Source organism: Albimonas marina (assembly GCF_029223255.1).
In the GTDB taxonomy this organism is placed as follows: domain Bacteria; phylum Pseudomonadota; class Alphaproteobacteria; order Rhodobacterales; family Rhodobacteraceae; genus Albimonas.
Genome location: NZ_JARHUC010000003.1, coordinates 279,150 through 390,521, shown reverse-complemented (window position 1 = coordinate 390,521; position 111,372 = coordinate 279,150). Strand labels below are relative to the sequence as shown.

Annotated in this window: 103 protein-coding genes, 2 tRNA genes and 1 pseudogene (1 of these 106 cut by a window edge); 56 read left to right on the top strand and 50 right to left on the bottom strand. The window is 72.5% G+C overall.

The window, feature by feature from the left end; translation table 11 throughout:
- The first annotated feature begins 62 nt into the window (after nt 1-62).
- From P2H44_RS09410 to P2H44_RS09380, 7 genes are all read left to right on the top strand, one after another.
- On the top strand, nt 63-503 hold the full coding sequence (locus P2H44_RS09410) for a YeeE/YedE family protein (protein WP_275763253.1): 441 nt from the start codon (nt 63-65) through the stop codon (nt 501-503).
- Between the two features lie 19 nt (nt 504-522).
- Nucleotides 523-969, top strand: a complete 447-nt coding sequence (locus P2H44_RS09405) for a DUF6691 family protein (RefSeq protein ID WP_275763252.1) — start codon at nt 523-525, stop codon at nt 967-969.
- A 165-nt stretch (nt 970-1,134) separates the two neighbouring features.
- Nucleotides 1,135-1,905, top strand: coding sequence for a hypothetical protein (locus P2H44_RS09400; protein WP_275763251.1), 771 nt, complete (start codon nt 1,135-1,137; stop codon nt 1,903-1,905).
- Nucleotides 1,906-2,038: 133 nt separating this feature from the next.
- Nucleotides 2,039-2,560: a hypothetical protein gene (locus P2H44_RS09395; protein WP_275763250.1), complete on the top strand. Its 522-nt coding sequence runs from the start codon at nt 2,039-2,041 to the stop codon at nt 2,558-2,560.
- Between the two features lie 157 nt (nt 2,561-2,717).
- Nucleotides 2,718-4,217, top strand: a complete 1,500-nt coding sequence (locus P2H44_RS09390) for a class I SAM-dependent methyltransferase (protein ID WP_275763249.1) — start codon at nt 2,718-2,720, stop codon at nt 4,215-4,217.
- 160 nt (nt 4,218-4,377) lie between these two features.
- Nucleotides 4,378-4,761, top strand: coding sequence for a DUF2852 domain-containing protein (locus P2H44_RS09385; protein WP_275763248.1), 384 nt, complete (start codon nt 4,378-4,380; stop codon nt 4,759-4,761).
- 413 nt (nt 4,762-5,174) lie between these two features.
- A complete protein-coding gene (locus P2H44_RS09380) occupies nt 5,175-6,002 on the top strand; it encodes an arginyltransferase (RefSeq protein WP_275763247.1) in 828 nt (275 codons plus the stop codon).
- 81 nt (nt 6,003-6,083) lie between these two features.
- Here the strand turns inward: P2H44_RS09380 and P2H44_RS09375 are convergent, their stop codons facing one another.
- On the bottom strand, nt 6,084-7,115 hold the full coding sequence (locus tag P2H44_RS09375) for an aldose epimerase family protein (RefSeq protein WP_275763246.1): 1,032 nt from the start codon (nt 7,113-7,115) through the stop codon (nt 6,084-6,086).
- A gap of 218 nt (nt 7,116-7,333) precedes the next feature.
- Between P2H44_RS09375 and secG the strand changes: the two genes are divergently transcribed.
- The 16 genes from secG to P2H44_RS09295 all read left to right on the top strand — a co-directional run bounded on the left by secG (nt 7,334) and on the right by P2H44_RS09295 (nt 23,838).
- Entirely contained in the window at nt 7,334-7,747 is a 414-nt protein-coding gene (secG, locus tag P2H44_RS09370) for a preprotein translocase subunit SecG (protein ID WP_275763245.1), read from the top strand.
- A gap of 136 nt (nt 7,748-7,883) precedes the next feature.
- Entirely contained in the window at nt 7,884-9,791 is a 1,908-nt protein-coding gene (locus tag P2H44_RS09365; RefSeq protein ID WP_275763244.1) for an ArnT family glycosyltransferase, read from the top strand.
- 135 nt (nt 9,792-9,926) lie between these two features.
- Nucleotides 9,927-10,676: a glycosyltransferase family 2 protein gene (locus P2H44_RS09360; RefSeq protein ID WP_275763243.1), complete on the top strand. Its 750-nt coding sequence runs from the start codon at nt 9,927-9,929 to the stop codon at nt 10,674-10,676.
- The gene (locus P2H44_RS09355) at nt 10,676-11,008 is read left to right on the top strand and encodes a lipid-A-disaccharide synthase N-terminal domain-containing protein (RefSeq protein WP_275763242.1); all 333 of its coding nucleotides are present in this window, start codon (nt 10,676-10,678) and stop codon (nt 11,006-11,008) included. The genes P2H44_RS09360 and P2H44_RS09355 overlap by 1 nt, the downstream gene beginning before the upstream one ends.
- Nucleotides 11,009-11,134: 126 nt before the next feature.
- Complete coding sequence (gene uraH / locus P2H44_RS09350; protein ID WP_275763241.1) at nt 11,135-11,485, top strand: hydroxyisourate hydrolase; 351 nt, start codon at nt 11,135-11,137, stop codon at nt 11,483-11,485.
- A 1-nt stretch (nt 11,486) separates the two neighbouring features.
- Nucleotides 11,487-12,929: a xanthine dehydrogenase small subunit gene (gene xdhA, locus P2H44_RS09345; protein ID WP_275763240.1), complete on the top strand. Its 1,443-nt coding sequence runs from the start codon at nt 11,487-11,489 to the stop codon at nt 12,927-12,929.
- The gene (gene xdhB / locus P2H44_RS09340) at nt 12,926-15,289 is read left to right on the top strand and encodes a xanthine dehydrogenase molybdopterin binding subunit (protein WP_275763239.1); all 2,364 of its coding nucleotides are present in this window, start codon (nt 12,926-12,928) and stop codon (nt 15,287-15,289) included. The genes xdhA and xdhB overlap by 4 nt, the downstream gene beginning before the upstream one ends.
- The gene (gene xdhC, locus P2H44_RS09335; RefSeq protein WP_275763238.1) at nt 15,286-16,275 is read left to right on the top strand and encodes a xanthine dehydrogenase accessory protein XdhC; all 990 of its coding nucleotides are present in this window, start codon (nt 15,286-15,288) and stop codon (nt 16,273-16,275) included. Before xdhB ends, xdhC begins: the two co-directional genes overlap by 4 nt.
- Nucleotides 16,272-17,777, top strand: coding sequence for an ABC transporter ATP-binding protein (locus tag P2H44_RS09330; protein WP_275763237.1), 1,506 nt, complete (start codon nt 16,272-16,274; stop codon nt 17,775-17,777). Before xdhC ends, P2H44_RS09330 begins: the two co-directional genes overlap by 4 nt.
- Nucleotides 17,764-18,843 carry an ABC transporter permease gene (locus P2H44_RS09325; RefSeq protein ID WP_275763236.1) on the top strand — a complete coding sequence of 360 codons (1,080 nt, stop codon included), beginning with the start codon at nt 17,764-17,766 and terminating at the stop codon, nt 18,841-18,843. The genes P2H44_RS09330 and P2H44_RS09325 overlap by 14 nt, the downstream gene beginning before the upstream one ends.
- On the top strand, nt 18,843-19,775 hold the full coding sequence (locus P2H44_RS09320; RefSeq protein ID WP_275763235.1) for an ABC transporter permease: 933 nt from the start codon (nt 18,843-18,845) through the stop codon (nt 19,773-19,775). Before P2H44_RS09325 ends, P2H44_RS09320 begins: the two co-directional genes overlap by 1 nt.
- Before the next feature lie 66 nt (nt 19,776-19,841).
- Nucleotides 19,842-20,576 carry a hypothetical protein gene (locus tag P2H44_RS09315; protein ID WP_275763234.1) on the top strand — a complete coding sequence of 245 codons (735 nt, stop codon included), beginning with the start codon at nt 19,842-19,844 and terminating at the stop codon, nt 20,574-20,576.
- A 25-nt stretch (nt 20,577-20,601) separates the two neighbouring features.
- Entirely contained in the window at nt 20,602-21,339 is a 738-nt protein-coding gene (locus P2H44_RS09310) for a hypothetical protein (RefSeq protein ID WP_275763233.1), read from the top strand.
- 35 nt (nt 21,340-21,374) lie between these two features.
- On the top strand, nt 21,375-22,133 hold the full coding sequence (locus P2H44_RS09305; protein ID WP_275763232.1) for a hypothetical protein: 759 nt from the start codon (nt 21,375-21,377) through the stop codon (nt 22,131-22,133).
- Between the two features lie 71 nt (nt 22,134-22,204).
- Nucleotides 22,205-23,284 (top strand): BMP family ABC transporter substrate-binding protein, encoded by a 1,080-nt coding sequence (locus tag P2H44_RS09300; RefSeq protein ID WP_275763231.1) that lies wholly within the window; start codon nt 22,205-22,207, stop codon nt 23,282-23,284.
- Between the two features lie 161 nt (nt 23,285-23,445).
- Entirely contained in the window at nt 23,446-23,838 is a 393-nt protein-coding gene (locus tag P2H44_RS09295; protein ID WP_275763230.1) for a VOC family protein, read from the top strand.
- 28 nt (nt 23,839-23,866) lie between these two features.
- Here the strand turns inward: P2H44_RS09295 and P2H44_RS09290 are convergent, their stop codons facing one another.
- Nucleotides 23,867-24,748, bottom strand: coding sequence for a tetratricopeptide repeat protein (locus tag P2H44_RS09290; protein ID WP_275763229.1), 882 nt, complete (start codon nt 24,746-24,748; stop codon nt 23,867-23,869).
- A gap of 575 nt (nt 24,749-25,323) precedes the next feature.
- Between P2H44_RS09290 and P2H44_RS09285 the strand changes: the two genes are divergently transcribed.
- A complete protein-coding gene (locus tag P2H44_RS09285) occupies nt 25,324-26,304 on the top strand; it encodes a DMT family transporter (RefSeq protein ID WP_275763228.1) in 981 nt (326 codons plus the stop codon).
- Between the two features lie 339 nt (nt 26,305-26,643).
- On the top strand, nt 26,644-27,162 hold the full coding sequence (gene speD / locus P2H44_RS09280) for an adenosylmethionine decarboxylase (RefSeq protein WP_275763227.1): 519 nt from the start codon (nt 26,644-26,646) through the stop codon (nt 27,160-27,162).
- A gap of 52 nt (nt 27,163-27,214) precedes the next feature.
- Here the strand turns inward: speD and P2H44_RS09275 are convergent, their stop codons facing one another.
- From P2H44_RS09275 to P2H44_RS09255, 5 genes are all read right to left on the bottom strand, one after another.
- Entirely contained in the window at nt 27,215-27,811 is a 597-nt protein-coding gene (locus tag P2H44_RS09275; protein WP_275763226.1) for a hypothetical protein, read from the bottom strand.
- A gap of 480 nt (nt 27,812-28,291) precedes the next feature.
- A complete protein-coding gene (gene ureG, locus P2H44_RS09270; protein ID WP_275763671.1) occupies nt 28,292-28,921 on the bottom strand; it encodes an urease accessory protein UreG in 630 nt (209 codons plus the stop codon).
- 2 nt (nt 28,922-28,923) lie between these two features.
- Complete coding sequence (locus P2H44_RS09265; RefSeq protein ID WP_275763225.1) at nt 28,924-29,565, bottom strand: urease accessory protein UreF; 642 nt, start codon at nt 29,563-29,565, stop codon at nt 28,924-28,926.
- Nucleotides 29,562-29,849, bottom strand: coding sequence for a YrhK family protein (locus tag P2H44_RS09260; protein ID WP_275763224.1), 288 nt, complete (start codon nt 29,847-29,849; stop codon nt 29,562-29,564). The genes P2H44_RS09265 and P2H44_RS09260 overlap by 4 nt, the downstream gene beginning before the upstream one ends.
- The gene (locus P2H44_RS09255; RefSeq protein WP_275763223.1) at nt 29,846-30,355 is read right to left on the bottom strand and encodes an urease accessory protein UreE; all 510 of its coding nucleotides are present in this window, start codon (nt 30,353-30,355) and stop codon (nt 29,846-29,848) included. The genes P2H44_RS09260 and P2H44_RS09255 overlap by 4 nt, the downstream gene beginning before the upstream one ends.
- A 383-nt stretch (nt 30,356-30,738) precedes the next feature.
- On the opposite strand from P2H44_RS09255, the gene P2H44_RS09250 reads away from it, so the two are divergent.
- Complete coding sequence (locus P2H44_RS09250; RefSeq protein ID WP_275763222.1) at nt 30,739-31,182, top strand: hypothetical protein; 444 nt, start codon at nt 30,739-30,741, stop codon at nt 31,180-31,182.
- 142 nt (nt 31,183-31,324) lie between these two features.
- Nucleotides 31,325-31,834 (top strand): hypothetical protein, encoded by a 510-nt coding sequence (locus P2H44_RS09245; protein WP_275763221.1) that lies wholly within the window; start codon nt 31,325-31,327, stop codon nt 31,832-31,834.
- Here the strand turns inward: P2H44_RS09245 and ureC are convergent.
- Nucleotides 31,824-33,533 (bottom strand): urease subunit alpha, encoded by a 1,710-nt coding sequence (ureC, locus tag P2H44_RS09240; RefSeq protein WP_275763220.1) that lies wholly within the window; start codon nt 33,531-33,533, stop codon nt 31,824-31,826. The genes P2H44_RS09245 and ureC overlap by 11 nt on opposite strands.
- A gap of 182 nt (nt 33,534-33,715) precedes the next feature.
- Between ureC and P2H44_RS09235 the strand changes: the two genes are divergently transcribed.
- The gene (locus P2H44_RS09235; RefSeq protein ID WP_275763219.1) at nt 33,716-34,576 is read left to right on the top strand and encodes a c-type cytochrome; all 861 of its coding nucleotides are present in this window, start codon (nt 33,716-33,718) and stop codon (nt 34,574-34,576) included.
- Nucleotides 34,577-34,650: 74 nt separating this feature from the next.
- Here the strand turns inward: P2H44_RS09235 and P2H44_RS09230 are convergent, their stop codons facing one another.
- The 5 genes from P2H44_RS09230 to P2H44_RS09210 form a co-directional block, all read right to left on the bottom strand.
- Complete coding sequence (locus P2H44_RS09230; RefSeq protein ID WP_275763218.1) at nt 34,651-35,013, bottom strand: hypothetical protein; 363 nt, start codon at nt 35,011-35,013, stop codon at nt 34,651-34,653.
- A 142-nt stretch (nt 35,014-35,155) separates the two neighbouring features.
- Complete coding sequence (locus P2H44_RS09225; RefSeq protein WP_275763217.1) at nt 35,156-35,461, bottom strand: urease subunit beta; 306 nt, start codon at nt 35,459-35,461, stop codon at nt 35,156-35,158.
- Nucleotides 35,458-35,616 (bottom strand): hypothetical protein, encoded by a 159-nt coding sequence (locus P2H44_RS09220; protein ID WP_275763216.1) that lies wholly within the window; start codon nt 35,614-35,616, stop codon nt 35,458-35,460. Before P2H44_RS09220 ends, P2H44_RS09225 begins: the two co-directional genes overlap by 4 nt.
- A gap of 71 nt (nt 35,617-35,687) precedes the next feature.
- On the bottom strand, nt 35,688-35,990 hold the full coding sequence (locus P2H44_RS09215) for an urease subunit gamma (protein WP_275763215.1): 303 nt from the start codon (nt 35,988-35,990) through the stop codon (nt 35,688-35,690).
- Nucleotides 35,991-36,090: 100 nt separating this feature from the next.
- A complete protein-coding gene (locus P2H44_RS09210) occupies nt 36,091-36,966 on the bottom strand; it encodes an urease accessory protein UreD (RefSeq protein WP_275763214.1) in 876 nt (291 codons plus the stop codon).
- 323 nt (nt 36,967-37,289) lie between these two features.
- Here P2H44_RS09210 and P2H44_RS09205 point away from each other — a divergent pair, with 323 nt between their 5' ends.
- Together P2H44_RS09205 and P2H44_RS09200 are read left to right on the top strand one after the other, a co-directional pair.
- Nucleotides 37,290-37,757, top strand: coding sequence for a DUF2165 family protein (locus P2H44_RS09205; RefSeq protein WP_275763213.1), 468 nt, complete (start codon nt 37,290-37,292; stop codon nt 37,755-37,757).
- 100 nt (nt 37,758-37,857) lie between these two features.
- Complete coding sequence (locus P2H44_RS09200) at nt 37,858-39,084, top strand: alpha-D-ribose 1-methylphosphonate 5-triphosphate diphosphatase (protein ID WP_275763212.1); 1,227 nt, start codon at nt 37,858-37,860, stop codon at nt 39,082-39,084.
- A gap of 21 nt (nt 39,085-39,105) precedes the next feature.
- Here P2H44_RS09200 and P2H44_RS09195 read toward each other — a convergent pair whose 3' ends face one another.
- Nucleotides 39,106-39,747, bottom strand: coding sequence for a ParA family protein (locus P2H44_RS09195; RefSeq protein WP_275763211.1), 642 nt, complete (start codon nt 39,745-39,747; stop codon nt 39,106-39,108).
- Nucleotides 39,748-40,047: 300 nt separating this feature from the next.
- Here P2H44_RS09195 and P2H44_RS09190 point away from each other — a divergent pair, with 300 nt between their 5' ends.
- On the top strand, nt 40,048-41,421 hold the full coding sequence (locus P2H44_RS09190) for a DUF1800 domain-containing protein (protein WP_275763210.1): 1,374 nt from the start codon (nt 40,048-40,050) through the stop codon (nt 41,419-41,421).
- A 10-nt stretch (nt 41,422-41,431) separates the two neighbouring features.
- On the top strand, nt 41,432-42,616 hold the full coding sequence (locus P2H44_RS09185; protein ID WP_345798986.1) for a DUF1501 domain-containing protein: 1,185 nt from the start codon (nt 41,432-41,434) through the stop codon (nt 42,614-42,616).
- Nucleotides 42,617-43,180: 564 nt separating this feature from the next.
- Here P2H44_RS09185 and radC read toward each other — a convergent pair.
- Nucleotides 43,181-43,987, bottom strand: a complete 807-nt coding sequence (gene radC, locus P2H44_RS09180) for a RadC family protein (RefSeq protein WP_275763669.1) — start codon at nt 43,985-43,987, stop codon at nt 43,181-43,183.
- Between the two features lie 543 nt (nt 43,988-44,530).
- Nucleotides 44,531-45,343 (bottom strand): type I methionyl aminopeptidase, encoded by an 813-nt coding sequence (gene map / locus P2H44_RS09175; protein WP_275763209.1) that lies wholly within the window; start codon nt 45,341-45,343, stop codon nt 44,531-44,533.
- A 476-nt stretch (nt 45,344-45,819) separates the two neighbouring features.
- Between map and P2H44_RS09170 the strand changes: the two genes are divergently transcribed.
- The 5 genes from P2H44_RS09170 (at nt 45,820) to P2H44_RS09150 (ending at nt 54,704) form a co-directional block, all read left to right on the top strand.
- Complete coding sequence (locus P2H44_RS09170) at nt 45,820-47,445, top strand: calcium-binding protein (protein WP_275763208.1); 1,626 nt, start codon at nt 45,820-45,822, stop codon at nt 47,443-47,445.
- A 645-nt stretch (nt 47,446-48,090) separates the two neighbouring features.
- A complete protein-coding gene (locus P2H44_RS09165) occupies nt 48,091-49,476 on the top strand; it encodes a calcium-binding protein (protein WP_275763207.1) in 1,386 nt (461 codons plus the stop codon).
- Between the two features lie 70 nt (nt 49,477-49,546).
- Entirely contained in the window at nt 49,547-51,190 is a 1,644-nt protein-coding gene (locus P2H44_RS09160; RefSeq protein ID WP_275763206.1) for a calcium-binding protein, read from the top strand.
- A gap of 37 nt (nt 51,191-51,227) precedes the next feature.
- Entirely contained in the window at nt 51,228-52,991 is a 1,764-nt protein-coding gene (locus P2H44_RS09155) for a calcium-binding protein (protein WP_275763205.1), read from the top strand.
- Between the two features lie 69 nt (nt 52,992-53,060).
- Nucleotides 53,061-54,704: a calcium-binding protein gene (locus P2H44_RS09150; protein ID WP_275763204.1), complete on the top strand. Its 1,644-nt coding sequence runs from the start codon at nt 53,061-53,063 to the stop codon at nt 54,702-54,704.
- A gap of 40 nt (nt 54,705-54,744) precedes the next feature.
- On the opposite strand, the gene sfsA is transcribed toward P2H44_RS09150, so the two are convergent.
- Nucleotides 54,745-55,467 carry a DNA/RNA nuclease SfsA gene (gene sfsA / locus P2H44_RS09145; protein WP_275763203.1) on the bottom strand — a complete coding sequence of 241 codons (723 nt, stop codon included), beginning with the start codon at nt 55,465-55,467 and terminating at the stop codon, nt 54,745-54,747.
- 40 nt (nt 55,468-55,507) lie between these two features.
- Between sfsA and P2H44_RS09140 the strand changes: the two genes are divergently transcribed.
- Complete coding sequence (locus P2H44_RS09140) at nt 55,508-56,266, top strand: competence/damage-inducible protein A (protein WP_275763202.1); 759 nt, start codon at nt 55,508-55,510, stop codon at nt 56,264-56,266.
- Nucleotides 56,267-56,641: 375 nt separating this feature from the next.
- Nucleotides 56,642-56,722: transfer RNA gene (locus P2H44_RS09135), tRNA-Leu, on the top strand.
- 44 nt (nt 56,723-56,766) lie between these two features.
- Here P2H44_RS09135 and P2H44_RS09130 read toward each other — a convergent pair.
- Both P2H44_RS09130 and P2H44_RS09125 read right to left on the bottom strand, forming a co-directional pair.
- The gene (locus P2H44_RS09130; RefSeq protein WP_275763201.1) at nt 56,767-57,747 is read right to left on the bottom strand and encodes a SphA family protein; all 981 of its coding nucleotides are present in this window, start codon (nt 57,745-57,747) and stop codon (nt 56,767-56,769) included.
- 280 nt (nt 57,748-58,027) lie between these two features.
- A complete protein-coding gene (locus P2H44_RS09125) occupies nt 58,028-59,302 on the bottom strand; it encodes an NAD(P)/FAD-dependent oxidoreductase (protein ID WP_275763200.1) in 1,275 nt (424 codons plus the stop codon).
- A 416-nt stretch (nt 59,303-59,718) separates the two neighbouring features.
- Here P2H44_RS09125 and aroQ point away from each other — a divergent pair, with 416 nt between their 5' ends.
- A complete protein-coding gene (aroQ, locus tag P2H44_RS09120; protein WP_275763199.1) occupies nt 59,719-60,165 on the top strand; it encodes a type II 3-dehydroquinate dehydratase in 447 nt (148 codons plus the stop codon).
- Nucleotides 60,162-61,097: a DMT family transporter gene (locus P2H44_RS09115; RefSeq protein ID WP_275763198.1), complete on the top strand. Its 936-nt coding sequence runs from the start codon at nt 60,162-60,164 to the stop codon at nt 61,095-61,097. Before aroQ ends, P2H44_RS09115 begins: the two co-directional genes overlap by 4 nt.
- Nucleotides 61,098-61,160: 63 nt before the next feature.
- Here the strand turns inward: P2H44_RS09115 and P2H44_RS09110 are convergent, their stop codons facing one another.
- On the bottom strand, nt 61,161-62,912 hold the full coding sequence (locus P2H44_RS09110) for a calcium-binding protein (RefSeq protein WP_275763197.1): 1,752 nt from the start codon (nt 62,910-62,912) through the stop codon (nt 61,161-61,163).
- A gap of 188 nt (nt 62,913-63,100) precedes the next feature.
- Between P2H44_RS09110 and P2H44_RS09105 the strand changes: the two genes are divergently transcribed.
- Both P2H44_RS09105 and ppa read left to right on the top strand, forming a co-directional pair.
- On the top strand, nt 63,101-63,766 hold the full coding sequence (locus tag P2H44_RS09105; protein WP_275763196.1) for a hypothetical protein: 666 nt from the start codon (nt 63,101-63,103) through the stop codon (nt 63,764-63,766).
- Between the two features lie 242 nt (nt 63,767-64,008).
- Nucleotides 64,009-64,545 (top strand): inorganic diphosphatase, encoded by a 537-nt coding sequence (gene ppa / locus P2H44_RS09100; protein WP_275763195.1) that lies wholly within the window; start codon nt 64,009-64,011, stop codon nt 64,543-64,545.
- A gap of 153 nt (nt 64,546-64,698) precedes the next feature.
- Here ppa and P2H44_RS09095 read toward each other — a convergent pair whose 3' ends face one another.
- Nucleotides 64,699-65,430, bottom strand: a complete 732-nt coding sequence (locus tag P2H44_RS09095; RefSeq protein WP_275763193.1) for a hypothetical protein — start codon at nt 65,428-65,430, stop codon at nt 64,699-64,701.
- Nucleotides 65,431-65,616: 186 nt separating this feature from the next.
- A complete protein-coding gene (locus tag P2H44_RS09090) occupies nt 65,617-67,449 on the bottom strand; it encodes a calcium-binding protein (RefSeq protein WP_275763192.1) in 1,833 nt (610 codons plus the stop codon).
- Nucleotides 67,450-67,672: 223 nt separating this feature from the next.
- Here P2H44_RS09090 and P2H44_RS09085 point away from each other — a divergent pair, with 223 nt between their 5' ends.
- The 7 genes from P2H44_RS09085 to P2H44_RS09055 all read left to right on the top strand — a co-directional run bounded on the left by P2H44_RS09085 (nt 67,673) and on the right by P2H44_RS09055 (nt 74,489).
- The gene (locus tag P2H44_RS09085; RefSeq protein ID WP_275763191.1) at nt 67,673-68,548 is read left to right on the top strand and encodes an ATPase; all 876 of its coding nucleotides are present in this window, start codon (nt 67,673-67,675) and stop codon (nt 68,546-68,548) included.
- 62 nt (nt 68,549-68,610) lie between these two features.
- Nucleotides 68,611-69,585, top strand: a complete 975-nt coding sequence (locus P2H44_RS09080) for a homoserine O-succinyltransferase (protein ID WP_275763190.1) — start codon at nt 68,611-68,613, stop codon at nt 69,583-69,585.
- Between the two features lie 272 nt (nt 69,586-69,857).
- The gene (locus P2H44_RS09075; RefSeq protein ID WP_275763189.1) at nt 69,858-70,502 is read left to right on the top strand and encodes a LysE family translocator; all 645 of its coding nucleotides are present in this window, start codon (nt 69,858-69,860) and stop codon (nt 70,500-70,502) included.
- 49 nt (nt 70,503-70,551) lie between these two features.
- On the top strand, nt 70,552-70,983 hold the full coding sequence (gene acpS, locus P2H44_RS09070) for a holo-ACP synthase (protein ID WP_275763188.1): 432 nt from the start codon (nt 70,552-70,554) through the stop codon (nt 70,981-70,983).
- A 475-nt stretch (nt 70,984-71,458) separates the two neighbouring features.
- Nucleotides 71,459-72,532: a ferrochelatase gene (gene hemH / locus P2H44_RS09065; RefSeq protein WP_275763187.1), complete on the top strand. Its 1,074-nt coding sequence runs from the start codon at nt 71,459-71,461 to the stop codon at nt 72,530-72,532.
- A 95-nt stretch (nt 72,533-72,627) separates the two neighbouring features.
- Entirely contained in the window at nt 72,628-72,798 is a 171-nt protein-coding gene (locus P2H44_RS09060) for a hypothetical protein (RefSeq protein ID WP_275763186.1), read from the top strand.
- Nucleotides 72,799-73,142: 344 nt separating this feature from the next.
- Complete coding sequence (locus P2H44_RS09055) at nt 73,143-74,489, top strand: SAM-dependent methyltransferase (RefSeq protein ID WP_275763185.1); 1,347 nt, start codon at nt 73,143-73,145, stop codon at nt 74,487-74,489.
- Between the two features lie 158 nt (nt 74,490-74,647).
- On the opposite strand, the gene P2H44_RS09050 is transcribed toward P2H44_RS09055, so the two are convergent.
- The 23 genes and pseudogenes from P2H44_RS09050 to P2H44_RS08940 form a co-directional block, all read right to left on the bottom strand.
- Nucleotides 74,648-76,330: a ribonuclease J gene (locus P2H44_RS09050; RefSeq protein WP_275763184.1), complete on the bottom strand. Its 1,683-nt coding sequence runs from the start codon at nt 76,328-76,330 to the stop codon at nt 74,648-74,650.
- Nucleotides 76,330-77,109 (bottom strand): type III pantothenate kinase, encoded by a 780-nt coding sequence (locus P2H44_RS09045; RefSeq protein WP_275763183.1) that lies wholly within the window; start codon nt 77,107-77,109, stop codon nt 76,330-76,332. The genes P2H44_RS09050 and P2H44_RS09045 overlap by 1 nt, the downstream gene beginning before the upstream one ends.
- Before the next feature lie 59 nt (nt 77,110-77,168).
- A complete protein-coding gene (locus P2H44_RS09040) occupies nt 77,169-77,915 on the bottom strand; it encodes a biotin--[acetyl-CoA-carboxylase] ligase (RefSeq protein ID WP_275763182.1) in 747 nt (248 codons plus the stop codon).
- A 4-nt stretch (nt 77,916-77,919) separates the two neighbouring features.
- Nucleotides 77,920-79,362: an NADH-quinone oxidoreductase subunit NuoN gene (nuoN, locus tag P2H44_RS09035; protein WP_275763181.1), complete on the bottom strand. Its 1,443-nt coding sequence runs from the start codon at nt 79,360-79,362 to the stop codon at nt 77,920-77,922.
- A gap of 142 nt (nt 79,363-79,504) precedes the next feature.
- Nucleotides 79,505-81,016, bottom strand: a pseudogene (locus tag P2H44_RS09030) (NADH-quinone oxidoreductase subunit M); the annotation flags it as partial.
- Nucleotide 81,017: 1 nt separating this feature from the next.
- Nucleotides 81,018-82,994: an NADH-quinone oxidoreductase subunit L gene (gene nuoL, locus P2H44_RS09025; protein ID WP_462976274.1), complete on the bottom strand. Its 1,977-nt coding sequence runs from the start codon at nt 82,992-82,994 to the stop codon at nt 81,018-81,020.
- Nucleotides 82,995-82,997: 3 nt separating this feature from the next.
- Nucleotides 82,998-83,315, bottom strand: coding sequence for an NADH-quinone oxidoreductase subunit NuoK (gene nuoK / locus P2H44_RS09020; RefSeq protein ID WP_092862370.1), 318 nt, complete (start codon nt 83,313-83,315; stop codon nt 82,998-83,000).
- 38 nt (nt 83,316-83,353) lie between these two features.
- Entirely contained in the window at nt 83,354-83,968 is a 615-nt protein-coding gene (locus P2H44_RS09015; RefSeq protein ID WP_275763179.1) for an NADH-quinone oxidoreductase subunit J, read from the bottom strand.
- Nucleotides 83,965-84,798, bottom strand: a complete 834-nt coding sequence (locus P2H44_RS09010) for a sulfotransferase family 2 domain-containing protein (protein ID WP_275763178.1) — start codon at nt 84,796-84,798, stop codon at nt 83,965-83,967. Before P2H44_RS09010 ends, P2H44_RS09015 begins: the two co-directional genes overlap by 4 nt.
- 28 nt (nt 84,799-84,826) lie before the next feature.
- A complete protein-coding gene (locus P2H44_RS09005; protein ID WP_275763177.1) occupies nt 84,827-85,288 on the bottom strand; it encodes a hypothetical protein in 462 nt (153 codons plus the stop codon).
- 59 nt (nt 85,289-85,347) lie between these two features.
- Nucleotides 85,348-85,839 (bottom strand): NADH-quinone oxidoreductase subunit NuoI, encoded by a 492-nt coding sequence (gene nuoI / locus P2H44_RS09000; RefSeq protein ID WP_275763176.1) that lies wholly within the window; start codon nt 85,837-85,839, stop codon nt 85,348-85,350.
- 13 nt (nt 85,840-85,852) lie between these two features.
- Nucleotides 85,853-86,878, bottom strand: coding sequence for an NADH-quinone oxidoreductase subunit NuoH (nuoH, locus tag P2H44_RS08995; protein ID WP_275763175.1), 1,026 nt, complete (start codon nt 86,876-86,878; stop codon nt 85,853-85,855).
- An 8-nt stretch (nt 86,879-86,886) separates the two neighbouring features.
- Nucleotides 86,887-88,905, bottom strand: a complete 2,019-nt coding sequence (nuoG, locus tag P2H44_RS08990) for an NADH-quinone oxidoreductase subunit NuoG (RefSeq protein ID WP_275763174.1) — start codon at nt 88,903-88,905, stop codon at nt 86,887-86,889.
- Complete coding sequence (locus tag P2H44_RS08985; protein WP_275763173.1) at nt 88,902-89,405, bottom strand: DUF3291 domain-containing protein; 504 nt, start codon at nt 89,403-89,405, stop codon at nt 88,902-88,904. The genes nuoG and P2H44_RS08985 overlap by 4 nt, the downstream gene beginning before the upstream one ends.
- A complete protein-coding gene (nuoF, locus tag P2H44_RS08980) occupies nt 89,405-90,697 on the bottom strand; it encodes an NADH-quinone oxidoreductase subunit NuoF (protein ID WP_275763172.1) in 1,293 nt (430 codons plus the stop codon). Before nuoF ends, P2H44_RS08985 begins: the two co-directional genes overlap by 1 nt.
- 5 nt (nt 90,698-90,702) lie before the next feature.
- Nucleotides 90,703-90,948: a DUF5337 domain-containing protein gene (locus P2H44_RS08975; RefSeq protein ID WP_275763171.1), complete on the bottom strand. Its 246-nt coding sequence runs from the start codon at nt 90,946-90,948 to the stop codon at nt 90,703-90,705.
- A 16-nt stretch (nt 90,949-90,964) separates the two neighbouring features.
- A complete protein-coding gene (nuoE, locus tag P2H44_RS08970) occupies nt 90,965-92,050 on the bottom strand; it encodes an NADH-quinone oxidoreductase subunit NuoE (protein WP_275763170.1) in 1,086 nt (361 codons plus the stop codon).
- 48 nt (nt 92,051-92,098) lie between these two features.
- The gene (locus tag P2H44_RS08965) at nt 92,099-93,304 is read right to left on the bottom strand and encodes an NADH-quinone oxidoreductase subunit D (protein WP_275763169.1); all 1,206 of its coding nucleotides are present in this window, start codon (nt 93,302-93,304) and stop codon (nt 92,099-92,101) included.
- Nucleotide 93,305: 1 nt separating this feature from the next.
- On the bottom strand, nt 93,306-93,518 hold the full coding sequence (locus P2H44_RS08960) for a hypothetical protein (RefSeq protein WP_275763168.1): 213 nt from the start codon (nt 93,516-93,518) through the stop codon (nt 93,306-93,308).
- 121 nt (nt 93,519-93,639) lie between these two features.
- Nucleotides 93,640-94,245 carry an NADH-quinone oxidoreductase subunit C gene (locus tag P2H44_RS08955; RefSeq protein ID WP_275763167.1) on the bottom strand — a complete coding sequence of 202 codons (606 nt, stop codon included), beginning with the start codon at nt 94,243-94,245 and terminating at the stop codon, nt 93,640-93,642.
- A 40-nt stretch (nt 94,246-94,285) separates the two neighbouring features.
- Complete coding sequence (locus P2H44_RS08950) at nt 94,286-94,894, bottom strand: NuoB/complex I 20 kDa subunit family protein (protein WP_275763166.1); 609 nt, start codon at nt 94,892-94,894, stop codon at nt 94,286-94,288.
- Nucleotides 94,885-95,250 (bottom strand): NADH-quinone oxidoreductase subunit A, encoded by a 366-nt coding sequence (locus P2H44_RS08945; RefSeq protein WP_092862397.1) that lies wholly within the window; start codon nt 95,248-95,250, stop codon nt 94,885-94,887. The genes P2H44_RS08950 and P2H44_RS08945 overlap by 10 nt, the downstream gene beginning before the upstream one ends.
- 440 nt (nt 95,251-95,690) lie before the next feature.
- Nucleotides 95,691-95,767: transfer RNA gene (locus P2H44_RS08940), tRNA-Asp, on the bottom strand.
- A 231-nt stretch (nt 95,768-95,998) separates the two neighbouring features.
- Here P2H44_RS08940 and P2H44_RS08935 point away from each other — a divergent pair.
- Nucleotides 95,999-96,439, top strand: coding sequence for a tellurite resistance TerB family protein (locus tag P2H44_RS08935; protein ID WP_275763165.1), 441 nt, complete (start codon nt 95,999-96,001; stop codon nt 96,437-96,439).
- Nucleotides 96,440-96,892: 453 nt separating this feature from the next.
- Entirely contained in the window at nt 96,893-98,302 is a 1,410-nt protein-coding gene (locus P2H44_RS08930) for a dipeptidase (RefSeq protein ID WP_275763163.1), read from the top strand.
- A 483-nt stretch (nt 98,303-98,785) separates the two neighbouring features.
- On the opposite strand, the gene P2H44_RS08925 is transcribed toward P2H44_RS08930, so the two are convergent.
- The 3 genes from P2H44_RS08925 to P2H44_RS08915 form a co-directional block, all read right to left on the bottom strand.
- Nucleotides 98,786-99,088: a hypothetical protein gene (locus P2H44_RS08925; protein WP_275763162.1), complete on the bottom strand. Its 303-nt coding sequence runs from the start codon at nt 99,086-99,088 to the stop codon at nt 98,786-98,788.
- A 671-nt stretch (nt 99,089-99,759) separates the two neighbouring features.
- Entirely contained in the window at nt 99,760-102,333 is a 2,574-nt protein-coding gene (locus P2H44_RS08920; RefSeq protein WP_275763161.1) for an ATP-binding protein, read from the bottom strand.
- A 365-nt stretch (nt 102,334-102,698) separates the two neighbouring features.
- Nucleotides 102,699-103,922 (bottom strand): RsmB/NOP family class I SAM-dependent RNA methyltransferase, encoded by a 1,224-nt coding sequence (locus P2H44_RS08915; RefSeq protein ID WP_275763160.1) that lies wholly within the window; start codon nt 103,920-103,922, stop codon nt 102,699-102,701.
- Between the two features lie 202 nt (nt 103,923-104,124).
- On the opposite strand from P2H44_RS08915, the gene ggt reads away from it, so the two are divergent.
- A complete protein-coding gene (gene ggt, locus P2H44_RS08910; RefSeq protein ID WP_275763159.1) occupies nt 104,125-105,903 on the top strand; it encodes a gamma-glutamyltransferase in 1,779 nt (592 codons plus the stop codon).
- Between the two features lie 196 nt (nt 105,904-106,099).
- Here ggt and P2H44_RS08905 read toward each other — a convergent pair whose 3' ends face one another.
- Together P2H44_RS08905 and P2H44_RS08900 are read right to left on the bottom strand one after the other, a co-directional pair.
- Complete coding sequence (locus P2H44_RS08905) at nt 106,100-106,762, bottom strand: uracil-DNA glycosylase (RefSeq protein ID WP_275763158.1); 663 nt, start codon at nt 106,760-106,762, stop codon at nt 106,100-106,102.
- A gap of 242 nt (nt 106,763-107,004) precedes the next feature.
- Nucleotides 107,005-107,577, bottom strand: coding sequence for a LabA-like NYN domain-containing protein (locus P2H44_RS08900; protein ID WP_275763157.1), 573 nt, complete (start codon nt 107,575-107,577; stop codon nt 107,005-107,007).
- A 594-nt stretch (nt 107,578-108,171) separates the two neighbouring features.
- On the opposite strand from P2H44_RS08900, the gene rpoZ reads away from it, so the two are divergent.
- The 3 genes from rpoZ to P2H44_RS08885 form a co-directional block, all read left to right on the top strand.
- Complete coding sequence (gene rpoZ / locus P2H44_RS08895) at nt 108,172-108,534, top strand: DNA-directed RNA polymerase subunit omega (protein ID WP_275763156.1); 363 nt, start codon at nt 108,172-108,174, stop codon at nt 108,532-108,534.
- Nucleotides 108,535-108,610: 76 nt separating this feature from the next.
- Nucleotides 108,611-110,932, top strand: a complete 2,322-nt coding sequence (locus P2H44_RS08890) for a RelA/SpoT family protein (protein ID WP_275763155.1) — start codon at nt 108,611-108,613, stop codon at nt 110,930-110,932.
- A gap of 4 nt (nt 110,933-110,936) precedes the next feature.
- On the top strand, nt 110,937-111,372 hold the 5' portion of the coding sequence (locus P2H44_RS08885; RefSeq protein WP_275763154.1) for a DUF2062 domain-containing protein. 200 nt of this gene lie beyond the right edge of the window; only the first 436 of its 636 coding nucleotides appear in the window; its start codon is at nt 110,937-110,939; its stop codon lies off the right edge, out of view.

Sequence of the window (111,372 nt, the reverse complement as noted above, 5' to 3'; positions counted from 1 at the left end):
TCTTGCAGGCATTCGACGATTCGAATATATATTCTGTTACCTGAATTCTTATGAGGCTGAACATGTCTCCTGACTGGATCCTCGGCCTGCTGGGCGGCGCGCTGATCGGCGCGGCCTCGGGCCTGTTTCTTCTCGGCTCGGGCCGCATCGCCGGCATCTCCGGCATCGCCGGCGGGCTGGTGGAGGACCTGATGAAGGGCCTTCCCGGCGGGCGCGCCGGCCGGCTGCTGACGGCCGAGAACCTGCTGTTCCTGGTCGGCATGGCGCTGGCGCCGGCGCTCTACTTCCTGGTGGGCGGCGCGAAGGAGATCGTGGTCGAGGCCGACGCTCCGACCCTGATCGTCGCCGGCCTGCTGGTGGGCTTCGGCGCGCGGCTCGGCTCGGGCTGCACCTCGGGGCACGGGGTCTGCGGCTCGGCGCGGCTGTCGCTGCGCTCGATGGCGGCGATGGGCGTGTTCATGACCGCGGCGATCGTCACCGTCGCCGTCGGCCGCCTGTTCTGAGACGGGGAAAGGATCGATCATGCGCAGGATAGTCGCTTTCGCCGCCGGCCTGGTCTTCGGCCTCGGCCTGCTGGTCTCGGACATGGCCAACCCGGCCCGGGTCCTGGCCTTCCTCGACGTGCTCTCCATCGCCGACGGGGCGTGGGACCCGACGCTGATGTTCGTGATGGCCGGCGCGATGTCGGTCAGCGCCGTGGCCTGGCTGCTGGCGCGCCCGCGCCGCACGGCGCTGTTCGGCGGCGCCATGCCGGGCCCCGCGCGCCCGCGGATCGACGCGCGGCTGGTGGCGGGCTCGACCCTGTTCGGGATCGGCTGGGGCCTGTCGGGCATCTGCCCCGGGGGCGGCTTCGCGGCGCTGGCGATCGGCGGAGGCCCGGTGCTGACCTTCATGGCCGCGATGGCCGCGGGCATGGCGCTGTTCGCCCTCTACGACCGCGGCGTGGCCCGGGCGCGCGCCCGCGCCTGAGGCCTCGCGGCCTCCGCACGACGAAGGGCCGGCCGTCGCGCCGGCCCTTTCGCGTTCCCGGCCCCGCCCGTTCCGCGAAAATCCCTCTGCGCCGGGGCGGTGGTAAGACTCCGTTTACCCTGGGGCCTCACTCTGCCCGGGTTCCTTCGCTGTCAGGAGCCCGTCATGCGCCGTCCCGGCCCGACGCGTCGCCCCGGCCCGGTCCCGTCCGCCAGCGGCGGGGCCGGGCTCCTGCGCGCGGCCCTGCTGCTCGTCGCGGCCCTCGCCGCCGGCCCCCGCCCCGCCCTCGCCGGCGCCTGGACGGCGGAGCCGGGGAGCAGCTTTCTCTCCATCGCCGTCGCCCCCGATCCCGACGGCCCGACCGGCCTGCGCCGCGACCGCTACATCGAGCATGGCTGGCGGGAGGGGCTGACGATCGGCCTCAACAGCAACCAGGTGATCGACCCCGGCCGCCCCGACCGGTTCGAGGGGCGGGTGGAGGGCTTCGTGCGCGCCCGCCTCCTGCGCTCGGAGGCCGGCGACGTCGTCTCCCTCCAGGCCGAGGCGGGGGGCGGCTTCCTGAAAAGCGACGACGGCGCCGACGTGACCGCCCGCCTGCTGTGGGGCCGCGGCTTCGCCTCCCGCTTCGGCGACGCCTGGGCCGAGGCCTCGGTCGGCTGGCGGGTCGAGAGCGCTTCGTACGAGGCCGACCGCGCGCTGGCCACCGCCGTCCTCGGTCTGCGCCCCGGCCCCGGCTGGCTGAGCCTGGTGCAGGTGGAGGCCGACCTCGACGGGGAGCGCACCGGCCGCGCCTGGCAGGCGGCCCGCATCTCCTGGATCGCGGTGCGCGAGATCGGGCGCGGCGACAGCCTCTCCCTCCAGGTCGAGGCGACGCCGTGGAGCCATGCGGTCGCCGACGGCGTGCAGGTGCGCCTGGGCCTGTGGCGACGGTTCTGACGGGCGCGGAGATGAACGCTTCCGTTACGTCATCCTCACTCTAGGTTCAATCGCCCCCGCCTATCCTAGTTCGTCAACGCGCCCGCGACGGTTGGGGACCGGCGGGCGCGCGCGAGACAGGGGAGGATCGACCATGCCAACGGGATCCGGGGGCGGCGGCGGCGCCGGCAAGGTGAAGTTCGACCGGCTGTCCATCAAGAAATGGGCCGACGCCGACCTCCTCGACGACGCAGACCTCCTCAAGCGGCTGTCGGACGAGGACCGCGACCTGGTCGGCCTGTTCTCCCGCTTCGACGACCTGCTGGTGGACGGCGACGCGGAGGTGCACCTGGTGGGCCTGCTGCTGCCCGCCGTGCAGAAGGTGCGCGAGGCGGCGGGCGCCCCCGCGGCCGCCGACTTCTTCCTCAAGGTCGAGGGCTTCACCGCGAACGACGCCGAGGCGTTTGAGTTCCTCAAGCGCGAGGCCGCCCTGCTCGACGACGTCGAGATCGAGGTGCTCGAGATCCGCGGCGGGGGCCGCGAGCTCGACAAGGCCACGCCCCTGCTGGCGTTCAAGGTCAGCGATGCGGGTTCCGACGACGCACGCGACGAACACTCCGCCTGGAACCCGTTGGCGGATTTCGACTTCGGGGGCGGAAACTCCACCGACCTCTGAGCCGATCCGCCGATTCCCCGCGCGCCCCCGCGGGGAAGCCCCCGCGCCCTGCCCGGCCGCTCCCTGCGCCGGACGGGGCGCGGGGATGGGCGCGGCGGACCCGCCGCGCCCGCTCTCCCGCCCCGCGCCGCCGGCGCACGCTTCAGGACCTTCGATCATGACCGCAACCGGAGCCTATGGGGTCGCGCGCGGCTATGTGGACAGCTTCCAGCCCGAGGCCGCCCCCGCCGCGCTGCACGCGCTGCAGGCGCTGCGCGGACGGCGGGGGCTGGAGCTCGCCCGCCCGCTGCGGGTGCTGGACCTGGGCTGCGGGACGGGCTTCGGCCTGGCGCTGCTGGCGGCCGCCAACCCGCGCCACCGCTTCGTGGGCGTCGACGCGGACCCCGACCACGTGCTGCGCGCCCGGGCGCTGGTCGACGCCGCCGAGCTGCCCAACGCCACCTTCCTCGAGGCCGCCTTCGACGAGCTGCTGGTCGACCCCGCCCTGCTGGGCCATTTCGACGTGGTCGTCGCCCACGGGGTCTGGACCTGGCTCGACGCCCCCGCCCGCGCCGCGCTGGTGGCGCTGCTGCGCGAGACGACGGCGCCGGGCTCGCTGGTCTACCTGGGCTACAACGCCGCCGCCGGCTGGGCGGCGCTGGCGCCGTTCCGCGCCCTGGTCGGCGCCCTCGCCGCCGGACGACGCGGCGCGGCGGGGGAGCGGGCGATCCTCGACGCGCGGCGCTTCTTCGCCCAGCTCGACGCGGCCGAGGCGGGGGTGATGCGCGGGGCGCCCGCGCTGTCGCGCTTCGTGAAGCGGATCGACCGCTTCCCCATGGCCTACCTCGCCCACGAATACCTGCCCGGCGGCGCGGGGGCCTGCTGGCATCACGAGGTCGCCGAGGCGTTGGCCCCCGCGCGGCTCGCCTACCTCGGCTCCGCCCGCCTGACCGACAATTTCGACCGGCTGAACTTCCCCGCGGAGCTGCGCGAGACCCTCGCCCAGGCCGAGCGGCGGGGCGAGGGCGACGTCGAGATGATGCGCGACATCGCCGCCGCCCGCAGCTTCCGCATGGACGTCTTCGCCCGCGGCCAGACCGCCCTGCCCGACGCCGAGGCCGAGGCCGCGCTCGACGCGCTGCGGATCGTCGCCGCGGCCCCGCTCGCGGAGGCGCCCACCGTCCAGACCGCCCGAGGCACGGTCGCCCCGGACCCCGAGATCGCGCGCCCCGCGCTCGCCTTCGCGGCCCAGGCGCCCTGCACCCTGGGCGAGGCGGCGGCGCATGTCGCCGCCGGCGGCGCCGATCCCCGGAAGGTGCGCCAGGCGCTGGTGGTGCTGCTGGCCGGCGGGCGGCTGCGCCCCGCCGCCGGCTTCGGCCCACAGGGCCTCGACCCCGAGGCGGAGGCCGCCTGCGCGCGCTTCAACCGCGCCGCCCATGCCGCCATCCGCCGCCCGCCGGCCTTCGCCTCCGCCGTCCTCGCCGGCGGCGTCGCCCCGAACCGCCACGAGCGCGCGATGCTCTACGGCGACGCGCTCCCGCCGGCGGGCGAGGACGAGGAGGAAGCGCTCGACGGCGACGGCGCGGCGCCCCCGCCCGACCTCGACCACCTGCGCCGGCTGGTCCCGGACCTCGACCTCTACGCCGCCCCCGCGCGCCCGCAGGCGGCGGCGGACTGACCGGGCGCGGAGGCCGCGCGGGGTCGCTGGATTCCGTGGCGACGGAAAACCGACGATCCGCCGTGAAAATCCCTGAATCCCCCCTTGCGAACCGCGGGGCTTCGCCCATCTATGTAAATGTGAATTACATTCACATCATGACCAAGGGATCGAGACGGAGATGGACAGGATCAAGGACCTGCTGAAACGCGCGGAAGCCACGCTGGACCACTGGGGCAAGCCCGGCTGGATCGGGGCGATGGTCTTCCTCTTCATCGTCGGGGCCTGGCCGCTTGGCCTGGCCATGCTTTTCTACATGATCTGGAGCGGACGTATGGGCAAGGGCTGCAATTCTCGCTGGAAGCGGAGCGCGCGCGGCGTCTATCGCTCGAGCGGCAACACCGCCTTCGACAGCTACAAGGAGGAGACCCTGCGTCGCCTCGAGGAGGAGCAGGAGGCCTTCCAGTCCTTCCTGGACCGCCTGCGCAAGGCGAAGGACCAGGCCGAGTTCGACCAGTTCATGGACGAGCGCCGCAAGCCCGCGCCGGACGTGGCCACGGCCTGAGCCGCCGGCCCGGCCGAACGGGCCCTCCCCCGCCCGGGCGATCGCGCCCGGGCCTGAACCCCGCTTCGGCCCTCGCCCCTCTCGGGGGGCCTGGGGGCCGGACGCGCCGGCCCGCCCTGCGGCGGGCCGCGGCGCCCCCGGTGAAGGGGTCTTCCCCTCTCCCCCGACGCCGGGGAACCGCCTGCGCGCCCCGCAAGGGGGCCGCGACGCCCGGAGGCCGCGCAGGCCTCCGGGCGTTCGCATGTCCGGGCAGTCCCCGCCGAACGCCGGCCCCTCCGGACCGCTCCAAACATTCAGGATATGGCATCGGCGCCATGGTCGCAGGATCCTGAAGACATTTCAGCCGGAGCGATGATGACGGCTTGATGACCGGCTGATACGCTGCGACTCGTTTCCAGCTTTCGATGGGGTCCATGAGCCACCACCAGGGAAAGATCGCCCCGCAGTTCTTCGTGACGGCGCCGCAGCCCTGCCCCTACCTCGACGGCCGGGCGGAGCGGAAACTCTTCACGACGCTGCGCAATCCCGACGCCGCCGCGGTCAACGACTTCCTGTCGCTGCGCGGCTTCCGGCGCAGCCAGGGCGTGGTCTACCGCCCCTCCTGCGCGGGCTGCTCGGCGTGCCTGTCGACCCGAATCCCGGTCGAGGGCTTCACACCTGGGCGCACCCTGCGCCGCGTTCGCGCGCGGAACGAGGACCTGACCCGTCACGCCGCCAACGCCCAGGCGACCGAGGATCAGTACGACCTGTTCCGCCGCTATCTCGACCATCGCCACGCCGACGGCGGCATGGCCGAGATGGACGCCTTCGAATTCGCCGCGATGATCGAGGAGACGCCGGTGCGCACCCGCGTCGTCGAATATCGCCGCGCGCCCGACCGCGAGAAGGGCGAGCGCGGGCCCGACGTGCTGGTCGCCGCCTGCCTGACCGACGTGCTCGCCGACGGGCTGTCGATGGTCTACTCGTTCTTCGATCCCGAGGAGGACCGGCGCAGCCTGGGCACCTACATGATCCTCGATCATCTCGAGATCGCGCGCGCCGCGGGCCTGCCCTACGTGTACCTCGGCTACTGGGTCCCCGGCTCGCCGAAGATGAACTACAAGGCGCGCTTCACGCCCTTCGAGATCTATCATGGCGAGACCTGGCGGCGGGTCGACCGGCCCCAGGACGTCTCGGCCGACGCGCCCGCCCTGCCCATCGACCCCATCGCCGACCAGGTCGCGCGCCTGATGAACGGCTGAGCCCCGCGCTCCGCCGCCCCTCCGCCGCCTCCTCCGCATCGGCGGCGCCCCGGGCCCGCCGCCCGATCCGACGCTCCCGGCTCAGGTCCGGGGCGCGCGTTCGGCCGCGGGGATCTCCCGAATCTCGATCTCGAGCCGCTGGACATACGGCCGCTCCGGCGTCGCGAGGGGGCTGGGGAACTCCGGCCGGTTCGGCGCATCCGGAAAGTTCTGCGCCTCGAGGCACAGGCCCGCGAACGGCCCCGCCGGCGTCCCGTCGAGGCCAGGAACCGCCAGGCTCAGCCCCGGCGCGTCGTAGACCTGGACCGAGGGCTGGTCGGTCCAGAGCCGCAGCCGGAGGTCTCCCGCCCCACTGGTCAGCTCCGCCGCCGGCCGGGCCGGGTCGCGACCGGGGCTCAGCGCATAGGCGTGATCGACCGCGATCCCGCGCCCGTCCGCATCGCGCAGCGTGCGCGGCTCGCGGAAATCGGGGCGGCCCTCGCCCACTGGAATCAGCCGCCCGGTGGGGATCTGGCCCGCATCCACCTCCGCCCAGCGGTCCGCGTCGAGCCGCAGGCGGTGGTCGAGCACCTCGCCCCCGCCGTCGAGGTTCCAGTAGGCGTGCTGGGCGAGGTTGATCGGCGTCGGCCGGTCGGGAACCCCGCGCATCTCGTAGATCAGCCGCGCCCCGTCCAGCCGCACGTCCACCGTGAAGGCCACCGCGCCCGGGAAACCGTCCTCCCCGTCGGGACTGTCCCAGCTCAGGCGCAGCGCCTCGCCAGCGGCCTCCATGCGCCAGTTGCGCCGGGCGAGGCCGCGGCCCCCGTGCAGCAGGTTCGCCCCCTCGTTCGGGGTCAGGCGCACCTCCCGCCCCTCCAGCTCGAACCGCGCGCCCCTGATGCGGTTGGCGACGCGGCCGCAGATGGCGCCGTAGGCGGGCGAATGCGCCGGATAGTCCTCGACCCGCGCCAGCCCCAGCGTGCAGGCCCGCCAGCCGCCGCCAACCGGCGCGCGCCAGTCGCGCAGCGCGCAGCCCCAGCTCAGCAGCCGCACCCGGGCGAGGCCGCTGTCGAGCGTCGCCTCCCGGATCGGCTCGCCTTCGTGGCGGGCGAGGTCGCGGATCTCGAGGGTCATGGCGCGATCTCCTGGATGGGCGACGGTCGGCGGCGCGGGCACCGCCCCTCCACCTCTGCGACGGGGCGGCGCGGCGATCAAGCGCCCCCTCGCGTCAGGGGCGGCGTCTCGACATCGCCGCGCGCAGGGGTTACATGGCCCGCCAAGTCCAAGGGGCGCCCGTGCGCGCTCCGTCTCCGCGCGTGCCGCGCGGCCCGGAAGGAAAGAGCGCCCGGCCCATGGAAAACGTCCTGCTCATCATCCACCTGATCCTCGCCGCCGTGCTGATCGGCCTGGTTCTGCTGCAGCGCTCCGAAGGCGGCGCGCTGGGCATCGGCGGAGGCGGCGGCGGCGGGATGGTCTCGTCCCGCGGCGCGACCACCGCGGTCGCCAAGGCCACCTGGGCGGTGGCGGGCGCCTTCATCCTGACCTCGCTGGCGCTGACCGTGATCGCGGCGCAGAACTCGGGCGAGCGCTCGGTGCTCGACCGCATCGGCGCCCCGGCGGCGGGCGAGACCGCGCCCCTGCCCGACGCGAACGACGAGCTGCCCTCCGACCTGCAGAAGCTGCTGAGCCCGCCGGCCGCGGACGGCGGCGGCCAGGGGACCGCGCCGGCGCCCAACGCGCCCATCGCGCCGCCCTCGGCCGACTGATCCGCCGCGCGGTCGCCGCGCGGGGCGCCGTTCCGCCCCACGGATCGCCCCATTTCGGCCCAGAGCTGGGTCGACGTTCCCCTCGGCCGGCGGCGCCCCCGCCGGCCGTTCTTGCATCGAAGAGCGGATGACCGAGATGAGCGCGCGACCCTCCCTGCCCCTGCGAACGTCCGCCTGGTTCGGGGCCCGCGCCACGGCGGCGGCCGAGGCCGTGGCCGACCGGGGCTGGGCGCGGGCGCTGGCGCTGCTGGTCCTGTGCCTCGCGCTGTTCCTGCCCGGCATCGCCGACCTGCCCGTCACCGACCGGGACGAGGCCCGCTTCGCCCAGGCCACCAAGCAGATGCTGGAGACGGGCGACTACGTCGACATCCGCTTCCAGGACGAGCCGCGCTGGAAGAAGCCCATCGGCATCTACTGGATGCAGGCGGCCTCCGTCGCGGCCGTCGGCGGGCCCGAGGGCACCGGCATCTGGGCCTGGCGCATTCCCTCGCTGCTGGGCGCGATCCTCGCGGTCTTCGCCACCGCCTGGACGTTCCGGCCGCTGATGGGGGCGCAGAGCGCCTTTCTCGCCGCCGGCCTGACCGCCACCAGCCTGGTGCTGGCGGGCGAGGCCAACATCGCCAAGACCGACGCCATGCTGCTGGGCCTGACGATGCTGTCGCTGGGCGCCTGGGTGCGGCTGCTGACCCGCTCCGGCCTCGCCTCCGCGCCCCCGCCTATCGAGATCGCGGCCGGCCGCGCGCTGGACGTGCCGGACCCCGACGCCCCCTCCGCTCCCGCGGGCAAGGGCTGGAAGGTGGATCCCTGGCATCCCCACGCCGCCCGCGCAGGGGCGAGCGCCCCGGTGGACGACCCCCGCGTGCCGCGCCCCGACGCGCTGGCGCTGCGGCTGATCCTGTGGGGCGCGCTGGGCCTCGCGGTGCTGGTCAAGGGGCCCATCGCCCCCGCGATCCTGGCGCTCGCCGTGCTCGGCGCGCTGCTCGCCGAGCGCACCGCCGCCCCCCTTCGCGCGCTGGGCCTGCTCAGCCCCGGCCCGATCCTGTTCGTCGCGCTGGTGATCCCCTGGCTGATCGCCATCCACCTCGCCTCCGACGGCGGCTTCTGGGCCGAAGCGCTGGGCCGCGACTTCCTGGGCAAGCTCGCCGAGGGGCAGGAGAAGCACGGCGCCCCCCCGGGAACCTACCTGGGCGTGGTCTGGGCGGTGCTGTGGCCCTGGGCCCCGCTGATCCTGCTCGCCGCCCCCTACGCCTGGCGCACCCGCGGCGCGCGCGCCACCGCGCCGCTGCTCGCCATCGCGCTGGTCTGGTGGCTGATCATCGAGGCGACGCCGACAAAGCTGCCCCACTACCTGATGCCCGCCGCCCCCGCCGCCGCCGGCCTGGTGGCGCTGTGGCTGACCTCGCCGGTGCGCGCGCCGAGCCGCTGGCAGTCGATCGCCGCCGCCGTGCTCTTCGCCCTGGTGGGCGGGGCGCTGGCGCTCGCCGACGTCGGCCTGCCGCTCTACGTGAACGGGACGGTTTCGCCCTGGGGCGCGCTGCTGGCGCTCGCCGGCCTGCTCTTCGTCGGGCTGGGCACGGTCGCGCTGTGGTCGGCGCGCCGGCGCGACGCGGTGGCGGCGATGATCGCGGCCGCGGTCCTGCTCTATCCCGCGACCCTGCAGTTCGCCCTGCCCTCGCTGACCTGGGGCTTCCCCAGCCAGCTGATGGCCCGCGCCGCCGCGCCGTTCGAGGCCTGCGCCGGCCGCCCCGCCGACACCCAGTCCTACCGCGAACCGAGCCTCGTCTTCCTGCAGGGCACCGGCACCCGCCTGCTGCTCCCCTCCGAGGCCGCGGCCGAGCTGCGCGAGGCCGAGGCGCCGCTGGTCTGGATCGAGGATCGCCGCCGCGACCAGCTCGACGAAGCGCTGAACCTGACCGGCGAGGCGACGCCCCCCCACCTGCGGGAGCTGACCTCGGTCTTCGCCTTCAACCCCAACCGCGGCGGGACGACCACCCTGCGCCTGTTCACCCGCGACGGGGTCGAGGCCTTCGCCGACTGCCCCTGAGGGGGCGAGGCCCGGGCGCGCCGGCTCGGGGCGCGCCCGAGGCCGAGGCGCCACGCCCCTGCCCCTCGCGTCGCCCTGCCGCTTGGCCCCGGCCGCCGTGCGCGTTATACGGCGTCCCCGGACCGAGGACCCCGCATGACCAGCCCGCGCATCACCGTCATCGCCCCGATGAAGAACGAGGCGGAGAACGTCGCCGCCCTGGCGGACGAGATCGCGGCCGCCTGCGCCCATCTCGCGCCGTTCGAGGCGATCTTCGTCAACGACGGCTCCGACGACGACACCGCCGGCGCCATCGCAGCCGCCCGCCTGCGCCACCCCTGGCTGCGGGAGCTGCGCCACGCCGCCTCCTGCGGGCAGTCGGCCGCGGTGCTCTCGGGCGTGCGCGCGGCCCGGGCGCCGATCTGCTGCACGCTGGACGGCGACGGGCAGAACCCGCCCTCCGAGATCCCCAAGCTGGTGCAGCCGCTGCTGGACGACGCCGAGGGCCGCCTGGGCCTCGTCGCCGGCCAGCGGGTCGACCGGCAGGACACGGCCTCGAAGAAATGGGCCTCGCGCATGGCCAACGCCCTGCGCCGGCGGATGCTGCACGACGACACCCGCGACACCGGCTGCGGCCTGAAGGCCTTCCCGCGGCAGGTGTTCCTGTCGCTGCCCTTCTTCGATCACATCCACCGCTACCTGCCCGCGCTGGTGAAGCGCGAGGGCTATGCGATCGCGCTGGTCGACGTCTCCCACCGCGCGCGCGGGGCGGGGTCGTCGAACTACACCAACTTCGGGCGCGCCATGGTGGGCGCCCTCGACCTGATCGGCGTCTGGTGGCTGATCCGTCGCCGCAAGGTGCAGACGGTCGCCGCGCTGGACCCGGGCGAGGGGGACGCGGCGTGATGCAGGCGCTGGCCGACTTCCTGGGCGCGGACAGCACCGCCGAGCTGATCTGGATCTTCGTGGGCCTCGCCGGACAGGCGCTCTTCATGGGCCGCTTCCTGATCCAGTGGCTCGCCTCCGAGAAGGCCAAGCGCTCGGTGATCCCGCTGGCCTTCTGGTGGTTTTCCATCGGCGGGGCGGCGGTGCTGCTGGCCTACGCCATCCACCGCGCGGACCCGGTCTTCATCCTCGGCCAGTCGCTGGGCTTCTTCATCTACGCCCGGAACCTGTGGCTGATCCGGGCCGAGCGTCGCGGCGCCCAGCCCTCGACCCCGCCGCCGCCCACCGCCTGACGCCGCGTCCTGAACGCTTCCTGAGCGTCGCCCTTGCGCGCGGCCCTCAAGCGGTCTTTGATGCATCGCAGCAGCGCGCGGACGAACCGCGCCTTCCCGCGACCGGGGCCCGCGACAGGGGGACGAATGGGACGACTGACCACGCATGTGCTCGACACCGCCTCCGGCCGGCCGGCCGCGGGGGTGCGCATCGACCTCTACCGCCTGGCCGCCGACAGCCGCGACCTGCTGGCCGAGGCCGTAACCAACGCCGACGGCCGCACCGACGCGCCGATGCTGGAGGGAACGGCCTTCCGCGCCGGGACCTACGAGCTGGTCTTCCACTGCGCCCCCTATTTCGAGACGTTGGGGACCGACCTGCCCTCGCCCCCGTTCCTCTCCGACGTGCCGATCCGCTTCGGCATCGCCGAGGACGCGCACTATCACGTGCCCCTGCTGCTCTCGCCCTACGGCTATTCCACCTACCGGGGCTCCTGACATGCGCGACACCCTGCGCTTCGTGCTGAACGGCGAGGCGGTGGCGCTTCGCGACGTCGATCCGCGCACCACCCTGCTCGACTGGCTGCGCGAGACCCGCCGCCTGACCGGCACGAAGGAGGGCTGCAACGAGGGCGACTGCGGGGCCTGCACCGTGGGCGTCACGCGGCTCGAGGACGGCGTCCCCCGCCGCCGCGCCGTGAACGCCTGCATCCAGCTGCTGCCCATGCTCGACGGCGCCGCGGTCACCACGGTCGAGGCGCTGGCGGGCCCCGAGCGCCTGCACCCCGCCCAGCAGGCGATGGTCGACCTGCACGGCTCGCAATGCGGCTTCTGCACCCCGGGCTTCGTGATGAGCCTGTGGAGCGCCTATCCCGACGGCCCCCAGCCGCGCCGCTCCATCGAGGATGCGCTGGCCGGAAACCTCTGCCGCTGCACGGGTTACGGCCCGATCCTCGAGTCCGGCGAGAGGATGCACGACCTCCCCGCCCCGGACTGGGAGGCCGACCCGGCGCCCGCGCTGGCGGAGCTCTCCGACTTCGACGGGCTGACCCTGACCGCCGCCGGCTGCACCGCGCACGTCCCCGCCGCCGAGGACGACCTCGCGGCCCTGGTCGAGGCGAACCCCGAGGCGGTGATCGTCGCCGGCGCCACCGACGTGGGCCTGTGGATCACCAAGCGGCTGATGGAACCCAAGACCCTGATCTTCGTGAACCGGGTCAGGGACTTCGACCGCGTGGTTGAGACGCCCGATCACATCGAGCTCGGGGCCGGCGCCACCTACGCGCGCGCCGCCGAAGCGCTCGCCTCCCTCTCCCCCGACCTCGGCGAGATGGTGCGGCGGCTGGGCTCGACCCAGGTGCGCAACTCCGGCTGCGTGGGGGCGAACATCGCCAACGGCTCGCCCATCGGCGACGGCCCCCCGCCGCTGATCGCGCTGGGGGCCCAGCTGGTGCTGCGCAAGGGCGAGGCCGTGCGCACGATCCCGCTCGAGTCCTTCTTCCTCGACTACGGCAAGCAGGACCGGGCGCCGGGCGAGTACGTCTCCGCCATGCGAATTCCGCGCCCCAAGTCCCCGGAGTCGCTGAAGGTCTACAAGATCTCCAAGCGCTTCGACCAGGACATCACCGCGACCCTGGGGGCCTTCCTGATCGAGGTCTCCGAGGGGACCGTCGCCTCCGCCTCCATCGTCTACGGCGGCATGGCCGGCACCCCCAAGCGCGCCCGCGCCGTCGAGGCCGCGCTGGTCGGCAAGCCCTGGACGCGGGAGACGGTCGAGGCCGCCCTCCCGGCCTATGCCGAGGACTTCCAGCCGATGTCCGACATGCGCGCCTCGGCCGAGTACCGGCTTCGCGCCGCGCAGAACCTGCTTCTCAAGGTCTTCCACGAAACCACCGAGGGCACAGGGAAATCCCGCCTCGTCGGCGCCGGGGCGCTGGCATGAGCGCCCCCGCGAAACCGCTCGAGCGCAAGGCCGAGATCGCCGGGGGCGTCCGCGCGCCCCAGCGCCACGACTCCGGCCACAAGCACGTCGCCGGCGCCGCCACCTACGTCGACGACATCCCCACGCCCGCCGACTGCCTCTCGGTCGCCTTCGGCCTGTCCGAGAAGGCCCGCGCGCGCATCCTCTCGCTCGACCTCGCCCCGGTGCGCGCCGCCCCCGGCGTCGTCGCTGTCCTGACCGCCGAGGACATCCCCGGCCGCAACGACGTCTCCCCCAACGCCTGGCACGAACCCCTGCTGGCCGAGGACGGCGAGGTCTTCTTCGTCGGCCAGCCGATCTTCGCGGTGGTCGCGCAGACCCACCTCGCCGCCCGCAAGGCCGCCCGCCTCGCCAGAATCGAGTGGGAGGAGCTGCCCGCCATCCTCACCGTCGAGGACGCCGTCGCCGCCGACAGCCTCTTCGAGCCGCCTTACGTGATGGCCCGCGGCGACGCCGACGCCGCCATCGCGGCCGCGCCCAAGGTCCTCGAAGGCTCGATCGGCATCGGCGGCCAGGAGCATTTCTACCTGGAATCCCAGGCCGCTCTGGCCGTTCCCGGAGAGGACGGCGACGTCACGATCCACTGCTCCTCCCAGCATCCGACCGAGATCCAGCACAAGGTGGCCGAGGCGCTCGACGTCCCCTTCCACGCGGTGACGGTCGAGGTGCGGCGCATGGGCGGCGGCTTCGGGGGCAAGGAAAGCCAGGGCAACGCGCTCGCCGCCATCTGCGCCGTCGCCGCCAAGCGCCTGAACCGCCCCGTGAAAATGCGCTACGACCGCGACGACGACATGCAGATCACCGGCAAGCGCCACGGGTTCCGCATCGACTATCGCGTGGGCGTCGACGCCGACGGCCGCATCCTCGGCGTCGCGTTCGAGCAGATGGCCCATTGCGGCTGGTCGCTCGATCTCTCGCTGCCCGTCGCCGACCGCGCGATGTTCCACGCCGACAACGCCTATTACCTCCCCCATGCTCGCATCCGGTCTTATCGTTGCCGGACAAACACCTGTTCCAACACCGCTTTCCGCGGCTTCGGCGGTCCGCAGGGCATGGTGGGGATCGAGCGGGTGATGGACCACATCGCCTTCGAGCTGGGCCGCGAGCCCGCCGAGATCCGCGCCCTCAACTACTACGACCGCCCGGGCGGCGAGCGCGTCTTGACCCCCTACCACATGGAAGTCGAGGACAACGTCATCCATGAGCTGGCCGCGCAGCTGCTGGCCTCCTCCGACTACGCGGCGCGTCGCGCGAAAATAAACAAATTCAACGCGCAAAGCGCTGTACTCAAGAAGGGACTTGCGTTCACGCCGGTGAAGTTCGGGATCTCCTTCACCCTGACCTGGATGAACCAGGCCTCGGCGCTGGTGCATGTCTACACCGACGGCTCGGTCCACCTGAACCACGGCGGCACCGAGATGGGCCAGGGCCTGTTCGTGAAGGTCGCCCAGGTCGCGGCGGAGGTCTTCCAGATCGACCTCGACCGCGTGAAGATCACCGCGACCAACACCGGCAAGAGCGCCAACACCGCCCCCACCGCCGCCAGTTCCGGAAGCGATATCAACGGCATGGCGGTCAAACATGCCTGCGAGCAGATCAAGGAGCGCCTCGTCGCCTTCGCCGCCGAGCGCTTCCAGGCCACGCCCGCCGACGTGGTCTTCCTGCCCGGCCGGGTGAAGGTGCGCGAGGCCGAGATCGCCTTCGACGAGCTCGTCTCCCAGGCCTTCATGGCGCGGGTGTCGCTGTCGGCCGCGGGCCATTACGCGACCCCCAAGATCCACTGGAACCGGGCCGAGGCGCGCGGCCGCCCGTTCTACTATTTCGCCTACGGCGCCGCGGTGACCGAGGCGACGATCGACACGTTGACCGGCGAGTACCGCTTCGACCGCTGCGACATCCTCCACGACGTCGGCCGCTCGCTGAACCCCGCCATCGACCTCGGCCAGATCGAGGGCGGCTACATCCAGGGCCTCGGCTGGCTGACGATGGAGGAGCTGCACTGGGACGAGGCCGGCCGCCTGCGCACCCACGCCCCCTCCACCTACAAGATCCCCACCGCCTCGGACCGGCCCGAGATGCGCATCGACCTCTTCGACAACGAGAACCGGGAGGAGACGATCTTCCGCTCGAAGGCCGTGGGCGAACCCCCTCTGATGCTTGGGATTTCCGCGCTCTTGGCCTTGTCGGACGCGGTCGCGGCCTGCGGGGGCGGCACGATCTATCCCGCGCTCGACGCGCCCGCCACGCCCGAGCGGGTGCTGCGCGCCGTCGACCGGGTGCGCGGCCGACACTGGGAGACGGCGCGGGAGAGCGGCCGGTGACGCTCGACCTCGCCGGCCTGCGCGCGGCGATCGCGTCGGGCGGCCCGCTGGTGCGCGTGGTGGTGGCCGCGGCCGAGGGCTCGGCCCCGCGCGAGCCCGGGGCCGCGATGCTGGTCCACCCCGACCGGTTCGAGGGCACCATCGGCGGCGGCGCGCTGGAGTTCGAGGCGCTGGCCGAGGCGCGGCGCAGGCTCGCCGCCGGCGGCCCCGACGGCGTGCTGCACTACCCCCTCGGCCCCGCGCTCGCCCAATGCTGCGGGGGCGCGGCGACGCTCGCCTACGAACGCTGGGACCTCGCCCGGCTCGACGCCCTGCCGGACCCCGAGACGACCCCGATTTTCGCCCGTCCGCTGGGCGGTATCCAGGAGATACCGCTCCAGATCAGGTCGCTTCAGAAGGCCGCGCGATCCGGCAAGGGGGCGGAATTCCTCTACCTGCCCGGCGATCCGCCCTGGCTGGCGGAGCCGCTGAGCCCCGCCCTGACGCCGCTGTGGCTGTGGGGCGCGGGCCATGTGGGGCGGGCGGTGGCGCGGGTGTTCGAGGGGCTGCCCTTCGCGGTGACCTGGATCGACGACGCGCCCGCGCGCTTCCCCGACCCGGTCCCCGCCCATGTCCGCGCCCTGCCCGCGCCGCAGATGGCGGCGGCCGCCGCGCTCGCGCCGCCGGACGCGGCGCACTTGGTGATGACCTACAGCCACGCCATGGACCTCGAGATCGTGCACGCGGTGCTGGCGCGCGGGGCGTTCGCGCGGCTCGGCGTGATCGGCTCGGCGTCGAAGGCCGCGCGGTTCCGGGCGCGGCTCGCCGCGCTGGGCCACGGGGCGGAGGCGGTCGCGCGCATGGACTGTCCCATCGGCCTCGCGGGGCCGGAGGGGTTGAAAGGGGGCAAGGCGCCGGCCGAGATCGCCGTCTCGGTCGCCGCCGACCACCTGCGCTGGCGCGCCTCGCGAGGGGCCGCGCGCCGCAGGGGAGAGGGGGGAGAATGACCGCGCTGCTGTCGATCCGGGGGCTGTGGAAGCGCTTCCCCGGCGTGATCGCCAACGCCGACGTGAGCTTCGACATCCAGCCGGGCGAGATCCACGCCCTGCTCGGCGAGAACGGGGCCGGCAAGTCGACGCTGGTGAAGATGATCTACGGCGTGATGCGCCCCGACGAGGGCGAGATGGAGTGGCAGGGCGCGCCCTACGCCCCCCACTCGCCCGGCGAGGCGCGGGCGGCGGGCGTGGGCCTCGTCTTCCAGCACTTCTCCCTTTTCGAGGCGCTGAGCGTGGGGGAGAACGTGGCGCTGGGCCTTCCGGCCGAGCAAGCGGGGCGCGATCTGCCCGACCGTATCCGAAAGGTATCGGCCGAATACGGCCTGCCGCTCGACCCCGACCGGCAGGTGGGGGAGCTATCCGTGGGAGAGCGCCAGCGCGTCGAGATCGTGCGCTGCCTGCTGCAATCCCCCCGCCTGCTGATCATGGACGAGCCGACCTCGGTCCTCACCCCGCAGGAGGTGGAGACGCTGTTCCTCACCCTGCGCAAGCTGCGCGACGAAGGGGTGGCGATCCTCTACATCTCCCACAAGCTCGAGGAGATCCGCAGCCTGTGCACCGCCGCCACCGTGCTGCGGGGGGGCAAGGTCGTGGGCGCCTGCGACCCGCGGCAGGAGACGGCGCGCGGCCTCGCCGAGATGATGATCGGGCGCGAACTCGCGGCCCCCGGCGCCCCCGCCGGCACGGGCGGCGAAGCGCGGCTGGTGCTCGACAACCTGACCGTGATCTCGGACGCGCAGTTCGGCGTCTCGCTCCGCTCCATCTCCGTCGAGCTGAAGGCGGGCGAGGTGCTGGGCGTCGCGGGCGTCGCGGGCAACGGCCAGGACGAGTTGACCGCCGCCCTCTCGGGCGAGGTGCGCGTGGCCCCCGGCATGATCCGGCTCGAGGGCACGCCCATCGGCCACCTGGGCCCCACCAGGCGCCGCCGCCTGGGCCTGAACGTGGCGCCGGAGGAGCGGCTGGGCCATGCCGCCGCCCCCGAGATGTCGTTGACCGACAATACCTTCGTCTCGGCCCGCACGCGGCTGAAGCTGTCGCTGAAGGGCCTGCTGAACCTCGGCGCCGCCAAGAGCTACGCGCGCCGGGTGGTCGAGGATTTCGACGTCCGCACCCCGGGGATCCACGTGGCCGCGGGGTCGCTCTCCGGCGGGAACCTCCAGAAATACGTGATCGGGCGGGAGATGCTGCAGAACCCCGAGGTGCTGGTGATCTCACAGCCCACCTGGGGGGTGGACGCGGGCGCGGCCCAGGCGATCCGCCAGGCGATCCGCGACCTGGCGCAGTCGGGCTGCGCGATCATGGTCATCAGCCAGGACCTGGACGAGCTGATGGAGATTTCCAACCGCTTCGCCGTGATCGCGGGGGGCCGCCTGTCCGCCCCGCGCCCGGCCGGCGAGACCTCGATCGAAGAGATCGGCCTGCTGATGGGAGGAGGGGCCCATGCTGCGGCTTGAACCGCGCAAGGAGCGCAGCCGCGCCATGGCGCTGGCCGCCCCGGTGATCGCCGTCGTGCTGACGATGATCTTCGGCATGATCCTCTTCGCCCTGCTGGGCAAGGATCCGGTGCGCGCCATCGTCACTATCTTTTGGGAACCGCTGACCAACGACTTCACCCGCTCCGAGCTGCTGGTGAAGGGCACGCCGCTGGTGATGATCGCGGTGGGCCTGGCCATGGGCTTCCGGGCGGGCATCTGGAACATCGGGGCCGAGGGCCAGTTCATCGTCGGCGCCATCGCCGGCGGCGCGGCGGGCCTCGCGGTCTATGACACGCAAGGCGTCTGGGTGCTGCCGATGATGTGCCTCGCCGGCGCCGCGGCGGGCGCGGCCTGGGCGCTGATCCCCGCGATCCTGAAGGTGAAGTTCAACGCCAACGAGATCCTGGTCTCGCTGATGCTGGTCTATGTCGCGGGGCTGTGGCTCTCGGCCCTCGTGACCGGCCCGCTGCGCGATCCCGACGGGTTCAACTTCCCCGAAAGCCGCCTGTTCCACGACAGCGCCACCCTGCCCATCCTGCTCGAGGGCACGCGCGCCCATGTCGGGGCGCTGGTCGCGCTCGCCGCCGTGCTGATCGGCTGGGCGGTGATGGAGCGGCACGAATACGGCTTCTCCCTCAAGCTCTTCGGCCAGGCCCCCAGGGCCGCGCGCTTCGCGGGCTTCTCGCAGTCGCGCTCGGTGCTGCTGGCGATGGCGGTCTCGGGCGGGCTCGCAGGCCTCGCGGGCACGTTCGAGGCGTCGGGCCCCGTGGGCCAGCTCGTGCCCGGCCTGCCGGCGGGCTACGGCTTCACCGCGATCATCGTGGCCTTCCTGGGCCGCCTGCACCCGGCGGGCATCCTGCTCGCCGGCCTGCTGATGGCGCTGACCTACATCGGGGGCGAGGGCGCGCAGCTCGCCATGCAGCTGCCCGCCGCCGCGATCTCGGTCTTCCAGGGGATGCTGCTGTTCTTCCTGCTGGGGATGGACGTCTTCTCCCGCTACCGGCTGGCGCCCGCGCCGCGGGGCGCGCGCAAGGGGGCCGCGTGATGGACTTTTCCGCGCTCAACCCGGTGGCCATCGCCATCGCGCTGATCATCGCCGCCACGCCCCTGGTCTTCGCGGCGATCGGGGAGCTGGTGGTCGAGAAATCCGGCGTCCTGAACCTGGGCGTCGAGGGGATGATGATCGTCGGCGCCATCGCGGGCTTCGCCGGCGCGCATGAGAGCGGCTCGACCCTGGTCGGCGTGCTCTGCGCCCTCCTGGCGGGCGCCGCGCTGTCCGGCGTCTTCGCCTTCATGACCCAGGTTCTGATGTCGAACCAGGTGGCCACGGGGCTCGCGCTGACGCTCTTCGGCCTCGGGCTCGCGGCGATGCTGGGGCAGCCCTATTCGGGCATCCCCGCGCCGGACTTCCCCAAGGTCTGGCTGCCGGTGCTGTCGGACCTGCCGATCCTGGGGCGGCTGTTCTTCTCCCACGACTGGCTGGTCTACGTCTCGCTGCTGCTGGCCGGCGGGGTGGCTTATGCGCTGACCCGCACCCGCATGGGCCTGGTGCTGCGCGCGGTGGGCGAGAACCATGACGCGGCCCATGCCATCGGCTACCGGGTGGTGGCGATCCGCACCGCGGCGATCCTATTCGGCGGCGCCTGCGCGGGCGTGGGCGGGGCGTATCTGAGCCTCGTCGCCTCGCCGCTCTGGGTCGAGGGGATGACGGCCGGGCGCGGGTGGATCGCGCTCGCCATCGTCGTCTTCGCCTCGTGGAAGCCGTGGCGGGCGGTGCTGGGGGCCTACATCTTCGGCGGCGTGACCATCGCGCAGCTGAACCTCCAGGCGCTGGGGGTGGCGATCGAGAGCCAGTATCTCTCGATGACCCCCTACCTGGTCACCATCGTGGTTCTGGTGATCATCTCGGCCGACAAGCGGCGCGCGCGGATGAACGCGCCCGCCTGCCTGGGCCGGCCCTTCTACGCGGCGGGCTGAGGGAGGCCCGCCGCACGCGACCCAGCCGGTCCCCTCGACGGGGCCGGCATTTCGGGAGGAATGATTTTGATCCTGCGGTTCGCCCGGGCGCACCTCGCCGCCCTGCTCTGCCTTGCGCTCGTCGCCTGCACCGCCGCCCCCGGCCCCAGCCCCGACGCTCCGCCCCTGACGACTGCGGAGCGCGCGTTGCTGGGGCGGATGATGCTCGACCAGGGACCGGACGGAGAGTTCGCCCGCGTCCTGCGGCGGGTCTACCCGGCCGAGGCCGACTACATGGCGCGCCGCGTCGCCGCGATCATGGCGCGCGGCGAATCCGAGGCGGCGACGCGCGCCGCGGTGAACGAGGTCGGCGCGGAGATCCGCCGCCGCCACGCCGCGGGCCTGCTGCAGGCGAGCGACGCGACGCTCGCCGCCTATCTCGACAGCTCCCGCGCCGGGCTGGAGCATCTGTCGGACCGGCCGCAGCTGTGCAGGACGCTGATGAGCCAGGGCCTGCAGTCCCTGCCGATGGAGGCGCAGGCCGACCTGCTCGCCGCCCTGCTCCCCCAGATCCGCATCCGGGTCGAGGCGATGGCGGAGGGCGAGCGGTCGCCCGTCGGCCGGACCACCGACCCCGCGGAGGTCCTGGCCGCCGCCGAGCGCATCCTGGGGCGCCTGACGCCGGCCGAGCGCGACGCGTTCATGCGCGACGAGGCCTCGTGCGGCACGATGATCCGTTTTTTCCAGATGTTGGCGACCGACTCCGGCCCCGGCGCGGAGGCGCTGCGCGCGCAGTACGTCTGGCGCATGGCCCGCCGCTGACGCCCCCCATTCAGGACCCTCCGCCATGTTCCGTTCCCGCGCGCCGATCGCCGCCCTGCTCTGCCTCGTCCTCGCCGCCTGCGCCGCCCGCGGCCCCAGCCCCGACGACCCGCCCCTGACCACGGAGGAGCGCGCGATGCTGGGCCAGATGCTGCTCGACAACGGCCCGGGCGGGGAGTTCACGCGCGCCCTGAGGCGCGTCTACCCCGCCGAGGCCGATTACGTCGCGCGCCGCATGACCGAGATATCTGCGGGGGGCCGGACGCCCGAGCAGATGGCCGCCGACGGCGCCGCGCTCGGCAGGGAGGTGCGGACGCGTCATGCCGCCGGCGTGCTGCAGGCCGACACGGCCTTCATCGACGACTACCTCGGCCTCCACCTCGCCGTCATGGAAACGTTCTCGGACCGCCCGAAGCTCTGCGCGACGATGGCGCGCGGAGGCGTCGCCGCCCTCGACGCAGACGCGCAGGCGGAAATCGAACCCCTCGCCCTCCCGATGGTCGGCCGTCAGGTCGAGGCGATGGCCCAGGGCGAGCGCGAGCCTGTCGGCCGGCGCATAGACGACGCCGAGATGAAGGCGGTCGCCGAACGGCTGTTCGCGCAGCTGACGCCGGCTCAACGCGCCGTCTACCGCGACCGCGACGGCGACGACGAGACGCTCTGCTCGGCCATGATCGACTTCTTCCGCCTGATCGAGTCCGCAAGGGGACGGGGCGCGGAGGCGCTGCGCGCGACCCTCGCCTCGAAACTGTTTCAGAGCTGAACTGGGGACCGATCCGGATGCCAGGACCCTCCGCCATGCCCCGCCTCCGCGCCGCGATCCCGGCCCTGCTGCTCGCCCTCGCCGCCTGCGTGCCGGCGCAGACGCCGCCCGCCCCTGCGCCCCGGACCGACGCCGTCGTCGGCGTGCAGGCGCAGGCCGGGCCGGCCGCGCTGTTGCAGGCGCTGGCGCGCCACCACCCCGACGAGGCGGCCGCCCTGTCGCGCGATCTCGACGCCCTCGCGCGCCGCCGCCTGCCGTCGGACCAGGCCGCGGCGGAGGCGCGGGCCCTGGCGCGGGACGTCCAGGAACGCCATGCCGCGGGGCTGCTCCAGGCCCGGCCCGCGCATCTGCGCGCGGTGTTCGACGCCTATCTCGCGGTCGCCGCCCGCCCCGAGGCCTGCGACGCCTTCCGCCGGACCGGCGGGCTCGGGACCACGCCCGCCGACGCCGCGCCGGACGACGCGCTCGCCGCCGCGCAGTGGGAGCCGCTGCTCGCCGCCGCGGCGCAGGGCGAGCGCGCGCCCGTCGGACGCTCGGTCGATCCGGACGCCGAGCCGCTGGCGGGGGCCTACCTCCGCTTCTACCGGTCCCAGCCCGAGACGGTCTGGCCGTCGCGCCTCGGCGATGTCGTCGACGCCGCCGACTGCGCCGCGCGCCTGCAGGTGTTTCAGGCGCTGGCCGTGTTCGAGGATCCGGGCGCCGACGCCCTGCGCGCCCGCACCCTGTGGCTCATATTCGGGCCGCCCGACGCGGCCGCCGCATCCCGTGCCGCACCGCCGCAAGACGAGGCGTGACGCGCCCGGAAAGCCCCGTTATCGTCCCCGCCGGGGATGAACGCATCCACGCGACAGGAGGTTGCAGCACCATGGAAAGAAGAACGTTTCTCGCCGGTCTCGGCGCCACGACCGCGGCCACGACCCTGGGCCTGGGCCGCGCCCGCGCCGCCGACCCGGTGAAGGTCGGCTTCATCTACGTGGGCCCCATCGGCGACTTCGGCTGGTCCTACCAGCATGATCAGGGCCGCATCGCCGTCGAGGAGAAATACGGCGACGCCGTGCAGACCTCCTACCTCGAGTCGGTGCCGGAGGGTCCGGACGCCGAGCGCGCCCTGCGCCAGATGGCCCAGTCCGGCCACGGCCTGATCTTCACCACCTCCTTCGGCTACATGAACCCGACGCTGAAGGTGGCCAAGCAGTTCCCGCAGGTGAAGTTCGAGCACGCCACCGGCTACAAGCGCGACGCCAACGTCTCGACCTACGGCTCGCGCTTCTACGAGGGGCGCGCGGTGATCGGCACCATCGCCGGCCGCATGACCAAGACCAACACCATCGGCTACATCGCCTCCTTCCCGATCCCCGAGGTCGTGCGCGGCATCAACTCGGCCTTCCTGGCCGCGCGCGCGGTGAACCCGGACGTGAAGGTGAAGGTGGTGTGGGTGAACACCTGGTTCGACCCGGGCAAGGAGGCCGACGCCGCCAACGCCCTGATCGAGCAGGGCTGCGACGTGATCATGCAGCACACCGACAGCCCCGCCCCGGTGACCATCGCCGAGGAGAAGGGCATCTACGCCTTCGGCCAGGCCTCCGACATGAAGGAATTCGGCCCGACCGCGCGGCTGAGTTCGATCATCGACGACTGGGCGCCCTACTACATCGAGCGCGTGGGCATGGTGATGGACGGCTCGTGGGAGTCGACCGACACCTGGAAGGGCATCGCCTCGGGCATGGTGAAGATCGGCGACTACAACAACGTCCCCCCCGAGGTCGCGGCCGAGGCCGACAAGATCAAGGACGGGATCGTCGCCGGCACCCACCACCCGTTCACCGGCCCGATCAACAAGCAGGACGGCTCGGCCTGGCTGAAGGAGGGCGAGACCGCCGACGACGGCACCCTGCTGGGCATGAACTTCTACGTCGAGGGGATCGAGGGCGAACTGCCCAAGTGAGCCGCGCCGCCGCGCCCGCGGCGGCCCGAGACGATCCGCAGGGGCCCGGGCGGCGATGCCCGGGCCCTTCGCGTCCGCAGGGCCGCTCGTGAGGGGAAACCGACGCTTGGCGCCCAGATGTTCCCGTTTTAGTCTCAGTCGACGGGGACGGGAGGGAACGCATGTCGGTCATCAGCCACATCACGCTCGGCGCCAACGACCTCGAGCGGGCGGGGCGCTTCTACGACGAGGTTCTGGGCGCGCTGGGCTTCGCGCGGCTGCCCAAGCCCCCGGGCAAGCCGCCGGCCTACGAGAACGGGGGGATGCCGACGATCTACCTCTACACGCCCGAGGACGGACGCCCGGCCACCTGGGGCAACGGCACCCACGTCGCCTTCGTCGCCCCGACGCGGACGGCGGTGCACCGTTTCCACGCCGCCGCGCTGCGCCTGGGCGGAAGCTGCGCCGGCGCGCCCGGCCCCCGGCCGCACTACGGCGAGGACTACTATGCGGCCTATGTCCGCGATCCCGACGGAAACAAGCTGCAGGCGGTCTGCTACGCGCCGGAGGCCTGAGGGCCGCCCGCGACCGGGCGGCGTCGCCTCAGCCGCCCAGCGCCTCGATCTTCTGGTTCAGCCAGGGCGCCTGGTAGCCGAGCTCGAAGGCGCGGCGATAGTCGTGGGCGGCCTGCTCGGCCTGGCCCGCCTGCTCGCGCAGCTGGCCGCGGGTGGCCCAGGCGGCGGCCCAGTTGGGCGACAGCCGGATGGCCGCGTCGAGATCGGCGAGCCCCCCCGCCGGATCGCCCGCCCGCGCCAGCGCCACGCCGCGCTGCAGGTGGGCGGCGGCGTCGTTGGGATCGAAATGCAGCACCCGCCCGAAGGCCGAGGCCGCCTCGGTCAGCCGCCCCAGCGCCGCGAGGGCGATGCCGCGGTTGTAGTGCACGTCCGGGTCAGAGGGCGCGAGCTGCGCCGCCCGGTCCAGGTCGGTCAGCGCTCCGCTCGCGTCGCCGCGCTGGAGCTGCAGCGTCGCGCGCCCCACCAGCGGCTCGGCCGAGCCGGGCTCGAGCTGGATCGCCCGCCCCCAGTCGGCCAGCGCCTCGGCGGTGCGCCCGCGGCGCGAATAGGCCAGCGCCCGGTTCACGTAGATCGCGGTCAGCGAGGCGTCCTCGCGCTCGGCCCGGTCGTAGGCTCCGATGGCGTCCCCGTCGCGGCCCATCTCCGAGAGCGCCACGCCGTAGTTGGTCCAGGCCGCCGCCGCCGTGCGCCCCGAGACCCCGCCCTGGTTCAACGCGGTCTGGCAGGCGCCGGCGAGCTCGGCCGAGCGCGCCTCCGCCTTCAGGCACTTGTCGAGGAACGGCCCCGCCGTCGCGGCCGAGGGCGCCGCCAGGACGGCGAGCGCCAGCAGCCCCAGGATCGGCAGGGGATTGCAGGCAGGCGAAGCGGCGCGGGCGCGGCCCGCGTCGGGAATGGAACGCGTCATCGTCATGCGGAGAAGATGCCGGAGACTCAGGGCGTAAAAAAGGCCGCGCGCGCACCGGGCGAGGCCCTGACCGAAGGCCAGCCAGGAACTCCGCACGCCTATCGACCCGGCCGGGGGAGGCCCGCCGCCGGAGGAGCGGAAGGCCGCGCCTTCGCCGCCCCTCGCGCCCCTGTTCCCACGCGCCGCGGCCGGGCCGCGTCGCCGTTCCGACGCGCGCTCCCTCTCGCTTCATGGACGCTTGCCCCACCGCCCCGTCGGCGCACCGCCAGAGCCCCGCACGCGCACCGCCGGCCGCGCCCTACGCCTCTCCCCTTGCCCCGGACCGCGGACCGCGACGGCCCCCGCCGCAAAGACTGTCTCTCCCCCCTTCACGGCCGGCCCCTCCTGTCCTCTCCCTCGTGTCCCTGCCGCTCCAGCGACGTCTCCCTGCCGACGCCTCCCCGACCCCTCCGGAATGCTGCGGTTGCGGGGTGCGGCCCCGGGCGGGGTTGATCCGGCGCCTGTCGAGCGGCAGGTTGCCGATACGCATGCATCGCTGATGCCTTCGCCCTCCCCCGTTCTCGATCCGGACCTTTTTTCTTTTGCCCGACGCCCCCTTCGTCCCCCGCGAGATCACGCCCGCGCCGCCCATCGGGTCCTCCTCCCCCAAGGGAGGGACCGCGCCCGCGCGGCCGGACAACGCGCTGGGCGCGGCCTGGATGCTGATGTCGGTGGTCACCGCCTCGGCCATGGTGCTGGCGGTGCGGGGCATGGCCGAGGGGCTCGACAGCCGCATGACCGTGCTGCTGCGCTCGCTGGGGATCATGGCCTGCGTGGGGGTGATGATGCTCTCGCCCTCGTTCCGGCGCAGCCTCACCTTCTCGAACCCGAAGCTGCACCTGGTGCGGGGCGGGCTGATCGCGGTCTCGACCCAGTTCGGGTTCTACGCGATCTCGAACCTCAACCTCTCCACGGCGACGATCCTGTCGTTCACCGCGCCGATCTTCGCCACCCTGCTGGCCGTCCCCCTGAACGGCGAGCGGGTGGGCCCGCGCCGCTGGGCGGCGGTGGCGGTGGGCTTTTCGGGCTGCCTGATCATCCTGCGCCCCACCGCCGAGGGGCTGGACTGGGCGATGCTCTCGGCGCTGCTGGCGGCGGTGCTCTTCGCGCTGGCGCTGGCGCTGTCGCGCGGGATCGCGGTCGCCGACGGGCCGGCGGCGGCCTTCGTCTCGGCCAACGGCATCATGGCGCTGGTGGCCCTGCCCGTCGCGCTCCCGGTGTGGGAGCTGCCCTCGGGCGTGGGCGGGTGGAGCCTGCTGGCGCTGCTCGTCGCCACCTCCGCCGCGCGCAACGTGGGCGACCTGCAGGCCTACCGGCACGGCGACGCCTCGGTGATGGGGGTGATCACCTACGCGCGGCTGGTGCTGATCGCGGCGGCCGCCTGGGTGATCTTCGACGAGGTGCCCGACGGCCCCACCCTGCTCGGCGGCGGCGTGATCATCGCCTCGACCCTCTACATCGCCTACCGCGAGCGCGCCGTCGCGCGCGAGCGCCGGGCCGAGGCCGCGCGCGTCGCCGACTGACTCGCCCCCCGCGCCGCGGGCTGACTCGCGGCCCGTTGCGGGGACGCGACGTCGCGGCGCCCGGCCGCCTGAGCGAAGCTTGCGCGCAGAGCCTCCGCATTGGTTGGAAATTGCGCAGCGGCGCCAATGACAAAGGCGCCGCGCACTTTCCCCCGCTCATCGTTGAGAAAACGAAAATCCATCCTTGATCGGGGGGACCTGAATCAGTATGTCCCCCGCCTACAGGGTCGCCGATCCCAACCTCGACCAGGGCCGCCGCCGGAGACAGACCGGCGCCGAGTCACAGGGGGGGCGCTAAGGGGCCGCTGGGTACAATCTGCTGGTAGGGGAGACTACGTCATGCATGACGGCAGCCTCTTCCGACTGGGGATCGACCTGGAGACAGGCGCCACCCATGAGGAAGCTCGCACGAGCGGCCGCGAGGCCGACGTTTACACCGAAGTTCCCGTCCGGGACGTCTTCGACGAGTCGCGCGACGATCATTTCATCCGCCGGGACGGCAAGGTCTTCGCGGGCACGCACCTGATCATCGAGGTGGTCGACGGCGAAGGTCTCGACGACCAGGCCCGCATCGAGCAGGCCTTCCGCGACTGCGTGGACACCTGCGGCGCGACGCTGCTGCACATCCACACGCACAAGTTCTCGCCCCAGGGCGTGAGTGGCGTGGCCGTGCTGGCCGAGAGCCACATCTCGGTCCACACCTGGCCGGAGATCGGCTACGGCGCCTTCGACGTCTTCATGTGCGGCGACGCGCAGCCCTGGAAGGCCGTCGACGTCCTGCGCGAGGCCTTCTCGGCGGGCGACGTCCGCGTGAAGGAGCTCCTGCGCGGCGAGGAGGTGGTCGCGGACCGGCTCTGAGCCTCCGCTTCCGTTCCACCCGAGAAGGGCGGCCCCCCGGGGCCGCCCTTTCTCATTGCGATGGATCTTGTCCACTGTCCTTGGACGTTTCGTCGTCCTTGCCGAGCGGCGCATCCGACGCCTGTTCTCCGTTCTGCGGACTGCTGCCGTGGGAGGTTGGTTCCTCGTCCATGTCTCGGGAACGAGAATCGGAGGAGTTGAAACCGCTGCTTTGGTCGCCGTCATTTGTGATGCGCGCGATCCTGGAACCAAGGGCTTCGACTACCACCGCGATCATCAGTCCAAGGAACAGCGGCAAACATATCAAAGCCCAAGCTTGCAGCAGTCCCTGCGCAATATCGACGATAGGAGTGTCGCGCAGCATCCGGAGATGCTCGACGCCTCCAATTGCAACAGTGACGAGTTGAACAGCAACGGCCAGAGCGAGCAGCGTGAGCGAAGCGGCCACGCCAGCGATAATGCGACGATGCACCCGGGCGAGGAGCGCAGCTCCCAAGATGATCGAGACGATGCCCGTGATGGGAGGCGCACTGGAGAAGAACGCAATCGTCGCAGTCATCGATACTTCCGGCGTCACGTCCGGCATCGACAAGTACCAGACCACCACCTGCGTGCTGAGGATCATCTGGTAAACGATGTAGAGGAGCACCCCAACGAAGATACCGAAACGCCAGCCGCCTCTACCAGTCGATCTGCTTGGCCCCGGAGGGTACGCTAGCTGTCGAACTGGCCGAGCCGAACCTTCCGATGTATTCATCAAGCCCAAATAGGAGGCGGCACAAGTGGTCAAGATCGCAGCCGCCACGACGACGAACCACCACATGCTAAATTTAGGAATCAGACTCTGCGCAGTTGTAAAGGCAACCGCGCTTCCAGAGCAGGCGACCAGCGCCAAACGAATTCCGATCAATTCCCTCTCCCGTCCTTAAAAATCAACGGAAAAAGAGTGTGGCTGCACCTGATCGGCGCGTCAATCGATTTGGAAATGATGGTGATGGCTATCCAGTGTGCGGTTTGCACTTTGCATCGCACATGCTCCTCGGCAAAGAGAGCGAGGAATGGAAACGTAAACTGCCTCGGCAGCGCGCTGTATTTTCCGGCGCACCGGCAACTATCTCGAGACAGGCCCTCAGGCCGCCTTCAGCGCCAGCCCGCCCTGCCGCGCCAGGAACGCCACGATCTCGTCGATGCCGTCGCCCTTGCCCACGTTGCCCATCACGAAGGGCAGGCCGCGGCGCATGCGTTCGGCGTCGGCGCGCATCACGTCGAGGTTCACGCCGACGTAGGGGGCGAGCTCGGTCTTGTTGATCACCAGGAGGTCCGAGCGGGTGATCGCAGGGCCGCCCTTGCGGGGGATCTCCTCGCCCGCGCAGGTGTCGATCACGTAGATCGTAAGGTCCGCGAGCTCGGGGGAGAAGGTGGCGGCCAGGTTGTCGCCGCCGCTCTCGATCACCACCAGGTCCAGGTCGGGGATCTTCGCGCGCAGGTCCGCGATGGCGGCGAGGTTGATCGAGGCGTCCTCGCGGATCGCGGTGTGCGGGCAGCCGCCGGTCTCGACCCCGCGGATCCGCTCCAGCGGCAGGACCTGGGCGCGCATCAGGAACTCGGCGTCCTCGCGCGTGTAGATGTCGTTGGTGATCACCGCCATCGACAGGCGATGCGCCAGCGCCCGGCACAGCGCGGCGGTCAGCGTGGTCTTGCCGGCGCCGACGGGGCCGCCGATGCCGACCCGAAGGGGCCCGTGGGGGGATTTCTGCATCGTCACGACCGGAACAGCCTCGTGGTCTGGGTTTCGTGGAGCATGGAGGAGAGGTCGGCCGCCAGGCACGCGCCGCCCACGTCCTCGGGGTCGGCGGCCAGCGCCTCGGCGGCGACCGCCTCGCACACGGGGGCGAGGGCGGCGATCACCCCCTGCCCGTCGGTCTGGCCCAGCACCGACAGGCGGATCGCGGCCGAGACGAGGTTGGAGGCGAAGGCGTGAAGATAGGCCGCCGCCGTCTCCTCCAGCGGCAGGCCCTCGCGCCGGGCGGCGCGGCCGAGCGCGATGGGCAGCGGCGCCGGCGCTCCAGAGTGGCCGCGCACGGCTTGGGTGGTGCGCGCGAAGGCCTCGCCCTGCGCCGTCGCCTCCAGCCGCCGCTCGGCCGAGGGCTGGAGAGCGCGCGCCAGCTCCGCCGGGGCCTCGTCCTCGGGGTCGCGCCAGGCGGCGGCGAGCAGCACCGCGTCGGAGCGCCCCGCCCCGTGGCGCAGGATCGCCTCCAGCCACCCCTGCAGCGCGGCGGCGTCGGGCAGCGCCCCGGCCTCGGCCGCCTGCTCGATGCCGTGGGAATAGGCGAAGGCCCCCACCGGATAGGCCGGCGACAGCCAAGTGGCGAGCAGCATTGCGCCGCGGGCGTCGAGGCTCATCCCCGCCCCCCCAGCCGCTGGGCGAGCTTGGCGGCCTCGCCGTGACGATAGAGATGGACCTCGCGCACCAGCCGCAGCGTGGGCTTCACCGCGAAGAGGATCGAGCCCACCAGGAACATCCAGGTCCCCGGGATCTGCCAGGCGTCGGAGAAGAACATGATCGAGCCGATGATGAAGGTCAGCGCCGCGCCGAAATCCACGCAGGTGTAGACGATCTCGTAGATCGCGAAGATGCGGCGGGACTGGGCGGTGGCGTGCTTGGCGCCGGGCTCGAACAGCTTCATCCGGGCTCCCTCAGATGCGCGTCGGGGTCCTGGTGGGGGTCGTGGCCGTGGGCGTGGCCGTGGGTGCGCCCGTGGCCGTAGGCGCCGCCCTCGGGGCGGAAGGGCTCCAGCACGTGGGTCACCGCGGCGCCCAGATGCTCCAGCATGTTCTCCAGCACGTGGTCGCGGCGGATCAGCAGCCGGTCGGCCTCCACCGCGCAGGGCGTGTGGCGGTTGCCCACGTGCCAGGCGAGCCGGGCGAGGCCCGCGGCATCCCCGGCGCGCGCCTCGGCCAGCGGCTCGGGGGCGGCCCGCAGGGCCACGCGGCGCCCGTCGCCGAGCACGAGCGCCAGCCCCTCGGCCAGCTCCGTCGCCTCGGGCAGGTCCAGCAGCACCTCCTCGCCCGCGTCGGTGACCAGCAGGCCCCGCCGGCGCCAGCGCGCGTCGTAGGCCAGCGACAGGCTGTCGGCGGCGGGGCCGGCCAGCGGCTCGATCGACAGGGCGCGGGGGGCGGATTTCTGGGTCATGGGATCCTTCTCGGACGGACGGTCATGGGAGCAGCGCACGCCGCCCGACGCAAGGGGCGGGAGGCCGCGGCCCCCCGCTCCTCCCTGCGCCGCCCGCCCTGGCCGAACGGCCGCGCCGATTCGTTTCACCCCGATTCAATTTGGACGGCAATGCGGCTGGATTGAGCACGCCTTCCAAAATCGTTCCGTTTCGATGCAAAACGCATCAGCATAGAACAATGTGAGTTTTCAAAGAGAAAACCTTGCTCGCAGCCCTTGGCGCCGACTTCGAACGGGCTAATACCGATGGCGGGGGCATGACGAATGGTGGGCGAATTATGGCGAAAATGTTGCGGAGGGCGGCGATCGCGGCCACGGCGTCCATCGGCGCGATCTTGCCTATCGTGAGCGCGGGAGAGTCGGAGGACTGGATCCCGCTCGGACGGATGGGCGACATCACCGTCGCGGCGGCGCTCGACCTCGCCTACGTCGACGACGACGTGGACGCCCTGCGCCTCGCCGCGCGGCTCGAGGGCGACTTCGACCGCCTGATGATGGACATCCCCTTCTACGAGCACGAGGGGATCCACGCGCACCGCATCGGCGCCAGCGCGGTCGAGGTCCACTTCGTCTACGACTGCAGGAGCGGCTCGCTCGCGCAGGTCGACCTGCACGCCGCCTACGACGAGGCGCGCCGGCGGATCGCGACGCCGCGTCTCTTCGTTTCGGTCGTCACCGACAGCGTCCGCTCGGCGATCCAGGCGGTCGAGACCCTGGGCGGGCGCGCCGACATCCGCTCCACCTGCGAGCGTCTTCGCCGCTCCGTCCCGGCGCCCGCCGGGGCGTGACGCCCGCGAGCGACGCCTTCTTTACGCGCGCGGCATCGACTCCGCCCGCGGACTCGATCAGAAAGCGCGCCCGGGTCTCTTGGCGAGGACCGGCGCCGCCCTAGAACATCATGATACGGAACGCGGAGCGCGAAACGGCGACATGGCGAAACTGCTGATCCTCGCGGCCGTGGCCGTGGCGGCGCTCGTTCCGGCGATCGGAACAGGCGAGGACGAAACCTGGCTCAACGTGGGCCGGTTGCGCGGGCTCGACATCTCCGTGGCCCCCGATTTCGCCTATGTCGACGAGCAGGCGGAGACCTTCTCGATCCCCGCCCGCCTTCACGGCGAGATGGACGCCCGCACCCGCGCCCTGCCCCACTACGAGCATGAGCCGCCGGTCGTCCCCGCCGGCACCCGCACGGTGGAGCTGACCTACGTCTTCCATTGCGACACCGGCGCGACCGCCTCGGTCATGGTCCACGCGGGCTACGACGCGGAATGGCGCCGCCTGCCGCTGCCGGACAGCTACATCGCCTTCCTCGAAAGCGCGATCCTGACTGGCATGCGCGCGGTGGACACCGAGGAGGCGCTCCAGCGCCGGCGCGAGTTCTGCGCGCGGATCCGCCCCGCGGTCTCCGACCTCAGAAAATCCTCCGACCTCAGAATATGAAGTAGCGCTGGGCCATCGGCAGTTCGGTGGCCGGCTCGCAGGTCAGCAGCTCCCCGTCGGCGCGCACCTCGTAGGTCTCCGGGTGGACCTCGATCTGCGGGCAATGGGCGTTCAGCACCATGTCCGCCTTGCCGATGGCGCGGGTGTTCTTCACCGCGACCAGCTCCTTGCGCAGGCCCAGCGCCGCGCCCAGCCCCTCGGCCATCGCGGCCTCGGAGACGAAGGTGACCGAGCCCGCCTCCTGCGCGCGGCCCAGCGCGCCGAACATCGGGCGGGTGTAGACCGGCTGCGGCGTGGGGATCGAGGCGTTCGGATCGCCCATCTGCGCCACCGCGATGGTCCCGCCCACCAGCACCATCTCGGGCTTCACGCCGAAGAAGGCGGGCGACCACAGCACCAGGTCCGCGCGCTTGCCCGGCTCGATCGAGCCGATGTGGCTCGACATGCCGTGGGCGATGGCGGGGTTGATCGTGTACTTGGCGATGTAGCGGCGGACGCGCAGGTTGTCGTTGTCGCCGGTCTCCTCGGGCAGGCGCCCGCGCTGGACCTTCATCTTGTGGGCGGTCTGCCAGGTGCGGATGATCACCTCGCCCACGCGCCCCATCGCCTGGCTGTCCGAGGCGATGATCGAGAACGCGCCGATGTCGTGCAGGATGTCCTCGGCCGCGATGGTCTCGCGCCGGATCCGGCTCTCGGCGAAGGCCACGTCCTCGGGGATCGAGGGGTCGAGGTGGTGGCACACCATCAGCATGTCGAGATGCTCGTCCAGCGTGTTGCGCGTGAACGGCCGCGTGGGGTTGGTGGACGAGGGGATGACGTGCGCCTCGCCGCAGACCTTGATGATGTCGGGCGCGTGCCCGCCGCCCGCGCCCTCGGTGTGGAAGGCGTGGATGGTGCGGCCCGCGATGGCGGCGACGGTGTTCTCGACGAAGCCGCTCTCGTTGAGCGTGTCGGTGTGGATCATCACCTGCACGTCCATCGCGTCGGCCACCGACAGGCAGCAGTCGATGGCGCCCGGCGTGGTGCCCCAGTCCTCGTGCAGCTTCAGCGCGCAGGCGCCGGCCTTGACCATCTCCTCCAGCGCCGCGGGGCGCGAGGCGTTGCCCTTGCCCGACAGGCCGAAGTTGATCGGCAGACCGTCCAGCGCCTGCAGCATCCGCCCGATGTGCCAGGGGCCGGGAGTGCAGGTGGTGGCGAGCGTGCCGTGCGCGGGGCCGGTGCCGCCGCCCAGCATCGTGGTCAGGCCGGAGTGCAGCGCGTCCTCGGCCTGCTGGGGGCAGATGAAGTGGATGTGGCTGTCGAAGCCGCCGGCGGTCAGGATCTTTCCCTCGCCCGCGATCGCCTCGGTGCCCGGGCCGATGATGATGTCGACGTTGGGCTGCACGTCGGGGTTGCCCGCCTTGCCGATGGCCGCGATCCGCCCGCCCTTCAGGCCCACGTCGGCCTTGTAGATGCCGGTGTGGTCCACGATCAGCGCGTTGGTGATGACCGTGTCCACCGCCCCCTCGGCGCGGGTCATCTGGCTCTGCCCCATGCCGTCGCGGATCACCTTGCCGCCGCCGAACTTCACCTCCTCGCCATAGGTGGTCAGGTCGCGCTCGACCTCGATCACCAGCTCGGTGTCGGCGAGGCGCAGCCGGTCCCCGGTGGTCGGACCGAACATGCCGGCATAGGCGGCGCGGGAGATGCGGGCGGGCATGGTCAGGCCTCCGGGCTGGAACGGGGGGTCCGGGCGGCGGCCCGGACGAGGGGGGACTGCGGGCGCGGATCGTCCTTGCCTGCCGGCTGGATGAATGCCGCTTTACCGCAACGTTTGCGTAGGGTTAACCTCTGCCCGCCGGCGGGCGAGGGGCCCGTCGCAGAGGGAGAGAGGACGTCATCTTGAATCTTCGACAGGCAACGGCGCGTTCCGCGCTGGCCGCCGCGGGCCTGCTGGCCGGCGTCGCGGCCGCGCAGGCCGAGACCCAGCTCGAACGCGGCGAATACCTCGTGCGGGTGGTGGCGGCCTGCGGCAACTGCCACACGCCCTTCGGCCCCCAGGGCCCGGACATGAGCCAGGAGCTCGCCGGCCGGCTGGTCGAGAAGAACCCGGCCTTCGAGGCCTGGGCCCCCAACATCACCCCCGACGCGGAGACCGGCGTCGGCGCCTGGTCCGACGCCGAGCTGAAGAAGGCGATCCGCGAGGGCGTGCGCCCCGACGGCACGATCATCGGCCCGCCGATGCCCATCGGCTTCTACCGGAGCCTGGGCGACGACGACCTCGACGCGATGGTCGCCTTCCTGCGCACCGTCGCGCCGGTGAAGAACGAGGTTCCCGCCTCGACCTACGCGATCCCCCTGCCCCCGTCCTACGGTCCCCCGGTCGAGAGCGTGACCGCCCCCGCCCGCGGCGTGACCGCCGAATACGGCGAGTATCTCGCGGGGCCGGTGGCGCATTGCATGGAGTGCCACACCAAGTTCGGGCCGGCGGGTCCGATGGTCTCGACCCATCTCGGCTCGGGCGGGAACGAGTTCCACGGGCCGTGGGGCACCTCGGTCTCGGCGAACCTGACGCCCTCGGCCGACGGCATCGCCGGGCGCAGCGACGACGAGCTGGTCGCGATGATCCGCGAGGGGATCCGCGACGGCAAGCCGATGCTGCCGCCGATGGGCTACGGCTACTACGCGCAGATGACCGACGACGACGTCCACGCGATCATCGCCTACCTGCGCACCCTGCCCCCGCTGGCCACGCCGGAGTGAGGCCGCGCGCCGGGGCGCGGCCGCGCCCCGGCGATCCCGCGCGCCTGCCGACGCCGGATGCGGGCCGCGCGACATCAGTCGCCGCCCCCGTCTCCGCCGTCGCGCTGAAAGCTGCGCGAGGCCGGATCGCCCAGCCCGGTCCCGTCGCCCGACGCGTCGGGCCCGCCGCTCGCCCGGCCCAGGTGCAGGCAGACGGCGGGGATGTAGAGGATCATCAGCTTCCAGGCGTTGAACGCCTTGTCGAACTCGGCGCGCGGATCGCCGTCGCGCAGGGCGGCCACGCCCTCGCCCACGATCCAGGCGACGCCGACGGTGGCGGCCAGCGCCAGAACGCCGCCGATCCACACGCCCTTGCGCCCGCGCAGCAGCCGCCGGCCGAGCATCGGCAGGACCCAGCCCACCGCCAGCATCAGCGCCACCGCGATCGCCGGGGTCATGCCGGCGCCGCCGAAGTCGTCGCCGGCCGGCTCAGGGCCCGCCCGAGCGGATGCGCCGCGGCCCTCCGGCCGGCGGCGGCCGCCCGCGGGCGGTCGGCGTCGGCCGGTCGGGCGCGGCGGGGCTTGCCCCCTCTCGTCCCGCTCACAGCGGCCCCATGACCTGCTGGTTGAAGCCCCAGACCTCCCGCTTGCCGGCGTAGGGGACCAGCGTCACCTCGCGCGACTGGCCCGGCTCGAAGCGCACCGCGGTGCCCGCGGCGATGTCGAGGCGCATCCCCCGCGCCGCCGCCCGGTCGAACTCAAGCCCCGGGTTCGTCTCGGCGAAATGGTAGTGGGAGCCCACCTGCACGGGCCGGTCGCCGGTGTTGGAGACGGTCAGCACGACCGTCTCCCGCCCGGCATTGAGCTCGATGTCCCCGTCCGCGGGGAAGAGCTCGCCGGGGATCACCGAAGCGCCCTCCGCGCGGCCCACACGGCGGCCACCGCCAGGGCGGCGAAGGCCAGCGTCTCGACGCCGTGGGGGTGCAGATGCCCCTCGGGCCCGGCATGCGCGAGGGCGGCGGCCGGAGCCAGGGCGATCAGCGCGGCGAGGGTCTTGGTCATTCTCGGTGTCTCCTTGCGGGTCTTGCTCGGGTCGTCCGCGCGGCCCCCTCGGCCGGCGGAAAGGGTCGGGGTCAGCGAATGGGATCGTGGACCGTCACCAGCTTGGTGCCGTCGGGGAACGTCGCCTCGACCTGCACCTCGTGGATCATCTCGGGAATGCCGGGCATGCACTGCTCGGCGGTGACGACGCTCGCGCCGGCCTCCATCAGGTCGGCCACGGTGCGCCCGTCGCGCGCGCCCTCGACCACGTAGTCGGTGATCAGGGCGATCGCCTCCGGATGGTTGAGCTTCACGCCGCGCGCCAGCCGTCCGCGGGCCACCATCGCGGCCAGCGAGACCAGGAGCTTGTCCTTCTCCCTCGGCGTCAGGTTCATGCGGGTCGTCCCCCCGTTCGCGTTCCACCCGCCGCGCGGCGCGCGCCGGGCGCGCCTGCGGCCTCGTCTCCTCCCCCGCCGCCTGCCGGGCGGCGCGGGCTCACATCGTCCAGGGCCGCGGCAGCGCGCCCCCGCGCCACAGCTCCAGGAGCGGCATCAGCAGGCCGCGCAGCGCGCGCCCGTCGCGCGCCAGGATCCGCGCCACCGCGATCCCGTCCACCAGGCTGACCGCGCCCAGCGTCGCGTCGGCGGCCCCCTGCGGAACCGGAAGCAAGTTCCGGGCCGAGCGGAACGCCTCCTCCGCCCCCGGGCCCGCGCGCACGACCGTGGCGCAGGCGAGCCGGCCGCCGAAGCAGGCGGCGCGGCCGGCGATGTCGCTCGCCGCCCCCTCCAGCCGCAGGCCGTCGGCCCAGGCCAGACGGCCGTCGATGCGCAGCCGCCAGGCGTCGCGCAGGCGCGCCGCGCGCACCGTCTCGCCCATCGCCGCGCGGCCCAGGATCAGGGGCTCGACGCCCAGGAATTCCGCGTCCGGGGCGAGGTCGATCTCCAGCCGCCGGTCCAGCGCGCCGCCGTCGAAGAGGATCGTCTCCTGCGGCAGCCAGTCGAGCCGGGAGCCGGGGGCGGCCTTCAGCCGGGTGCGCACCTGCGCGATCTCCCCGGGCTGGGCGCGATAGATCCGCTCCGCCGCCTGGGTGGTCGCGATCAGATCCGAACCCTCGCCCGCCTCCGCCGCCCAGTCGAAGCGGTCTCCGCCGGTCAGCCCGCCGGCGGTGTTGAGCAGGACCGCGTGCAGCGCCGTCCCCTCGTAGACCGCGGGCAGCAGGCACTTGGCCGAGCCCCGCTGGTAGAGCCCGTCGACGCGCGAGCGTCCGCCGCGCAGCTTGCTCGACACCCGGCCCTCGCCCTCGGCCCGCGGCTGGCGCGGGGGCGCCGCGCGCAAGGCGGCGTCGGGCTCAGGGCGGGCGGCGTCGAGCATCCAGCGATCCAGGGCTTGATCCGGCGCGCTCCCGAGCGCCGGAAAGGGAAGGTTCTTTCGGACGATGGCCCGTTCAGGTTCGCCGCGCAAGCCCTCCCCCGGGGCGCCCGCGGGCGATCATGCTGAAGCGGACATGAGCGTGCCCGCGCCTTGGGCGCCCTTGCCCAGCGCGCAGGCGCCGACGCCGCGTCGCGGCCCCCGCCCCGCCCGCGCGACGCCCGCGCGCTTGACCCGCGCGGGCCCCGCGACCGATACCTCCGCCCGCCCGGCCCGTTCGCCCGGCGACCGCAGACGAGGGGGTATTCGAGGTGGAGACGTTGACCTTGCTGGGCCAGGCCCTGCTGACCGCGATTCCCGCGGCCTGGATCGGCATCGGGGTGATCGAGAACATCCGCTTCCCCCCGGTGAACGGCGACCTGGTCAGCATGGTCATGCGCATGGACCGCGTGCGCGAGGAACGCCCCGAGATCTACGAGAAGGTGAAGGGCAACCGCCTCGACGACCCCAAGCTCCACAAGCTCGCCTACGCCGCCATCGTCGCGTTCGAGCTGCTGGCGACGGTGCTGATGGGGCTGGGCGCGCTGCTGCTGGTCCTCGCGGCCCTCGGCCTCGCCGGGCCGGTCCTCGCCCGCGGCGTGGCGGCGGCCGGCGCGCTCGTCTTCACGATGGTCTGGGGGGGCTTCCTCGTCGGGGGGCAGTGGTTCCACTACTGGGCCGGCTGGAAGGACAGCCAGTTCACGCATTTCTTCCTCGCCATCTGGGGCGCGCTGACCTTCCACATCCTCACCTGAGGCCCGCCCCGTCCCGCGCCCTGCGCGCCGGCGGCCCGTCATGATCCCGTCGCGCGCGGCCCCCAGGATCGCGCGCCGACCGCCCCGAACGGAGCCGCCGATGACCGCCTACCTGATCTCCGGGGCCACGGCCCTCCTGCCCGAGGGCCCGGTCGAGACCTGCCTGCGGGTCGAGGACGGCCGGATCGTCGAGATCGGCGACCCGCCCGCCGCGGGCGCCCTGCGGGTGGACGGGCGCGGCCTGTGGCTCGCCCCCGCCCTCGTCGACATCCACGGCGACGCGTTCGAGCGCGCGGTGATGCCCCGCCCCGGCGTGTTCATGCCCGGCGAGGTGGCGGCGATGGACGTCGACCGCCAGCTCGCCGCGCTCGGCATCGCCACCGCCTACCACGCCCTGACCCTGAGCTGGGAGCCGGGCCTGCGCTCGGTCGAGCGAGGGGAGGCGTTCCTCGACGCGCTCGCCGCCGCCGGCCCGCGCCTGGGCGTCGACCACCGCATCCAGATCCGGTGGGAGACCTTCGCGCTCGAGGCCCTGCCGGTGATCGAGCGTGCGCTCGCCGCCGGGCCGACGCCGGCCATCGCCTTCAACGACCATACCTCGATGACGATGCGCGACCGCTCGGTCCCGGTGACCGAGCGCGCCTTCGAGCATGGGCCCGACTTCGTCGAGGCCCCGCCGGGCGATCCGCAGGTGCGCCGCTCGATCCGCTCGGTCGCGGCGCGGGCGGGGCTGGACGAGGACGGCTACGCCGAGCTTCTCGCCGCGGTCTGGGCGCGCCGGCCGCAGGTGCCCGACGCCATCGCGCGCGTCGCCGCCGCCGGCCGCGCCGCGGGCGCGCCGATGCTCAGCCACGACGACAGCCAGCACGAGACGCGGGCCTTCTTCCGCGCCCACGGCGCGCGCATCGCCGAGTTCCCGATGTCGGAGGCCGTGGCGCGCGAGGCCCGCGCGGCGGGCGAGCACGTGGTGCTGGGCGCGCCCAACGCCCTGCGCGGCGGCAGCCACATCGGCTCCCTCTCCGCCGCCGACATGATCGAGGACGGGGTCTGCGACATCCTCGCCTCGGACTATCACTACCCCGCCCTGCCCGCCGCCATGGGCCGGCTCGCGGCCGAGCGGCGGGGCGACCGCGCCACGCTCTGGGCCTGCGTCTCGGCCAATCCGGCGGCGGCGCTGGGGCTTTCGGACCGCGGCCGGATCGCGCCGGGCCTGCGCGCCGACCTCGTTCTGCTCGACTGGCCCGAGGGGGGCGTGCCCTCGGCCCGCCTCACCCTCGCGGCCGGGCGTCCCGCGCATCTCGCGGGCGACCTGATCCGCGCCGGCTGAGCGCCGCGCCGCGCGGCGGCGTCAGTCCCTCAGCGCCTCGAGGATCGGCGCCCACTGCGCGCGCAGCGGGTCGAGCGCCTTGGCGGGCCGGTCGAAGATCGACAGGCCCTGCTCGGCGAGCTCCCCGTAGGCCGCCCGCTCCGACAGGCGCGCGAGCGGCGCGTGGCCCAGCTTCTCGAACTCCGCGTCGAGCCCGGCGGCCGCCTTCGTGCGCGGCCGGATCCGGTTGCCGACCAGGCGCACCTCGACCCGGCCCTTCCTCACGCGCTTGAGCTCCTCGATCTCCTTGAGGAAGCGCTTCGTGGCGTCGAGGTCGTAGAACGAGGGCGAGAGCGGCGCTATCAGCATCCGCGCCTGGGCGATCAGCTCCTCGGCCTTGGCGCCACGCAGGGCGCCGGGGGCGTCGATCACCAGCCAGTCGAGCTTCTTCGGCCGCTCGCCGACGTCCTTGGACTTCGACCAGTCCAGCGCCTCGACCGGGGCGGCCTCGACCGGGCGGCGGCGGGTCCAGCGCAGGGCCGACTTCTGCCGGTCCGCGTCCGCCAGCGCCACCCGCGCGCCGGTCGCCGCCAGCGCCGCCGCGAGGCTGGTGGCGATCACGGTCTTGCCGCAGCCCCCCTTCAGGTTCGCCACCAGAACCGTGCCCTGCGACGCCTCGCCCATCCGTCTCTCCTCCCCGACCGCCTGACCGCCGCCTGGCCGCGCGCGCGGCGCAGGCGCCGCGCCGACGGCGCCGGCCCGCCCGCTCCTCGCCGAATTCGTCCCGCACGGTTTCACCTGCCCGGCCCGCGCGCAAGACCGCCCGCGGCCGCGCCGCCGCGCGCCCGGCCCCGCGCATGGAGCGTCGGCCCGCTCCGTGGAATGTTGCAGGCCGGAACGACGGCCGCGACGGAACCTGCCCGCCGGGGCGTGGAAGCCCCGAACCATCCCCCCGCCAGCCGCCGCTGCGGAGATCGACGAGAGATGACGCTGCAAAAAGACACCATCGCCGCCCTGCGCTTCGGCCTGGGCTTCCGGCCCGACCAGCGGGCCGAGACCGAGCCCGAGGCCATGCTCGCGGGCCTGCGCGCCGTCGCGACCGCCGCGCCCATCGTGGACCCGGCCGAGGACGACCGCCTGTGGAAGGAGCTCAAGGAGTTCCGCGAGGCCAAGAAGGCCGACCGCAAGATGTCCGGCGCCAAGTCCAACGAGATGGACACGATGGTCAAGGACGAGCGGAAGGACTTCCGCCAGGCCCTGAACCATGTCTGGAACGCCTCGCTCGCCCGCTCGGTCGAGGCCGAGCATGCCTTCGCCGAGCGCATGGCCCGCTTCTGGGCCAACCATTTCTCGGTCTCGATCAAGTTCCCCGCCCATGCCTCGCGCGTGGCGGGCTACGAGGACCAGGCGATCCGCCCCCACATCGCGGGGCGCTTCTCGGACATGCTGCGCGCGGTGGTCATGCATCCCGCCATGCTCGTCTTCCTCGACCAGCACCGCTCGGCCGGCCCCTCCTCCGAGGCGGCCAGGCGCGACGGGCTGGGCCTGAACGAGAACCTCGGGCGCGAGATCCTCGAGCTGCACACGCTGGGCGTCTCGGCGCCCTACACGCAGGAGGACGTGGTCGCCCTCGCCAACCTGCTGACCGGCTTCACCATGCGCGGGCGCAAGGGCGAGTTCGTCTACCGCGAGAACATGGCCGAGCCGGGCCGCTTCACCCTGATGGGCGAGACCTTCAAGGGCGCCTCCAAGCAGGAGACGCTGCGCGCGCTCGACATGCTGGCCGCCCACCCGGCGACCGCGAAGCACATCGCGACGAAGCTCGCGATCCACTTCGTCGCCGACGAGCCGCCCGCCGACCTCGTCGCGGCGCTCGAGCGCAGCTTCCGCGACAGCGGCGGCGACCTGACGGCGGTGTCGCGCACGCTGCTGACCCACCCGGCCGCCTGGGGGCCGCTGGGCGGCAAGGTGCGCCAGCCGCAGGAGATCGTCGTGGCCTCCCTGCGCGCCGCGGGCGTCACCGCGAAGACGCTGAAGGGGAAGAACGATCCCTACCAGGGCCTGACGCTCGCCGCGCTCAAGGACCTGGGCCAGCAGGTGAACCGCGCCCCCGGCCCCGACGGCTGGCCCGAGGCCTCGGCCGAGTGGATCAACCCCGGCGCGCTCGCCATCCGGCTGGAATGGGCTGCGCGGATGGGCCAGGTGCTCGCCGCCCAGCAGATCGACCCGCGCGCATACGCCGACGTGGCGCTGCGCGACGCGCTCGACCCCAAGACCGCCTGGGCGATCGCCGCCGCCGCCGAGAAGCGCGAAGGCTTCGCGCTGCTGCTCGCGTCCCCCGACTTCAACCGCCGCTGAGGAGGCGACGATGTCCATGGATCTTTCGCGCCGCGGCCTGCTCAAGGGCGGCCTGACGCTGGGCTGCTCCGCCGCGGCCTTTCCGCTGATGTCGAAGGTCACCTTCGCCTCGGCCCCCGGCGACAACCGGCTGGTGGTGATCGTCCTGCGCGGCGCGCTGGACGGGCTCGCCGCCGTCGGGCCCTACACCGACCGCGACTACCTCTCGATGCGCCCGCACCTGGCGACCACGCCGGACCGCAAGGGCATCGACCTCGACGGCCGCTTCGCGCTCCACCAGGAGCTGGGCGCGCTGATGCCGCTGTGGCAGGCGGGCGAGCTGTCGTTCGTGCACGCCGTCTCGACCCCCTACCGCGACAAGCGCTCCCATTTCGACGGGCAGGACGCGCTGGAGAGCGGCACCGAGGCCGAGAGCGGGGGCATGACCCCCTCGAAGGACGGCTGGCTGAACCGGGCGCTGTCGCTGCTGCCGGGCGCGAAGGCGAACACCGCCGTCGCGGTCGGGCGGGACAACATGCTGCTGCTCGACGGCGCCAATCCCGCGCTGAACTGGTCGCCGGATTCCGACATCCAGCTGACCCCCCAGGCGCTGCAGCTGTTCGAGATGATCTCGGCCCGCGATCCCCTGTTCGCCGCCGCCGCGAAGGAGGCGACGCAGATCGACGCGTCGCTCTCGATGGAAGGGGGCGCGGCCAAGACCGTGGACGCGGTCAGCCTCGCCGCCCTCTCGGCCGAGATGCTGCGCGGCGAGAGCCGGATCGCCGCCTTCTCGCTGGGCGGCTGGGACACCCACCGCCGCCAGGCGGGGGCGATCCGCAAGCCGATGAACCAGCTCGCCGAGGCGATCCTGGAGCTGAAGAAGGGCCTCGGCCCGGTCTGGGGGCAGACGGCGGTGATGTGCATCACCGAGTTCGGCCGCACCGCGCGCGAGAACGGCTCCGAGGGCACCGACCACGGCACCGGCGGGCTGATGATCTACGCCGGCGGCGCGCTGTCGAAGGCGAAGGTCTTCGGCGAGTGGCCGGGGCTGCGCTCCTCCGACCTCTTCGAGGACCGCGACCTGATGCCCACCGACGACCTGCGCCGCCACGCGGCCTGGACCCTGCGCACCCTCTACGGGATGGACCGCGCAGGGCTGGAGCGGACCGTGTTCCCCGGCATCTCGATGGGCCAGGAAACGCGCATCTTCGCCTGACGGCGCAGGGGCGCGCCCTGCCCGCCGCAGACGAGGCAAGAGCCTGTCGAGCAGGCCGACGGCCGTCGCGCGCAAGCGCGGCGGCCGTTTCGCTTGCGGGGAGGGGGGCGCCGCGTCGGGGCGCGCGCCGGTGGGGACGGGCGCGCCCGCGGCGCGGGGCGGGCGTTGCGCAGGGGGCTGAGGGGGCGGAAAGGCGGAGGCAGGAACATGGGCGGGCGTTGCGGGCGCTCCTGACTCACCCAAGAACAAAGCGCCCGCGCCTGGTCTCCGGAGCCGTCTCCGCTGTTGATGCCTGAGCGACTCGCCCGCCGGGGTCAAGGACAAGCCCCGCGCAAGCGCGGGGTCGCTTCGCGATCCTGGACCCCGGCGGGCGAGTCGCTCTTCACGGCATCAGCGAGAGACGGCTCCGAAGAACAGGCGCTGCCCGGGGGGCCAGGCGGCGCGGGCGCCAGGTTTGAGACAGGGGCCACGAACGGTGGGGCCGGGGCGCGCCGCGGGCGGGGGGGGGCGGCCGCGGGCGCGAGGGGGGACGCGGCGCGTTGCGGAGCGCCGGAGGCGGGCGGGTCAGGCGTCTAGGAGGCCGAGGTCGTGGAAGCTCGCGACGCGGTCGCGGCCGATGACGACGTGGTCGTGGACCAGGATGTTCACCGCCCGGCAGGCCTGGACGATGCGCGCGGTCATCTCGACGTCGGCCTGGCTGGGGGTCGGGTCGCCCGACGGGTGGTTGTGGGCGAGGATCAGGGCCGAGGCCTGCAGCTCCAGCGCCCGGCGCACCACCTCGCGGGGGTAGACGGGCACGTGATCGACCGTGCCCCGGCCCTGCGCCTCGTCCGCGATCAGCAGGTTCTTGCGGTCGAGATAGAGGATGCGGAACTGCTCCACCGGCTCGCGCGCGATGCGGGTGCGGCAGTAGGCGACGAGCTGGTCCCAGCTCTGCAGCGCGTCGCGCCCCAGCACGCGCGCCTGGGCGAGACGCTGGGCCGCCGCCTCGACGATCTTGAGCTCCTGCACCACCGCGTCGCCCACGCCCTGCACCTCCGTCAGGCGGGCGGGCGGGGCGGAGATCGTCTCGTCGAAGCCCCCGAAGGCGCGCAGCAGCCGCTTGGCGAGCGGCTTCACGTCCCGGCGGGGGATGGCGCGGAACAGGACCAGCTCCAGCAGTTCGTAGTCCGGCATCGCCTCGGCGCCGCCCTGCATGAACCGCTCCCGCAGGCGGCGGCGGTGCTCGACATGGTCGGGGGGCGGGGCGGCGGGATTCTTCGGCTTCGGAGCGCCGGCGGGGGGCTGCGCAGGCCAGGCGGCGGCGAAGCCGGCGTCGGGGTCGGCCTCGGCGAAACCGGGGGCGCGACGCGCCCGTCTTGCGCCCGCCAGGCCCTCGGCGGCCGGCGGGGCCGGGGCCTGGCGGCCACGGCCCGCGTCGTCGGACGGGGGCGGTTCGGCGCCGGCGGACGGGGCGGCCGAGGGCGCGCCCCCGCCGCGAGGGTTTCGGGCCGCGCCCGAGGCGGCGGCGCCGCGCCGCCCAGCGGACTCCACGTCCCCGTCTTCAGACGGCGACGGCGCGAGGCCTGGCAGCAGCGGCGCCTCGCGCAACGATTCTTCAGAAGAGGCTCTTCGGCCCATGCGCGACTCCGCTTCAGACGGATGCGCAGAAGGTGAACCGGAAGCGTTAGCGGAGGGTTAAGACGTCGAGGACGTTTCGGGGCTGAAACCGCCGCCGGGCGCCGGCGGGTTAAATCAGATCGGATGATTTAAGCGGGGGCCCCCGCGGCGGAGAGATCGGTTCGCTCGTCCCCATCGCTCGACGCCGGACGAGGCGGGACGCGGGGACGGACGTCAGCCGACCGGCCCGGGTCGAGATGGCGGACGAACCGGGCGCGACGGCGCGCCCGGGCGACGGCGACGGCCGCTTCGGGCTCAGCGGTCCCAGGTCGGGTGGAAGCGGCCGGCGGGGGAGAGGGTGAAGATCTCGCAGCCCTCCTCGGTCACGCCGACGGCGTGCTCGAACTGGGCCGAGAGGCTCTTGTCGCGGGTCACCGCGGTCCAGCCGTCGGCGAGCGTCTTGGTCTCGGCGCGGCCGAGGTTCACCATCGGCTCGATGGTGAAGAACATTCCCGGGCGCAGCACCGCGCCGGCGCCGCGGCGGCCGAAATGGAGGACGTTGGGCGGCTCGTGGAACTCGCGCCCCACGCCGTGGCCGCAGAAGTCGCGCACGACCGAGCAGCGCTCCCCCTCGGCGTAGGTCTGGATGGCGGCGCCGATGTCGCCGAAGGTGTTGCCGGGGCGGACCTCGGCGAGGCCGCGCATCAGCGCCTCGTGGGTCACGTCGATCAGCCGCTCGGCCTTGCGGTTGGGCGTGCCGGCCACGAACATGCGCGAGGTGTCGCCGTACCAGCCGTCGACGATCACCGTCACGTCGATGTTGAGGATGTCGCCGTCCTTGAGCTTCTTGGGCCCGGGAATCCCGTGGCAGACCACGTGGTTGACCGAGATGCACGAGGCGTGGCGATAGCCGCGGTAGCCGATGGTCGCCGAGGCGGCGCCCTGGTCGAGGATGTCCTGCTCGATCCGCGCGTCCAGCTCCTCGGTCGAGACGCCGGGGCGGACGTGTTCGGCGATGCGGTCGAGGATGCCGGCGGCGACCTGGCCCGAGGCGCGCATGCCGGCGAAGTCCTCGGGACGGTAGATGCGGATTCCCTCGGCGGTCACGGCGGGCTGCGGCGCGTCCATGCCTGCTGCACTCCTCTGATATCGGCGGATCCGATGCGGACTGGTCGGAAGGCAGGTTAGCGCATTCCGCCCGGGTTGGCGACGGGCGCCGGGGTCGCGCCGGGGCCGCTCCGACCCGCGACGGAACGTCCCGCCAGGCGGAGGGGGAGGCGCGGGGCCCGGGCCTGCGCAGGCGCGACCTGTCCCGCCCGATCCGGAGGTTTCCTCGCCAAGGCAGGGCCTTGGCGGCCGGCCCGGCGCGGCGCGGAGGCGGAGCGGACCGGGGGGACGGGCGCGCCGGCGGCGGCGAGGCGCCCTGCCCCGGCCGGCGGCGGCCCGGACCGGACGGTTAAGACGATCTTAACCAAGATTGCGCTCAATTCGAAACGTCCGCCCGCCGCGGGCGGCGCCGGCCGGGGTCGGGCGCCGGCGCGCGGGCGGCGCGGCGAGGGACGTCGGGCGGGGGCGCCCGGCCGCGAGGGCGAGGGGAGCGCGCCATGGCCAACTACGTGCAGATCGACAGCACCACGCCCCGCATCCTGGCGGGAGGCGACGGGCTGTTCATCCGCGCGGGCATCAACCTGATGGCGCTGTCGCAGGACGCGATCCTCAACACCGACCAGCAGGCGGGGATCGCGGTGCTGATCGACGGCGGCGCGACCTCGATGGCCGACGACGGGATCGACCTGGACGGCAGCCTCTCCTCCGACCCGTTCCGCATCGACGTGGGCGAGACGGGGGTGCTGCGCGCGGCGCCGGGGGCGGCCGACTTCGCCGGGGTCGAGATCGACGGCGCCGCCGGGCTGCGGCTGGGCAACCGGGGCGAGATCGTCGGCGGCTCGGGCCTGCGGCTGGCGGGCTCGGGGCCGGCAGCGATCGAGAACGCGGGCGCGATCTCGGGGCTGGCCTCGGGCGGGGCGGCGCTGTGGGGATCGCTGCTCGAGGCGCTGGACCTGGCCAACGGCGGAGAGATGACCGGGGCGACGGGCGTCAGCCTCGCGGGATGCGACGCGGCGATCACCAACCTGGGCGCCATCGTGGGGACCGAGGGGGCGGCGATCGCGCACCTGGGCGGCGACCTCTCGGTCGTGAACCGCGGGACCGTGGCGGGCGCGCCCGACGCGGCGGCGGGGATCCAGGCCGAAGGGTCGGGCGCGGACCGGGTGGCCCTCGGCGGCGACGGGGCGACGACGGGGCTGAGCGGCGCGTCGCTGGCCGGCTTCGCCTCGGCCGTGGTGGTCAACGACGGGCTGATCCTGGGGCTCGGCCTGGGCGGGGGCGCCGCGCGCTTCGGGCTGGGGGTGTTCGGGGCCGGGACCCTGCGGCTGGAGAACGCCGGCGCGATCCGGGGCGAGAACGGCGTGGTCGCGCAGGCGGCGCAGGCCACGATCCGCAACGGCGGAGAGATCGCGGCGACCGGCGCGGGGGGAACGGCGCTGGACGCGGGGGGGCCGGCCTCCGGCGGTCTGCTGATCCTGCGCAACGACGGGGTGATCGCGGCGGCGGACGTGGCGGTGCGCTCGGGCGCCGGGCTCGACCGGGTGCGCAACCTGGGCGAGATCGCGGGCGACGTGGACCTGGGCGACGGCGCAGACCAGCTGCGCAACGGGCGCGGGGACGTGACGGGCGACGTGCGGCTGGGCGCGGGCAACGACACCTTCCGCGGCGGCTCGGGCGAGATCGGCGGGCGGGTGCTGGGGGGCGACGACAACGACACGCTGCTGGGCGGGCGCGACGACGACGACTGGTTCGAGGGCGGCGGCGGCCACGACCTGATGAAGGGCCGGGGCGGCGACGACGTGATCCGCGGCGGCTTCGGCCAGGACACGCTGGCGGGCGGGCCGGGCGACGACGAGCTGACCGGCGGCGCCCTGGCGGACGTGTTCCGCTTCGGCCGGCGCGCGGGCGAGGACGAGATCCTCGATTTCGAGGACGGCGTGGACGCGATCCACCTGCGGGCCCTGGCGCTCGACGGCGCGCGGCTGCAGGCGGTTAAGGACGCGAGCGCGGCGATCTCCGGCACGGCGGTCGTGATCGACCTGACGGAGCTGGGGGGCGACGGCTCGGTCGTCGTCCAGGGGCTGACGGTCGCGCTGATGACCGCGGACGACTTCATCTTCTAGGGCGCGCGGACGCCTCGGCGGACCTTCGCGCCGGGGCCGAATCCCCGGCGCGGCGGCGGGCGCGCGGGCGCGGCGCCCCGCGGCGAGGCGCAGTCCGGGCGTGGCTTTCGGGCGACCCGGAGCGGCGGCGCGCCGGGGCGGCGCGCGGGCGGCCCGGGCGGCGACGCGCGCGCGGCAAGCGTCTGGCGCGAGGGAATAGTTCCGGAACGCCCTCCCGAACCCGCGCGCGACGATCCGGCGGGAGCGGCGGCCGGGCGGCGAGGGCGCGTCCGTTCATAACCTGCCCAAAGGTAAATTAAGGGTTGCCGCCGTGCACGCTCCGGGCGTTCAATTCGGCTCACGTCGGGGGGCGTGTGGGATGGATCGGGGGGTGAAGGTCGTGTCCGGACGCCGGATGGACGCCAAGTTTCCGCAACCGCGCCGGTCAGGCGCGGCGGCGGACCGGCGCGCGTCCCCGCGTTCGGGACCCGCCGCGCGGCGGGACGGCGGGAGGAGGCGCGCCGCCGCGCCCCTGTCCGCCGCGGCCGCGAGCCCCCTGCATCGCCTTCGCGCCTCCGGGCTTTCTCGTCCGTTTCCTTCCCCCTCCTGCAGCCGCGGGCCCGCTTCGGGGCGGCGCGCGCGGCTCAGCCGACCCGGATCGCGATCATGGCCTACATCATCCAGCTCAATTCCAACCTGAAGACCACGCTGAACTCGAACGACGTGCTCTACGTCGGGCGGGACGTCCTGCTGGCGCGCAACGCCGCCGACTACGCGGTGGACAACGTCGCCGGCTCGGCGGGGATCGAGGTGATCATCGACGGCGTGGTGGTCTCGCTCGGCGCCTCGGGCGTCTATCTTGCGCAGGGGGCGATCACCACGCCCTCGACGGTGCGCGTGGGGCAGACGGGCGCGGTGCACGCCAACGACGGCAACGGCGTCGGGGTGATCCTCTACGGCAACGAGTACCGGCTGCTGAACGCCGGCGAAGTCACCGGCAACAGCGGCGTCTACACCGCCAGCTTCGTCGAGCAGAGCGTGATGAACGACGGCCTGATCTCGGGCGCGGGCTACGCCGGCATCCACATCAACGGCGGCGACGACACCGACATCGTGAACACCGGCGTGATCGAGGGGCTTCGCTTCGGCATCCGCTCGATCGCCGACACCGGGCGCGACGGCGTGCTGGCGAACCGGGTGGTGAACTCGGGCACGATCTCGGGCTTCGGGATCGACGGCGTGGGCGTCGACGCCTCGGCGCAGGAGATCGAGGTCGGCTCGATCGTCGTGCGCAACATGGGCGAGATCCTGGGGGTCGCGGCGTCGTTCAACGGCGGGATCGCGGGGGACCTGCTGGTGAACTTCGGCCTGCTGAGCGGGCTGGTCGACACCGGCGCGGGCGAGGACGTGGTGCGCAACCACGGCTCGGTCGAGGGCTCGATCCTCACCGGCGCAGACGGGGACCGGCTGGTCTCCACCGGCGAGATCTCGGGCGACGTCGACCTGGGCGACACCGCCGACACGATGATCAACCGCGGCGGCGGCGTGACCGGCGACGTGCAGCTGGGCCAGGGCAACGACACCTACAAGGCCCGCAAGGGCGGCGAGGTCGACGGACGCGTGCAGGGCGGCGACAACAACGACAAGCTCCTGGGCTCGAGCGCCGACGACGTCTTCGAGGGCGGCGGCGGCTTCGACACGCTGCGCGGCCGGGGCGGCGACGACGAGCTGAAGGGCGGCGCGGGCGACGACTTCATCGCCGGCGGCGCGGGCGACGACATCCTGACCGGGGGCCTGAACGCGGACGTCTTCAAGATCGGCCGGCATTCGGGCGACGACACGATCACCGACTGGGTGGACGGGGACGACGTGCTCGACCTGCGGGCGCTGAACATCGAGATCTCGACCTCGGTCGGCGACGTGAAGGCGGCCTCGCAGAACCGGGCCGGGGGCGTGGTGATCATCGACCTGGACGCGCTGGGCGGGGACGGCAGCCTCGAGATCGCGAACTGGAACGTGAACCTGATGACCGCGGGCGACTTCATCTTCTGATCCGGGCCGCGCCGCGGGCCCGGCCCGCGGCGCGCCTTGCGACGGAAGGCGATCGAGGGGGGAGCCGAGCATGGCCAACATCGTGCAGACCGACACGGCGTCGAGCGTCGCGCTCGTCGCCGGGGACACCTGGTATGTGCCCGAGGGGGTGAAGGTGATCGTGCCCTCGATCACCGCCGTCAGCGGCGCCGCGGGCGTCGGGCTGGTGAGCCTGGGCATCGACGGGACGGTCGCGAGCCTGAGCGCGGGCGGGGTGCGCATCGACGCCGCCGAGGCCGGCGCGAACGTCAACATGGTGGTCGGCGAGACCGGCGCGGTGCGCGCGGTGCGCGCGGAAACCTCGAGCGCGGTGTACCTCCAGCGCGGCGGCGCCGATCCCAACGGCGCCGCGCGGCTGGTCAACGACGGCGAGATCTCGGGCGTGCGCGGGGTCTACATGGGCGGCTTCGCGGCGGCCACGGTGCTCAACGGCGGCGTGATCTCGGGCGTCTACAACGTCGGCGTGCAGTTCAACGACTTCACCGAGGCCAAGCTGACCAACACCGGCGAGGTGCGCGGGCGCACGGGCCTGAACGTGGCGGGCTTCCAGGCCGACATCGACAACGTCGGGCGGATCACGGGCCACGACAACTACGGGCTGCTGGGCAACGGCGCGCAGATCGACCTGACCAACTCGGGCGTGCTCGAGGGGAGGGACTTCGCGATCTACCTGCTGGGCGGGTCCGCGCATGTCGTCTCCTCGGGGGTGCTCGGGGGCGACGCGTCCTTCTCGAGCGGCGACGACGTGCTGGTGAACCTCGGGCTCGCGAACGGAAACGTGTCGCTGGGCGGCGGCAGCAACCGGCTGGAGAACGCGGGCGAGCTGATCGGCGGCGTGGCCGGGGCCACGGGGGCCGACGTGGTGATCAACGACGGCCTGCTGGCGGGCGCCGTGGACCTGGGGCGCGGCGCCAACCTGCTGCGCAACGGCGGACGGCTGGACGAGGGTTTCTTCGGCGGCGCGGACGTGGACCGGGTGGTGAACCGCGGCGAGATCGGCGGCGACGTGGAGACCGCGGGCGGCGCGGACCTGGTTCGCTCGACGGGATCCATCGACGGCTCGGTGCGCACCGGCGCGGACGGCGACCGGGTGGTGATCGCCGGCGGGGTCGGCGGCGACGTCGACGCGGGCGACACCGCCGACGTGGTGATCAACCGAGGCGGCGCCGTCGAGGGCGACGTGGTGCTGGGCCAGGGCAACGACCTCTACCGCGCGCGCGAGGGCGGCGTGGTCGAGGGACGCATCCAGGGCGGCGACAACAACGACCGGCTGCTGGGCGGCTGGACCGACGAGGCGATGGAGGGCGGCGGCGGGTTCGACCTGCTCAGGGGCCGCGCCGGCGACGACGACCTGACGGGCGGCGCCGGGCTGGACACCATCGTGGGCGGCGCGGGCGACGACGTGATGACGGGGGGCGCGGACGCCGACGTCTTCGTCATCGGGCGGCGCAGCGGCGACGACCTGATCACGGACTGGACCGACGGCCAGGACGTGCTGAACCTGCGCCGGCTGGGCGTCGAGATCTCCACCTCGGTGGGCGACGTGAAGGCCGCTTCGCAGAACCGAGCGGGGGGAGAGGTGATCATCGACCTCGACGCGCTGGGGGGCGAAGGCTCCCTCAACATCGTGGGCTGGAACGTGGCCCTGATGGATTCATCCGACTTCATATTCTGAGGCGCCGCCGCGCGCCGACCAGGGGGAACAGACGCTCATGGCCTACATCAACCAGCCGTCCGCAACGACCACCGTCTCCGTCGCTGGCGGAGACACCTTTTACCTCGCCGAGACCGAGTCGATCATCGTCGCCAGCGTGGCCGCCGCCATCCGCGGCTCCTCCCTCGTCGGCGACACCGAGGTCGTCATCGACGGCGACGCGGTTTCGGTGGGCCTGAACGCGATCTGGTTCAACGCCAACGGCGCGGTGGAGTGGTACTTCCACTTCGGGGAGGAAGCCTCGATCCGATCCGCGCGCGGGCTGGCCGCGTCCTCGGTCTACCTGATCGGCGATGCGCCCACCGCCATCGAGAGCCGCCTCGAGCTGAACAACGACGGCGAGATCTCGGGCACGCGCGGGATCTTCGCGCAGGACATCGGGACCGCCGCGGTCGCGAACGGCGGGATCGTGCGCGGCGCGGTGACGGCGGGCGTGCACCTGCAGCAGGTCGTCGACGCGACGGTGTCGAACACGGGCGAGATCTCGGGCCGGACGAGAGGCGTGCTGCTCGAGAACGCCGACGGGACGATCTTCAACTTCGGCGACGTCCTCGCCCTCGACGGGGTCGGGATCGACCTGCAGGACGCCGTGGCCGAGATCCACAACGAGGGGCTGATCGCCGGCACGCTGTTCGCCCTCCGCTCGACCGTGCAGGGGACGTCGCTGTGGAACAGCGGCGAGATGCGCGGCGACGTGGACCTGTCCGACGACGGCGACGCGGTCTTCAACAGCGGCCTGATCGCGGGCGACCTGGACCTGAACGGCGGCGGCAACGATCTGACCAACTCCGGCGAGATCCAGGGCGGCGTCGATGCGGCCGGCTCGGTCGACGACATGCGCAACAGCGGCGTCGTGTGGGGCGACGTGGACCTGGGCGAGGGCGACAACCAGCTGCGCAACTCCGGCGAGCTGGGCGAGGGCTACTACGGCGGCGCGAACGCGGACCTGGTGGTCAACCGCGGCTCGATCGCCGAGGTCATCGACGCCGGCGCCGGCGACAACACCGTGCGCAACCTGGGCTTCGTGGGCGGCGAGATCACGACCGGCAACGACGTCGACCTGGTGGTGAACCGCGGCGTGGTCGCCCAGAGCATCGAGACGCTGGGCGACACGGACGTGGTGCGCAACCACGGCTCGGTCGGCGGCTCGATCTTCACGGCGGGCGCAGGGGACAAGGTGGTCAACACCGGCGAGATCGACGGCTCGATCGACACCGGCGACACGGCCGACACCGTCGTCAACCGCGGCGGCTCGGTCGGGGGCGACGTCTCGCTGGGCCAGGGCAACGACACCTACAAGGCCCGCAAGGGCGGCGAGGTCGACGGGCGCGTGCAGGGCAACGACAACAACGACACGCTGCTGGGCTCGACCGCGGACGAGACCTTCGAGGGCGGCGGCGGCTTCGACACGCTGCGCGGCCGGGGCGGCGACGACGAGCTGAAGGGCGGCGCGGGCGACGACCTGATCGCGGGCGGCGCGGGCGACGACGTGATGACCGGCGGGATCAACAACGACGTCTTCGTCATCGGCCGCCATTCGGGCGACGACCAGATCACCGACTGGACCGACGGCGAGGACGTGCTGAACCTGCGGGCGCTGAACATCGAGATCTCGACCTCGGTGGGCGACGTGAAGGCGGCCTCCCAGAACCGGGCGGGGGGCGTGGTGATCATCGACCTCGACGAACTGGGCGGGGACGGCAGCCTCGAGATCGCGGGCTGGAACGTGAACCTGATGAGCTCGGACGACTTCATCTTCTGATCCCCCGGCGCGGCCGCCCTTTCCGGGGGGGCGGGGCGGCCGCGCGCCTCTGAACGGAGACCTCCCCCGATGGCTTTCATCAATCAGCTCAGCTCGAGCACGCAGCGCGTGCTCGCCCCGAACGACGAGCTCTACGTGGGGGCCGGCGTGAAGCTCGTCGTCACCCTCGACGCCGTCACGGGCGGCGAGGGCGCCGTGGTGCGGGTCGACGGCACGGTCGTCTCGCTGTCGGACGACGCCATCGACCTCGCCGCGCCCAACGGCTCGAACGTCTCGACGGTGGTGAGCGTGGGGGCGAACGGCATCGTCTCGGGCTCGGGCGGGGCCTACGCGGATTTCGGGCTGCGCCTGTCGTCCGGGCGCCAATTGGTCAGCAACGCCGGCGACATCTCCGGCGGCACCGGCGTCTACGCCACCAACGGCACGGGCATGACGCTGCAGAACTCGGGCGCGATCCGCGGGCTGGACCGCAGCGCGGCGGGCGTGGACGTGCGGACGAACGGGTTCCTGGACGTGGGCAACTCCGGCGTGATCGAGGGGCCGAGCTTCGGGGTCTATTCCCAGGGCTCGACCTTCCTGGCGAACAACACCGGCGTGATCCGCACCCAGTCGCTCGGCTCGGCCACGGGCATGGACGCGAGCGGCGGCGCCGGGCGCGTGACCAGCGTCTACAACGGCGGCGAGATCCACGGCGCCGTGGGCCTGGAGCTGTCGATCTTCGAGACGGGCGCCCTGGTCAACGCGGGCCGCATCGTGGGCGCGGCGCAGGAGGGCGCGTGCCTCGACCGGATCGACGCGGCCTCGGTCGACAACAGCGGCCTGATCGTGGGCGCGATCGGGCTCGCGCTCGACGAGGTGGGCGTCGCCACGGTCCGCAATGGCGGCGAGATCGCGGGCCTGTCCGGGGCCGGGATCGACGCGGAACCGGACCTGATCGCCTCGCGCCTCGATCTGCGCAACACCGGCGAGATCAGCGGCCTGGGCGCGGCGGTGCGGGCGGGGTATCTCGACGACCGCGTCTGGAGCTCGGGCGCGATCCTGGGCGACGTGGCGCTGGGCGACGGGCTGAACCGGGTGCGCAGCACGGGCGAGATCGACGGCGACGTGATCGTGGGCCGAGGGTCCGACCGGGTGGCGAACGCGGGCGAGGTGAGCGGCGACGTCGACACGGGCGCCACCGCCGACTCGGTGATCAACCGCGGCGTGATCGGCGGCGACGTCTCGCTGGGCCAGGGCAACGACACCTACAAGGGCCGGAAGGGCGGCGAGGTGGACGGGCGCGTGCAGGGCGGCGACGACAACGACACGCTGCTCGGCTCGTCCGAGGACGACGTCTTCGAGGGCGGCGGCGGGTTCGACACGCTGCGCGGCCGGGGCGGGGACGACCTGCTCCGCGGCGGCGCGGGCGAGGACCTGATCGCGGGCGGCGCGGGCGACGACGAGATGGCGGGCGGCATCAACGCCGACGTGTTCCGCATCGGCCGCCATTCCGGCGACGACCGCATCGCCGACTGGACCGACGGCGAGGACGTGCTGAACCTGCGCGCGCTGAACATCGAGATCACCACCTCGGTGGGCGACGTGAAGGCGGCCTCCCAGAACCGGGCCGGAGGCGTGGTGATCATCGACCTCGACGCGCTGGGCGGGGACGGCAGCCTCGAGATTGCGGGCTGGAACGTGAACCTGATGAGCTCGGACGACTTCATCTTCTGAGCGGTGCCGGCGGGGGGCCGCGCGGGCCGCCCGCGCGCGCTCAGTCGGGCTCGATCACCGGCAGGGGGCGGCCGAGGCGCACGCCTTCGGGCGTGATCTCGCAGGCGTGGGCCAGCGCCTCGACCCCCGCGGCGCGGGCAGCCTTGAAGGCGGCGGCGTAGGCGGGGTCGATGTCGGCGGCCAGGCCCACCCGGTCGCAGTCGGTGCGCTGCACGAGGTAGAGCATCGCGGCGCGCGCGCCCTGCCCGACCATGGCGGCGAGCTCCTCGAGATGCGTCCTGCCCCGCGCGGTCTTCGCGTCGGGGAACTCCGCCAGACGGTCCCGCCGGCGCAGGGTGACGCTCTTCACCTCGACATAGGCGTCGGGAAGGCCCTGCGCGCTCAGCAGGAAGTCGACGCGCGAGCGGACGCCGAACCGCGCCTCGGCCCGCACCTGGTCGTAGGCGGCGAGGGCCGGGACGAGGCCCGCGCGCAGCGCCTCGCCCGCCACCTTGTTGGCCGCGCCGGTGTCGACGGTGGCCCAGCCGCCGTCGGGGAGCGCGGCGAGCTTCCACGACCAGCGCAGCTTGCGCTTGGGGTCGGCGACCGGGGCGAGGAGGATCGTCATCCCCGGCTCGGCCAGGCCCGTCATCGCGCCGGGGTTGGCGCAGTGGGCGGTGATCTCGGCGCCCGCGTCGGGGCCGTCCTCGAGCACGGCGTCGGCCAGAAAGCGCTTGTAACGGCGCACCAGCCGCGCTTTGACGAGGGGGAGCGGGAATTCCATGCCCGGACCCTTATCCGATGGCGCGCGGGAGACAAGACGGATGAAGGACGACACGCCCACCTCGGCGATGGTTGTGATCGGGGACGAGATCCTCTCGGGCCGCACGCGCGACGCCAACATGCACCACCTGGCCGGCGTGCTGACCGAGGCGGGCGCCCCCCTGACCGAAGTGCGCGTGGTCGCCGACGACCGCGCGGCGATCGTGGCGGCGGTGAACGAGCTGCGCGCGCGCTGCACCTACGTGTTCACCTCGGGCGGCATCGGGCCGACCCATGACGACATCACCGCCGAATGCGTGGCCGAGGCCTTCGGGGTCGGCATCGACGTGCGCGACGACGCGCGCGAGATCCTGCTGGCGCATTACGGCGACCCGGACAAGCTGACGCCCTCGCGCCTGCGCATGGCGCGGATCCCCGACGGGGCCACGCTGATCGCCAACCCCGTCTCCGGCGCGCCGGGGTTCAAGATCGAGAACGTCCACGTGATGGCCGGCGTGCCCCTGATCTTCAACGCCATGGTCGAGAGCGTGCGGCCGACGCTGGAGGGGGGGGCGCCGATGCTGTCCCACGCCTTCCGCATTCCGCTGGCCGAGGGCGACATCGCGGGGCCGCTCGCCGAGCTCGCCGCCGCCCATCCCGACATCTCCTTCGGGAGCTACCCGTTCTACCAGGGCGGCTACGGGGCGACGATCGTGGCCCGCAGCCAGGACCGCGACGAGCTGGCCCAGGCGGCCCAGGCGCTTCGCGCGATGTGCAAGGCGCTGGGGGCGACGGACGTGACGGAGCTTCCGCCGATCTGAAGAGGGAGCGGTCCACGGGCGCCCTGCGGGCGGGCTTGGGCCTTTGGGGTCGGGCGCGCCTGGTCTTCGGAGGTCAGGAGCCTCCGGCGGGCTCCCGACTCACCAAAGAACAGGGGCCGCGCCTGTTCTCCGGAGCCGTCTCTCGCGGATGCCGGACAGAGCGACTCGGCCCCCGGGGTCAAGGATCGCCGCAGGCGACCGGCGAAGCCGGCTCGTCCTTGACCCCGGGGGCCGAGTCGCTCAGGCATCCATCAGCGAGAGACGGATCCGGGGAACAGGCGCTTCGTGGCCCGGGCTGGCGTCGCGCCGGGGCGCGTGGGGCGGGCGGGGGGACTTTTCTCGCGCGCGCGGGCGCCCTAGGCAGGGCGGCGGGGAGCCCGCTTGGCGGAACGGTAGACGCATGGGTCTTAAACACCCTGGCCTTCGGGCGTGCCGGTTCGAGTCCGGCAGCGGGCACCCCCTGACGCGAGCCGCGCCATGCCGCGCGGGGGCGCGCGGGCTCAGAACTTCCAGGCGAGCGTGGCGCTGAGATAGTCGGAGCGGAAGCGGTTGTCGGCGTCGAGGTCGTGCATCCACTTGCCCAGCACCGTCAGGCGGCCCTCGGCGGCGGCCGGCGTCCACATGAAGCCCAGGCCCAGGCCCACAGAGCTTGAGCGGAAGTCGCCCAGCCGCGCGCCCGCGCCCGAGTCGCCCTCAATCTGCTGGTACCAGTAGCCGCGCAGGCCCACCGCGAAGCTTTGCGACAGGAACTGGGTGGCGGTGACGTCCATGTGGAACTCGGTCCCCGTGCGATAGTCGGTGGACGGGTTCTCGGTGTTCACCATCAGGCCGGGGGCGATCGAGATCTCGCGCCCGCCCTCCGGGTCGAACCAGGTGGCCGCGACGTTGGTGTCGAAGCTCCAGTAGTTGCGGCCCAGGTTGATCGCCCGGCCGCGCTCGTAGCCGCCGGTGGGGGCGATGATCGTCTCGGACGCCTCGAAGAAGAACGGGCCATGGGTCCAGTTCAGCTGGATCGGCACGAAGGCGGCGTCGGAGAGGTCGAAGCGGTCGCCGCTGCGGTCGAAGCGGCGGCCGGCGGGACCGACCGCGAAGGCGGTCAGGTCGGCGCGCCCGAAGGGGATCAGGGCGGCGACGCTGTAGGCGGCCCCCAGCACCGGCGTCTCGAACGTGTAGGAGGCGGCGGCGAGGTCGAGGACCAGGTCGAGCTCGAGCCCCGCCCGCGCCCGGCCGCCCAGCACCGCGCGGCCGACGTCGCCGCTCTGCACCCAGACGGTGTTGGCGACGGTGAGGCCGGGCTGGGAGGGCGCGGCGAGCAGCAGGTCGCCGGTGGCGCCGGGGAGATAGTGGCTCGAGGCGCCCTCGGCCGCCCGCGCCTCCGGCGCGGCGGCGAGGAGGGCCCAGGCGGCGAGGACGGCGGCGACGGCGGCCGAGCGGCGGGACGGGACGCGGGACGCGATGCGAGACTGGGCGGGGCGGGACATGGGGCGCGGCTCCTCCTGAACGCGGGGCCTGCGCCGACGGTCTCGTCCGGGACTGTTTCGCGCTCCCCTCCGAAAGAGGATGACGCATGGGGAGGCCGCCGTCTCGCGCCATGGTTGCGCCGGGCGCGACGCGCGGCGCGGGGCGGCGCCGGAGCAACAGCGCGGCCGGGGCGCGTCGGGCGCGGGCGAGGCGGGATCGCGCGGGAGCGGCGCGCCGAAGACCCGGCGAGGAGGAGCGCCGGACGCCGCCCCCCCTGCCCCCTGCCCCCTGCCCCCGGGATCAGCGGAAGCGGTCGGGGGCGCAGGGGGCGAGGTCGGCGTTGGGGGTGCGCCCGGCGGCGATCTCGGCGGCGAGGCGGCCGATCCGGGGGCCGGCGGTCAGGCCCACGTGCTGGCCGCCGAAGGCGGCCACCACCGCGGGCGCGCCGGGGATCGCGCCCAGCGCCGGCAGGCTGTCGGCGAGGACCGGGCGATGACCCATCCACTCCTCCTCCGCCTCCCACTCCAGCCCCGGCCAGATCCGCGCGGCGGCCTTACGCAGGAGCTTGGGCGGCGCCTCGGAGGGACCGGCGTCGAGGCCGCCGAACTCGACGATGCCCGCCAGCCGCACGCCGAAGTCCATGGGCGTGGTCACCGCCTTGACCTCGCCCACCATCCACGGGTGCGCGGGGGCGGAGGCGGGGGACTTGAGGGCCAGGTGATAGCCGCGCTCGCTCTCCATCGGCAGGCGCAGGCCGAGGCCGGCGGCGAGGCGCGCCGACCAGGCGCCGGCGGCGAGGATCACGCGATCCGCCCGCATCACGGCGCCGCCGGCCAGCGTCACGCGCCCGTCGCCGGAGAGCGCCTCGACCTCGGCGCGGCGGATCACGCCGCCCTCGCGGGCGAAGGTCTCGGCCAGGGCGGCCACATAGGCGCCGGGGTTCGCGATCCAGCCGTGGTCGGGGAAGATGGCGCCGAAGGTCCAGGCCTCGCCCAGCGCGGGGTCGCGCTCGAGCAGGCCGGCGCGGTCGACCTCGTAGGGGTGGAAGCCGTGCTCGGCGCGGATCGCGTGGCCCCAGGCGTCCTTCTGGTACTGGGCACGGTCGCGGTAGAGGAAGCCGTAGTCGCCGGTCTGGATGTAGCCCGCGGCCGCGGAGCCGGCGGCGAGCGCCCGGTGCTCGTCCACGCTGTCGCCGGTGAGGCCGGCGAGCGCGGCGGCGATGCGGCGGACCTGGGCCTCGGACCCGTAGGAGAGGTATTTCGCCAGGAACGGCAGCATCCGGGGCACGTAGGACCAGCGCAGGTAGAGGGGCTGGTCGGGGTCGAACAGCATCCGCGGGGCCTTGGCGAGCAGGCCGGGCACCGGGACGGGGACGATCGAGCAGCGCGCGAGGATGCCGCCGTTTCCGAAGCTCGCCGCGCCGCGGTCGCCGGCCGGGGCGCGGTCGATCAGGGTGACGGCCCAGCCCATGCGGCGCAGGCGGATCGCGGCGGCGACGCCGGTGATGCCGGCGCCGACCACGATGGCCCTGCGCTGGTCCTGCGGGCCGTCCCGCCGCGCCTGTTCGTCGTCCATCCCACGCTCCCCTGCCGATGCGCGGGCAGGCTCGGCCGCGCAGCGGGCGCGGTCAAGGGCGGGCGAGGCGCAGGGCCTGCGGCCTGACGCGCGGGGGGAGAGGACGGGCGGGGGGCGGGCCGAGGAGAGGTGCGCCGGCGGAGCGGGCGCCGGCGGAGGGGAGAGGCGGACGCGGACGCGGGGCGCGCAGGGGCGACCCGCGAAGCGGAGGGCGGCGGCCGTCGCGGGAAAGGGCGTTGGACGGAAGGGGGCCCCGGGCGGGCGGGCTCCCGCTGCGGCGCGCAAGACGTTCCGGCGGGCGGGAGGGCATGACGCGCCCCCTTGCCCGCCGGCCGGTTATCCGCTTCATTGCGCGCCCGCCCCGCGCCCGGCCTCCGCCGCGCGCCGGCCCTGCGCCCCAGACCCCGGAGCCGACGATGACCGCCCGCATCCTGATCCTCAACGGCCCCAACCTGAACCTGCTGGGCCTGCGGGAGCCCGAGATCTACGGCGCCGACACGCTGGCCGACATCGAGGCGCGCTGCGCCGACCGGGCCGAGCGGCGGGGCGTGCATCTCGACTTCCGCCAGTCGAACCACGAGGGGACGCTCGTCGACTGGATCCACGAGGCGCGCGGGAGCGTGGACGTGATCATCCTCAACGCCGGCGCCTACACGCACACCTCGGTCGCGATCCTCGACGCGCTGCGCGCCTTCGAGGGCAAGGTGATCGAGCTGCACCTGTCGAACACCCACCGGCGCGAGGAGTTCCGGCACCTGTCCTACGTCTCGTTCCGGGCGGACGGGGTGATCATGGGCTTCGGGGCGCCGGGCTACCTGATGGCGCTGGACGCCGCCGTCGACATGGCCGGCGCCGAGCGGTGAGCCCCGACGGCCCCGTCGGCCCGGCCTCGGCCCCGGCGGCGGCCGCGCCGGCGCCCGTGGACCGGCCGCTGGTCGCGGCGGCCTGGATGTCGCTGGCGCTGAGCTGCTTCTCGGGCATGGCCATCGCGGGGCGGGAGGCGGCGGCGGAGCTCGATACGTTCGAGATCCTGGCCTACCGCTCGGTGATCGCGCTGGCGGTGGTGGTCGCGGCGCTGGGCGCCTCGGGCCGGCTGGGGCAGGTGCGGGCGCGGCGGATGCGGCTGCACCTGGCGCGCAACGCCTTCCATTTCGCGGGGCAGAACTGCTGGCTCTACGCCGTCGCCGCGATCCCGCTGGCGCAGGTCTTCGCCTACGAGTTCACCTCGCCGATCTGGATCGCGCTGCTGGCGCCGCTGGTGCTGGGGGAGCGGTTCGCGCGCATCCGGCTGGTCTCGGCCGCCATCGGCTTCGCGGGGATCCTGGTGATCGCGCGGCCCTGGGCGGGGGGCGCGGAGGCGGCGATCGGGCCGGGGCAGCTGGCCGCGCTGGGGGCGGCGCTGGGCTTCGCCTTCAACATCATGCTCACCAAGCGCCTGTCGACGACCGAGACGGCGGGCTCGATCCTGTTCTTCATGTCGCTGATGCAGGGGGTGATGGGCTTCGCCTTCGCCGGCTGGGACGGGGAGATGGCGCTGCCGCTGACCGCCTGGCCCTGGGTCGCGACGGTGGCGCTGGCGGGGCTGGGGGCGCATTACGCGGTGGCGCGCGCGCTGGCCTGCGCGCCGGCGACCATCGTGGCCCCGATGGATTTCGGCCGCCTGCCGATGATCGCGGTGGTCGCCGCGATCCTCTACGGCGAGCCGCTGGAGCTGGCGGTGCTGCTGGGGGGCGCGCTGGTGCTGAGCGCGAACCTGATCAACCTGCGCGCCGAGCGCAGGCGCGCCGCCGCCTGAGGCGGGCGCCCGGCCGGGCGGACGGCGCGGGGCGCGGGGGACGCGCCCCCGCGCCCTGCCCCGTCAGACGAGGATGAAGTCGCTTTCGTCGAGCGTCAGGGACCCGGCGCCCAGGAGGACGCCGAAGGCCTGGTCGGTCGCGTCGACCACCAGGCGCAGGTCGTCGCCCGCGGTCTCGAAGCGCAGGTCGTCGAAGGTCACGCCGGGGGCGAGCTCGATCAGGTCGACGCCCTGGGCGAAGTCGGTGACCGTGTCCACGCCCTGCCCGTCCAGCACGAACACGTCCGGGCCGCCGAGATAGACGGGCCCCTCGCCCACGACGACGATCGGGATCGGCGTCCAGGTCCAGCCGGAGGAGATCGAGCCGCTCCAGTTCACGCCGCCCTCGGTCGCCCAGGTCCAGGACGGGTCGGGGGGGAGGGGCGTCTCGACGTCGATCGCGACGTCGGAGAGCTCGACGTTGTCGCCGTCGCCGGTCAGCACGTCGTCGCCGGCGCCGCCCTCGAGCCGGTCGGCCCCGTGGCCGCCCTGCAGGGCGTCGTCGCCCGCGTCGCCGCGCAGCAGGTCGTCGCCGTCGCCGCCGTAGAGGACGTCGGCCCCGTCGTCGCCGTCAAGGACGTCGGCCCCCGTGCCGCCCGCGACGATGTCGTCTCCCGCGCCGCCGGAGATCGAGTCCGCGCCGTCGCCGCCGTCGAGCTGGTCGTCGCCCGCGCCGCCCCGGATCTCGTCGTCGCCGGCCTGGCCCCAGATCGCGTCGTCGCCCGCGCCGCCGCGGCCGCGGTCGTCGCCCCGGCCCAGCACCATGGCGTCGTCGCCGGCGCCGCCCTTGGCGCGGTCGTCGCCGTCGTGCAGCCACATCGCGTCGTCGCCGGCGCCGCCGAAGGCGACGTCGTCGATCCAGCCGCCGTAGAAGGAGTCCTCGCCCGCGCCGCCGTGCATCTTCGCGCGGCCCTCGCCGCTGCTCCACAGCAGGTCGTCGCCCTCGCCGCCATAGAGCGCGTCGCGCCCCGAGCCGGAGATCAGCCCGTCGTCGCCCGAGCCGCCGAAGAGCGCATCGCCCTTGGCGCCGCCGAAGATCAGGTCGTCGCCGCCGCCGCCGCGCAGCTCGTCGCGCCCGCCGTTGCCCAGGAAGGTCTCGTCCCCCGGGCCGCCGCGCATCGAGTCGTCGCCGCGCGCGCCCTCGACGCGCTCGACCCCGTAGATCTCGCCCTCGCCGATCTCGGAGCGGTAGAAGCCCTGAAGCAGGTTCACCAGCACGCCCTCGGGCGCGCCCTGGATCGCCAGCCGGTCGAGACCGCCGCCGCCGATCAGCGCGTCGAAGCCGTGCGAGAGGCGCAGCGTGTCATGCCCGGCGCCGCCCTTGACCAGGTCGTCGCCGGCGCGCCCGCTCAGGTCCTCGTTCGCCTCGCCCCCCAGGATCTGCAGGTCGCGGCCGCGGAACCAGCCGTCGGGCATCCGCGCCTGCGCGGGGTCGTCCTTCGCCGCGTCGAGCCAGGCCATGACCCGGCCCAGCGGCGCGTCGAGCCCCTTGAGCGCGACCACGTCGCCCGAGGGCTCCTCAAGCCGCAGGCGCGTGACCCGGTCGCGGCCGGCCTCGTCCTGCTCGATCTGGAAGATCAGCCGGCCGCCGGGCGGGGGCGTCTCCTCGGGGATCGAGACGATCGCCTCCTCGACGGTGAGCTTCACCGGGCCGTCGCCAGTGCCGACGAGCAGGGTCTGGGCGGGAAAGGCCGCGATCTCGGCGACGCGGGCGGCGAAGTCGACGCCGCCGGGCGCCTTGCGGAACGACAGGCGGAGAGGGTCGGAGGCAGGCATGGTCTCGAAATCCGTAATCGGGAAGAATTTTCAACCCGCATGACTTATGCCTGACTTGAGCGGACTCCAAGCGTTTCCAGCCGCGGGCGGCGCATGACCCAGCGTCATCGCCGGTTCATATTCCGGCGGTTACGTCTGAAACCGACCCGGCCGAAGACCGGCGCGGACACCCTGGGGGGAACCGGATCATGTTCACGACCCGATGCGCCGCAGCGGCGCTGCTGATCTCGATCGTCGCGGCGCCGGCGCAGGCGCTGGTGCTGTGGGACACCTACCTCGAGCGCACCGAGGCCAATTCCCTCTACACCTCCGACACCGGCGGGCAGGAGACGGTGCAGCGGGTGAGCTTCGCCACCGACGTCTCGGCGACGCAGTTCTCGGTCTCGGGCATCTTCTTCTTCGGCGACCGGACGTTCGCGGGGCCCGACGACTTCACCGTCAACATCTACGCGGACGCCGGCGGAGCGGTGGGCGCGCTGGCGCAGAGCGTCGCGGCGTCCGGCGCGACGCGCAGCGCGCCGGGCGGGCAGCTCAACAACTCCGACTTCCTGCGCTTCGACGCCGCCTTCGACACGGCCGTCGAGATCGCGGCGGGAACCTGGTGGATCTCGGTCGCCATGGACACGAGCGGAGACGACGACGTCTGGATCTGGGCGGGAGCCAACGTGGCGAGCGAGCGGATCGCCCTGAGGTCGACCTGGGGCTCGGGCGCGTTCGGCACGCCGTTCGAGCGCCAGATGTCGCTGCTGATCGAGGGCGAGGCGGCGGCCGTCCCCGCGCCGCCGGCGATCGCCCTGCTGGGCGGGGCGCTGGGGCTGGCGGGCTGGGCGGCGCGGCGGCGGCGCGCGGCCTGAGCGTGGAGGGCGCGGCCTGAGGCCGTGGCCCTGACGTGAGCTGCCTGAGGCCGAAGCCTGTGGTGCGCGGCCTGAGGCCTTGGCCTTGAGGTGCGCGGCCTGAGGCCGAAGCCTGTGATGCGCGGCCTGAGGCCGCGGGGGCGGTCGCGACGCGCCCCTGCGTCTCCCCGTCCCTTCCGCGGCGCAACATCCCGTGCTATCCGCCGCGCGGCTCATTCCGGACGCCGAACGAAGGACATCTCATGAACCTCGACGCGATCCCCGCGGGCAAGAACCCGCCCTCCGACATCAACGTGGTGATCGAGATCACCGGCGGCGCCGGCGGCGGCGCGCCCGTGAAGTACGAGATCGACAAGGACTCGGGCGCGGTCTTCGTCGACCGCATCGTCAACACCCCGATGTTCTACCCCTGCAACTACGGCTTCGTGCCCAACACCCTGCACGACGACGGCGACCCGACCGACGTGCTGGTGCTGTGCGACTTCGACCTGGCCCCGGGCGTCGTCATCCGCTGCCGCCCCGTGGGCGTGCTGAAGATGGAAGACGACGGCGGCATGGACGACAAGCTGATCGCCGTCCCCGTCGAGAAGGTCGATCCCTTCCAGGCCCATATCCAGGACCTCGAGGACATCGCCCCCAAGACCCGCGAGCGCATCAAGCACTTCTTCGAGCACTACAAGGACCTCGAGGCCGGCAAATGGGTGAAGGTCATCGGCTGGGGCGACAAGGCCGAGGCCGAGTCGATCCTGCAGAAGTCGGTCGACGCCGTGAAGAAGTGAGGCCGGCCGCGCGCCCCTGACGGCGCGCGCCCCCTAGCCGCAACTGGAACGCCCGGCCGCGAGGCCGGGCGTTCCGCGTTTCAGCGGGCGCCGTCCGGGGAACGGCGCGCGCCCGGCGACCGGCTCAGCCGCGCCGCCGGCGGGCGGAGAAGGTCAGCGCCGCCGGCGGGCGGCGAAGGTCAGCGCCGCCAGCGCGCCGGGCAGCAGCAGGCCGGCCGCGGGGATCGGCACGGGCGAGGCCAGCTCGTCGAGCTGGTCGATCCCCGCCGACATGTACCAGCCCCCCTCTTCCGAGGAGGTCCACGTCAGCTCGCCCTCGATCTCCTCGGAGACGAAGTGGAGGAACTGGACATCCGCCAGGCCCACGGTCTGGTCGAGCTTGAGGAACTGCTCGGGCCCCTCGCCGTCGAGAAGCTCGGGATCGGCGTAGCCGGAGAAACTCAGCTGCAGGATCGTGCCGCTCTGGCCGAGGCCGGTCGGCATGAAGTCGTCGAAGTCGAACGGGTGCATGTCGCCCGTCGCGATCAGCATCTCGAACTCGAGATAGTCGTTGACCTCGTCGCCGTCGTCGTAATCGTCCCGGACCCGCCAGCCGAGCAGCGAGGCGTTCGCGGGGGTCGCCGTGACCGCATGCGGGCTGCCCGCGAACAGCTCCAGGCTCGAGATCGGCTGATACGCCGCGCCCCCGACCACGACGGGAGAGGCCACGGGATCGTCGAAGGCGACCACGACGTGGAACTGGTCGGCCGTATTGAAGGGGGACGTGCTGCTGCCGGCGGCGCCGGCGCTGACGACGTTGAAGGTGAGGTCGAGGGTCAGCGCCGCGGCGGGCGAGGCGAGGCCGAGGAGGGCGACCGCCGCTCCGAACAGGCTGAAACGGGTCATGAGGATCTCCGACGGACGCGCGCGCGGGCGCGCAGGAAGATCCCCCTGTCATGCAGGCCGGGACGCACGGTCAACGCAACGGGACGAACAAGACGAAACCAGCCGCGGCGGGACGATCGTCTTCCAGATTTTCCAGACCGGCCGGAGGCCGCCGCGCAGGGCCCGGGGGCCTTGCGCGGCGGGCGGTCAGAGCAGGACGATGAACCCGTCCTCGAGCTGCTGGATCGAGTCGAGTTCGTCCGAGGCCTGGAACTCCGCGATGCGGGTCCCGTCGGAGACGCGCTCGATCGCGAAGCCTGTGTCGAAGGCGACGATCTCGAGGTCGGCGAGCGCCTTGCCCGCCACGCCCCACGAGTCCTCGCCCGCGTGGAAGTCGAGCACCCGGTCGACGCCGTCGCCCGAGGCGTCGAGGCGGAACTCGTCGGCGCCGGAGAGCGCGCCGCCGTCGCCGACCAGCACGTCCTCGCCCGCGCCGGCGATCAGAACGTCGTCGCCGTCGTGGCCGGTGAGCGTGTCGTCCCCCGCGCCGCCGTCGAGCGTGTCGCGGCCGGCGTTGCCCGCCAGCGTGTCGTCGCCGTCGCCGCCGAAGAGCTCGTCGTCGCCCGCGCCGCCGGCCAGCGTGTCGTCGCCCGCGCCGCCGAACAGGTCGTCGTGGCCGTCGCCGCCCGAGAGCACGTCGTCCCCGGCGTCGCCGAAGAGCGAGTCGGCGCCCAGGTCGCCGGCGAGCTTGTCGGCGCCGCCGCCGCCGTGGAGTTCGTCATGGCCCTCGCCGCCGAAGAGCTCGTCCGCGCCGCCGCCGCCGACGAGCCGGTCGTCGCCGGCCTGCCCTTCCAGGTGGTCGTCGCCGCCGCCGCCGAACAGCCGGTCCGCGCCGTCGCCGCCGAACAGCCGGTCGGCGCCCTGCTGGCCGAAGAGCTTGTCGTCGCCCAGCGCGCCGGCGAGCGCGTCGTCGCCGGCGCCGCCGTCGAGCCGGTCGTCGCCGTCCGCGCCGGCGAGCGTGTCGTCGCCGTCGTCGCCGAACAGGCGGTCGTCGCCCGCGCCGCCGCCCAGGACGTCGTCGCCCGCGCCGCCGTAGACGACGTCGTTCCCCTCGTCGCCCGCGAGCTGGTCGGCGCCGGCGCCGCCGAAGATCTTGTCGGCCCCGTCGCCGCCGAAGGCCACGTCGTCGCCGCCGCCGCCCTTGATCACGTCGCCGCCCGCGCCGCCGGACAGGAGATCGCCGCCGCCGCCGCCCAGCAGGCGGTCGGCGCCGTCCTGGCCGATCAGCGCGTCGGCGCCGCCGCGGCCCTGGAGCAGGTCCTTGCCGCCGCCGCCCTCGAAGGTCTGGGCGCCGCGGGCGCCGCGAATCACGTCGCGCTCGTCCTCGCCCTCGACCCGCTCGATCGAGGCGAGCTTGACGGTCTTGCCGCCGGGCAGCGTCATGACCCCTTTCTTGAGGTCGATCTCCGCCGCCGCCTTCCTGCCGTAGAGGGCCTGGAAGAACTTGAGGTCGAGCGTGTCGACGCCCGCGCCGCCCTCGATCCGGCCGGGGCCGGTGAAGAAGATGTCGTCGTTGCCGCCCTTGGCGCGCAGCACCCCGCCGCCCGAGCCGGTGACGAGCACGTCGTAGCCGTCGCGCCCGTCGACGTTCATCGGCAGCTTCAGGAGCTTGATGAGCTTGACCGCGTCGCCGATCTCGGGCTCGCGCCCGTCGAGCACGTATTCGAGGCGCTTGATCGCGTCGTGAACCGCGTCGTAGTCGGCCTTCACGTTCTCCATGATCGCGAAGGTCTGCACGGCGTAGCGGTCGCGCAGGGCGAGGTCGAGTATCTGGTCCGGCTGGCCCTTGGCGTCGAGCGTGACCTTCACGTCCATGCGCAGCTGGTCGGAATAGAGCACCACCAGCCCGTAGGAGCCGTGGTTCTCGACGGCGGTGGTCTTGATGCCGCCCGCGCCCAGCGCGACCATCAGCGACAGCGTCGGCGTCCCCAGCGCCCGGCCCTCGGCCGTGACCGTCAGCTTCGTTCTGCCCTTGCCCATGACTTTCGGCTCCCCCGCCGGAAATGCGTCCCCCGTTCACTCCCATGAGCGGAGCGGGGGCGGGAGTCAAATCGCGCGGCGGGGCCGGGGCGCTTTCCCGCCCCGGCGATGCATCCCCGCCCCGCCCTTTTCAACCCGCCCCGCTTGGGCTAACCGCAGGGGCCATCGGCGCCCCGCGGGCGCGTCACGATCGACGCCCCGCGGGCGCGGCACGGAGGCCACCATGCTCTACGACACGCCCGAGGCCTGGCTCTCGGCCCCGCAGCGGTCCGTCGCGCTGATCGGCATGTCGGGGGTGGGCAAGACCCGGCTGAGCTCGATCCTGCGCGACGAGGGGGCGTGGTTCCACTACTCGGTCGACTACCGCATCGGCACCCGCTACCTGGGCGAGCGGATCACCGACGAGTTCAAGCGCGAGGCGATGAAGAGCCCCAAGCTGCGCGAGCTGCTGCGCTCGGACAGCCTCTCGATCCGCTCGAAGCTGAGCTTCCACAACCTCACGCCGCTCTCGACCTGGCTGGGCAAGCCGGGGGATCCGGCGCGCGGGGGCATGGATTTCGACGAATACGTCCGCCGCCAGAAGCTGCACCGGGAGGCGGAGATCGCCTCGATGCTCGACGCCCGCGCCTTCATCGAGCGGGCGCGCGAGCTCTACGGCTATCCGCATTTCGTCTGCGACACCTCCGGCTCGATCTGCGAGGTGGTGGACCCCGACGATCCCCGCGACCCGGTGCTGGCGGCGCTGAGCCGGGTGATGCTGCCGGTGTTCATCCGCGGCGGCGACGAGCATGTCGCCTCGCTGATCGCGCGCTTCGACCGGGCGCCCAAGCCGATGTACTACCGCGACGACCAGCTCGCCGATTTCTGGGCGGCCTACCTCGAGGAGACGGGGCGCGCCCCCGACCAGGTGGACCCCGACGCCTTCATCCGCTGGGGCTTCGCCCGGCTGATCGAGGGGCGCCGCCCCCGCTACCAGGCCATCGCCGACCGCTGGGGCTTGACGGTGGAGGCCGACGCCGTCGCCGCGGTCGAGTCCGAGGCCGATTTCACGCGGATGATCGCGGATGCGTTGGATCGCCGCCGCGCCGCGCCTATCTAAGCCCCCCCGCGGCGCCCCGAGGCGCCGCGCGTCCGTTCCGCTTTCCGCCCGAGGGTCACGCCATGCCCATCAAGATCCCTGCCGGCCTTCCCGCCATCCAGGTTCTCGACCGGGAAGGCGTGATGGTGATGTCCGACGACGCCGCCGTTCGCCAGGACATCCGGCCGCTGCACATCGGCCTGGTGAACCTGATGCCGACCAAGCAGCAGACCGAGACGCAGTTCGCGCGCCTGATCGGCGCCACGCCCCTGCAGATCGAGCTGACGCTGATCCGCATGACCGAGCACGCCAGCCGCAACACCTCGCCCGAGCACCTGGAGGCGTTCTACGCCCCCTTCGCCGAGATCGCGGAGTCGGGCGGCAAGTTCGACGGGCTGATCGTGACCGGCGCCCCGGTGGAGCGCCTGCCCTTCGAGGAGGTCACCTACTGGGACGAGCTGTGCCGCATCTTCGACTGGGCGCAGAGCCACGTGCACGCCAGCCTGGGCGTGTGCTGGGGCGGCCAGGCGATGCTGGCGCATTACCGCGGAGTCCCGAAGCGGGACCTGGAGGAGAAGGCCTTCGGCATCTACCGTCACCGGGTGCTGGCGCCGGCCTCGCCCTATCTGCGCGGCTTCTCCGACGACTTCTCGGTGCCCGTCTCGCGCTGGACCGAGACGCGGGAGGCGGACTTCCCGCCCGACGCGGGGCTGCGCACGCTGATCGCCTCGGACGAGGTGGGGGCCTGCCTGGTGGAGGACCCGGGCAAGCGGGCGCTCTACATGTTCAACCACCTAGAATACGACCGCGACACGCTGCGCGCGGAGTATGACCGCGACGTCGCCGCCGGCGGGCCGATCCGGATGCCGCGGAACTACTTCCCCGACGACGACCCCACGCGACCGGTGATGGACCGCTGGCGCAGCCACGCGCACCTGCTCTACGGCAACTGGGTGAACCAGATCTACCAGACGACGCCCTACGACCGCGCCCTGATCGGCCAGGTCGACCGCGCCGCCGAGGAGGAGGCCGCGGCCGAGGACGCCGCCGCCGGCTGAAGACGCCGCGGGGGCCGGACGCCGGCCCCGGCGGGGACGGCGCGGGCCGCGCCCGTGCGGAGAGGCGTGGCCGGCGGCAGGCGCGCCCGGCGCGGCCCGCCCTGCCCCCGCCTGAGCCCCGCCCGGGCGTCCGGCGCCTCCCGGCCCCGCGCGCACTGCCCGCACGCCGGACGGGAGGCGCGCCGCCCATGTCGCGCTTGCTCCGCCGCGCGGGCCCTGCCACCTTGCGCGCGCCCCCTGCCGGCCCGCGCCGGCGACGAAGACTGCGCGCCATGCCCTCCTCCGACCTGCTGATGCCCGCCGACCTTCTGATGATCGCCGCCGTCTATTCGGCGACCGTGCTCTCGCCCGGCCCCTCGGTGATGGCGATCACCTCGACGGCCATGGCCTCGGGCCGCCGTCCGGCGCTGGCGCTGGCGGCGGGGGTGTGGTGCGGCTCGGTCGCCTGGTGCTCGGCGGCGGCGCTGGGGATGTCGGCGGTGATGCTGGCCAACGCCTGGATGCTGGAGGCGGTGCGCCTGGGCGGCGCGGCCTACCTGCTGTGGCTGGGCTGGAAGTCGGCGCGCAACGCCCTGCGGCGCACGCCCCCCGCGCCGCGCCCGGTCGCCGCGCGCGACCTGCGGCGCGCCTTCGGCAAGGGGGTGCTGATGCACCTGACCAATCCCAAGGCGATCCTGTTCTTCGGCGCGCTGTTCGCGCTGGCGGTCGATCCCGGCGCGCCGCCGCTGGCGCTGGCCGAGGTGGTGGCGACCACCGGGACCTGCGGGGCGATCCTGTTCTCGGGCTTCGCGGTGGTGTTCTCGACCCGCCGGGCGATGGCCGTCTACCAGCGCCTGCGCCGCTGGCTGGAGGGGACCTTCGCGGCCCTCTTCGCCGCCGCCGGCGTGGCGCTGCTGAGCGGGAGCCTCGCGAAGTGACGCCGTCCCGCTCTCTCCTGCCCTCCTCTCTCATAACGGAGGTTTCGCGATGATCGTCGGCCTCGGCTCCGACCTCGCCGACGTGCGGCGGATCCAGAAGACGCTCGACCGCTTCGGCGACCGCTTCGTGCAGCGGGTGTTCACCGAGATCGAGCAGGCCCGCTCCGAGCGGAGGAAGGAGCGCGCGGCCTCCTACGCCAAGCGCTGGGCGGCGAAGGAGGCGTGCTCGAAGGCGCTGGGCACGGGCCTGCGCATGGGCGTGGCCTGGCGGGAGATGGGGGTGGCGAACCTGCCCACCGGCCAGCCCACGATGGTGCTGCAGGGCGGCGCGAAAGAGCGGTTCCTGTCGCTGATCCCGCCGGGCTGGGAGGGGCGGATCCACGTGACGATGACCGACGACCTGCCCTACGCCCAGGCCTTCGTGGTGATCGAGGCGCTGCCCGCCGACCACCCGCCCCTGCACTACCCCGCCCGCGGCTGAGCCCGCCCCCTCCCCGATCCAGGCGCGCCCTGCGCCCCGCCCGCAGGCCCGCGCGAAGCGCCTGTTCTTCGGAGCCGTCCGTCGCTGATGCCGATCAGAGCGAGTCGCCGGGAGGGGTCAAGGACAAGCCCGCGCAAGCGCGGGTCGCTTCGCGATCCTGGACCCCTCCCGGCGACTCGCTCTGATCGGCATCAGCGACGGACGGATCCGAAGGACAGGCGCGGCCCTGTTCTTTGGTGAGCTCCCGAAGCGACCTTCCGGGCGCGCCCAAGCGCGCCCCCGCGCAGCGGCCAGCCGACGAGCCCCGCCTCGGAGGCCCGCCCGCGCCCGAGGCGCGCGGTCCGCGCCCCTTGCCCCCCGTGTCCAGACGCGGCATAGCGCCCCCCAGAGACCCCTGCCCCATTGACCCGCGCCCCACGCCGCCTAGGTGCGCCGGGCGGTCCATCGCAGGGGCCCGCGCAATACGGAGGGGGCGATGCTCGACGCCACGCAGATGACCCAGCCCGGAGCCGGCCGGCTCGCCCACGCGCCCGCCGACCATCCTCCCGTGCCGCGGGCGAAGATCGGCGTGATGCTGGTGAACCTCGGCACCCCGCCGGCCACCGACTACTGGTCGATGCGCAAGTACCTGTCGGAGTTCCTCTCCGACCGCCGGGTGATCGATTACTCGCCGCTGTTCTGGCAGCCGCTCCTGCAGCTGGTGATCCTGTCCAAGCGCCCGTTCTCGTCCGGCAAGGCCTACCAGAGCATCTGGAACGAGGCGCGCGACGAGAGCCCGCTTCTGACCATCACCCGCGAGCAGACCGAGAAGCTGCGCGCCCGGCTCGAGGCCGATCTCGGCGAGGGCGTGGTGGTCGACTTCTGCATGCGCTACGGCGAGCCCTCGACCGTCAGCCGCGTGAAGGCGATGCAGGCGGCGGGGGCTGAGCGGATCCTGTTCTTCCCGCTCTATCCCCAGTACGCCGGCGCCACCACCGCGACCGCCAACGACGCGTTCTTCCGCGCGCTGATGGAGATCAACTGGCAGCCCGCCGCGCGCACCGTGCCGCCTTACTACGCCCACCCGCTCTACATCGACGCGCTGGCGAAGTCGGTCGAGGCGGCCTACGCGGGCATGGACCGCCGGCCGGACGCGCTGGTGACCTCCTACCACGGCCTGCCCAAGCGCTACCTGGTCGAGAAGGGCGATCCCTACCACTGCCAGTGCGCCGCCACCACGCGCCGCCTGCGCGAGCGTCTGGGCTTCCCAAACGAGGAGGTGATCCTCACCTTCCAGTCGCGCTTCGGCTCGGAGGAGTGGCTGCAGCCCTACACGGTCGAGGAGGTCGCCCGCCTCGCCCAGGCCGGCAAGAAGCACATCGCGATCATGGCGCCGGCCTTCTCGTCGGACTGCGTCGAGACGCTCGAGGAGATCTCGGAGGAGATCAAGGAGAGCTTCCTGCACGCGGGCGGGGAGCGGTTCGACTACATCCCCTGCCTCAACGCCTCCGAGGACCACATGGTGATGATCGAGGCGATCGTGCGCAACGAGCTGCAGGGCTGGATCTGAGCCCCGCGCGCCCTCCCGCCCGGCGGGAGGGCGTTGCGCCGCGCCCCGCGCGCCCTATCTGCTGTTCCGAGAGGGCATGGATACGGGAGCGCAACATGGAACTCTTCGCCATACCCTGGATCGTGGCCTTCGGGCTGGTGGTCTGGTGGGCCTCGGTCTGGGGCCGCAGCGTGTTCTGGGCCGTCGTCGGGGCGTTGTTCCTGACGCCGCTGGTCTGGGGAATCGTGCTGCTGATCCTGGGCCCGGACCGCGAGGAGATGGGCTGAGCTCCGCGCGGCGGGGGCGCATCGCGCCTCCGCCGGGCGCGGCCGGCGTATCGCCCCGGCCAAGTTTCGGCGCGGAATTCAAGGCGCCCGACGCAACGTCGTCTTCGAAATCGTCATTCGTTTCTTGATTTCGACCGGGTCCCGCGGGACCTTTTTCAAGCGAGCGGCCGCGCCGCGGCCCGTCGCCGTCCACCTGCGCCGCGCCCCGGCCCCGCCGCCGCGCCTCGCGACGCCCCCCTCGAACGGCGACCGGACCCTCCGCGCGCCTGCTCGGCCGCCGGCGCGGTCCGACCGTCCCGCGCCCGCGCGCCCGCGCCGGGACCGCAGACGGACGGAGGACGCCGATGAAACTTCTGCCGAACCTGTTCCGCAAGGCCATCGTCAAGGGCCGGGTGGAGCTGCGCCTGCCCGACGACGAGACCGTGACCATCGAGGGCGCCGAGCCCGGGCCCTGGGTGGCGATCCGCATCACCGACCCGACGCTGGACTGGAAGATCCCGCTCAACCCCGAGCTGGTCGGGGCCGAGGCCTTCATGGACGGCACCCTGGTGGTCGAGGACGGGCCGGAGGGCGGCACCGCCTACGACCTGCTGAGCCTGCTGTTCGAGAACCAGAGCGCCTTCTCCCTCTCCGGGCCGCAGGCGCTGGTCTACTGGCTGGACAAGGTGTTCCGCCGGGTGGCGCAGCACAATCCGACCTGGCGCTCGAAGAAGAACGCCTCCCATCACTACGATCTCGGCAACGCCTTCTACCGCCTGTGGCTGGACCCGGACCTGCAGTATTCCTGCGCCTACTACCATGACGGGACCGAGAGCCTGCGCGACGCGCAGATCCTCAAGAAACGCCACATCGCGGCGAAGCTGAACCTCAAGCCCGGCCAGCGGGTGCTGGACATCGGCTGCGGCTGGGGGGGCATGGCGCTCTATCTCGCCGCCACGGCCGACGTGGAGGTGACGGGGATCACCCTGGCCGAGGAGCAGCTGGAGATCGCGCGCGCCCGGGCGAAGGCCGCGGGGCTGGAGCATCGCGCTAAGTTCGAGCTTATGGACTACCGCAACGTGACCGAGCGCTACGACCGCATCGTCTCGGTGGGGATGCTGGAGCATGTGGGGGTCGGCCACCTGGAGACCTATTTCCACAAGGTCCGCGACTGCCTGAAGGACGACGGGGTGGCGCTGATCCACACGATCTCCTCGATGAGCCCGCCGGCGGCGACGGGGCCGTTCCTGCGCAAGTACATCTTCCCCGGCGGCTACACGCCCACGCTGTCGGAATGCGCCGCGGCGACGGAGAAGGCGGAGCTGTGGGTGCTGGACTGCGAGGTCTGGCGGATCCACTACGCGCGCACGCTGCGGGCCTGGCAGCAGGCCTTCCAGGCGGTGCGCGGCCGGGTGGAGGAGATGTACGACCCCCGCTTCGCGCGGATGTGGGAGTTCTACCTGGCGGCCTGCGAGTGCAGCTTCGCCTACGGCAGCTCGAACGTCCTGCAGCTCCAGCTCGGGCGGGAGCGGGACGCGACGCCGCTGCACCGCGACTGGATCCCCTCGGCCGCCGCGGCGCTGGCGCAGAACGAGCCGGACGCGGTGGCGCGGATCGAGGCGGCGACGCGCGAGGTGTTCGGGGAGACGCCCGAGGCGCCGGGCGCGGAGCCGGGCCACGTCTACTCCGGGCCCCGCGAGGCGCGGGGGTGAGGCTGCGTGGCGGCCGGGCTTGACCCGGGGCCTCGTGCGGTCGGCAGAGCCGGGGGCGCAGGCGGGACCGAACGCCTCGCGCCCGAGAAAAGCGGACCCGGATCGGGACCGCGTCGCCGTCCGGGCGAGGGCCTGCGGCCCCCGCCCGGCAGCGGGGATCAGTCCTCGAGGCGGGTGACGATGACCGTCACCACGGGGCGCTTGCCCCAGCGGCGGGCGCAGACGGCGCGCACGGCGCGGGCGGCCACCTCCTCGACGTCCTTGTCGGAGCGGCGGCGCTTGGGCAGGCCCTCGACCGCCTCGTCCACGGCCTCGTAGACCAGCGCCTCGAGCGGGGCGGGCCAGCGCTCGTTCTCCTGCGGGCCGCCGAGGATGCGGATCTCGGGGTCGGCCAGGAGCTCGCCCTTCTCGTCCACGACCAGTGCCGCGACCACGTGGCCCTGGCGGGCCATCTTCAGGCGCGAGCGCACCACCCCGTCCATCGCCCCGACCAGCGTGTCGCCGTCGAGGTAGAGGCGGCCCACCGGCACCTGGTCCACGATCTCCGGCCGGTCGCCGGCGATGGCGACGACGGTTCCGTTGGGCGCGGGGATCGCCGGCACCTGGAGGGAGGCCGCGAAGGCCGAATGCTCGACCAGGTGGCGATGCTCGCCGTGCATGGGCACCGCGATCTTCGGCTTAAGCGCCTCGTAGAGGACGCGCAGGTCCTCCTTGCGGGCGTGGCCGGAGACGTGGATGCGGCCCGTGAGCTCGGGCGAGTTCTCGTCCACCACGCGCACGCCGCGCTCGGAGAGCTGGTTCCACAGCTTCACCACGCCCGGCTCGTTGCCCGGAATGGTCTTGGAGGAGAAGATCACCATGTCCCCCTCCCCCAGCCGGACGGTGGGGTGGGAGCCGGACGCGATGCGCGCCAGCGCCGCGCGCCCCTCGCCCTGGGAGCCGGTGACCAGGTAGAGCACATGCTCCGCCGGGACCTCCTTGGCCTCGTGGTCGGAGATGGTGCGGGGGAAGTCGCGCAGCTCCCCGGTCTCGACCGCGGCGGCGACCATGCGCTCCATCGCGCGGCCCACCAGAACGATGGCGCGGCCGCACTCGGACGCCGCCATGGCGATCGAGCGCAGGCGCGCCACGTTCGAGGCGAAGGTCGTGGCGGCCACGGCCCCCTTGGCGGAGCGGATCACCTCGGCCAGCGGCTTGACCACCTCCGACTCCGAGCCGCCGTGGCCGGGCAGGAAGACGTTGGTCGAGTCGCAGACCATGGCCTGCACACCCTGGGCGCCGATGGCGCGGAACGCCTCGAGGTCGAAGGGCGCGCCCACCTGGGGATCGTCGTCGACCTTGAAGTCGCCGGTGTGCACGATCCGGCCCGAGGGCGTGTCGATCACCAGGCTCGCGGCCTCGGGGATCGAGTGGGTGACGGGCTGGAAGCGGACCTTGAAGGGCCCGGCCTCGATCGTCTCGCCCGGCTGCACGATGTTGAGGCAGCGCGGGTCGACGCCGGCCTCCTCCAGCTTGCGGCGGATGTGCAGGCCGGTGAAGGGGCGGGCGTGGATCGGGGCCTTGAGCTGGGGCCACAGGCGGCCGAGGCCGCCGATGTGGTCTTCGTGGGCGTGGGTGGCGAAGATCGCCACCAGCTTGTCGGCCTGGTCGGCGATGAAGGAGGGGTCGGCCATCACCAGCTCGATGCCGGGAGAGGTCTCCATGTCGCCGAAGCCGACGCCGCAGTCGACCATGATCCAGCGGCGCGCCGCGCCCTGGCCATGGCCGTAGAGATACATGTTCATCCCGATCTCGCCGGCGCCGCCAAGCGCCACGAAGACCAGGTCGGATGCGTCAGACATCAAGTCTTGCCTTGTTTGTTCAATTCATAGATGGCGGCCAGGCCCCTGAGCGTCAGGTCGCCGTCGACCGCGTCGATCACGTCGGTTCCGCGCGCGAACAGCGGCGAGAGACCCCCGGTCGCGATCACCTTCATCTTGCGGCCCCGCTCGTCCATGATCCGACGGCAGAGCCCTTCGATGAGGGACACGTAGCCCCAGTAGATGCCTGATTGCATGCACGCAACCGTATTCAGCCCGATCACCTGTTCGGGCTTGGTCACGTCGATCTCAGGCAGGGCGGTCGCGGCGTTCTCCAGCGCCTTGAGCGCGAGGTTCACGCCGGGCGCGATGATGCCCCCTTCATAGGCTCCGTCGGCCCCCACCACGTCGATGGTGGTGGCGGTTCCGAAGTCGATCACCACCACCTCGCCCCCGTAGGTGCGGAAGGCCGAGAGCGTGTTGACCAGCCGGTCCGCGCCCACCCGCGCGCCGGGATCGACGCGGATGTCGATGCCGACCTTGGTCTCTGGCTTGCCGACCACGATGGGGCGCACGCCGAAGTAGCGGTCGGCGAGGACGCGCAGGTTGAACATCGTGCCCGCCGCGGTCGAGGAGATCACCACCGCGTCGATCTGCTTGGACGAGATGCCGTGATGCTCCATCAGCTGGCGGAGCCAGACGAAATACTCGTCCGCCGTGCGCTTCACGTCGGTGGCGCAGCGCCAGTCGGCCAGGAAGGCCGTGCCGTCATGGATGGCGAACACGCTGTTGGTGTTGCCCACGTCGATCGCCAGAAGCATGGCCGGTCTCCTCCCGCTCCGCTTCGTCCCGCGCGGCGGCCCGGCGGGGGGGTGTTTCCTCAGGGAAAGAACACGTCCGCGGCCGCGATTCTGCGCGCGCCCTGCGGGGTGTCCAGAACGAGCCGGCCGTCCTCGTCGAGATCGGCGAAGACGCCCTCGATCGTCTCTTTCGGCAGGCGCGCGACGATCGGCTGGCCCAGGCGCGCGGCGCGCGCGAGGAAGGCGTCGCGCAGGGGCGCGAAGCCCTCGGCGCGGTAGCGCTCGAGCCAATGGGCGAAGGCGGCGGCGAGCGCGTCGAGCGCCTGTTCGGGCGTGGGGACGGCGACGCCGAGGTCGGCGAAGGAGATCGGCGGGAAGGCCGCGGCCGGATCGCCGGGGGGGCGGGAGGCGAGGTTGACGCCGATCCCGATCGAGACCCAGGCGGGCTCGGCCCCCTGCCCTTCGGACTCGAGCAGGATGCCGGCGATCTTGCCCCCCTCGACCAGCACGTCGTTGGGCCATTTCAGCGCCACCTGGGCGGCGGGCGCGAAGCGGCCTGCGAGGTCGGCGACGGCGAGGGCGGAGACGAAGGTGAGCTGGGCGGATTCGCGCGCGGTCATCCGCGGGCGGATCAGCAGGGTGGCGGCCATGTTGCCGCCGGGATCCTTCCAGGCGTTGCCCCGGCGGCCGCGGCCGCCGGTCTGCAGCTTCGCCATGATCCAGACCGGCCCCGGTTCGCCCGCGCGGGCTTTCGCCCGCGCGTCGTCCATGGTGGAGCCGGTCTGCTCGAGGACCTCGCGTCCGTAGCCCGCGGGCCAGACGTCCATCAGGTCAGTGGATCAGCGAGGCGGCGGCCGCGGCGGCGGCCTCCGGCACGCCGAACATGTTGACCAGCGGCATGCCGCCCACCGCGATGACCACCGCCGAGACCGCCAGCGCCACGCCATGCGTCAGCGGCATCGGGCCGGTCAGGCCCTGGCCGACCTCGTCGAAGAACATGATCTTGACGATGCGCAGGTAGTAGAAGGCGCCGATGACCGAGGCGACCGCGCCCGCGGCCGCGAGCGGGATCATCCCCGCCTCGACCGCCGCCGAGAACGCGTAGTACTTGCCCCAGAAGCCCACCAGCGGCGGGATGCCGGCCAGCGAGAAGAACAGCACCAGCATGGCGATGGCCGCGGCCGGACGGGTCTTGGACAGGCCCGCGAGGTCGGAGATCTGGGTGACCGGCTTGCCGTCCCGCTCCATCGTCAGGATGAAGGCGAAGACGCCGACGTTCATGGTCACGTAGATCGCCACGTAGATCAGCAGCGAGGCCGCGCCCGCGGGCGTGCCGGCGGCGAGGCCGACCAGCGCGAAGCCCATGTGCGCGATGGAGGAATAGGCCATCAGGCGCTTGATGTTGCTCTGCCCGATCGCGGCGATGGAGCCCAGGAACATCGAGGCGACGGCGAGGAACGACAGGATCTGGCCCCAGTCGTGCGCCGCCCCCCCGAACCCGTCGTAGAGGACGCGGGCGAACAGCGCCGCCGCGGCCGCCTTGGGGGCGGTGGCGAAGAAGGCGGTGACCGGGGTCGGCGCGCCCTCGTAGACGTCGGGGGTCCACATGTGGAAGGGCGCGGCCGAGATCTTGAAGGCCAGGCCCGCGCACAGGAACGCCAGGCCGAACAGCAGGCCCATCGAGGTCTCGTGCTCGGCCACCTCGGCGATGGCGGCGAAGTTGGTGGCGCCGGTGTAGCCGTAGACGAGCGAGGCGCCGTAGAGCAGCATGCCCGAGGACAGGGCGCCGAGGACGAAGTACTTCAGGCCGGCCTCGGTCGAGCGCAGGCTGTCGCGGCGGATCGCGGCGATCACGTAGAGCGCGAGCGACTGAAGCTCGAGCCCCATGTAGAGCACCATCAGGTCGCCGGCCGAGACCATCACCATCATGCCCAGCACCGACAGCGCGACGAGCACCGGATACTCGAACCGCATGATCTTGTGCTTGCGCATGTAGCCGTCGGACAGCAGCAGGATGATCGCCGCGCCGAACAGGATGATGACCTTCGCGAAGCGCGCGTAGGGATCGTCGATGAAGCTGCCGGCGAAGGCGGTGTGCGTGCCGCCGGTCAGCCCGTCGACCGCGCCCAGGATCGCCAGGAACAGGGCGGTCAGCCAGGTGATCGGCCCGGCCCACTTGTCGCCCTGCCCGTAGGCGCCGGCCATCAGCGCCGCCATCGCGAAGATCGCGAGCAGCAGTTCGGGCAGGATGACGGAGATGTCTTGGCTCAGCATGTCAGTGCGTCCCCTGCGGGGCGTGGCCGCCCGCGTCGTTGCCGCCGCCATGACCGGCGCCGTGGCCCCCGGCCTCGGCCCCCTCGGCGGCCTCGATCAGGGTCGGCGCCGCGTCCGCGGTGGTGATGATGCCATGGTCCCGCGCCTGGGCGACCGCCTGGTCCACGCCGCCCACCAGATGCTCGACCGAGGGGCCGAAGACGTCGGTGATCAGCGAGGGATAGACGCCCAGCAGCAGGGTGCCCGCGACCAGCGGCGCGAACAGCGCCTTCTCCAGCCGGGTCATGTCGGCGATCTGCTTCAGGCTCTCCTTGATCAGGTCGCCGAAGACGACCCGGCGGTAGAGCCACAGCGCATAGGCCGCCGAGAAGATCACGCCGGTCGCCGCCCCGAGCGCCGCCCAGGTCGAGACCTGGTAGGTGCCGGCCATGGTCAGGAACTCCCCGATGAAGCCCGAGGTGCCCGGCAGGCCGACGTTGCCCATGGTGAACAGCATGAAGACCACGGCGAAGGCCGGCATGCGCACCGCGAGGCCGCCGTAGGCCGCGATCTCACGGGTGTGCATGCGGTCGTAGATCACGCCGACGGTGAGGAAGAGCGCGCCGGAGATGAAGCCGTGCGACAGCATCTGGAAGATCGCGCCGTCGACGCCCTGCTGGTTCGCCGCGAAGATGCCCATGGTCACGAAGCCCATGTGGGCGACGGAGGAATAGGCGATCAGCTTCTTCATGTCCTCCTGCATCATCGCGACCAGCGAGGTGTAGATGATCGCCACGACCGAGAGGAAGAAGACGAAGTCCGTCATCAGCTCGGACGCCACGGGGAACATCGGCAGCGAGAAGCGCAGGAAGCCGTAGCCGCCCATCTTCAGCAGGATCGCCGCCAGCACCACCGAGCCGGCCGTGGGGGCCTGCACGTGGGCGTCGGGCAGCCAGGTGTGGACCGGCCACATCGGCATCTTCACCGCGAAGGAGGCGAAGAAGGCGACCCAGAGCATCGTCTGCATGCCGCCCAGGATCTGCCAGCCCATCAGGGTGAAGGGCTCGGCCGAGAACTGGTGGGCGAGCAGCGCCGGGATGTCGGAGGTGCCGGCGTCCCAGTACATGGCGATCATCGCCACCAGCATCAGGATCGAGCCGAGCAGCGTGTAGAGGAAGAACTTGAACGAGGCGTAGATGCGGTCCTTGCCCCCCCAGATGCCGATGATCAGGTACATCGGGATCAGGCCGGCCTCGAAGAACATGTAGAACAGGAACATGTCGAGGGCGCAGAAGACGCCGAGCATCAGCGTCTCGAGGATGAGGAAGCAGGCCATGTACTCCTTCACCCGGGTCGTGACGTGCCAGGAGGCGCCGATCACGATGGGCATCAGGAAGGTGGTCAGCATCACGAACAGGATCGAGATCCCGTCGACGCCCATCTTGTAGGAGAGGCCCATCAGCCACTCCCCCTGCTCCACGAACTGGAAGTCGGGGTTGGAGCTGTCGAAGCCGCCCAGGATGACGAGGCTCAGCAGGAAGGTCGCCGTGGTGGTGATGAGCGCCACCACCTTGGCGTTGAGCTGGGCCGCGGCGTCTTCGCCGCGCAGAACAAGGATGAGGACCAGCGCCCCGATCAGGGGCAGGAAGGTCACCAGCGTGAGGATGTTGTCCATCTCAGTGCGTCCCCCCGCCGACGCTCAGCCAGGTGATCAGGATCGAGACGCCGATCAGCATCACGAACGCGTAGTGGAAGACGTAGCCGGACTGCCCCCGGCCCGCGAGCCGGGTGAAGAAGGGCACCACGCCCATCGCCAGACCGTTGATGATGCCGTCGACGACGAAGCCGTCGCCCTTCTTCCACAGGGTCTTGCCGATCCACTTGGCGGGCCGGACGAAGACGAAGTCGTAGAGCTCGTCGAAGTACCACTTGTTGAGCAGGAACCGGTAGAGGCCGTCATGGCGCTCGGCCAGCTCGCGCGGCAGCGACGGGACCTTGATGTAGAAGATCCAGGCCGTGACCAGGCCGCCCAGCATCGCGACGAAGGGCGAAAGCTTCACCCAGGCCGGGACGCCGTGGCTGTCATGCATGACGTGGTTGCCCTCGCCCATGAAGATGGCGGTGTTGAACCAGGCCTCGGCGCTCTCGCCCCCGATGAAGGGATAGTAGAACACCATGCCCGCGAGCACCGCGCCCGCCGACAGCAGGTAGAGCGGCCACATCATCACCGAGGGGCTCTCGTGCGCGTGGTCGTAGTGCTTCTTGTCCCGGGTCTCGCCGAAGAAGGTCATGAAGACCAGCCGCCAAGAGTAGAAGGAGGTGAAGGCGGCGGCGATCACCAGCATGGTGAAGGCGAAGCCCGCGGCGACGTTGTGCGAGGCGTAGGCGCCCTCGATGATCGCGTCCTTCGACACGAACCCGGCGAAGCCCAGCGGCAGGTGCAGCAGGTCGTAGCTGAACGGGATGCCCACGCCGGTGATGGCGAGCGTGCCCAGCGTCATGCACAGGAAGGTGACGGGGATCTTGTGGCGAAGCCCGCCGTACTTCCGCATGTCCTGCTCATGGTGCATCGCGTGGATGACCGAGCCGGCGCCGAGGAACAGCAGCGCCTTGAAGAAGGCGTGCGTGAACAGGTGGAACATCGCCGCCTGGTAGTAGCCCACGCCCGCGGCCACGAACATGTAGCCCAGCTGCGAACAGGTCGAGTAGGCGATGACGCGCTTGATGTCGTTCTGCACCAGGCCGACGGTCGCGGCGAAGAAGGCGGTCATGCCGCCGATCACCACGATGAAGACCTGGGTGTTGGGCGCGAACTCCATCACCGGCGACATGCGGCAGACGAGGAAGACGCCCGCGGTCACCATGGTGGCGGCGTGGATCAGGGCCGAGACCGGGGTCGGACCCTCCATCGCGTCGGGCAGCCAGGTGTGCAGCAGGAGCTGCGCCGACTTGCCCATCGCGCCGATGAAGAGAAGGAAGCAGGCGAGCTCGGCCGCGTTCCACGAGGTCCACAGGAAGTGGAGCTCGGTGCGCGCAAGCTCGGGCGCGGCGGCGAAGATCGTGTCGAGGTCGATGGAGTCGACCACGAAGAACAGCGTGAAGATGCCCAGCAGGAAGCCGAAGTCGCCCACGCGGTTGACGATGAAGGCCTTCATCGCCGCGGCGTTGGCCGAGGGCTTCTTCCACCAGAAGCCGATCAGCAGGTAGGAGGCGACGCCCACCCCTTCCCAGCCGAAGAACAGCTGCAGCAGCGTGTCGCCGGTGACCAGCGCCAGCATCGCGAAGGAGAAGAACGACAGGTACGCGAAGAAGCGCGGCTTGCTGTCGTCCTCCTCCATGTAGCCCATGGAGTAGAGGTGCACGAGCGCCGAGACCGAGCACACCACCACCAGCATGACCGAGGTCAGCCGGTCGAGGCGGATGCCCCAGTCGACGGTCAGCGAACCGCTGTCGAGCCAGCGGAACAGCACCAGCTTCTCGGTCTCCTCCGGCAGGGCGAAGAAGACGATCCAGGCGAAGACGGCGGCGAGCATCATGATGCCGGTGGTCAGCATCATGGCGCCCTTGTCGCCGAGCATGTTCTTGCCGAAGCCGGCGAGGATCGCCCCCGCCAGCGGCCCCAGCAGGATGAAGAGCGTCAGGCTCTCGAGCATCCCTTATCCCTTCATCATGTTGACGTCCTCGACCGCGATGCTTCCGCGGTTGCGGAAGAAGCAGACGAGGATGGCGAGACCGATCGCGGCCTCGGCGGCGGCGACGGTCAGCACGAACAGGGTGAACACCTGCCCCGCGAGGTCGCCCAGATGCGCCGAGAAGGCCACGAAGTTGATGTTGACCGCGAGCAGCATCAGCTCGATCGACATCAGGATGACGATGATGTTCTTCCGGTTGAGGAAGATCCCGAAGATGCCCGTGACGAACAGGATCGCCGCCACGGTCAGGTAGTGCTCGATGCCGATGCCCGCGCTTTCCATCGCGTTCCCTTTCAGCTTGCCGTCCCGCGGCGTGTCGTTCAGAGGCCCTGACCGGGCTTCACGTCCTTGAGCTCGATGGCCTCGTGCCGCTCGCGGTAGATCTGCTTGACCACGTCCTGGCGCTTGATGCCGGCCTTGTGGCGCAGGGTCAGCACGATCGCGCCGATCATCGCCACCAGCAGCACCATGCCCGCGAGCTGGAACAGCAGGACGTAGTCCGTGTAGATCAGCCGCCCGAGCGCGCGGGTGTTCTCCACCTCGGCCGGGATCGGGGCGACGGCGGCGCGAAGCTCGGGCGCGGCGTCGGCGAAGACCCACTGGCCCGCGACCAGGCCCAGCTGGATCAGCAGCACCAGCCCGATCAGCAGCCCGACGGGGAGATAGTCGGTCATGCCCGCGCGCAGCTCGGCGAAGTCGACGTCGAGCATCATCACCACGAACAGGAACAGCACCGCGACCGCGCCCACGTAGACGATGGCCAGCAGCATCGCCACGAACTCCGCCCCCACGAGCACGAACAGGCCCGAGCAGGAGAAGAAGGCCAGGATCAGCCACAGGACCGAGTGGACCGGGTTGCGGGCCAGGACGGTCATCAGGCCCGCGGCGATGGCCGTGCAGGCGAAGAGATAGAAGGCGAGCGTCGCCACGGTCATGCTGGAGCGTCCTTCTCGACAGCAGGCGCGAGGCGCCCGAACGTCATGATCTGGAGTTGGGAGGCGGCAAGCGTCCCGCGCGCAGAGGCGTAGAGCTCGGCGTCCTCCGCGTAGTAATCTGCGATAAACGACGCGATCTCAGCGTCTTCCAGAAGCCGGTCCCTTGCGGCGTCGCCCGCCGCGGGCCCCAACCCGAGGCTGCGGCTCCACATCACCGCGCGGGTTCGCAGCTGCGGACGGCGAGGGCGCTTCTTGTCCTCGCCCGCGCCCCACGTACGGTTCGCGTGCCTGACCTCGAGGTGGCCGATAGGCAGGCCGAACTGCGCCTCGAGCAGCGCAGGAATGTCGTCGACACGCTCCATAGGAACGAGCAAGTCCACGACCCGCTGGCCGTTGAGAGCGACGTAGTCGACTTGGCGCTGGAAATGCACGGTCGACACGTCGCGCCAGGGGTCAGCGCCAGCGCGGAAGCGGCGGATCAGCTTCCGGGCTGTGCGGCGCACAAGTTCATAGGACAGGTGCGGAAGGTCCTTCGTGGTGCGATGGCGCAGATGCTCCGCTAGCGAGGATACGAAGCGTGCTTTCGGCTCGCGCACAACGGCGAAGCTGCGGTAAGTATGGACCTTCGCGTAGGCGAACGGGAAGAACTCGACCAACTGCGCCATGGGCACGTGCATCAGATCGATGCGTCCGCCCCAGCGCGGGTGCTGGTGCCAAAACTCGAACACGTTGGACTGGTCGTGGAACGGCGCGAGCATGTCGCGCAAGCTGGTTCCTGCGCACTTCGGGATATGGACGAAAGCCATCCGGTGGGCGTCGGAAATGATCATCACGCCTCCCCTTCCATGACGGCGTTCATCAGCAGGCGTTCCCGCGCGCCCGCCAGGCGGAGGCCCGCCACGGCGCGTCCGCGGCGGTCCGCGTGAAGTCGATCTCCAGGTCGCAGGCGTATTCCGCGACCCGTGTTCTGTAGTACGGGCCCGGCCAGCCCCAGCCCCCGTACATCCCCGGCCCGCCGTAGCGGGTGGAGCGGGTGCCCAGCCCGCCGGGCTGGTAGGGCGGCCAGGGGCCCCAGGGCTCGTCCCAGGCCACGACCCGTCGGTTCGACCAGCGCAGCGAGCGCACGTCGTCCGTGACGTCCGGCGTCTCGGCGCCCGTGGTCAGCTCGGCGTCCGGCACGCCCAGCTCCTGCACGATCTCGCGCTCGGTCAGGCCCATGCGCGGATCCATGCGGTCCTTCAGCGTGGGCGTCGGCTCGCCCGTCGTGCAGCCCGCGAGCGCAAGCGCGCCGAGGCAGGCGGTCGCGATACGGCGCATCATCGGCCATCTCCTTCCGTCCCCCCGGTTCCACGTCATGCGCCATGCCCCTGCGGTTCCCGTCAGCGGTAGGGCGCGTCGAGCTCGAGGTTGCGGGCGATCTCCCGCTCCCAGCGCTCGCCGTTCTCGAGCAGCTTCTCCTTGTTGTAGAAGAGCTCCTCGCGCGTTTCGGTCGCGAACTCGAAGTTCGGACCCTCGACGATGGCGTCCACCGGGCAGGCTTCCTGGCAGAAGCCGCAGTAGATGCATTTCGTCATGTCGATGTCGTAGCGCGTGGTGCGGCGGGAGCCGTCCTCGCGCGGTTCGGCCTCGATGGTGATCGCCTGCGCGGGGCAGATCGCCTCGCACAGCTTGCAGGCGATGCAGCGCTCTTCGCCGTTGGGATAGCGGCGCAGGGCATGCTCGCCGCGGAAGCGCGGCGAGAGGGGGCCCTTCTCGAACGGGTAGTTCAGCGTCGCCTTGGGCTTGAAGAAGTATTTGAAGCCCAGCTTGAAGCCGCCGATGAAGTCGGCGAGCACGAAGTAGCGCGCGGCGCGGGCGGCGGTGAAAGCCATCTGCGGTTTCTCCTTACCAGCGGGCGTAGCCGGGGACGCCGTACTGCGCGAGCGCGGCGGCCACGACCACCCAGCCCAGCGACAGCGGCAGGAACACCTTCCAGCCGATGCGCATCAGCTGGTCGTAGCGGAAGCGGGGGACGACGGCCTTCACCATGGCGAACATGAAGAAGAAGAACACCGCCTTGAGGACGAACCAGAAGATGCCGTCCGGCAGACCCGGGATCGGCGACAGCCAGCCGCCGAAGAACAGCGTGGTCATCAGCGCGCACATCAGCGTGATGGCCATGTACTCGCCGATCATGAACAGCAGGTACGGGGTCGAGGAGTATTCGACCTGGTAGCCGGCCACCAGCTCCGACTCCGCCTCGGGGAGGTCGAAGGGCGGGCGGTTGGTCTCGGCGAGCGCCGAGATGAAGAACATGATCATCACCGGGAAGTGCGGCAGCCAGTACCAGGAGAACAGGCCGTAGTCCCCGCGCTGCGCCTCGACGATGGCCGAGAGGTTCAGCGAGCCGGTGGAGATCAGGATGCCCACGATGATCAGGCCGATCGAAACCTCGTAGGAGATCATCTGCGCGGCGGAGCGCAGTCCGCCCAGGAACGGGTATTTCGAGTTCGACGCCCAGCCGCCCATGATCACGCCGTAGACCTCGAGCGAGGACACGGCGAAGATGAACAGGATGCCGACGTTGATGTCGGAGACCACCCAGCCCTCGTTGAAGGGCACCACCGCCCAGGCGATGGTGGCCAGCACGAAGGAGATCAGCGGCGCCAGGAAGAACACGGTCTTGTCCGCGCCGGCGGGGACCACGATCTCCTTCATCGCGAACTTGATGAAGTCGGCGAAGGACTGGAGCAGGCCGAAGGGGCCGACCACGTTGATCGACTTGCGAAGCTGCACCGCGCCCCAGACCTTGCGGTCCATCCAGAGCAGGAAGGCGAGCGAGACGAGAAGGCAGACCGTCACCACCAGGCACTGAAGCAGGATGATCAGGCCAGGGAGGGCGTAGGAGGTCCAGAAGCCGGCGTCTTCCATGGGTTCGGTTACTCCGCGGCCATCGGCTGCGCCTCACGGTCCGCCTTCAGCCGGGAAAGCTCGGCCATGACGGTGGAGGCGCGCTGGATCGGGTTGGTCAGGTAGTGGTCCGACGCCGGGGCGATGAAGGCCGCGTCGTCGATCTCGCCGGCGGGAAGCGCCGGACCCTCGTTGACGGGCACCTCGTCGATGAGGCCCAGGTGGGGGACCGCCTCGAACATCTTGGCGCGCAGCGCCGAGAGGCTGTCGAAGGGCAGCGTCTGCCCGAGCGTGGCCGAGAGGGCGCGCAGGATCGCCCAGTTCTCGCGCGCGTCGCCCGGGGGGAAGCCGCAGCGGTTGGCCATCTGCGGACGGCCTTCCGTGTTCACGAAGATCCCCGACTCCTCGGTCCAGGCGGCGCCGGGCAGGATCACGTCGGCGCGGTGCGCGCCGCGGTCGCCGTGCGAGCCCTGGTAGACCACGAAGGGACCGGCGGGAAGGTCGCCCTCGTCCGCGCCGAGGTTGAAGATCACGTCGGCCTTCAGCGCCTCTTGCACGCCGCCCTCGGCGACGCAGCCCAGGTCGAGCGCGCCGACGCGGCTGGCGGCGGTGTGCAGGATCAGCAGGCCCGACTTGGTCTTGGCGCAGATCTCCTGCGCCATCGCCAGGATCGAGAGACCGTCGGCGCGGGCGAGCGCGCCCTGCCCGACCACCACGACCGTGTTCAGGTCGTGGTTCTCTTCGGCATTGTCCATGTCGAGCACGGCCTGGAGGGCGGCCTTGCCCTCGCCGGCGTGATGGACGTCGTAGGTCAGGTCGTTGCGCGCGCCGATCCGGCCGATCGTGGCGCCGTTCAGCCAGGCCTTGCGGATGCGCGCGTTCAGCACCGGCGCCTCGGAGCGCGGGTCGACGCCCACCAGCAGGATGCGATCCGCGGTCTCGAGATCCTCGATCGTCGCGGTGCCGGCGTAGGCGGCGCGGTTGTCGGCGGGCAGCATCGCGCCGTTCAGGCGGCTCTCGACCACGCCGCCCAGGCTCTCGACCAGGGTCTTGAGCGCGAAGGCGGCCTCGGTGGAGGCGAGGTCGCCGACCAGGCCCGAGACGGTCTTGCCCTTGGCGGCGGCGGCGATCGCCTCGAACGCTTGCGCCCAGGTGGCGGGCTTCAGCTTGCCGTCGACCCGCACGTAGGGCTTGTCGAGGCGCTGGCGGCGCAGGCCGTCCCACACGAAGCGGGAGCGGTCGGCGAGCCACTCCTCGTTCACCCCGTCATGGTTGCGGGGCAGGATGCGCATCACCTCGCGGCCGCGCACGTCGACGCGGATGTTGGCGCCCAGCGCGTCCATCACGTCGATGGTCTCGGTCTTCTTCAGCTCCCAGGGCCGGGCGGTGAAGGCGTAGGGCTTCGAGGTCAGCGCGCCGACCGGGCACAGGTCGATGATGTTGCCCTGCAGCTCCGAGGTCAGCGTCTGCGCGAGGTAGTTGGTGATCTCCGAGTCCTCGCCGCGGCCGGTCTGGCCCATCTCGGGGACGCCCGCGACCTCGGTGATGAAGCGCACGCAGCGGGTGCAGGAGATGCAGCGGGTCATGCAGGTGCCGACCAGCGGCCCGAGGTCCATGTCCACGGCGGCGCGCTTGGGCTCGCGGTAGCGCGAGAAGTCGACGCCGTAGGCCATCGCCTGGTCCTGCAGGTCGCACTCGCCGCCCTGGTCGCAGATCGGGCAGTCGAGGGGGTGGTTGATGAGCAGGAACTCCATCACCCCTTCGCGGGCCTTCTTGACCATCGGCGTGTTGGTGAACACCTCCGGCGCCTGGCCTTCCGGCCCGGGGCGCAGGTCGCGCACCTGCATGGCGCAGGAGGCGGCGGGCTTGGGCGGCCCGCCCTTCACCTCGACGAGGCACATGCGGCAGTTGCCGGCGATCGACAGGCGCTCATGGTAGCAGAAGCGAGGCACCTCGACCCCCGCGGCCTCGCAGGCCTGCAGGAGGGTCATGGCGCCGTCGACCTCGATCTCCTGGCCGTCGATGCTGATTTTCTTGAGGTCGCTCATGCCGCCTCCGCCGCTCCGCAACCCCGGGTCTTCCAGAGCCGCGCCTGTTCCAGATGGGACCAGCCGAACGCTTCGTCCGTGTCGCCCTCGGCTTCGAGACGACGCAGACGGGCGACGCCCTCCTCGACCGAGGGGCGATGGCCGACCGGGACCCACCACATCACCAGCCGCGGGGTCGCCCACGGCTCGAACCACTCGGGACCGCGGGCGTAGAAGCGCCCGTGCACGGTCCTGAACACGAATCTCTCCAGCGCCTCGACGCTCTCCCACACCGAGAGGGCGGAGGCGATGCGCGGATCGCCGCCCAGCGCGCCCGCGGGGTCGAGCTGCGCGGCCTCCATCGCGACGTCGTCGAGACGCCACACGAAGCCCGGGCTGCGCTCCCCCACCGCGTTCACCCGGTCGAGCGCGTCCTTGAAGGGCGCGACGCGGGCGTCGTCCCAGTCATGGAGCAGCCTCCCGAGGTTGAAGGCGGCGAGATGATGGGCGGCGGGCTGCATCACTCCGCCGCCACCGCGGCCGAGATGCGCCCGGTCTTCTTGGCCTTGATCCGGTCCTCGATCTCGCCGCGGTAGTGGCGGATCAGGCCCTGGATCGGCCAGGCGGCGGCGTCGCCGAGCGCGCAGATGGTGTGGCCCTCGACCTGCTTGGTGACGTCGAGGAGCATGTCGATCTCCTCGATCTCGGCGTCGCCGGTCACCAGGCGGTCCATCACCCGCATCATCCAGCCGGTGCCCTCGCGGCACGGCGTGCACTGGCCGCAGCTCTCGTGCTTGAAGAACTTGGCCAGGCGCCAGACGGCCTTGATGACGTCGGTCTGCTGGTCGATGACGATGGCGCAGGCGGTGCCGAAGCTGGATTTCAGCTCCCGCATCCCGTCGTAGTCCATGATCGCGTCCTCGCACTGCGAGGCCGGGATGATCGGGCAGGACGCGCCGCCGGGGATGACGGCCTTGAGGTTCTTCCAGCCGCCGCGCACCCCGCCGCCGTGCTTCTCGATCAGCTCGCGCATCGGGATGGACATGGCCTCCTCGACGACGCAGGGCGTGTTGATGTGCCCGGTCAGGCCAAAGAGCTTGGTGCCGGCGTTGTTGTTGCGCCCGAAGCCCGCGAACCACTCCCCGCCGCGGCGCAGGATGGTGGGGGCGACCGCGATGGACTCGACGTTGTTCACCGTCGTCGGGCAGCCGTAGAGGCCGGTGTTCGCCGGGAACGGGGGCTTGAGGCGCGGCATGCCCTTCTTGCCCTCGAGGCTCTCGAGCAGGGCCGTCTCCTCGCCGCAGATGTAGGCGCCGGCGCCGTGGTGGAGATAGACGTCGAAGCCCCAGCCGTGGGCGTCGGGGCCCAGCAGGCCCGCGTCGTAGCACTCGTCGATCGCGGACTGCAGGGCCTCGCGCTCGCGGATGAACTCGCCGCGGATGTAGATGTAGGCGGCATGCGCGCCCATGGCGAAGCCGGCGACCACGCAGCCCTCGATCAGGGTGTGCGGGTCATGGCGCATGATCTCGCGATCCTTGCAGGTCGCGGGCTCGGATTCGTCGGCGTTGACCACCAGGTAGTGGGGGCGGCCGTCGGATTCCTTGGGCATGAAGGACCACTTCAGGCCCGTGGGGAAGCCCGCGCCGCCGCGGCCGCGCAGGCCGGACTTCTTCATCTCGTCGATGATGGCGTCGCGTCCGCGCGCCAGGATGTCGGCCGTTCCGTCCCAGCACCCGCGCGCCTGCGCGCCCTTCAGCGTGCGGTCGCGCATCCCGTAGATGTTCTGGAAGATCCGGTCTTCGTCCCGCAGCATTCGCGTCACTCCTTATCGGCGCCCCGGTCGGTTTCCCGCCGGCGCCAGACCAGAAACAGGGTCACCAGAGCCCAGCCCAGCGCGGCCAGGCAGAGCATGTCGAGCAGGATGGCGAAGCGGGGCGCGAGCCCCAGTTCGCCGCCCAGGAAGCTCAGCGCAAGCCACAGGAGCATGGCGACGGCGATGACGATGCTCGCCAGCCGCGTCTGCGCCCTGTCCGCTTCCCTGTCCGGCTTCCCGGCCACGCTCATGCCCCCCGGCCCGTTCTCAGTTCCCGCCGGCCTGATCGGCCAGCGCCTTCGCCTGCCCGCGCCAGTCGTCGCGGGTCGGCCGGCCGGCGGCGCCGGCCACGTTCGACTCGATCCAGGCCACCTCGGCGTCGGTCCACCCGGCGATCTGGCTGTAGTGGAAGACGCCGACGGCGTTCAGGTTCGTCTCGATCGCCGGGCCGATGCCGGTGATCGCCTTCAGGTCGTCGGGCTTGCCGTCGATGGCCTCGGCGAGCGCCGCGGGCTGCATCGCCTCGAGCGTCTCGGAGCCTTCGGGCCGCGCCTCGTGGTCATGCTCGACCTCGGGCTCGGGCTGCGGCGGGGCCGAGGGCTCCTGCGCGGGCTGAGCCTTGGCGGGGGCGTCCGCGCTCATGTCGGAGTTGATGACCGAGGCCGAGGCGACCGGCTCGGTCCCCTGGATGCGGGTCTGCCCGTCCTCGAGCGCGGTGGCGAGCTGCACCGAGGCGTTGAGCCGGTTGCGGCTCTCGCCCTCGGGGATGATCAGCGCGGTGAGGCCGGTCTTGGGCTCGGAGGCGTAGCGGCCGTTCTGCGGGCCCGGGGTCGGCACGCGGCCGGCGGCGAGCTCGTCGAGGATCTCGCCCAGGCGCTTGGCGGTCAGGTCCTCGTAGAAGTCCTTGCCGATCTGGACCATGGGCGCGTTCGCGCAGGCGCCGAGGCACTCGACCTCCTCCCACGAGAACAGGCCGTCGCGGTAGGGCGTGTGCGCCTTGGGCCCGATCTTCTCCTTGCAGACGGCGATCAGGTCCTCGGCCCCGCAGATCATGCAGGTGGTGGTGCCGCAGACCTGCACGTTGTAGCGGCCGACCGGCGCCATCTGGAACATGAAGTAGAAGGAGGCGACCTCGAGGACGCGGATGTTGGCCATGTCCAGCATCTTGGCGACCGTCTCGATGATCGGACGCGAGATCCAGCCCTCCTGCTCCTGGGCGCGCCACAGGAGCGGGATCACGGCCGAGGCCTGGCGACCCTCGGGGTACTTGGCGATCTGCGTCTTCGCCCATTCCAGGTTCGCCTCAGTGAAGGCGAAGCTCTCGGGCTGTTCGTGGTGCAGGCGGCGCAGCATGTGGTTCTCTTCTTCAGGCGCGGGGAGGGACGGGCGGGCGCGGGGCCCTTACCGGTCCACCTCCCCGAACACGATGTCGAGCGAGCCCAGGATGGCGGAGACGTCCGCCAGCTGGTGGCCCTTGCAGATGTGATCCATGGAGGCGAGGTGCGCATACCCCGGCGCGCGCAGCTTGGCGCGGTAGGGTTTGTTGGACCCGTCGGAGACGAGGTACACGCCGAACTCGCCCTTGGGGGCCTCGACCGCGGCGTAGATCTCGCCGGCCGGCACGTGGAACCCCTCGGTGTAGAGCTTGAAGTGGTGGATGAGGGCCTCCATCGAGGTCTTCATGTCCGACCGCTTCGGGGGGGAGAGCTTGCCCTTGTGCTGGACCGGCTCGCCCTTGCATTTGTCCAGTTTCTCAATGCACTGGCGCATGATCTTCACGCTCTCGCGCATCTCTTCCATGCGGCAGAGGTAGCGGTCGTAGCAGTCCCCGTTCTTGCCCACGGGGATCTGGAACTCCATCTCGTCGTAGCACTCGTAGGGCTGCGCGCGGCGCAGGTCCCAGGCCATGCCGGAGCCGCGCACCATCACGCCCGAGTAGCCCCAGGCCATCGCCTCCTCCTTGGAGATCACGGCGATGTCGACGTTGCGCTGCTTGAAGATGCGGTTGTCGGTGAGCAGCCCCTCGAGGTCGTCGACGACCTCCAGGAACGGGTCGCACCAGTCCCAGATGTCCTTCAGCAGCTGCTCGGGCAGGTCCTGGTGGACGCCGCCGGGGCGGAAATAGGCCGCGTGCAGACGGGCGCCGCAGGCGCGCTCGTAGAAGACCATCAGCTTCTCGCGCTCCTCGAAGCCCCAGAGCGGGGGCGTCAGGGCGCCCACGTCCATGGCCTGCGTGGTCACGTTCAGCAGGTGGTTGAGGATGCGGCCGATCTCGCAGAACAGCACGCGGATCAGCTGGCCGCGGCGCGGAACCTCGACGCCGACCAGACGCTCGATGGCCAGGCACCAGGCATGCTCCTGGTTCATCGGGGCCACGTAGTCGAGCCGGTCGAAATACGGCAGGTTCTGCAGGTAGGTGCGGCTCTCCATCAGCTTCTCGGTGCCGCGATGCAGCAGGCCGATATGCGGATCGGTCCGCTCGACGATCTCGCCGTCGAGCTCGAGCACCATGCGCAGAACGCCGTGCGCCGCGGGGTGCTGCGGGCCGAAGTTCAGGTTGAAGTTGCGGATGCGCTGCTCGGCGGTCTGGAAATCGGAGCCGTCCATGTCAGCGAGCCTCCTTGGCGGGATCGCGGAGCGCCATCACCCACAGCAGGATGATCGCCACCAGCGGAATGAACGAGAACAGCGCGAGCCAGGACGGCACGCCGAAACGGGGCAGCAGCTTCCAGAACGGTACCACCACCAGCGCGGCGCCGATCAGCCAGACCAGCCAGCCCGACATGCCGAACGCGAAGAAGTGGCCTTCGCCCTGCATCATTGCATCACCAGCTTGGTTGCGCCCTGAAACAGTGCGCGCCCAGATTTCTTTTGGGAAAGAGCCCAATGCGCCAAGGGCAGCGCCGCTGCAAGAAGGGCGACGAGTTCAGCCGCAAAGTCCATCACTTCGCCCCCGCCTTGTCGTCGCCGGGCAGGATGTACTCGGCGCCTTCCCAGGGGCTCATGAAGTCGAACTGGCGGTAGTCCTGGGTCAGCTTCACCGGCTCGTAGACCACGCGCTTGGCGGCCTCGTCGTAGCGGACCTCGACGTAGCCGGTGGTGGGGAAGTCCTTGCGCAGCGGGTGGCCGCGGAAGCCGTAGTCGGTCAGGATCCGGCGCAGGTCGGGATGGCCCGAGAAGTAGACGCCGTACATGTCGAATGTCTCCCGCTCGAACCAGTTGGCCGAGGGGTGGAGGTTCACGATCGAGGGGACGATCTCGTCCTCGCGCACGTGGACCTTCAGGCGGATGCGCAGGTTCTGGCGCATCGACAGGAAGTGGTAGACCACGTCGAAGCGCTGCTCGCGCGCGGGCCAGTCGACGCCGGAGACGTCCACCAGCGTGGTGAACTGGCAGGCCGGGTCGTCGCGCAGGAACTTCACCGCCTCGGGCAGCTTGTCGAGCGCTACGATCACCGTCAGCTCGCCCACCGCGATGGAATGGGAGACGACCGCCTCGGGCAGCCGCGCTTCCATCAGGGCGGCGATTTCGGCGAGGGCTTCTGACATCTGTTCGGGATCTCCTGGCTGGTCGCTGGGGTCCGCCCGCTTAGCGGGCGATCACCCCGGTGCGCCGGATCTTTCGCTGAAGCTGAAGGATGCCGTAGAGCAGCGCCTCGGCCGTCGGGGGGCAGCCGGGCACGTAGATGTCGACCGGAACGACCCGGTCGCAGCCGCGCACCACGGAGTAGGAATAGTGGTAGTAGCCCCCGCCGTTGGCGCAGGAGCCCATCGAGATCACGTAGCGCGGCTCGGGCATCTGGTCGTAGACCTTGCGCAGCGCCGGGGCCATCTTGTTGGTCAGCGTGCCCGCCACGATCATCACGTCGGACTGGCGCGGCGACGCGCGGGGCGCGAAGCCGAAGCGCTCGACGTCGTAGCGGGGCATCGAGGTCTGCATCATCTCGACCGCGCAGCACGCCAGGCCGAAGGTCATCCAGAACAGCGAGCCGGTGCGCGCCCAGTTGATCAGGTCGTCGGCGGTGGTGAGCAGGAAGCCCTTGTCCGCCAGTTCGTCCGAGAGGTTCCGGGCGAAGATGTCCTTGTCGGCGCCCGCGGCCGCGGGCTGCCAGGTCGAGGCCTTGGCGGCGGGGGCGTATTCGCCCGAGGCGCCGACGGTCTTGGCCTCGGTCCCCTGTCCGGTGGGCGTCACTCCCATTCCAGGGCTCCCTTCTTCCACTCGTAGGCGAAGCCGATGGTCAGGACCGCGAGGAAGATCATCATCGACCAGAAGCCGAACAGCCCGACATCCTGGAAGGCGACCGCCCAGGGGAACAGGAAGGCGACCTCGAGGTCGAAGATGATGAACAGGATCGAGACCAGGTAGAAGCGCACGTCGAACTTCATGCGCGCGTCGTCGAAGGCGTTGAAGCCGCATTCGTAGGCGGAGATCTTCTCCGGGTCCGGCCTGCGGACGGCGAGCACCACCGCCGCGAGGATCAGCACCAGGCCGAGCCCGATCGCCAGAGCGAGGAAGATCAGGATCGGAAGGTATTCACGGAGCAGGTCTTCCATGGGCCCTCCCGCTGGCCGTACGGGTCCGGCGCCGACGTCGGCGCGCCCTCGGCCTTCAGAGACGGGGCCACGTCTATCGCCGCGCCGCGGGGCAGTCAACAAAGCGCGGCCCCAAGAAAGCGGTGGATTTGGGGCGGCGAATCCGCCGTTTTTCGAAGGGCGCGACGGCAAGCGTCTGAACGGGCGCGGGAATCGACGGCGCGCAGCCGTATGCGGCTGCATACGGAGCATTTGCTGCGCCGCAGAAGAATCGCGAGTCGCCGCTCTGGCGCGCCATGGCCCGCGACGGGAGTCGCATCGCGCGCGCCGGCTGGCGAAGGCTGCATCGGAGAGGGTTTAGAAAGCGTTTCAGGATCGCGTCGGGATGATCGTGCGGGATCCTGGGGCTTTCCTCTCCGCGGGACCGGGCGAACCCGATCCCGCGGGGAAGAAGGCGGCGGTGGCGCGGTTGACGGGGCTCGAACCCGCGACCCCCGGCGTGACAGGCCGGTACTCTAACCAACTGAGCTACAACCGCAGCCGCCGTCCCGGTGTGTATGTCCGCCGGGAGTGGGCGGTTGATATTCGGCGGGGCCGGGGGCGTCAATACCCCTTCGCAGGGAAAATTCCCGGAAATCCGCATGCCGTGAGGTCCGCTTTCCCGGGGCGGGGCGCGTCCCATATGAAAGGCGTCCGCCGCGCGCCGCCGGGCCCGGCCTTCGGGCCGCGTCCGGGCGCGCGATCCGCCCTCCGCCGCTGGGAGATCCTCATGTTCCGCTCGCTTCTCGCCGTCTTCGCCCAGCCCGAGCCGCCCGACCGGCTGGGGACCGAGGATGCGCGGCTGGCGCTGGCGGCGCTGATGGTGCGCGCGGCGCGCGCCGACTCGATGTACGAGGCGAGCGAGCGGGCCGAGATCCTCGCCCAGCTCGCCGCCCGCCACGCCCTGCCCGAGGCGCAGGCCCGCGCGCTCCTGGACGAGGCCGAGGCGCTGGAGGCCGAGGCCCCCGACACGGTTCGCTTCACCCGCCTGATCAAGCAGGCCGTCCCCTACGAGGACCGCGCCGGCGTGATCGAGGCGCTGTGGGCCGTGGCGCTCGCCGACGGGGAGCGCGCGCCGGAGGAGGACGCCTTCCTGCGCCAGCTCGCCCCCCTGCTCGGCGTCTCCGACCAGGACAGCGCCCTCGCCCGCCGCCGCGCCGCGCGCGCCTGACGCGCGCCCCCCGAGTCGCTCCCCGCCGAAGGTCGTCCCCGCCGCCCGCCCCACGCGCCCGGCGCCACGTAGCGGCCCGCGTCGAGCGCCTGTTCTCTGGAGCCGTCCGTCGCTGATGCCGATCGGAGCTGCGGCGGGGGCCGGGTCAAGGATCGCGCAGCGACCGCGCTTGCGCGGCTCGTCCTTGACCCGGCCCCCGCCGCGGCTCAGGCATCGTCGGCGACGGACGGCTGCGGAGGACGGGCGCGGGCCTGTTCTCTGGTGGGCTCCCGAAGCGGCCTTCCCTTTCGCCCCTCGCGAGTCCGCCCGAAGCCGCGCGCGCCCGCCCGCCGCAGGCCCAAGCCCGCCCGCAGGGCGCCTCCTCGCCCTCTCCCCCCTTGCGCGGTTGCAAAACCGGCCCGCCGACGCCACGCTCCGCGCCCGACGCCTGCCCTCTCCCTGCCGGAGCCTCCCATGACCCACCCCGCCCTTCCCGCCGTGCTCGACGCGCTCGACCAGGATCTCGACGCGGCGCTCGAGCGGCTGTTCCACCTGCTCCGCTTCCCCTCCATCTCCACCGATCCCGCCTACAAGGCCGACTGCGCCGCGGCGGCGGAGTGGCTGGCGGGCGAGCTGAACGGGCTGGGGTTCGAGGCGCAGGTCCGCCCCACGCCGGGCCACGCGATGGTGGTGGCCCATGGCGACGCGATCGCCGAGGAGGGCGCCGACGGCCCCAGCCTGCTGTTCTACGGCCACTACGACGTGCAGCCGGTCGACCCGCTGAAGCTGTGGGACACCGAGCCTTTCGATCCGAGGATCGACACGCTGCCCGACGGCCGCAAGGTGATCCGCGCCCGCGGCGCGTCCGACGACAAGGGCCAGCTGATGACCTTCGTCGAGGCCTGCCGCGCCTGGGTGAAGGTGCATGGCAAGCTGCCCGCGAAGGTCTCGATCCTGTTCGAGGGGGAGGAGGAATCGGGCTCCCCGAACCTGGTGCCCTTCCTCAAGGAGAACGCGCAGGAGCTGTCGCGCGACATCGCCCTGATCTGCGACACCGGCATGTTCGCGCCGGGCAAGCCCGGCATCACCACCATGCTGCGCGGGCTGGTGGGCGAGCAGATCACGATCCATGCCGCCAACCGCGACCTGCATTCGGGCATGTACGGCTCGGCCGCTGCGAACCCGATCCGGGTGCTGGCGAGGATCCTCGCCTCGCTGCACGACGACCAGGGCCGCGTGCAGATCCCCGGCTTCTACGACGACGTCGACGAGCTGCCCGAGGAGATCCGCGCCCAGTGGCAGGCCCTGCCCTTCTCGGCCGCCGAGTTCCTGGGCGAGGTGGGGCTGTCGCACCCGGCGGGCGAGCAGGACCGCTCGGCGCTGGAGATGATCTGGTCGCGCCCGACCTGCGAGTTCAACGGCATCTCCGGCGGCTACGAGGGCGAGGGGTTCAAGACCGTGATCCCCGCGCAGGCCTTCGCCAAGGTCTCCTGCCGTCTGGTCTCGCGCCAGGACCCGGTGAAGATCCGCGAGAACCTGCGCGCCTTCGTCGAAGCGCAGCTGCCGCCGGACTGCACGGTGGAGTGGCACCCCCACGGCGGCGCCGGCGCCACGGTGATGGATTTCTCCAAGCCCTCCTTCGAGGCGGCGCGCCAGGCGCTGTCGGCGGAGTGGGAGACGGAGGCGGCCTTCATCGGCTCGGGCGGCTCGATCCCGGTGGCGGGGCATTTCCAGACCCTTCTGGACATGCCCTCGATGCTGATCGGCTTCGGGCTGGACGACGACCGCATCCACTCGCCGAACGAGAAATACGACCTCGAGAGCTTCCGCAAGGGCGCCCGCGCTTGGGCCCGCATCCTCGCGCAGCTCGCCGAGAAGGGCTGACGCGGGGCCGGGATCGCCACGCGGCCGCACGGGACGGGGACGCTCCGGCGTCCCCGTTCACGTTTCGGGAGGACGGCGGGGCTCGGGAGGGAGCCTGGTGGGACGACGAGGCCGAGCCGGCCGCGGCGCCCTGCCCGGCGGCCCGCGCCGAGTCCGGCGCACGACTGGCCTGACTCTCCTCGCTCCAGCGCATGCCCGGCTCCGCGACCGCCCACTCCGACGCGCTCGCGTTCGACGAGAGTCCGACCGCGATCCATGGCAGCCCCGCAAGACGCCGGCGCCCACGGCGCAAGGCTTCCCGACGGGCGGGCGGGCTCTGCAGTTGCAACGGCGGCGAGCGGCTTCAGCGGTCGCTGCGGCGGCGGCCAGGCTCAGAGATCGAAACGGCGGCGGCCGGACTTAGCGGTCGCGGCGGCGGCGGCCGGACTTAGCGGTCGCGGCGGCGGCGACCGGGCTCAGCGGTCGCGGCCGCGGCGGCCGGGCTCAGCGGTCGCGGCGGCGGCGGCGGCCGGTGCGGGCGGGGGCGGCGGCGAGGGTGGCGAGGCCCTCGGCCAGCACCGCCGTCATCGGGTGCTCGGGATGGTCCGGCGCGTAGCGGTCGTGCAGGGCGCGCACCGTCTCGGCCTCGCCCTCGGGCGCGCTGCGCCCCAGCGCCCAGTCGAAGAAGATCGCGCGGCAGGTCGCGGGGTCGATCCCGGGCATGCGGTAGGCCTCGGCGATCAGGCCGCGGGGATCCAGCGGGTCGGCGGAGGGGCGGGGGGCGGGGCGGGGCTGGTCGGCGCCCATGAGCGTCTCCTGAAGCGCAGCGGGGCCGGCGCCCCTTTCGCCTCCCCTACCCGGCCCCGAGGCCGCGCCGCAACCGCGGACGCGACGACCGGGCGCCGCGTTCGACGCCTTCGGGCGCGGTAAGGCGGATCCGCCGGTCGGACGAGCCTCGCCCCGCGGGGGCGGACGCGGCGCATCGCGTTGCGCGAGCGGCGAGGGCGCCTCGCCTCCAGGGGCGGAGGAATCGCATCGTCTCGCCTGAGCGGGCACGGCCCATCGCCCTCGATCCCGCGCGAATCGAGGTCGCGGCCGATTCCCCCGACGAGAGAGGATGCCGACGCACCGACGCTCGGTCGGGTGCATCCAGCCCGGGCGGCCGGGAGGTTGGGAGGCTGGGAGGCTGGGAGGCTGGGAGGCTGGGAGGCTGGGAGGCTGGGAGGCTGGGAGGCTGGGAGGCTGGGAGGCTGGGAGGCTGGGAGGCTGGGAGGCTGGGAGGCTGGGAGGCTGGGAGGGCATGGCGCGAGCGGTCGCGCAAGACCCTCCGTGAGGAGGCGAGCGCGAGGCGATCCGCATCACAGATGAGTCGGTCGCGGAGGTCCGCCGGACGCGCCTCGGTCACGCCCGGAGCCTCGGTCCCGCCTGGAGCCGTCGTCCCCTGCCCCTCGGCCGGCGCCGGCCCGCCCCCGCGGCGCTCAGGCGGCGAGCTTGCCTTCCTGGGCCTGGCGGATGGCGGCGGAGAGGTCGGCGAGGGAGTAAGGCTTGGGCAGGAACACGAAGTCGCGCAGGCCCTCGAGGTTGCGGCGGAAGGCGCCCTCGGCGTAGCCGGAGACGAAGACGACGGCCACGTCGGGGCGGGTCTCGCGCGCGGTCTTCACCCAGCTCGGACCGTCGAGGCCGGGCATCACCACGTCCGAGACGATCACGTCCACCTGGAAGGCGGGATCGGCGAGGATCTCCAGCGCCTCCTCGGCGTTCTCGGCCTCGACCACCGAATAGCCGCGCAGGCCCAGCGCGCGGGAGGCGAAGGAGCGCACCGGCGCCTCGTCCTCGACCAGCAGCACCACGCCCTCGGCCGCGGTCTCGGCCACGCGGCGGGCGTCGGCGTCGGCGGGGACGGCGACTGGGATCGGGGCGGTCTCCCCCTCGAGCCGCGGCAGGTAGACGGTGAAGACGGCGCCCGAGCCCGGGGGGCTGTCGGCGAAGATGAAGCCGCCGGTCTGCTTGACGATGCCGTAGGCGGTGGAGAGGCCCAGGCCCGTGCCCTCGCCCGGCTTCTTGGTGGTGTAGAACGGCTCGAAGATCTGGCCGATGCGGTCGGGGGGGATGCCCTGCCCGTCGTCCGAGACCTCGACCGCCACGTAGTCGCCCGCGGGCAGCACGGCGCGGTCGCGGCGGAACTCCTCGTCGAAGCGGACGTTGCGGGTGCGCACCCGCACCTCGCCCCCGCCCGGCATCGCGTCGCGGGCGTTGACGACGAGGTTCATCACCACCTGCTCGAACTGCCGCTCGTCCACGCGCACCAGGCCGAGGTCGTCGGCATGTTCGAGGCTGAGGCGCACCTTCTCGCCCAGCAGGCGGTTGAGCAGGTGGCTCAGCTCGGTCAGCGTCTCGGTCAGGTTGGTGGTGCGGGGCTGCAGGGTCTGCTTGCGCGAGAAGGCCAGCATCTGGCGCACCAGGGCGGCGGCGCGGTTGGAGTTCTGACGGATCTGCATCAGGTCCGAATGGTCGGCGTCCGAAGCGTCGCGGCGCATCAGCAGCAGGTCGGTGTGGCCGGCGATGGCGGTCAGCAGGTTGTTGAAATCATGGGCCACGCCCCCGGCGAGCTGGCCCACGGCCTGCATCTTCTGGCTCTGCACGAACTGCGCCTCGAGCGTCTTGAGCTCGGTCGCGTCGCTCATCACCGCGACGAGGGTGGGGCGGCCGTCCTCCTCGAGGCGGGAGAAGGAGAGCTGGAGGAAGGTCTCGCGGTCCTCGCGCAGGCCGCGGGCGATCTCGGCGCGGCCGGTGGAGCGGCCGCGGGCGGCCTCGGCGATGCGCTCGGCGATGGAGCGGCCCAGCCCCTCGGCCAGGCGTTCGAAGCGCGCGCCGGCGACGGCGCCGGGGCCGAGCAGGCGGCGGGCCCGCTCGTTCGCGGCGATCAGCACGCCGTCGACGCCCAGGCGCGCCACCGCGATCGGCAGGCGGTCGAGCAAGTCGAGCCCGGGCCCGCGGGGGCGGGCGTCGCCGGGCAGCAGCAGCCAGCCCAGCCGGCCGGGCGCATGGCCCGCGTCCGGCGCGTCGCCGGCGGCGGCGGCGCGGGCGCGCAGGGCGGTGGGCAGCGGCAGGCCGCGCAGCGGCCCGCCCTCGGCCCCGGAGAGATCGTCGGGCGGCGCCTCGGCCGCGGGGTCGAGCGCGTCGAGCGCCGGCGCGGCCTGGCGGGCGGCGGCGTTGGCGATCAGCCCGTCCGGCCCGCGCATCACCGCCGGCAGGCCCAGTTCGTCGAGCGCGGCGGCGAGGCCCGCGGCGCCGGCGGGGGCGGAGGGATCGATGCGCCACAGGATCCTGTCGGGCGCGATGCGGCGCAGCTCCACCCGGCAGGCGGCGCCGGCGAAGCGGAGCAGACGCGACTCGGCCCGCCCCTCGGCCCGGGCGACGCGCAGCAGGCGGTAGACCTCGCGCGCGGGCGGGACCGGGTCGCCCGCCCCTGCGCCAGGTGCGAAGAGCCCCTCGGCATGGGGCGGGGGGCCGGAGGGGAAGAGCAGCGGGGCGACCTGGGGGTCGACTTCGGGGCCCACGGGGGCGGCGTCGCGGGCCAGGCGCAGGGCGGGGTTGGCGGCGACGAGGGCGCCCTGGGCGTCGGTCAGGGCCACCGGCGACGGGTCGTGGGCGTGCAGGGCGTCGAGGGCCTGCGCCTCGGCGCCGCCGCGCCCCTCCCGCCGCAGGGCGAAAGGACGGGCGATCCGGGCGAAGGCGGAGATGGCGAGCGCGCCGATGCCGAAGGCGCCCAGCGCGAGCCCCGCGTGGTGGCTGAGCGCCAGGGCCAGGGCCAGCGCCAGGCAGGCGAGGCCGATCACCATCAGCTCGACCGCGAAGCCGCCCGCGATCCGCCTTGCGGGAGCGGGGGGCGGGAGAGCGCCCGCGCCCGAACCCGCGGGCGGCGCGTCGGACCCGGAGCGGGCGGGACGGGGCGGGGACGGCGCGGTCGCCTGGCGGGCGGCCCGGGGCCCCTCCCCCTCATCCGACGCCCGGTCGCGGATCTCGGCGCGGGGGCCGGCGTCGAGCGTCATGCGGGGAAGGTCCGGACGGCGCGGGCCCGGGCGGGGCGCGAGCCGGGCCGCGGGGACCGCGCGACCGGGAGGGGGGAGGCGCGCCGGGAGCGTGCGCGTCGATCCGCGCCGATCGGCGCCGCCGTCCCGCAAGACCGAGCCTTGGTCATCTCGCCGTCATCGCCTCCACGCCGTCCTCGTCGATCCGGGACCGAACGCGCGCGGCGCGCCCGATCGACCCGGGACCGGGCGCGGTGGACCCGCCGCCCTGCGTCGCCGTCGGCCGGAAGCGCATCCTTCCCGACCCACGGCGGCAGGAGCGCCCCCGCCGCACAGGTGCAGTGAAGGCGTCAAACCCTTAAAAAGCGTAAACCATGGTCGAGCAACTATCCAGAGTTGCGCGCAAGCCGGGCGGCGTAGAACCCGTCGCCGCCGTCGAGCGGGGTCAGGCTCAGCTCCTCCTCCAGCGCGAAGCCCGAGCCGGGGAGGAAGGCCTGCACGCGGTCGCGGTTCTCCTCGCCCAGCAGCGAGCAGGTGGCGTAGACCAGCCGGCCGCCGGGGCGCACGAAGGCGGCGGCCTCGGCGAGGACCTCGGCCTGGATCGCGGTCAGCCGGTCGAGCGCCTGGGGCGTGAAGCCCCACTTGGCGTCGGGGTTGCGCCGCCAGGCGCCGCTGCCCGAGCAGGGAGCGTCGACGAAGACCAGGTCGAAACCGCCGCGCGCCGAGGCCGGGACGGGGCCGGGCAGCGTCTCGATCCGCACCCCGGCGCGGGCGGCGCGGGGGCCGAGGTCCTGCATCCGGGCGGGGTCGACGTCGTGGGCGACAATCTCGCCCTGCCCGTCCATGGCCGCGGCCAGCGCCAGCGCCTTGCCGCCGCCGCCGGCGCAGTAGTCGAGGACCCGCTCGCCCGGCTGCGCATGGGCGAAGGCGGCGGCGGCCTGGGAGGCGACGTCCTGCACCTCCACCCAGCCGTCGAGATAGGCGTCGGCGCTCTTCAGCCCGCGCCCGCCGGAGGAGACGCGCAGGGCGTCCGGCGTGGCAGGGCCGGAGGCGAGCGCGACGGGGGCGGCGAAGACGCCCTGGGCGGCGAGGCTCGCGATCGCGGCCTCCGGCGTCGCCTTCAGGCGGTTCACCCGCAGGTCGACGGGGGCGCGGCGGTGGAGGCTGTCCATCACCGCCTCGGCGTCCGGGCCATGGGCGGCGCGGAAGCGGGCGGGGAGCCAGTCGGGCAGGTCCAGGCGCAGGGCGTCGGGCGCCTCGATCAACCCGCGCTCGGCGCGCTCGGCCAGGCGCTCGCGCTCGTGGTCGGTGAGGGGGGCGGGGGCGTGGCGGGCGCCGGAGAACAGGGCCTCGGGGTCGCCGGTCTCGGCGGCGAGGGCGAGGATGCGGGCGCGGCCGCCGTCGCCCGCGCCCTCACCGGCGGCGGGCCAGGCGAGCGAGCGCCAGCGGCGCAGGGCGTCGTAGACGAGATCGGCGATGGCGGCGCGGTCGCCGGAGCCCGCGTAGCGGTTGGCGCGCCGCCAGGAGACGAGGAGACGGTCCATCGGCCGGCCCGGCGCCCAGGCGTCGAGGATGTCGATGGCGGCCTGCAGGCGGGCGGCGGGGGTCATGGCGGGTCTCCTGCGCTTCTGGCGGCGTGTCTGAGGTCAACCTAGCGCCACGCTGCAGCGCAGCAAAGGGGTGGGAGCGCCGCGGGGGCGCGTCGCCCGTCGGCGGCGATCCGGCGGCGATCCGGCGGCGCGCCGCTCCGCGCTGGTCCTGCGGGGGCGGAGGGCCTAGCCTCGGGCGCAGATCCCGAAGGGAGGAGCCGTCATGTCCCCACGCCCGTTCCCGATGCGCGCCGCCCTGCCCGGCCTGGCGCTGGCGGCGTCGCTGGCGCTCGTCGCGGCGTCCCCGGGCGCGCTGGCCCAGGGCGCTGCCGCGCCCTCCGCCGCGCCGGCGCAGCCCGAGGCGACCCATGCAAGGCGCGCGGTCCCCCAGCAGGCGGAGGCGGCGCGCTTCATGGTGGTCGCCGCGCATCCGCTGGCCTCGGAGGCGGCGCGGGACGTGCTGGCCGAGGGCGGCTCGGCCGTCGACGCGGCCATCGCCGCGCAGGCGATGCTTGGGCTGGTGGAGCCGCAGAGCTCGGGCCTCGGCGGCGGCGCCTTCGCGCTGGTCTGGGAGGCGGAGACGGGACGGCTGACGAGCTGGGACGGGCGAGAGACGGCGCCGGCGGCGGCGGGGCCGGACTACTGGCTGGGTCCTGACGGCGCCCCGCGCCCGTTCCGGGAGGCGGTGCCCGGCGGACGCTCGGTCGGCGTGCCGGGCGTGCCGCGGCTGCTCGAGGCGATGCACGCGGCGCAGGGGCGGCTGCCGATGGCCCGGCTTCTGGCGCCCGCGATCGCGGCGGCGCGGGAGGGGTTCGAGGTCTCGCCCCGGATGGCGGCCTCGATCGCCACGGCGCCGGGGCTCGACGCGTTCCCGGCGGCGCGCGCCTATTTCTTCGGGCCGGACGGGGCGCCGCTGGCGGCGGGGACGCGGCTGGCGAACCCCGCCTATGCGCAGGCGCTGGAGACGCTGCGCGACGCGGGGGCCGCGCCCTTCTACGAAGGGGCCCAGGCGCAGGCGCTGCTGGCGGCGCTGGACACGCCCGCCAATCCCTCGCCGATGACGGCCGCGGACCTGGCGGGCTACCGGGTGGTGGAGCGGGCGCCGGTCTGCGTGAGCTACCGGGCCTGGGAGATCTGCGGGATGGGGCCGCCGTCCTCGGGAGGGCTGACGGTCGGGCAGATCATGGGGATGCTGTCGCACCATGACCTCGCCGCGCTGGGCGACGGGCCGGGGGCGTGGCGGCTGGTGGCGCAGGCCTCCGCCCTCGCCTTCGCGGACCGCGGCCTCTACATGGCCGACGCCGATTTCACGGCGATGCCGCAGGGGCTGCTGAACGCGGCCTACCTGGCGGAGCGGGCGAAGGCGCTGGACCCGGAGGCGCCGCCGGCCGCGCCCTATGCGGCGGGCGAGCCGCCGTGGGACCATGCGCTGCGTCTGTCCCCGGACGAGCAGGCGGAGCGGCCGGGGACCACGCATGTCTCGGTGGTGGACGCGGAGGGGAACGCGGTGGCGCTGACCTCCTCGATCGAGACGGGCTTCGGCTCGCGCCTGATGGCCAACGGGTACCTGCTGAACAACGAGCTGACCGACTTCAGCTTCCTGCCCGAGCGGGACGGGGCGCCGGTGGCGAACCGGGTGGAGGGGGGCAAGCGCCCGCGCTCCTCGATGGCGCCGACCGTCGTGCTGCGCGAGGGCGCGCCGGCGCTGGTGCTGGGCTCGCCGGGCGGGGCGCGGATCATCGGCTACGTGGTCGAGACGCTGGTGCGGATCCTCGACTTCGGCATGACCCCGGCGCAGGCGGTGGCGGCGGGGCACGTGGCGAACCTCAACGGCGCCACGCACCTGGAGGCGGGGACGGAGGCCGAGGCGCTGGCGGAGGCGCTGGGGGAGACCAAGGCCTACGACATGAACTCCGGCCTGCACGTGATCGCCATCGGGCCGGACGGGCGGCTGACGGGCGCGGCCGATCCGCGGCGGGAGGGCGTTGCGCTGGGGGAGTGAGGCGCCGCGTCGACCGTCGCACAGGCGGCGAAGCCTCGCCCGCGGCGCGCAGCGGGCGTCGCGACCGTGGCGAGCGCCGCCTGCCGCCGCCGTCGCGCCCCGGGCCGGTCGGCGGCGGGGCGGGCGGGCGGGAGCCGCCGGCCGGGCCGGGGCGCGACGGCGGCGCGGCCGGCAGCAGGGCCGGACCGCGGGAGGCTCAGGCGTCGAGGAAGGCGCGCACGTCGGCGAAGACCGCCTCGAACATCTCGGTCGTCAGGACGCCGGTGTTCGTGTTGTAGCGGGAGCAGTGGTAGCTGTCGAAGACCGTCAGCGCGCCGACCCGGTGGCGGGCGGCGTGGCCGAAGGGATGGTCCTTCAGCTTCGCGCCCAGCGCGCGGATCACGCTGTCATGGCTGATCCGGCCGAGGCAGACGACGGCGCGCAGGCCCTCCAGCGCCTCGATCCGGGCGGCGAGGAAGCGGCGGCAGGTGTTGATCTCGGCCCCGACCGGCTTGTTTTGCGGCGGCACGCAGCGCACGGCGTTGGTGACCATCGCCCCGTGCAGCGCGAGCCCGTCGTCGGGGGAGGCCTGGAACTCGCCCGAGGTGAAGCCGAACCGGCCCAGCGTGGCGTAGAGCAGCCCGCCCGCGAAATCGCCGGTGAAGGGCCGCCCGGTGCGGTTGGCGCCCGAGACGCCGGGGGCGAGGCCGACCACGAGGAGGCCGGCGGCCGGATCCCCGAAGCTCGCCACCGCGCCGTTGAACCAGTCGGGCTCGCGGGCGCGGACCTCCTCGCGGTAGGCGACGAGGCGGGGGCAGAGGGTGCAGTCCGCCGGCGCCTCGGGCGGCGCGGGCGGAAGCGCGGGGGCGCTTCGGCTCATGCTGGCAGGCTCCGCGGAGGGGCTGGCGAGAAAATCGCCCGGGAACGGGCGGGCGCGGCGGGGTCGCCGCGGGTCGGGCACGGCGGCGACCATCGCAGGGCCGGGCGCGACGCGCAAGCGGGGCGTCCCGCGGCCGGAGCGAGGGCTCCGGCGCGCGGGAGGCGGGACGCTCGCGAAGGAGAGAGAGGCCGGCCTGCGGCTGGACGCGCGGCGCTGGAGCGCGGGCCGGGCGGCCCGGCGGCTCAGGCCTCGTCTTCGGCGTCGACCGTGTCGGGGGCGCGGACCGGGCGGGGCGGACGGCCGATGATCTCCTTGAGCTCGTCGAGCTCGATGAAGTTGTCGGCCTGGCGGCGCAGGTCGTCGGCGATCATCGGCGGGCTGGTGCGGATGGTCGAGACCACCGAGACGCGCACCGCCTTGCGCTGGATGCCGGCCACCAGCGGGCGGAAGTCGCCGTCGCCGGAGAACAGGACCATGTGGTCGATGCGGTCGGCCATCTCCATGGCGTCGACCGCCAGCTCGATGTCCATGTTGCCCTTGATCTTGCGGCGGCCGGTGGAGTCGGTGAACTCCTTGGCCGGCTTGGTGACCATCGTGAAGCCGTTGTAGTCGAGCCAGTCGACCAGCGGGCGGATCGGGGAATATTCCTGATCCTCGACCAGGGCGGTGTAGTAGAACGCCCGGACCAGCTTGCCGCGGCGCATGAACTCGTTGCGCAGAAGCTTGTAGTCTATGTCGAAGCCGAGGGCTTTGGCGGCGGCGTACAGGTTGGACCCATCGATGAACAGGGCCAGACGTTCGTCACGGTAGAACATGCAATCTCCTTCGCCGCGAACCGCGTGCCTGTCAATTATCGCCCCAGGCAGGGCGAATCGGTTGCGACGCGCTGGGGGAGCCTTTCGACAACCGGGAACAGGATGCAACCATCGGTGGGTTGAAATCGACCGCGTTCTGGCCTTCGGGACCGCGATTCACGCGAATGGGACCGTTTTTTCCGCGTCCGAAACGCTCGACTTGCCGCCCGGCCGGTTGGTTTCGTCCTGAATTGTTAACGAAACGCCGTCGAAAATCGCGGAAGTTCACGATCCGGGGACGGGATTACTGTCGGGCGCCTGATAGTTCGGCGCCCGCGGCGTTCATATACCTGCACCGCAACCGGAGGGCGAGCCAGAAAAAGGTTGACGGACGCCGCCGCGCACGCTCCGGATAGGCCGCCCCGCCATCGGACCGTTCGGCCCCGCGGCCACGTCCGCGCCCTTCAGGAGCGGCGGAGGCCTCCGCCCCGGACCGGCCGGGCGGGTCCGGCGCGCCGAGCGGCGCGTCGAATTCTAGCCGTCGCCCCCCTTGCGCCGCCCTTGTGCAGCGCATACTAAGGCGGTTCTCCCGAAACGCCTGCCGGAGACGACTTCATGGCCCGCGTCACCGTCGAGGATTGCGTCGACAAGGTTCCCAACCGGTTCGATCTGGTGATGCTCGCCGCGCATCGTGCGCGCGAGATTTCCACCGGCGCCGAGATCACCATCGACCGCGACAACGACAAGAACCCGGTCGTCGCGCTGCGCGAGATCGCCGAACAGACCCTCACCCCCGACGATCTCGAGGAAGGCCTGATCCAGTCGCATCAGCGCCACATCGAGGTCGACGAGCCCGAGGACGACGAGATGGCCCTCCTGATGGGCGGCGGCGAGGCCGACGCGCCCGTCGACGACATCTCGGAGGAGCAGCTGCTCCGCGCCCTGATGGCCGAGCAGCAGGAGCAGAACAAGGGCTGACCGGAGGTCGCGCCGGGCATCCGGCGCGACGTTCCCCCGCCCCGGCGCGCCGGGGCGGAACCAGGGGGAGAGCAAGGTGGGCGAAGGATTCATCCGACAGTTCGAACTCGTCGAGAGGGTCCAGGCCTACAACCCCAATACGGACGAAGGGCTGCTCAATGCGGCCTACGTCTTCGGCGCCAAGGCGCACGCCCCCCAGAAACGCGCGAACGGCGACCCCTACTGGGGTCACCCCGTCGCGGTCGCCGGCATCCTGACCGAGCTGAAGCTCGACGACGCCACCATCGCGACCGCGCTTCTGCATGACACGATCGAGGACTGTCCCGGCGTCACCTACGCCACCATCGCCGACCATTTCGGCGAGGAGATCGCGGACCTCGTCGACGGCGTCACCAAGATCTCGAAGCTCAAGCTCTCCTCCAAGGAGACCGAGCAGGCGGAGAACCTGCGCAAGCTGCTGATGGCGATGTCCAAGGACGTGCGCGTCCTGCTGGTCAAGCTCGCCGACCGGCTGCACAACATGCGCACGATCCAGTTCCTCAAGCCCCAGAAGCAGGAGCGCAAGGCGCGCGAGACGATGGAGATCTATGCCCCGCTCGCGGGCCGCATGGGCATCCAGTCGATGCGCGACGAGCTGGAGGACCTGAGCTTCCAGGTGCTGAACCCGCGGGCGCGGGATTCGATCATCCGCCGCTTCGGGCAGCTCAAGCGCGAGACCGGGGATGTGATCCCCCAGATCCTCGAGGATCTCCAGATCGTGCTGGCGCAGGAGGGGATCGAGGCCGAGGTCTCGGGCCGCGAGAAGCGCCCCTACGCCATCTGGCGCAAGATGGAGGAGAAGGGGCAGGAGTTCTCGCGCCTCTCGGACATCTACGGGTTCCGCCTGATCTGCCGGACGGAGTCCGACTGCTACCGGGCGCTGGGCGCGGTGCACCGGCGCTGGAAGACGGTGCCGGGGCGGTTCAAGGACTACATCTCCACGCCCAAGACCAACGGCTACCGCTCGATCCACACCACGGTGTCGGGGCGCAACGCCAAGCGGGTGGAGGTGCAGATCCGCACCCGCGCCATGCACGACGTGGCCGAGACGGGCGTCGCCGCCCACTGGGCCTACAAGGACGGCCAGCGGGGGGAAAACCCGTTCACCGCCGACCCGTTCGCCTGGCTGCGCCAGCTGACCGACGACTTCCGCAACGCCGAGAAGCCGGACGAGTTCCTCGAGCATGTGAAGCTCGACATGTTCCAGGACCAGGTGTTCTGCTTCACGCCCAAGGGCCGGGTCGTCACCCTGCCCCGCGGGGCCACGCCGATCGACTTCGCCTACAATATCCACACCCGCATCGGCGACAGCTGCGTGGGCGCCAAGATCGACGGGCGGCGCGCGCCGCTGTCGACCCGCCTGCGCAACGGCCAGACGGTGGAGATCATCCGCGCCGAGGCCCAGCGCCCCCAGCCGGTGTGGGAGGAGATCGCCGTCACCGGCCGCGCCAAGCAGGCGATCCGCCGGGCGCTGCGGGCCGAGCGGCGCGACGCCGACATCCGCATCGGGCGCGGCATCGTGCAGGCCGCCTTCGAGCGCGCGCAGAAGAGCCTGAGCCGCAAGGCCCTGGCGCTGGCGGCCGAAAAGCTGAACCACGACGGCCCCGACGACCTGCTGCAGGCGGTGGGGGCGGCCGAGGTCTCGGCCGTGCAGATCCTGACCGCGCTGTTCGGGCGGGAGGGGGATTTCGACGCGCCCCTGCGCCCCGCCCAGCCGGGCGACAGCTCCCGCCTGCCGGTCACCGGCGTGTCGCGCGCGCGCAAGGTGCGGTTCGGGGAGTGCTGCCAGCCCGTGCCCGGCGACCGCATCGTGGGCATCGCCGAGAAGGGCAAGGGCGTGACGGTCCACGCGATCGACTGCCCCACGCTCGCCGACTACGAGGAGCAGCCGGAGGCCTGGGTCGACCTGCGCTGGGACCCGGAGACCGCCTGGACCCAGCCGCACCAGACCTCGCTGACCGTGACCTTCGCCAACCAGACCGGGGCGCTGGCGCGGGTGTGCACGGTGGTCGCCGAGCTGAACGCCGACATCGCCCACCTGGAGCTGACCGAGCGCAAGCCGGATTTCTATCGCGCGCGCATCGACCTGGAGGTGCGGGACGTGAAGCACGTCTCCCAGATCGTGACGATGCTCAACGCGCAGACCATGGTGCACGAGGCCGCCCGCCTGACGCCCGGCGCCGGCGCCCCCGCCTCGCGCCCCGCGCCGCTGCCGGCGGGACCGGTGGTGCGCCTGGCGGGGCCTGACGAGCGCTTCGGCCCGAACGGCGCGGGGGCCGAGCCCTCGGGCGCCGAGGGGGGCGCGCGCACGCCCGCGGGCCCGCGCGGACGCGCCGGCGCTCCCGCCGGAGGCGCCTGACCTCATGTTCCGCCGCCGCGACCCGCTTCCCCTTGGCGACCGGCTCCGGGAGTTCTTCTCGCCGAAGAAGGGGTGGCGGCGGGGCTATCGCTACCTGGGCAAGCGGATGCAGCGCCTGCCCGACACGCCCCACCGGATCGCGCTGGGCTTCGCCTGCGGGGTCTTCGCCTCGTTCACGCCGTTCTTCGGGTTCCATTTCGTGATCGCGGCGGCGCTGGCCTGGGTGTTGCGGGCGAACGTGCTGGCCTCGGCCACGGGGACGTTCGTGGGCAACCCGCTGACCTTCCCCTTCATCGCCGGCGCCTCGTTCTGGATGGGGCGCAAGATCACCGGCATCCACTTCAACGAGCCCCACCACGGCTGGACCTTCGGCTGGCTGTGGGACAACCTGGATGCGATCTTCCTGCCCTACCTGATCGGCGGGCTGCTGCCGGGGCTGG

What these genes read in the sequence shown, in the direction of transcription:
- P2H44_RS09130 (WP_275763201.1), bottom strand. Translation starts at nt 57,747, where the DNA reads ATGTCCCGCCCCGCCCAGTCTCGCATCGCGTCCCGCGTCCCGTCCCGC.
- P2H44_RS09360 (WP_275763243.1), top strand. Translation starts at nt 9,927, where the DNA reads ATGACCAGCCCGCGCATCACCGTCATCGCCCCGATGAAGAACGAGGCG.
- P2H44_RS09380 (WP_275763247.1), top strand. Translation starts at nt 5,175, where the DNA reads ATGAGCCACCACCAGGGAAAGATCGCCCCGCAGTTCTTCGTGACGGCG.
- P2H44_RS09325 (WP_275763236.1), top strand. Translation starts at nt 17,764, where the DNA reads ATGCTGCGGCTTGAACCGCGCAAGGAGCGCAGCCGCGCCATGGCGCTG.
- P2H44_RS09095 (WP_275763193.1), bottom strand. Translation starts at nt 65,430, where the DNA reads ATGACCCGTTTCAGCCTGTTCGGAGCGGCGGTCGCCCTCCTCGGCCTC.
- P2H44_RS09045 (WP_275763183.1), bottom strand. Translation starts at nt 77,109, where the DNA reads ATGCTTCTGGCGATCGACGTGGGCAACACCAACAGCGTGTTCGCCATC.
- P2H44_RS08985 (WP_275763173.1), bottom strand. Translation starts at nt 89,405, where the DNA reads ATGCAGCCCGCCGCCCATCATCTCGCCGCCTTCAACCTCGGGAGGCTG.
- P2H44_RS08905 (WP_275763158.1), bottom strand. Translation starts at nt 106,762, where the DNA reads ATGAGCCGAAGCGCCCCCGCGCTTCCGCCCGCGCCGCCCGAGGCGCCG.
- nuoE (WP_275763170.1), bottom strand. Translation starts at nt 92,050, where the DNA reads ATGCTGCGCCGCCTGCACCACGAACAGCCCGAGAGCTTCGCCTTCACT.
- P2H44_RS09405 (WP_275763252.1), top strand. Translation starts at nt 523, where the DNA reads ATGCGCAGGATAGTCGCTTTCGCCGCCGGCCTGGTCTTCGGCCTCGGC.
- P2H44_RS09010 (WP_275763178.1), bottom strand. Translation starts at nt 84,798, where the DNA reads ATGATCATTTCCGACGCCCACCGGATGGCTTTCGTCCATATCCCGAAG.
- P2H44_RS09230 (WP_275763218.1), bottom strand. Translation starts at nt 35,013, where the DNA reads ATGACCCCGGCGATCGCGGTGGCGCTGATGCTGGCGGTGGGCTGGGTC.
- P2H44_RS09320 (WP_275763235.1), top strand. Translation starts at nt 18,843, where the DNA reads ATGGACTTTTCCGCGCTCAACCCGGTGGCCATCGCCATCGCGCTGATC.
- P2H44_RS08975 (WP_275763171.1), bottom strand. Translation starts at nt 90,948, where the DNA reads ATGAGCGTGGCCGGGAAGCCGGACAGGGAAGCGGACAGGGCGCAGACG.
- P2H44_RS09330 (WP_275763237.1), top strand. Translation starts at nt 16,272, where the DNA reads ATGACCGCGCTGCTGTCGATCCGGGGGCTGTGGAAGCGCTTCCCCGGC.
- nuoG (WP_275763174.1), bottom strand. Translation starts at nt 88,905, where the DNA reads ATGAGCGACCTCAAGAAAATCAGCATCGACGGCCAGGAGATCGAGGTC.
- xdhB (WP_275763239.1), top strand. Translation starts at nt 12,926, where the DNA reads ATGAGCGCCCCCGCGAAACCGCTCGAGCGCAAGGCCGAGATCGCCGGG.
- P2H44_RS09150 (WP_275763204.1), top strand. Translation starts at nt 53,061, where the DNA reads ATGGCTTTCATCAATCAGCTCAGCTCGAGCACGCAGCGCGTGCTCGCC.
- P2H44_RS09080 (WP_275763190.1), top strand. Translation starts at nt 68,611, where the DNA reads ATGCCCATCAAGATCCCTGCCGGCCTTCCCGCCATCCAGGTTCTCGAC.
- P2H44_RS08950 (WP_275763166.1), bottom strand. Translation starts at nt 94,894, where the DNA reads ATGGGAGTGACGCCCACCGGACAGGGGACCGAGGCCAAGACCGTCGGC.
- P2H44_RS09165 (WP_275763207.1), top strand. Translation starts at nt 48,091, where the DNA reads ATGGCCTACATCATCCAGCTCAATTCCAACCTGAAGACCACGCTGAAC.
- P2H44_RS08955 (WP_275763167.1), bottom strand. Translation starts at nt 94,245, where the DNA reads ATGTCAGAAGCCCTCGCCGAAATCGCCGCCCTGATGGAAGCGCGGCTG.
- P2H44_RS09245 (WP_275763221.1), top strand. Translation starts at nt 31,325, where the DNA reads ATGGCGAAACTGCTGATCCTCGCGGCCGTGGCCGTGGCGGCGCTCGTT.
- acpS (WP_275763188.1), top strand. Translation starts at nt 70,552, where the DNA reads ATGATCGTCGGCCTCGGCTCCGACCTCGCCGACGTGCGGCGGATCCAG.
- secG (WP_275763245.1), top strand. Translation starts at nt 7,334, where the DNA reads ATGGAAAACGTCCTGCTCATCATCCACCTGATCCTCGCCGCCGTGCTG.
- hemH (WP_275763187.1), top strand. Translation starts at nt 71,459, where the DNA reads ATGCTCGACGCCACGCAGATGACCCAGCCCGGAGCCGGCCGGCTCGCC.
- P2H44_RS09005 (WP_275763177.1), bottom strand. Translation starts at nt 85,288, where the DNA reads ATGATGCGCCGTATCGCGACCGCCTGCCTCGGCGCGCTTGCGCTCGCG.
- P2H44_RS09385 (WP_275763248.1), top strand. Translation starts at nt 4,378, where the DNA reads ATGGACAGGATCAAGGACCTGCTGAAACGCGCGGAAGCCACGCTGGAC.
- P2H44_RS09185 (WP_345798986.1), top strand. Translation starts at nt 41,432, where the DNA reads ATGTCCATGGATCTTTCGCGCCGCGGCCTGCTCAAGGGCGGCCTGACG.
- P2H44_RS08960 (WP_275763168.1), bottom strand. Translation starts at nt 93,518, where the DNA reads ATGATGCAGGGCGAAGGCCACTTCTTCGCGTTCGGCATGTCGGGCTGG.
- ggt (WP_275763159.1), top strand. Translation starts at nt 104,125, where the DNA reads ATGTCCCCACGCCCGTTCCCGATGCGCGCCGCCCTGCCCGGCCTGGCG.
- ureC (WP_275763220.1), bottom strand. Translation starts at nt 33,533, where the DNA reads ATGCCCGCCCGCATCTCCCGCGCCGCCTATGCCGGCATGTTCGGTCCG.
- P2H44_RS09375 (WP_275763246.1), bottom strand. Translation starts at nt 7,115, where the DNA reads ATGACCCTCGAGATCCGCGACCTCGCCCGCCACGAAGGCGAGCCGATC.
- nuoL (WP_462976274.1), bottom strand. Translation starts at nt 82,994, where the DNA reads ATGCTCGAGAGCCTGACGCTCTTCATCCTGCTGGGGCCGCTGGCGGGG.
- aroQ (WP_275763199.1), top strand. Translation starts at nt 59,719, where the DNA reads ATGACCGCCCGCATCCTGATCCTCAACGGCCCCAACCTGAACCTGCTG.
- P2H44_RS09265 (WP_275763225.1), bottom strand. Translation starts at nt 29,565, where the DNA reads ATGAGCCTCGACGCCCGCGGCGCAATGCTGCTCGCCACTTGGCTGTCG.
- P2H44_RS08935 (WP_275763165.1), top strand. Translation starts at nt 95,999, where the DNA reads ATGTTCCGCTCGCTTCTCGCCGTCTTCGCCCAGCCCGAGCCGCCCGAC.
- P2H44_RS09215 (WP_275763215.1), bottom strand. Translation starts at nt 35,990, where the DNA reads ATGAACCTGACGCCGAGGGAGAAGGACAAGCTCCTGGTCTCGCTGGCC.
- P2H44_RS09410 (WP_275763253.1), top strand. Translation starts at nt 63, where the DNA reads ATGTCTCCTGACTGGATCCTCGGCCTGCTGGGCGGCGCGCTGATCGGC.
- P2H44_RS09200 (WP_275763212.1), top strand. Translation starts at nt 37,858, where the DNA reads ATGACCGCCTACCTGATCTCCGGGGCCACGGCCCTCCTGCCCGAGGGC.
- P2H44_RS08915 (WP_275763160.1), bottom strand. Translation starts at nt 103,922, where the DNA reads ATGACCCCCGCCGCCCGCCTGCAGGCCGCCATCGACATCCTCGACGCC.
- P2H44_RS09260 (WP_275763224.1), bottom strand. Translation starts at nt 29,849, where the DNA reads ATGAAGCTGTTCGAGCCCGGCGCCAAGCACGCCACCGCCCAGTCCCGC.
- P2H44_RS09400 (WP_275763251.1), top strand. Translation starts at nt 1,135, where the DNA reads ATGCGCCGTCCCGGCCCGACGCGTCGCCCCGGCCCGGTCCCGTCCGCC.
- nuoH (WP_275763175.1), bottom strand. Translation starts at nt 86,878, where the DNA reads ATGGAAGACGCCGGCTTCTGGACCTCCTACGCCCTCCCTGGCCTGATC.
- P2H44_RS09105 (WP_275763196.1), top strand. Translation starts at nt 63,101, where the DNA reads ATGTTCACGACCCGATGCGCCGCAGCGGCGCTGCTGATCTCGATCGTC.
- P2H44_RS09040 (WP_275763182.1), bottom strand. Translation starts at nt 77,915, where the DNA reads ATGGACGTCTGGCCCGCGGGCTACGGACGCGAGGTCCTCGAGCAGACC.
- P2H44_RS08930 (WP_275763163.1), top strand. Translation starts at nt 96,893, where the DNA reads ATGACCCACCCCGCCCTTCCCGCCGTGCTCGACGCGCTCGACCAGGAT.
- P2H44_RS08900 (WP_275763157.1), bottom strand. Translation starts at nt 107,577, where the DNA reads ATGTTCTACCGTGACGAACGTCTGGCCCTGTTCATCGATGGGTCCAAC.
- P2H44_RS09125 (WP_275763200.1), bottom strand. Translation starts at nt 59,302, where the DNA reads ATGGACGACGAACAGGCGCGGCGGGACGGCCCGCAGGACCAGCGCAGG.
- nuoK (WP_092862370.1), bottom strand. Translation starts at nt 83,315, where the DNA reads ATGGAAAGCGCGGGCATCGGCATCGAGCACTACCTGACCGTGGCGGCG.
- P2H44_RS09290 (WP_275763229.1), bottom strand. Translation starts at nt 24,748, where the DNA reads ATGACGATGACGCGTTCCATTCCCGACGCGGGCCGCGCCCGCGCCGCT.
- P2H44_RS09255 (WP_275763223.1), bottom strand. Translation starts at nt 30,355, where the DNA reads ATGACCCAGAAATCCGCCCCCCGCGCCCTGTCGATCGAGCCGCTGGCC.
- P2H44_RS09015 (WP_275763179.1), bottom strand. Translation starts at nt 83,968, where the DNA reads ATGACCGTGGCGACGCTCGCCTTCTATCTCTTCGCCTGCACGGCCATC.
- P2H44_RS09355 (WP_275763242.1), top strand. Translation starts at nt 10,676, where the DNA reads ATGCAGGCGCTGGCCGACTTCCTGGGCGCGGACAGCACCGCCGAGCTG.
- P2H44_RS09390 (WP_275763249.1), top strand. Translation starts at nt 2,718, where the DNA reads ATGACCGCAACCGGAGCCTATGGGGTCGCGCGCGGCTATGTGGACAGC.
- P2H44_RS09220 (WP_275763216.1), bottom strand. Translation starts at nt 35,616, where the DNA reads ATGACCAAGACCCTCGCCGCGCTGATCGCCCTGGCTCCGGCCGCCGCC.
- P2H44_RS09170 (WP_275763208.1), top strand. Translation starts at nt 45,820, where the DNA reads ATGGCCAACTACGTGCAGATCGACAGCACCACGCCCCGCATCCTGGCG.
- nuoI (WP_275763176.1), bottom strand. Translation starts at nt 85,839, where the DNA reads ATGGCTTTCACCGCCGCCCGCGCCGCGCGCTACTTCGTGCTCGCCGAC.
- P2H44_RS09050 (WP_275763184.1), bottom strand. Translation starts at nt 76,330, where the DNA reads ATGTCTGACGCATCCGACCTGGTCTTCGTGGCGCTTGGCGGCGCCGGC.
- speD (WP_275763227.1), top strand. Translation starts at nt 26,644, where the DNA reads ATGCATGACGGCAGCCTCTTCCGACTGGGGATCGACCTGGAGACAGGC.
- ppa (WP_275763195.1), top strand. Translation starts at nt 64,009, where the DNA reads ATGAACCTCGACGCGATCCCCGCGGGCAAGAACCCGCCCTCCGACATC.
- map (WP_275763209.1), bottom strand. Translation starts at nt 45,343, where the DNA reads ATGGACGCGCCGCAGCCCGCCGTGACCGCCGAGGGAATCCGCATCTAC.
- P2H44_RS09155 (WP_275763205.1), top strand. Translation starts at nt 51,228, where the DNA reads ATGGCCTACATCAACCAGCCGTCCGCAACGACCACCGTCTCCGTCGCT.
- rpoZ (WP_275763156.1), top strand. Translation starts at nt 108,172, where the DNA reads ATGGCCCGCGTCACCGTCGAGGATTGCGTCGACAAGGTTCCCAACCGG.
- P2H44_RS09160 (WP_275763206.1), top strand. Translation starts at nt 49,547, where the DNA reads ATGGCCAACATCGTGCAGACCGACACGGCGTCGAGCGTCGCGCTCGTC.
- P2H44_RS09310 (WP_275763233.1), top strand. Translation starts at nt 20,602, where the DNA reads ATGTTCCGTTCCCGCGCGCCGATCGCCGCCCTGCTCTGCCTCGTCCTC.
- ureG (WP_275763671.1), bottom strand. Translation starts at nt 28,921, where the DNA reads ATGCAGAAATCCCCCCACGGGCCCCTTCGGGTCGGCATCGGCGGCCCC.
- P2H44_RS09110 (WP_275763197.1), bottom strand. Translation starts at nt 62,912, where the DNA reads ATGCCTGCCTCCGACCCTCTCCGCCTGTCGTTCCGCAAGGCGCCCGGC.
- P2H44_RS09090 (WP_275763192.1), bottom strand. Translation starts at nt 67,449, where the DNA reads ATGGGCAAGGGCAGAACGAAGCTGACGGTCACGGCCGAGGGCCGGGCG.
- P2H44_RS09085 (WP_275763191.1), top strand. Translation starts at nt 67,673, where the DNA reads ATGCTCTACGACACGCCCGAGGCCTGGCTCTCGGCCCCGCAGCGGTCC.
- uraH (WP_275763241.1), top strand. Translation starts at nt 11,135, where the DNA reads ATGGGACGACTGACCACGCATGTGCTCGACACCGCCTCCGGCCGGCCG.
- P2H44_RS09305 (WP_275763232.1), top strand. Translation starts at nt 21,375, where the DNA reads ATGCCCCGCCTCCGCGCCGCGATCCCGGCCCTGCTGCTCGCCCTCGCC.
- P2H44_RS09075 (WP_275763189.1), top strand. Translation starts at nt 69,858, where the DNA reads ATGCCCTCCTCCGACCTGCTGATGCCCGCCGACCTTCTGATGATCGCC.
- P2H44_RS09140 (WP_275763202.1), top strand. Translation starts at nt 55,508, where the DNA reads ATGAAGGACGACACGCCCACCTCGGCGATGGTTGTGATCGGGGACGAG.
- P2H44_RS09190 (WP_275763210.1), top strand. Translation starts at nt 40,048, where the DNA reads ATGACGCTGCAAAAAGACACCATCGCCGCCCTGCGCTTCGGCCTGGGC.
- sfsA (WP_275763203.1), bottom strand. Translation starts at nt 55,467, where the DNA reads ATGGAATTCCCGCTCCCCCTCGTCAAAGCGCGGCTGGTGCGCCGTTAC.
- xdhA (WP_275763240.1), top strand. Translation starts at nt 11,487, where the DNA reads ATGCGCGACACCCTGCGCTTCGTGCTGAACGGCGAGGCGGTGGCGCTT.
- P2H44_RS08925 (WP_275763162.1), bottom strand. Translation starts at nt 99,088, where the DNA reads ATGGGCGCCGACCAGCCCCGCCCCGCCCCCCGCCCCTCCGCCGACCCG.
- P2H44_RS09210 (WP_275763214.1), bottom strand. Translation starts at nt 36,966, where the DNA reads ATGCTCGACGCCGCCCGCCCTGAGCCCGACGCCGCCTTGCGCGCGGCG.
- P2H44_RS09395 (WP_275763250.1), top strand. Translation starts at nt 2,039, where the DNA reads ATGCCAACGGGATCCGGGGGCGGCGGCGGCGCCGGCAAGGTGAAGTTC.
- nuoF (WP_275763172.1), bottom strand. Translation starts at nt 90,697, where the DNA reads ATGCTGCGGGACGAAGACCGGATCTTCCAGAACATCTACGGGATGCGC.
- P2H44_RS09055 (WP_275763185.1), top strand. Translation starts at nt 73,143, where the DNA reads ATGAAACTTCTGCCGAACCTGTTCCGCAAGGCCATCGTCAAGGGCCGG.
- P2H44_RS08945 (WP_092862397.1), bottom strand. Translation starts at nt 95,250, where the DNA reads ATGGAAGACCTGCTCCGTGAATACCTTCCGATCCTGATCTTCCTCGCT.
- P2H44_RS09195 (WP_275763211.1), bottom strand. Translation starts at nt 39,747, where the DNA reads ATGGGCGAGGCGTCGCAGGGCACGGTTCTGGTGGCGAACCTGAAGGGG.
- P2H44_RS09300 (WP_275763231.1), top strand. Translation starts at nt 22,205, where the DNA reads ATGGAAAGAAGAACGTTTCTCGCCGGTCTCGGCGCCACGACCGCGGCC.
- P2H44_RS09295 (WP_275763230.1), top strand. Translation starts at nt 23,446, where the DNA reads ATGTCGGTCATCAGCCACATCACGCTCGGCGCCAACGACCTCGAGCGG.
- P2H44_RS09060 (WP_275763186.1), top strand. Translation starts at nt 72,628, where the DNA reads ATGGAACTCTTCGCCATACCCTGGATCGTGGCCTTCGGGCTGGTGGTC.
- P2H44_RS08965 (WP_275763169.1), bottom strand. Translation starts at nt 93,304, where the DNA reads ATGGACGGCTCCGATTTCCAGACCGCCGAGCAGCGCATCCGCAACTTC.
- nuoN (WP_275763181.1), bottom strand. Translation starts at nt 79,362, where the DNA reads ATGCTGAGCCAAGACATCTCCGTCATCCTGCCCGAACTGCTGCTCGCG.
- P2H44_RS09365 (WP_275763244.1), top strand. Translation starts at nt 7,884, where the DNA reads ATGAGCGCGCGACCCTCCCTGCCCCTGCGAACGTCCGCCTGGTTCGGG.
- P2H44_RS08920 (WP_275763161.1), bottom strand. Translation starts at nt 102,333, where the DNA reads ATGACGCTCGACGCCGGCCCCCGCGCCGAGATCCGCGACCGGGCGTCG.